General features: G+C 71.3%; 106 protein-coding genes and 1 pseudogene (1 of these 107 only partly in view). 62 read left to right on the plus strand and 45 right to left on the minus strand.

Features of this window, described 5'->3' with window-relative positions; all coding sequences use genetic code 11:
* Together AB0M36_RS23980 and AB0M36_RS23985 are read left to right on the plus strand one after the other, a co-directional pair.
* On the plus strand, positions 1–257 hold a 257-nt coding region (locus AB0M36_RS23980; RefSeq protein ID WP_364161067.1), incomplete at its 5' end, for a transposase.
* A 106-nt stretch (positions 258–363) separates the two neighbouring features.
* A complete protein-coding gene (locus AB0M36_RS23985; RefSeq protein WP_364161069.1) occupies positions 364–630 on the plus strand; it encodes a hypothetical protein in 267 nt (88 codons plus the stop codon).
* On the opposite strand, the gene AB0M36_RS23990 is transcribed toward AB0M36_RS23985, so the two are convergent.
* From AB0M36_RS23990 to AB0M36_RS24000, 3 genes are all read right to left on the minus strand, one after another.
* Entirely contained in the window at positions 615–1175 is a 561-nt protein-coding gene (locus tag AB0M36_RS23990; protein ID WP_364161583.1) for an IS5 family transposase, read from the minus strand. The genes AB0M36_RS23985 and AB0M36_RS23990 overlap by 16 nt on opposite strands.
* Positions 1176–1250: 75 nt before the next feature.
* Complete coding sequence (locus tag AB0M36_RS23995; protein WP_364161071.1) at positions 1251–2168, minus strand: hypothetical protein; 918 nt, start codon at positions 2166–2168, stop codon at positions 1251–1253.
* Positions 2165–2758, minus strand: a complete 594-nt coding sequence (locus AB0M36_RS24000; RefSeq protein WP_364161073.1) for a recombinase family protein — start codon at positions 2756–2758, stop codon at positions 2165–2167. Before AB0M36_RS24000 ends, AB0M36_RS23995 begins: the two co-directional genes overlap by 4 nt.
* A gap of 284 nt (positions 2759–3042) precedes the next feature.
* Between AB0M36_RS24000 and AB0M36_RS24005 the strand changes: the two genes are divergently transcribed.
* A complete protein-coding gene (locus AB0M36_RS24005) occupies positions 3043–3411 on the plus strand; it encodes a hypothetical protein (protein ID WP_364161075.1) in 369 nt (122 codons plus the stop codon).
* Positions 3412–3414: 3 nt separating this feature from the next.
* Here the strand turns inward: AB0M36_RS24005 and AB0M36_RS24010 are convergent, their stop codons facing one another.
* From AB0M36_RS24010 to AB0M36_RS24020, 3 genes are all read right to left on the minus strand, one after another.
* Positions 3415–4863, minus strand: a complete 1449-nt coding sequence (locus AB0M36_RS24010) for an NF041680 family putative transposase (RefSeq protein WP_364161077.1) — start codon at positions 4861–4863, stop codon at positions 3415–3417.
* A 159-nt stretch (positions 4864–5022) separates the two neighbouring features.
* Positions 5023–5541 carry a histidine phosphatase family protein gene (locus AB0M36_RS24015; protein WP_364161079.1) on the minus strand — a complete coding sequence of 173 codons (519 nt, stop codon included), beginning with the start codon at positions 5539–5541 and terminating at the stop codon, positions 5023–5025.
* Positions 5439–6089 (minus strand): hypothetical protein, encoded by a 651-nt coding sequence (locus AB0M36_RS24020; protein WP_364161081.1) that lies wholly within the window; start codon positions 6087–6089, stop codon positions 5439–5441. The genes AB0M36_RS24015 and AB0M36_RS24020 overlap by 103 nt, the downstream gene beginning before the upstream one ends.
* A gap of 145 nt (positions 6090–6234) precedes the next feature.
* Here AB0M36_RS24020 and AB0M36_RS24025 point away from each other — a divergent pair, with 145 nt between their 5' ends.
* Together AB0M36_RS24025 and AB0M36_RS24030 are read left to right on the plus strand one after the other, a co-directional pair.
* Positions 6235–6984 (plus strand): class I SAM-dependent methyltransferase, encoded by a 750-nt coding sequence (locus AB0M36_RS24025; RefSeq protein ID WP_364161083.1) that lies wholly within the window; start codon positions 6235–6237, stop codon positions 6982–6984.
* A gap of 41 nt (positions 6985–7025) precedes the next feature.
* The gene (locus tag AB0M36_RS24030; RefSeq protein WP_364161085.1) at positions 7026–8123 is read left to right on the plus strand and encodes a hypothetical protein; all 1098 of its coding nucleotides are present in this window, start codon (positions 7026–7028) and stop codon (positions 8121–8123) included.
* A 5-nt stretch (positions 8124–8128) separates the two neighbouring features.
* On the opposite strand, the gene AB0M36_RS24035 is transcribed toward AB0M36_RS24030, so the two are convergent.
* Both AB0M36_RS24035 and AB0M36_RS24040 read right to left on the minus strand, forming a co-directional pair.
* On the minus strand, positions 8129–12208 hold the full coding sequence (locus tag AB0M36_RS24035) for a hypothetical protein (RefSeq protein ID WP_364161087.1): 4080 nt from the start codon (positions 12206–12208) through the stop codon (positions 8129–8131).
* The gene (locus AB0M36_RS24040) at positions 12139–13221 is read right to left on the minus strand and encodes a metallophosphoesterase (protein WP_364161089.1); all 1083 of its coding nucleotides are present in this window, start codon (positions 13219–13221) and stop codon (positions 12139–12141) included. Before AB0M36_RS24040 ends, AB0M36_RS24035 begins: the two co-directional genes overlap by 70 nt.
* A gap of 154 nt (positions 13222–13375) precedes the next feature.
* Between AB0M36_RS24040 and AB0M36_RS24045 the strand changes: the two genes are divergently transcribed.
* Both AB0M36_RS24045 and AB0M36_RS24050 read left to right on the plus strand, forming a co-directional pair.
* Positions 13376–14641 carry an MFS transporter gene (locus AB0M36_RS24045; RefSeq protein ID WP_364161091.1) on the plus strand — a complete coding sequence of 422 codons (1266 nt, stop codon included), beginning with the start codon at positions 13376–13378 and terminating at the stop codon, positions 14639–14641.
* Positions 14638–15681 (plus strand): hypothetical protein, encoded by a 1044-nt coding sequence (locus AB0M36_RS24050; protein ID WP_364161093.1) that lies wholly within the window; start codon positions 14638–14640, stop codon positions 15679–15681. Before AB0M36_RS24045 ends, AB0M36_RS24050 begins: the two co-directional genes overlap by 4 nt.
* Here the strand turns inward: AB0M36_RS24050 and AB0M36_RS24055 are convergent.
* Positions 15671–16405, minus strand: coding sequence for a hypothetical protein (locus AB0M36_RS24055; protein ID WP_364161095.1), 735 nt, complete (start codon positions 16403–16405; stop codon positions 15671–15673). The genes AB0M36_RS24050 and AB0M36_RS24055 overlap by 11 nt on opposite strands.
* Before the next feature lie 25 nt (positions 16406–16430).
* On the opposite strand from AB0M36_RS24055, the gene AB0M36_RS24060 reads away from it, so the two are divergent.
* Positions 16431–17282 carry an alpha/beta hydrolase gene (locus tag AB0M36_RS24060; protein WP_364161097.1) on the plus strand — a complete coding sequence of 284 codons (852 nt, stop codon included), beginning with the start codon at positions 16431–16433 and terminating at the stop codon, positions 17280–17282.
* Positions 17283–17303: 21 nt separating this feature from the next.
* Positions 17304–18707 carry a protein adenylyltransferase SelO gene (locus AB0M36_RS24065; protein WP_364161098.1) on the plus strand — a complete coding sequence of 468 codons (1404 nt, stop codon included), beginning with the start codon at positions 17304–17306 and terminating at the stop codon, positions 18705–18707.
* Here AB0M36_RS24065 and AB0M36_RS24070 read toward each other — a convergent pair.
* Both AB0M36_RS24070 and AB0M36_RS24075 read right to left on the minus strand, forming a co-directional pair.
* On the minus strand, positions 18683–19462 hold the full coding sequence (locus AB0M36_RS24070; RefSeq protein WP_364161100.1) for a cytochrome c oxidase assembly protein: 780 nt from the start codon (positions 19460–19462) through the stop codon (positions 18683–18685). The genes AB0M36_RS24065 and AB0M36_RS24070 overlap by 25 nt on opposite strands.
* The gene (locus AB0M36_RS24075) at positions 19459–19986 is read right to left on the minus strand and encodes a DUF2243 domain-containing protein (RefSeq protein WP_364161102.1); all 528 of its coding nucleotides are present in this window, start codon (positions 19984–19986) and stop codon (positions 19459–19461) included. Before AB0M36_RS24075 ends, AB0M36_RS24070 begins: the two co-directional genes overlap by 4 nt.
* Before the next feature lie 133 nt (positions 19987–20119).
* Here AB0M36_RS24075 and AB0M36_RS24080 point away from each other — a divergent pair, with 133 nt between their 5' ends.
* A complete protein-coding gene (locus AB0M36_RS24080) occupies positions 20120–20866 on the plus strand; it encodes a PP2C family serine/threonine-protein phosphatase (RefSeq protein WP_364161104.1) in 747 nt (248 codons plus the stop codon).
* Positions 20867–20876: 10 nt separating this feature from the next.
* Here the strand turns inward: AB0M36_RS24080 and AB0M36_RS24085 are convergent, their stop codons facing one another.
* Positions 20877–22043 carry an aminotransferase class V-fold PLP-dependent enzyme gene (locus tag AB0M36_RS24085; RefSeq protein ID WP_364161106.1) on the minus strand — a complete coding sequence of 389 codons (1167 nt, stop codon included), beginning with the start codon at positions 22041–22043 and terminating at the stop codon, positions 20877–20879.
* A gap of 201 nt (positions 22044–22244) precedes the next feature.
* On the opposite strand from AB0M36_RS24085, the gene AB0M36_RS24090 reads away from it, so the two are divergent.
* The 3 genes from AB0M36_RS24090 to AB0M36_RS24100 all read left to right on the plus strand — a co-directional run bounded on the left by AB0M36_RS24090 (position 22245) and on the right by AB0M36_RS24100 (position 25397).
* Positions 22245–22619 carry a response regulator gene (locus tag AB0M36_RS24090; protein WP_364161108.1) on the plus strand — a complete coding sequence of 125 codons (375 nt, stop codon included), beginning with the start codon at positions 22245–22247 and terminating at the stop codon, positions 22617–22619.
* Positions 22616–24721, plus strand: coding sequence for an ATP-binding protein (locus tag AB0M36_RS24095; RefSeq protein ID WP_364161110.1), 2106 nt, complete (start codon positions 22616–22618; stop codon positions 24719–24721). The genes AB0M36_RS24090 and AB0M36_RS24095 overlap by 4 nt, the downstream gene beginning before the upstream one ends.
* Before the next feature lie 64 nt (positions 24722–24785).
* The gene (locus tag AB0M36_RS24100; protein WP_364161112.1) at positions 24786–25397 is read left to right on the plus strand and encodes a hypothetical protein; all 612 of its coding nucleotides are present in this window, start codon (positions 24786–24788) and stop codon (positions 25395–25397) included.
* Here AB0M36_RS24100 and AB0M36_RS24105 read toward each other — a convergent pair.
* The gene (locus AB0M36_RS24105; protein ID WP_364161114.1) at positions 25394–26515 is read right to left on the minus strand and encodes an AI-2E family transporter; all 1122 of its coding nucleotides are present in this window, start codon (positions 26513–26515) and stop codon (positions 25394–25396) included. The genes AB0M36_RS24100 and AB0M36_RS24105 overlap by 4 nt on opposite strands.
* A gap of 128 nt (positions 26516–26643) precedes the next feature.
* Between AB0M36_RS24105 and AB0M36_RS24110 the strand changes: the two genes are divergently transcribed.
* Genes AB0M36_RS24110 through AB0M36_RS24120 form a run of 3 tightly spaced genes read left to right on the plus strand, consistent with a single transcriptional unit; the run spans position 26644 to position 28820 of the window.
* Entirely contained in the window at positions 26644–26958 is a 315-nt protein-coding gene (locus AB0M36_RS24110) for a helix-turn-helix transcriptional regulator (protein WP_364161116.1), read from the plus strand.
* A 21-nt stretch (positions 26959–26979) separates the two neighbouring features.
* Positions 26980–28554, plus strand: coding sequence for a hypothetical protein (locus AB0M36_RS24115; protein WP_364161118.1), 1575 nt, complete (start codon positions 26980–26982; stop codon positions 28552–28554).
* Positions 28555–28607: 53 nt separating this feature from the next.
* Entirely contained in the window at positions 28608–28820 is a 213-nt protein-coding gene (locus AB0M36_RS24120) for a hypothetical protein (RefSeq protein WP_364161120.1), read from the plus strand.
* A 3-nt stretch (positions 28821–28823) separates the two neighbouring features.
* Here AB0M36_RS24120 and AB0M36_RS24125 read toward each other — a convergent pair whose 3' ends face one another.
* Positions 28824–30971 (minus strand): LamG domain-containing protein, encoded by a 2148-nt coding sequence (locus tag AB0M36_RS24125; RefSeq protein ID WP_364161122.1) that lies wholly within the window; start codon positions 30969–30971, stop codon positions 28824–28826.
* A gap of 133 nt (positions 30972–31104) precedes the next feature.
* Here AB0M36_RS24125 and AB0M36_RS24130 point away from each other — a divergent pair, with 133 nt between their 5' ends.
* Positions 31105–31653 (plus strand): PadR family transcriptional regulator, encoded by a 549-nt coding sequence (locus AB0M36_RS24130; protein ID WP_364161124.1) that lies wholly within the window; start codon positions 31105–31107, stop codon positions 31651–31653.
* 16 nt (positions 31654–31669) lie between these two features.
* Positions 31670–33385: an acyl-CoA dehydrogenase family protein gene (locus AB0M36_RS24135; RefSeq protein ID WP_364161126.1), complete on the plus strand. Its 1716-nt coding sequence runs from the start codon at positions 31670–31672 to the stop codon at positions 33383–33385.
* An 18-nt stretch (positions 33386–33403) separates the two neighbouring features.
* Here AB0M36_RS24135 and AB0M36_RS24140 read toward each other — a convergent pair whose 3' ends face one another.
* Positions 33404–34207, minus strand: coding sequence for an SAM-dependent methyltransferase (locus AB0M36_RS24140; RefSeq protein ID WP_364161128.1), 804 nt, complete (start codon positions 34205–34207; stop codon positions 33404–33406).
* A 129-nt stretch (positions 34208–34336) separates the two neighbouring features.
* On the opposite strand from AB0M36_RS24140, the gene AB0M36_RS24145 reads away from it, so the two are divergent.
* Positions 34337–36691, plus strand: coding sequence for a PAS domain S-box protein (locus AB0M36_RS24145; protein WP_364161130.1), 2355 nt, complete (start codon positions 34337–34339; stop codon positions 36689–36691).
* A 34-nt stretch (positions 36692–36725) separates the two neighbouring features.
* Positions 36726–37058: an STAS domain-containing protein gene (locus AB0M36_RS24150; RefSeq protein ID WP_364161132.1), complete on the plus strand. Its 333-nt coding sequence runs from the start codon at positions 36726–36728 to the stop codon at positions 37056–37058.
* 2 nt (positions 37059–37060) lie between these two features.
* On the opposite strand, the gene AB0M36_RS24155 is transcribed toward AB0M36_RS24150, so the two are convergent.
* On the minus strand, positions 37061–37354 hold the full coding sequence (locus AB0M36_RS24155) for a hypothetical protein (protein WP_364161134.1): 294 nt from the start codon (positions 37352–37354) through the stop codon (positions 37061–37063).
* On the opposite strand from AB0M36_RS24155, the gene AB0M36_RS24160 reads away from it, so the two are divergent.
* A complete protein-coding gene (locus AB0M36_RS24160; RefSeq protein WP_364161136.1) occupies positions 37353–37865 on the plus strand; it encodes a GNAT family N-acetyltransferase in 513 nt (170 codons plus the stop codon). The two genes, AB0M36_RS24155 and AB0M36_RS24160, sit on opposite strands and share 2 nt — an antisense overlap.
* Here the strand turns inward: AB0M36_RS24160 and AB0M36_RS24165 are convergent.
* Together AB0M36_RS24165 and AB0M36_RS24170 are read right to left on the minus strand one after the other, a co-directional pair.
* A complete protein-coding gene (locus AB0M36_RS24165) occupies positions 37804–38469 on the minus strand; it encodes a DUF998 domain-containing protein (RefSeq protein ID WP_364161138.1) in 666 nt (221 codons plus the stop codon). The two genes, AB0M36_RS24160 and AB0M36_RS24165, sit on opposite strands and share 62 nt — an antisense overlap.
* A gap of 7 nt (positions 38470–38476) precedes the next feature.
* Positions 38477–38710: a hypothetical protein gene (locus tag AB0M36_RS24170; RefSeq protein ID WP_364161140.1), complete on the minus strand. Its 234-nt coding sequence runs from the start codon at positions 38708–38710 to the stop codon at positions 38477–38479.
* Positions 38711–38931: 221 nt separating this feature from the next.
* On the opposite strand from AB0M36_RS24170, the gene AB0M36_RS24175 reads away from it, so the two are divergent.
* Positions 38932–39450: a CarD family transcriptional regulator gene (locus tag AB0M36_RS24175; protein WP_364161142.1), complete on the plus strand. Its 519-nt coding sequence runs from the start codon at positions 38932–38934 to the stop codon at positions 39448–39450.
* 10 nt (positions 39451–39460) lie between these two features.
* Here the strand turns inward: AB0M36_RS24175 and AB0M36_RS24180 are convergent, their stop codons facing one another.
* The gene (locus AB0M36_RS24180) at positions 39461–41812 is read right to left on the minus strand and encodes an EAL domain-containing protein (RefSeq protein ID WP_364161144.1); all 2352 of its coding nucleotides are present in this window, start codon (positions 41810–41812) and stop codon (positions 39461–39463) included.
* Positions 41813–41991: 179 nt separating this feature from the next.
* On the opposite strand from AB0M36_RS24180, the gene AB0M36_RS24185 reads away from it, so the two are divergent.
* Positions 41992–43548 carry a GGDEF domain-containing protein gene (locus AB0M36_RS24185; protein WP_364161146.1) on the plus strand — a complete coding sequence of 519 codons (1557 nt, stop codon included), beginning with the start codon at positions 41992–41994 and terminating at the stop codon, positions 43546–43548.
* A gap of 201 nt (positions 43549–43749) precedes the next feature.
* Here the strand turns inward: AB0M36_RS24185 and AB0M36_RS24190 are convergent, their stop codons facing one another.
* Complete coding sequence (locus AB0M36_RS24190; protein ID WP_364161148.1) at positions 43750–44466, minus strand: MBL fold metallo-hydrolase; 717 nt, start codon at positions 44464–44466, stop codon at positions 43750–43752.
* Between the two features lie 104 nt (positions 44467–44570).
* On the opposite strand from AB0M36_RS24190, the gene AB0M36_RS24195 reads away from it, so the two are divergent.
* The gene (locus tag AB0M36_RS24195) at positions 44571–45134 is read left to right on the plus strand and encodes a WHG domain-containing protein (RefSeq protein ID WP_364161150.1); all 564 of its coding nucleotides are present in this window, start codon (positions 44571–44573) and stop codon (positions 45132–45134) included.
* A 42-nt stretch (positions 45135–45176) separates the two neighbouring features.
* Positions 45177–45830, plus strand: a complete 654-nt coding sequence (locus tag AB0M36_RS24200; RefSeq protein WP_364161152.1) for a hypothetical protein — start codon at positions 45177–45179, stop codon at positions 45828–45830.
* Between the two features lie 567 nt (positions 45831–46397).
* On the opposite strand, the gene AB0M36_RS24205 is transcribed toward AB0M36_RS24200, so the two are convergent.
* Positions 46398–46526 carry a hypothetical protein gene (locus AB0M36_RS24205; RefSeq protein WP_364161154.1) on the minus strand — a complete coding sequence of 43 codons (129 nt, stop codon included), beginning with the start codon at positions 46524–46526 and terminating at the stop codon, positions 46398–46400.
* 227 nt (positions 46527–46753) lie between these two features.
* Positions 46754–47899, minus strand: coding sequence for an acyl-CoA dehydrogenase family protein (locus tag AB0M36_RS24210; RefSeq protein ID WP_364161156.1), 1146 nt, complete (start codon positions 47897–47899; stop codon positions 46754–46756).
* A gap of 77 nt (positions 47900–47976) precedes the next feature.
* Here AB0M36_RS24210 and AB0M36_RS24215 point away from each other — a divergent pair, with 77 nt between their 5' ends.
* From AB0M36_RS24215 to AB0M36_RS24265, 11 genes are all read left to right on the plus strand, one after another.
* Positions 47977–49683 carry an acyclic terpene utilization AtuA family protein gene (locus AB0M36_RS24215; protein WP_364161158.1) on the plus strand — a complete coding sequence of 569 codons (1707 nt, stop codon included), beginning with the start codon at positions 47977–47979 and terminating at the stop codon, positions 49681–49683.
* Between the two features lie 59 nt (positions 49684–49742).
* Positions 49743–51278, plus strand: a complete 1536-nt coding sequence (locus AB0M36_RS24220) for an acyl-CoA carboxylase subunit beta (protein ID WP_364161585.1) — start codon at positions 49743–49745, stop codon at positions 51276–51278.
* Positions 51279–51303: 25 nt separating this feature from the next.
* Positions 51304–53265, plus strand: coding sequence for a biotin carboxylase N-terminal domain-containing protein (locus tag AB0M36_RS24225; protein WP_364161160.1), 1962 nt, complete (start codon positions 51304–51306; stop codon positions 53263–53265).
* Positions 53258–53869, plus strand: a complete 612-nt coding sequence (locus tag AB0M36_RS24230; RefSeq protein WP_364161162.1) for a TetR/AcrR family transcriptional regulator — start codon at positions 53258–53260, stop codon at positions 53867–53869. The genes AB0M36_RS24225 and AB0M36_RS24230 overlap by 8 nt, the downstream gene beginning before the upstream one ends.
* A gap of 56 nt (positions 53870–53925) precedes the next feature.
* Positions 53926–55164 (plus strand): cytochrome P450, cyclodipeptide synthase-associated, encoded by a 1239-nt coding sequence (locus AB0M36_RS24235; RefSeq protein ID WP_364161164.1) that lies wholly within the window; start codon positions 53926–53928, stop codon positions 55162–55164.
* On the plus strand, positions 55161–55553 hold the full coding sequence (locus AB0M36_RS24240; protein ID WP_364161166.1) for a nuclear transport factor 2 family protein: 393 nt from the start codon (positions 55161–55163) through the stop codon (positions 55551–55553). The genes AB0M36_RS24235 and AB0M36_RS24240 overlap by 4 nt, the downstream gene beginning before the upstream one ends.
* 113 nt (positions 55554–55666) lie before the next feature.
* A complete protein-coding gene (locus tag AB0M36_RS24245) occupies positions 55667–57553 on the plus strand; it encodes an ATP-binding protein (RefSeq protein WP_364161168.1) in 1887 nt (628 codons plus the stop codon).
* An 80-nt stretch (positions 57554–57633) separates the two neighbouring features.
* Complete coding sequence (locus AB0M36_RS24250; RefSeq protein ID WP_364161170.1) at positions 57634–59082, plus strand: MFS transporter; 1449 nt, start codon at positions 57634–57636, stop codon at positions 59080–59082.
* 147 nt (positions 59083–59229) lie between these two features.
* Entirely contained in the window at positions 59230–60591 is a 1362-nt protein-coding gene (locus tag AB0M36_RS24255) for a carotenoid oxygenase family protein (RefSeq protein ID WP_364161172.1), read from the plus strand.
* 177 nt (positions 60592–60768) lie between these two features.
* Positions 60769–61197 (plus strand): hypothetical protein, encoded by a 429-nt coding sequence (locus tag AB0M36_RS24260; RefSeq protein WP_364161174.1) that lies wholly within the window; start codon positions 60769–60771, stop codon positions 61195–61197.
* Between the two features lie 444 nt (positions 61198–61641).
* On the plus strand, positions 61642–63309 hold the full coding sequence (locus AB0M36_RS24265; protein ID WP_364161176.1) for a hypothetical protein: 1668 nt from the start codon (positions 61642–61644) through the stop codon (positions 63307–63309).
* Positions 63310–63445: 136 nt separating this feature from the next.
* Here AB0M36_RS24265 and AB0M36_RS24270 read toward each other — a convergent pair whose 3' ends face one another.
* The gene (locus tag AB0M36_RS24270) at positions 63446–64543 is read right to left on the minus strand and encodes a right-handed parallel beta-helix repeat-containing protein (protein WP_364161178.1); all 1098 of its coding nucleotides are present in this window, start codon (positions 64541–64543) and stop codon (positions 63446–63448) included.
* Between the two features lie 259 nt (positions 64544–64802).
* Between AB0M36_RS24270 and AB0M36_RS24275 the strand changes: the two genes are divergently transcribed.
* Positions 64803–65801 (plus strand): RNA polymerase subunit sigma-70, encoded by a 999-nt coding sequence (locus tag AB0M36_RS24275; RefSeq protein WP_364161180.1) that lies wholly within the window; start codon positions 64803–64805, stop codon positions 65799–65801.
* A gap of 161 nt (positions 65802–65962) precedes the next feature.
* Here AB0M36_RS24275 and AB0M36_RS24280 read toward each other — a convergent pair whose 3' ends face one another.
* Both AB0M36_RS24280 and AB0M36_RS24285 read right to left on the minus strand, forming a co-directional pair.
* Complete coding sequence (locus AB0M36_RS24280) at positions 65963–67069, minus strand: serine hydrolase domain-containing protein (RefSeq protein WP_364161183.1); 1107 nt, start codon at positions 67067–67069, stop codon at positions 65963–65965.
* A gap of 47 nt (positions 67070–67116) precedes the next feature.
* Positions 67117–69891: a LuxR C-terminal-related transcriptional regulator gene (locus tag AB0M36_RS24285; RefSeq protein WP_364161185.1), complete on the minus strand. Its 2775-nt coding sequence runs from the start codon at positions 69889–69891 to the stop codon at positions 67117–67119.
* A 79-nt stretch (positions 69892–69970) separates the two neighbouring features.
* Here AB0M36_RS24285 and AB0M36_RS24290 point away from each other — a divergent pair, with 79 nt between their 5' ends.
* Genes AB0M36_RS24290 through AB0M36_RS24305 form a run of 4 tightly spaced genes read left to right on the plus strand, consistent with a single transcriptional unit; the run spans position 69971 to position 73828 of the window.
* On the plus strand, positions 69971–70645 hold the full coding sequence (locus AB0M36_RS24290; protein ID WP_364161187.1) for a LysM domain-containing protein: 675 nt from the start codon (positions 69971–69973) through the stop codon (positions 70643–70645).
* A 50-nt stretch (positions 70646–70695) separates the two neighbouring features.
* On the plus strand, positions 70696–70881 hold the full coding sequence (locus tag AB0M36_RS24295) for a hypothetical protein (protein ID WP_364161189.1): 186 nt from the start codon (positions 70696–70698) through the stop codon (positions 70879–70881).
* Entirely contained in the window at positions 70878–72791 is a 1914-nt protein-coding gene (locus AB0M36_RS24300) for a hypothetical protein (RefSeq protein ID WP_364161191.1), read from the plus strand. The genes AB0M36_RS24295 and AB0M36_RS24300 overlap by 4 nt, the downstream gene beginning before the upstream one ends.
* Positions 72788–73828: a hypothetical protein gene (locus AB0M36_RS24305; RefSeq protein ID WP_364161193.1), complete on the plus strand. Its 1041-nt coding sequence runs from the start codon at positions 72788–72790 to the stop codon at positions 73826–73828. Before AB0M36_RS24300 ends, AB0M36_RS24305 begins: the two co-directional genes overlap by 4 nt.
* Positions 73829–73843: 15 nt before the next feature.
* Here AB0M36_RS24305 and AB0M36_RS24310 read toward each other — a convergent pair whose 3' ends face one another.
* From AB0M36_RS24310 to AB0M36_RS24330, 5 genes are all read right to left on the minus strand, one after another.
* Positions 73844–74233 carry a VOC family protein gene (locus AB0M36_RS24310; protein WP_364161195.1) on the minus strand — a complete coding sequence of 130 codons (390 nt, stop codon included), beginning with the start codon at positions 74231–74233 and terminating at the stop codon, positions 73844–73846.
* Positions 74234–74401: 168 nt separating this feature from the next.
* Positions 74402–75460 (minus strand): hypothetical protein, encoded by a 1059-nt coding sequence (locus AB0M36_RS24315; RefSeq protein WP_364161197.1) that lies wholly within the window; start codon positions 75458–75460, stop codon positions 74402–74404.
* Positions 75457–75807: a PadR family transcriptional regulator gene (locus AB0M36_RS24320; RefSeq protein WP_364161199.1), complete on the minus strand. Its 351-nt coding sequence runs from the start codon at positions 75805–75807 to the stop codon at positions 75457–75459. Before AB0M36_RS24320 ends, AB0M36_RS24315 begins: the two co-directional genes overlap by 4 nt.
* A gap of 58 nt (positions 75808–75865) precedes the next feature.
* Positions 75866–76561 (minus strand): hypothetical protein, encoded by a 696-nt coding sequence (locus AB0M36_RS24325; protein WP_364161201.1) that lies wholly within the window; start codon positions 76559–76561, stop codon positions 75866–75868.
* A 128-nt stretch (positions 76562–76689) separates the two neighbouring features.
* Entirely contained in the window at positions 76690–77175 is a 486-nt protein-coding gene (locus AB0M36_RS24330; RefSeq protein WP_364161203.1) for a hypothetical protein, read from the minus strand.
* 198 nt (positions 77176–77373) lie between these two features.
* On the opposite strand from AB0M36_RS24330, the gene AB0M36_RS24335 reads away from it, so the two are divergent.
* A complete protein-coding gene (locus tag AB0M36_RS24335; RefSeq protein ID WP_364161205.1) occupies positions 77374–77946 on the plus strand; it encodes an AAA family ATPase in 573 nt (190 codons plus the stop codon).
* A 222-nt stretch (positions 77947–78168) separates the two neighbouring features.
* Positions 78169–78576, plus strand: coding sequence for an NADAR family protein (locus AB0M36_RS24340; protein ID WP_364161207.1), 408 nt, complete (start codon positions 78169–78171; stop codon positions 78574–78576).
* A gap of 34 nt (positions 78577–78610) precedes the next feature.
* Here the strand turns inward: AB0M36_RS24340 and AB0M36_RS24345 are convergent, their stop codons facing one another.
* From AB0M36_RS24345 to AB0M36_RS24355, 3 genes are all read right to left on the minus strand, one after another.
* A complete protein-coding gene (locus AB0M36_RS24345) occupies positions 78611–79015 on the minus strand; it encodes a DUF6855 family protein (protein ID WP_364161209.1) in 405 nt (134 codons plus the stop codon).
* 230 nt (positions 79016–79245) lie between these two features.
* Positions 79246–80307 (minus strand): LLM class F420-dependent oxidoreductase, encoded by a 1062-nt coding sequence (locus AB0M36_RS24350; RefSeq protein ID WP_364161211.1) that lies wholly within the window; start codon positions 80305–80307, stop codon positions 79246–79248.
* A 7-nt stretch (positions 80308–80314) separates the two neighbouring features.
* Positions 80315–81406 (minus strand): Zn-dependent alcohol dehydrogenase, encoded by a 1092-nt coding sequence (locus tag AB0M36_RS24355; RefSeq protein ID WP_364161213.1) that lies wholly within the window; start codon positions 81404–81406, stop codon positions 80315–80317.
* A gap of 103 nt (positions 81407–81509) precedes the next feature.
* Here AB0M36_RS24355 and AB0M36_RS24360 point away from each other — a divergent pair, with 103 nt between their 5' ends.
* Both AB0M36_RS24360 and AB0M36_RS24365 read left to right on the plus strand, forming a co-directional pair.
* Positions 81510–82118 carry a TetR/AcrR family transcriptional regulator gene (locus AB0M36_RS24360; protein ID WP_364161215.1) on the plus strand — a complete coding sequence of 203 codons (609 nt, stop codon included), beginning with the start codon at positions 81510–81512 and terminating at the stop codon, positions 82116–82118.
* Between the two features lie 82 nt (positions 82119–82200).
* On the plus strand, positions 82201–82962 hold the full coding sequence (locus AB0M36_RS24365) for a glucose 1-dehydrogenase (RefSeq protein WP_364161217.1): 762 nt from the start codon (positions 82201–82203) through the stop codon (positions 82960–82962).
* Positions 82963–82981: 19 nt separating this feature from the next.
* Here the strand turns inward: AB0M36_RS24365 and AB0M36_RS24370 are convergent, their stop codons facing one another.
* The gene (locus AB0M36_RS24370; RefSeq protein ID WP_364161219.1) at positions 82982–84187 is read right to left on the minus strand and encodes an RNA-guided endonuclease TnpB family protein; all 1206 of its coding nucleotides are present in this window, start codon (positions 84185–84187) and stop codon (positions 82982–82984) included.
* Between the two features lie 155 nt (positions 84188–84342).
* On the opposite strand from AB0M36_RS24370, the gene AB0M36_RS24375 reads away from it, so the two are divergent.
* Together AB0M36_RS24375 and AB0M36_RS24380 are read left to right on the plus strand one after the other, a co-directional pair.
* Positions 84343–85266: an SDR family NAD(P)-dependent oxidoreductase gene (locus tag AB0M36_RS24375; protein WP_364161221.1), complete on the plus strand. Its 924-nt coding sequence runs from the start codon at positions 84343–84345 to the stop codon at positions 85264–85266.
* On the plus strand, positions 85263–85733 hold the full coding sequence (locus AB0M36_RS24380; protein WP_364161223.1) for a pyridoxamine 5'-phosphate oxidase family protein: 471 nt from the start codon (positions 85263–85265) through the stop codon (positions 85731–85733). The genes AB0M36_RS24375 and AB0M36_RS24380 overlap by 4 nt, the downstream gene beginning before the upstream one ends.
* On the opposite strand, the gene AB0M36_RS24385 is transcribed toward AB0M36_RS24380, so the two are convergent.
* The 3 genes and pseudogenes from AB0M36_RS24385 to AB0M36_RS24395 form a co-directional block, all read right to left on the minus strand.
* On the minus strand, positions 85726–87234 hold the full coding sequence (locus AB0M36_RS24385; protein WP_364161225.1) for an aldehyde dehydrogenase family protein: 1509 nt from the start codon (positions 87232–87234) through the stop codon (positions 85726–85728). The two genes, AB0M36_RS24380 and AB0M36_RS24385, sit on opposite strands and share 8 nt — an antisense overlap.
* Before the next feature lie 35 nt (positions 87235–87269).
* A complete protein-coding gene (locus AB0M36_RS24390) occupies positions 87270–88166 on the minus strand; it encodes an SDR family oxidoreductase (RefSeq protein ID WP_364161588.1) in 897 nt (298 codons plus the stop codon).
* Positions 88155–88268: pseudogene (locus AB0M36_RS24395) on the minus strand (short-chain dehydrogenase); the annotation flags it as partial. The gene AB0M36_RS24390 and the pseudogene AB0M36_RS24395, both read right to left, overlap by 12 nt.
* A gap of 46 nt (positions 88269–88314) precedes the next feature.
* Here AB0M36_RS24395 and AB0M36_RS24400 point away from each other — a divergent pair.
* From AB0M36_RS24400 to AB0M36_RS24415, 4 genes are read left to right on the plus strand one after another with little or no spacing between them, the layout of a single operon-like run.
* Positions 88315–89052: an enoyl-CoA hydratase family protein gene (locus AB0M36_RS24400; RefSeq protein ID WP_364161227.1), complete on the plus strand. Its 738-nt coding sequence runs from the start codon at positions 88315–88317 to the stop codon at positions 89050–89052.
* A 15-nt stretch (positions 89053–89067) separates the two neighbouring features.
* A complete protein-coding gene (locus AB0M36_RS24405; RefSeq protein WP_364161591.1) occupies positions 89068–89901 on the plus strand; it encodes a CoA-transferase in 834 nt (277 codons plus the stop codon).
* On the plus strand, positions 89898–90626 hold the full coding sequence (locus tag AB0M36_RS24410) for a CoA-transferase (protein ID WP_364161229.1): 729 nt from the start codon (positions 89898–89900) through the stop codon (positions 90624–90626). Before AB0M36_RS24405 ends, AB0M36_RS24410 begins: the two co-directional genes overlap by 4 nt.
* On the plus strand, positions 90623–91672 hold the full coding sequence (locus tag AB0M36_RS24415) for a nitronate monooxygenase (RefSeq protein WP_364161231.1): 1050 nt from the start codon (positions 90623–90625) through the stop codon (positions 91670–91672). Before AB0M36_RS24410 ends, AB0M36_RS24415 begins: the two co-directional genes overlap by 4 nt.
* Here the strand turns inward: AB0M36_RS24415 and AB0M36_RS24420 are convergent.
* A complete protein-coding gene (locus AB0M36_RS24420) occupies positions 91656–92786 on the minus strand; it encodes an acetyl-CoA C-acetyltransferase (RefSeq protein WP_364161233.1) in 1131 nt (376 codons plus the stop codon). The genes AB0M36_RS24415 and AB0M36_RS24420 overlap by 17 nt on opposite strands.
* A gap of 66 nt (positions 92787–92852) precedes the next feature.
* Here AB0M36_RS24420 and AB0M36_RS24425 point away from each other — a divergent pair, with 66 nt between their 5' ends.
* From AB0M36_RS24425 to AB0M36_RS24445, 5 genes are all read left to right on the plus strand, one after another.
* Complete coding sequence (locus tag AB0M36_RS24425; protein ID WP_364161235.1) at positions 92853–94031, plus strand: acyl-CoA dehydrogenase family protein; 1179 nt, start codon at positions 92853–92855, stop codon at positions 94029–94031.
* 10 nt (positions 94032–94041) lie between these two features.
* A complete protein-coding gene (locus AB0M36_RS24430; RefSeq protein ID WP_364161237.1) occupies positions 94042–95082 on the plus strand; it encodes an acyl-CoA dehydrogenase family protein in 1041 nt (346 codons plus the stop codon).
* On the plus strand, positions 95079–95951 hold the full coding sequence (locus AB0M36_RS24435) for a TIGR03619 family F420-dependent LLM class oxidoreductase (protein WP_364161239.1): 873 nt from the start codon (positions 95079–95081) through the stop codon (positions 95949–95951). Before AB0M36_RS24430 ends, AB0M36_RS24435 begins: the two co-directional genes overlap by 4 nt.
* 133 nt (positions 95952–96084) lie before the next feature.
* Positions 96085–96873 (plus strand): hypothetical protein, encoded by a 789-nt coding sequence (locus tag AB0M36_RS24440; protein ID WP_364161241.1) that lies wholly within the window; start codon positions 96085–96087, stop codon positions 96871–96873.
* A gap of 1 nt (position 96874) precedes the next feature.
* Complete coding sequence (locus tag AB0M36_RS24445) at positions 96875–97627, plus strand: hypothetical protein (protein ID WP_364161243.1); 753 nt, start codon at positions 96875–96877, stop codon at positions 97625–97627.
* Positions 97628–97638: 11 nt separating this feature from the next.
* Here AB0M36_RS24445 and AB0M36_RS24450 read toward each other — a convergent pair whose 3' ends face one another.
* The 3 genes from AB0M36_RS24450 to AB0M36_RS24460 are packed head-to-tail and all read right to left on the minus strand — an operon-like array spanning position 97639 to position 100764.
* On the minus strand, positions 97639–98802 hold the full coding sequence (locus AB0M36_RS24450; protein WP_364161245.1) for a sulfotransferase: 1164 nt from the start codon (positions 98800–98802) through the stop codon (positions 97639–97641).
* A 22-nt stretch (positions 98803–98824) separates the two neighbouring features.
* On the minus strand, positions 98825–99601 hold the full coding sequence (locus AB0M36_RS24455; protein WP_364161593.1) for an SDR family oxidoreductase: 777 nt from the start codon (positions 99599–99601) through the stop codon (positions 98825–98827).
* 5 nt (positions 99602–99606) lie between these two features.
* Complete coding sequence (locus AB0M36_RS24460) at positions 99607–100764, minus strand: hypothetical protein (RefSeq protein WP_364161247.1); 1158 nt, start codon at positions 100762–100764, stop codon at positions 99607–99609.
* Between the two features lie 95 nt (positions 100765–100859).
* Between AB0M36_RS24460 and AB0M36_RS24465 the strand changes: the two genes are divergently transcribed.
* Together AB0M36_RS24465 and AB0M36_RS24470 are read left to right on the plus strand one after the other, a co-directional pair.
* Positions 100860–101903 carry an alcohol dehydrogenase catalytic domain-containing protein gene (locus AB0M36_RS24465; protein WP_364161596.1) on the plus strand — a complete coding sequence of 348 codons (1044 nt, stop codon included), beginning with the start codon at positions 100860–100862 and terminating at the stop codon, positions 101901–101903.
* A 137-nt stretch (positions 101904–102040) separates the two neighbouring features.
* Entirely contained in the window at positions 102041–103873 is a 1833-nt protein-coding gene (locus tag AB0M36_RS24470; RefSeq protein WP_364161249.1) for a hypothetical protein, read from the plus strand.
* A 24-nt stretch (positions 103874–103897) separates the two neighbouring features.
* On the opposite strand, the gene AB0M36_RS24475 is transcribed toward AB0M36_RS24470, so the two are convergent.
* Together AB0M36_RS24475 and AB0M36_RS24480 are read right to left on the minus strand one after the other, a co-directional pair.
* On the minus strand, positions 103898–104989 hold the full coding sequence (locus AB0M36_RS24475; RefSeq protein ID WP_364161251.1) for a nitronate monooxygenase family protein: 1092 nt from the start codon (positions 104987–104989) through the stop codon (positions 103898–103900).
* Positions 104979–106598: an acyl-CoA synthetase gene (locus tag AB0M36_RS24480; RefSeq protein WP_364161253.1), complete on the minus strand. Its 1620-nt coding sequence runs from the start codon at positions 106596–106598 to the stop codon at positions 104979–104981. Before AB0M36_RS24480 ends, AB0M36_RS24475 begins: the two co-directional genes overlap by 11 nt.
* 58 nt (positions 106599–106656) lie before the next feature.
* On the opposite strand from AB0M36_RS24480, the gene AB0M36_RS24485 reads away from it, so the two are divergent.
* Entirely contained in the window at positions 106657–107457 is an 801-nt protein-coding gene (locus AB0M36_RS24485; protein WP_364161255.1) for a crotonase/enoyl-CoA hydratase family protein, read from the plus strand.
* On the opposite strand, the gene AB0M36_RS24490 is transcribed toward AB0M36_RS24485, so the two are convergent.
* Positions 107458–109005 (minus strand): acyl-CoA synthetase, encoded by a 1548-nt coding sequence (locus AB0M36_RS24490; RefSeq protein ID WP_364161257.1) that lies wholly within the window; start codon positions 109003–109005, stop codon positions 107458–107460.
* An 88-nt stretch (positions 109006–109093) separates the two neighbouring features.
* On the opposite strand from AB0M36_RS24490, the gene AB0M36_RS24495 reads away from it, so the two are divergent.
* The 3 genes from AB0M36_RS24495 to AB0M36_RS24505 are packed head-to-tail and all read left to right on the plus strand — an operon-like array spanning position 109094 to position 112268.
* Positions 109094–110065 (plus strand): OB-fold domain-containing protein, encoded by a 972-nt coding sequence (locus tag AB0M36_RS24495; RefSeq protein ID WP_364161259.1) that lies wholly within the window; start codon positions 109094–109096, stop codon positions 110063–110065.
* Positions 110062–111120: a thiolase domain-containing protein gene (locus AB0M36_RS24500; protein WP_364161261.1), complete on the plus strand. Its 1059-nt coding sequence runs from the start codon at positions 110062–110064 to the stop codon at positions 111118–111120. Before AB0M36_RS24495 ends, AB0M36_RS24500 begins: the two co-directional genes overlap by 4 nt.
* A complete protein-coding gene (locus tag AB0M36_RS24505; protein WP_364161263.1) occupies positions 111117–112268 on the plus strand; it encodes a thiolase domain-containing protein in 1152 nt (383 codons plus the stop codon). The genes AB0M36_RS24500 and AB0M36_RS24505 overlap by 4 nt, the downstream gene beginning before the upstream one ends.
* A gap of 7 nt (positions 112269–112275) precedes the next feature.
* On the opposite strand, the gene AB0M36_RS24510 is transcribed toward AB0M36_RS24505, so the two are convergent.
* Positions 112276–113421: the 3' portion of a cytochrome P450 gene (locus AB0M36_RS24510; protein ID WP_364161265.1), read on the minus strand. Its footprint extends 87 nt past the window's final position; only the last 1146 of its 1233 coding nucleotides appear in the window; its start codon lies beyond the right edge, outside the window; its stop codon occupies positions 112276–112278.

Genomic DNA, 113421 nt, shown 5'->3' on the forward strand with positions numbered 1-113421 from the left:
CCACCGTGTGGCGGCGCGGAGCTCGACATGGCATCGATGTCGAGATGGTCACCCGCCGCCCGGCGGAGAAGGGCTTCCGCGCGTTGCCGCGCCGGCGGGTGGTCGAGCGAACTTTCGGCTGGCTGATGCAACACCGCCGGCTCGCCCGCGACTACGAGTCCCTCCCACAACGATCACGCGCCATGATCCTCTGGGCCATGGCTAACACAATGTCCCGCCGGCTGACCGGAGAATCCACCCAAACCTGGCGCGACTGAACACTGCCAATCCAGGTCAGGCCCGGCCCTCCGGGATCAGATGCCCTCTAAAAGGCCCTATCACGATCTTGGGAAGCCCTGGCGGGAGTCTCGGTAGCGTGTACTCATGGCCCAGCCACCGGTATTAGATGAGGATCTGGTGAAGCTGCTTCGCGATCGTGATGGCGTGGAGACCGTGGTGATGCTTCAGGACGGTCGTCGCCTGGTCGTGTACGACATCGCGTGGGGCTACGACCTCGGCGACCAGTGGGCTCACGTGACGACGAATATCAGCCCTGGCCGTGAGGGCGCCGCAGTGGACCTGTTCTGGACAAGCGAGGTGGATTCGGTGATCGACCCAGACGCCGGCCGGAAGATCTACACCGCTTCGTAGCTGCCGTTCGTCCAGCGGACCAGGCGTCGCCAGCAGATCAGGACACAGGCGAGGCTGACAAGGCCGTCGTGGATGTCGAGGCGGCGTTCCCAGCGCACGGCGAGGCGGCGGAACTGATGCAGTAGCGCGAAGGTTTGCTCGACGACGTAGCGCAGCTTGCCCAAGCCTTTGATCCCTGGCGTCTTGGGTCTGGGGATGATCGGCTCGGTGCCGCGCTCGCGGCAGGCCCGGCGGAAGTCTGCACTGCTATAGGCCTTATCGGCCAGCAGCGTCACGAATCGGCGTCGCGGCCGGCCCGGGCGCCCGGCGATCGGCCGGTAGCCATCTAGCAGGTCCAGGGCGCGGCTGATGTCGGGCACGTTCGCGCCGGAGGTGAGTACGTAGATCGGGGTGCCGTTGCCGTCGCAGATCAGGTGGTGCTTGGAGCCGGGCTTGCCGCGGTTGACCGGCGACGGGCCTGTCCCGGTACCCCCTTTTTCGCGTCGATGTGGCTGCCGTCCATCGCCGCTCTCGACCAGTCGGGGTGCAGGTAAGGAACTTGCCACCAGATCCAAACGGCGCTGATCTTGGGCGTAACGCTCTGATACAGCGGCGGCCGTTGCCGGCTGGCCATACTCCCTTCACTGGCCCGGCGGAGGCTCGTCAGCGCTTTCGGGAAGGAAGCCGCAGAGACGTGGGCTGCAGTCGGCCTCGTGATCGCGGCTCCAGAGGTAGGTGTCACGTTCGATGGCGCGAGCGCGGTGAACAAGTCGCAGTTGTTCTCTTCGCGGCACGGTCGAGGGCAATACTGCGAAGGTCTCAGGGAGTACGGCGAGCATGCCGCTGACCTGCTCGCCGTCGTACATCCGCAGCAGCATGGTGCACTGCCACCAGCGGATCTGGCCGCCTTCGGCATTCGGTCTGCCGGGCCAGTAGTAGTCCGCCGGATCGGGGACGATGTAGTGGACGGCGTCGGGATCCAGGTGGGCCGGCAGCCATGGTCCGCCTTTGCCGAGGCCGAGTCGCAGGCGTCCGGCTTCTTCGTACAGGGCGCAGACCGCGGCGGTGTTGAGGGCTTTGAGAACGTTTGCCTCCGTAGGCAGCGGCTGGCGCCCGACCGGCGCTCGGACCGGCCAGCGGCCCAGCAGTACACCGACCTGCTGCCGCAGCGTCATCGGCAACGGACCCTTGCGGTTGGCCGGTAGCGGCGGTGGTGGCGTCCAGGTGAGGCCTGCCTGCTCGATGTGGCGCAGCATCCATGCCTGCCCGTCCGGGCCGGCGGTATTCCAGGTCCAGCTCATCGGCCGTTTGTCCATCGCCTGCTCACGGCTGCTGCCGGAGGTTCCCCGGCGCGACGGACGCCAGGTACTGGGCCGGGTGATTCCCGGCAAGTTGTGGCACAGATTGGACAGGAACCTGATGCGATCCAGATTCTCATCAAGGGTGCTGTCTTCCGGCCGGCGCTGGAGGTTCCCGGCCAGGCGTCGGATCTCGGTGAAGGCCCTGGCCGCCAACATCGCGGCGATGTCCCGATCGAGCCGGGTATCGCGGCGGCTCACGCCGCGTCACCAGCGCGGCCGTGACCGGCGCGGTCCAGAACGCGGTAGACCGTCGCCCGGCCGACAGAGAACATCTCCATCAGGTCGGCGATCGAGTACTCGCCGCTAGCGCGCATCCGGACCAGCTCGGTTTGCTGCCTAGCGGTCAGCTTGGGCTTTTTGCCTTTCAGTCTGCCCTTGGAACGTGCCACGGCCATACCCTCACGGGTGCGCATCTTCAGCAGGTCCGCTTCGAACTCGGCGAACACGGCCAGCATGTTGAAGAACATCTTCGACATCGGGTCGGCCGGATCGTAGATGCTTCCCCCTAGCGACAGGCGTACGCCGCGGGTGACCAGGGCGTCACCGATGTCGCGGGCGTCGGGGACCGACCGTGCGAGCCGGTCGAGCTTGGGCACGACGAGCGTGTCGCCGGCGCGTACGGCTGCGAGGGCTTGGTCGAGGCCGGGACGGGCGCGATTGGTACCGGTCAGTCCCTTGTCTAGATAGATGCGCTCGGCGGGGACGCCGAGGGAGGTGAGGATCTCGCGCTGAGCGGTGAGATCTTGCAGGACGGTTGAGCATCGGGCGTAGCCGATCAGTTCTCCCACTGGCCGATCGTACCGTTTAGCCCCCGATCACCGGACAGTCGTCCGGACCACCTATCTGAGACGACAGTGCTGCTGTTCGGCGCGTCGGAACGGATGCGCCGGCGGCGTCCCACTGATCGTTCCCCTATCGGACATCCGCACCGCGGCCTGATCGGACGCCCCGAGCGTGTGCGGAAGATCGGATGGCTCGGCGTTTCGGTACGAGCACGCCGAGCTCACAGTCTCCGTCCCGGAGGATGTTGGTTGGTAGTCTGCGTGATCATCGGGCGGGAGACGAAGGTTCAATGGGCGCGAAGACCGCACTGCTTGCTCTCACCAAGGGTGATTTGCGTTCTGCGCTGCGGGGAGCGGCTGAAGCCGACGCCGCGGAGGTCCTCGCGCTCGTACGTGAAATACACCCCGGCTATGACGTGACACCGATTGCCGACGGTGTGCTCGGTGACGATACCTATCCGCCGGATGACACCAGCTACGCGACTGTGCTGGCCGGGGCCGAGTTGTTCTGCGATCGTCGGCTTGTCTGCGATCGCCCGTCGCAGATGCCTGCCCGTCTGCTTCGTGCTGGAGGTGACCGGCGGATCATCATGCACGGGATGCACTCGGTCTCTGATTGGCTGTGCTTCGCGGTGTGGGAGAACGGCGCTCTAACTTGATCTTTAACCTGTTCGGCGTGGGCGGGGGTTGCCGGCGGTCTTGGGTTTCTTCCGGGCGTTGGGGCTGATGTGCACGTCGTGGCGGGGTGTGGATCGGTTGTTGCGTCGGCCGGGTGGTCTGCCCGGGCCGGGGCGGCAGGGTTTCGGTGCGCTGGCCAGGCTGCTGGTCTTCGCGCGGAGGTGCCGAAACCCGCGACGGACCCGGGCGGGTGAGAGCCGGTCGGGCGGCGCGGTCTTCTCCCACGGGCGGCGTAGGTCGGCGGCCAGACCGCGGGCCAGACGCAGCTGGGTGTAGACGGCGAGGATGAGCCAGGTCCAACGGTCGGCCTGCTCGGGTGTGCGGATCTTCGGGGTAGTCCAGCCGAGGGTCTGCTTGAACAGCCGGAACATGTGTTCGATGTCGAACCGGCGCAGGAACGCCTGCCAGAGTCGGTCGACGTCGCCGGCGGTGGTGTCGTTGCCGGAGTACCACAGCCAGACCGGCTTAGGGACGGCGCCGCTGGGCAGCCGGGCCACGTCGAGGCGGATGACAGTGCCCTCGATGACGGGCAGCTTGTTGGCGCCGTCGATCCAGGCGCTGCGGTGCGTTAGCCGCGGATGCAGCCGGTTCCAGGCTCGAACCGTGGCGGTGCCGTAGAGGCGGGTCTCGGACCCGGTGGCCGCGTCGGGCTCGTCCCAGCTGCCGGGGTCGCCGAAGATGAACTCGCCGCCGTGGCGGGGCGGCCGGCCGTTCGTGCCGGGCAGCCGGGGCGGGGCCGGCCGGCGCAGCACCCGGTCGCAGCGCATCCGCCCCAGCACCTGCACCGGCAGGTCCCGCAGCAGCCAGGCCAGGCGGGGTGTGTCGTAACCGGCGTCAGCGACCACCAGCATCTGCGGGTCGCCAGGGTGCCACTGCCCGGCCGCGATCAGCCGCTGCCCGAGCTGACGCAACTGCCCGGCGGTGACGGTAGCCGCGTCCTCGCCCGGCACCAGCCGCACCGCGTCCAGCGGCGCGGTCCACGAGCTGCGGCCCGGCTCCAACGCCACCACAATCGAATACGGCCAGCCGGGAACCATCACGTGCTGGTCCTTGCCCCGCCCGTAGGTGTGGCACAGAATCCGCGCCGGCGAGGTGTTCGCGTCCGGGCGCAGCCAGCAGGTGATGTCCACTGCCAGGACCATGCGACCATCGGCCGCCCGGGGCAGCGGCACGCTCGCCAGCACGCCGCGCAGCCGCTCGACGTCGACCCGGCCTCGGGCCAGCGCGGCATACAACGAGCCGTGCCCCCGTCGATGCTCATCAACCAGCGCCAACTCCACCAGCGACCGCACCGGCCCGTCGGCGCACAACACCGCATCGGCCAGCTCGAACAACGCATCCGACCGCGCGGTCAGACAGCCGTAGAACGCCCGACGGAACCCGGCCAGGTCCCCGCACGCCTCCCGCAGAGACCCGTCATGCACACTGGTCACCAGAACAGCCCTTGGCTATCGACGTTCTTCCCTAGACAAGAAGATCATCGACCAGGGGCTTTCCCCATGATGGACCAGGGTCCCACCCGACCCGTCAGAGGTTAAAGATCAAGTTAGCTTGCCGCCTGACCTCTGGCTCCTGCCCCGCCGCCGCCTGTGTCAGGTCAGGTGGGACGTGTCGTTGAGTTGAACGATTCCCCGGTTGCGGAAGAAGTCGTCCTCACGCAGGGACGTGATACCGCCGGACGAGAAGCGGAAGCTGACGAAGCCGGCCGCGTCGATGGGCATGCCGATCCACGCCGCGACGATGAACGTCGCCGTGCCCCCGTGCGTCACCACGATTTGGTTCTCCACCTGCGACCGCAGGATGCGCTCCAGTGCCGCGTCGCCTCTGGATGCGTGACCACGTACACATTTCTCATCCCCGGCCTCCTCGACCTTCGAACCTGCCGACATACGTAGTGGTCGACGAGTCCGGCGGCGAGGTGCGGCCGACCAGTGTCTATCCGCAAGACCTGGTGCTGGGTGATCGCAGCGCTGACGACGTGCCGCTCGTTCGCGGTGGACTTGTGCGCTCAACCTGCGGGCAGGTCCAAAGGCGCCGTAATCGCGAAGTTCCGGTCGACGGCCCGCACGAGAGCCCTTCCGCGTTCCTCCAAACCCATCCGTATCGTCCACGCCTCGAGTGCGGCGAGGAACCCGGCCAAGTCTCGCTGCACATCCGTGAGCAGACCGGGCAGTGCCAGCCGAGGCACAACAACGTTCGCATCCGCGGACCGACTTTGCTGACGGTCCGGACCTCCGTGCTGCCACACGCGCAGCTCGTCGCCAACGACCTCGATCTCGGGCCCCGGGTCATGGCCGAGCCACGGCGTTCCACCAGCGATGACCTGCGCCCACTCTCGCCAATCCTCCAAGCCCGCGCAGCAGCCCGGCACCACCGCCATCCCGGTGACCGTGTCGACCGGCCGCAGGCCACCCGGCACGACAAGGACCTCCTGGGCGAGCAGTGTGTCCACGACCTCGTCACGTCCGCCTGGAGCGGCGACATCGAGCGGATGAGCCAAAGCGGCCACGAAGAGTCCGACCTGCTCATCGGTGGAGTCGGTCCCGAGCGCGAGCCACGACCGCGCGGTCATCCGCGCGACCGGCCACGGGGGCGGCGGCTCAGCGTCGAAAGCCGGAACCTCTACGACGGCCTGCAATTTGATCACCAGCACAGTCAAGCCGAGCTACCCGGGAAAAGCCCCCGGTTTACCCGGTCGACTACCTCCACGCCCAACGGGAACTGCTCGCCAAGCTTCACCTCGGGTAGGGCCCGGACGCTTAATGGAGAAGCGTGGGCATGCCTATTCCGCTACCGTCCCGGCGGTGGAGCATTCGGACGGGTACTTCGATGAGCAGGTGGCCGCGCGCTACGACGATCCCTCGTCGGGGATGTTCCGGCCGGAGCTCATCCACGCCACTGTGGATGTTCTGGCACAGCTCGCGGGCACCGGTCCGGCGTTGGAGCTCGGCATCGGCACGGGCCGGGTGGCGTTGCCGCTGACGGGTCGCGGCGTGACCGTGCACGGCATCGACCTGTCTCGCGCCATGGTGGCGCGGATGCGGGACAAGCCGGGCGGCGACAAGATCGAGGTCACGATCGGCGACTTCGCGACGGCCAGCGTGGGGGGCTCCTTCACGGTGGCCTATCTGGTCTTCAACACCATCATGAATCTGGTCAGCCAGGAGGAGCAGGTCGCCTGTTTCCGCAACGTCGCCGCTCACCTGCGGCCCGGCGGCTGTTTCGTCGTCGAGGTCATGGTGCCGGAGTTGCGCCTGCTGCCGCCCGGGCAGACCATCCGCGCCTATCCGGCCACGCCGTCGCGGTGGTCGTACGATGTCTACGATGTCGCCAGTCAGGCGCTGACCTCGAACTATCTGTCCCTCTCCGGTGAGCGGTCCGAGCATCGCAGCATTCCGTTCCGCTATGTGTGGCCCGCTGAGCTCGACCTGATGGCCCGGCTTGCCGGTCTCCAGCTGCGGCATCGGTGGGCCGACTGGCAGCGTGCTCCGTTCACCGGCGACAGCCCTCAGCACGTGTCGATCTGGGAAAAGCCGACACCGAGCGGAAGCTGAGACGCCACTCCGCAGGAGATCAGGACGGCTACTCTGCGTATATGAAGCACGCGTGGACCGTCGCCGGCGAACTCGGGCGGGAGCACGCCAAAGCCGAGGAAAAGCCGGTGGGCGAGGGAAAGCCGGCGGCGGAGAGCGTGCGGAGCGGCCCTGAGTGGGCGGCCCCGGTGCGGGACGAGTCCGACCCGGGGGCTCCGGCGGCGAGCGCGGACCGGCCCGGTTTCCTCTACGGCGCGGCCCTGGGCGTGGCCGTCCTCGCCGGCTTCGGCGTCGGCCGGGTCACCGCTTCCGCCGATCAGCCGGCGCCTACGCCGTCCGTGCCGGCCGGCGCGAGCTACGTCGAGTACATGGCGGGTTCGCCGGCACCGCCGGGGGCGCAGGCCGGCGGCGGTGCCGCGCACGTCCACGCCACCGACGGTTCGACCACCTCTGTGCAGCCCGTCGGCGGGCTCGCGCTCAGCGCCTCCGGGCTCACCCTGGCACCGCGGAGCGCCACGTTCCGGGCGGGGCGGCGGCAGCCGTTCGCTTTCCGCGTCACCGCCGCGGGCGGCGCGCCGGTCACGACGTACACCACGGTGCACGACAAGCTGCTGCACCTGGTCGTGGTCCGGCGGGACCTGACCGGATATCAGCATCTGCATCCGACCATGGCCCCGGACGGCACCTGGGGCGTCGACCTGACGCTGGCCGAGCCCGGCAGCTACCGCGCGATCGCCGACTTCACCGCCATCGTCGGTGGCCAGCAGGTCGCCGCGACTCTGGGCGTCGACCTGACGGTGGCCGGCACGTACCGGCCCATGGCCCTCCCCGCGGCGGCGACCGCCGCGACGACCGACGGTTTCACGGTGCGTTACACCGGCACGCCGCGCACGGACACTTCCCAGCCGCTGCTGATGACCGTGACGGGTCCCGGTGGTCAGCCGGCTCCGCTGGAGCCGTACCTGGGCACGTTCGGTCACCTGGTGGTGATGCGGGAGGGCGACGTGGGCTATGTCCATGTGCACCCGGAGCCGCAGTTGGCCGGCGGGGCGGTGAAGTTCTGGCTCGCCCCGCCGGGACCCGGCCGGTACCGGATGTTCTTCGACTTCCAGGTCGCCGGCCGGGTCCACACCGCCGCGTTCACCGCGGTGGTGGGCTGAGCGGGTCAGTCGAGCACGGGTTTGCTGGGATAACCCAGGGTGGCCCCTTCTCCGAAGGAGGTCAGCGTGCGCAGCCCCCAGCAGGTCACCGCGCCGCTGGTCAGCGCCGCGCAGCTCGTCTTGCCGTTGGTGGCGTACATCGCCGCCAGCATGATCCCGGCGCTGTCGTAGGTGACCTGAGCGTTCGGTTCGGTGGCGCGGAGGAGCCCGTTGCCGACCTGTCCGGCGGATCCCTCGCCGAAGCACCAGCCCTGGGCGTTGGAGCTCTTCACACAGGTGACGTCGCCGAAGGCGGCGATCCGCGAGGCGATCATCGTCGGCAGCACGGTCGGCGCGCTGCGCGCGGTGGTGTCGCCGAGGCCGAGCTGGCCGGCGTTGTTGGCGCCGAAGCACCACAGGGCCCGGGTCGGCAGCAGCGAGACGGCGCAGCTGTGCGCGCGGCCCGCGCCGAGGTTGATCACTCCGGCGAGGTTCGGGATCTTCTGGGCCAGCGTGCCCGGGCCGACGGCGCCGAGCTGGCCGTCACCGTTCTCGCCGAAGCACCACACCGCTCCTGACGTCGGCGTGGTCGTCACGTAGTTCTCCGCGGTGCAGGCGTGCCGGTAGCCGACGGCGATCTGCGACAATCCGGACAGGACGACGCCGTCGGCGCCGCGGACCTGGGCCGGCGCGGGGTGCGGATCCTGGCCGGTCAGGCCGGCACCGATCAGGTCCGACCTGCCGAAGCACCACAGGGTGCCGCCGTTCTTGCGGGCGCACGTCGCCTTGTCGCCGACCGCGATCTCGCTGACCAGGGTGATGGCGACCTTGGAGACGCCGATCGTCGCCGACGCGGGTTGACCCGCCTGGCCGGCGTCGTTGGCGCCCCAGCAGTACATCTCGTTGGCGACGGTGGCCACGCAGGCGGTCTCCGTGCCGACGGCGATCATCCGTGGCACGACGCCGGCGGGCAGGGGCACCTGGACCGGGCCGGGCCGGGCGATCCCCGGCTCGCTGCCGGCGGCGCCGAGGCGGTTGACGCCCCAGCACCACACCGCGGTGTCGCGGATGGCGCAGCTCGCGTCCGTACCCATGGCGATCTTGGTGGTGCCGGCGAGGCCGACGATGGGCGCGCTGGGTTGCGACATCCGGCCGTCGTCGCCGGAGCCGTGCTGTCCGGCGACGTTGTCGCCGAAACACCACAGCGAGCCGTCGCGGGTCAGCGCGCAGGTCGTGGCGCCCCCACCGGCGATGACCGAGGTGGCGGTGTCGAGGTTGAGCACCGCCACGGGCGAGGTGCGGTCGAGGCCCGCACTGTCGCCGAGCTGGCCCTCCTCGCCCACGCCGAAGCAGCGGGCCTGGCCCGACAGCAGGGTCACGCAGGTGTAGTGGTCGCCCGCGCTGACACCGGTGGCGGCGGGAACGTCGACCGGCGCGGGGCCGGCCGATCCCGTGACCTCCCGGCCGAGCTGGCCGTCGTCACCGGCACCGAAGCAGGACACCGCGGTGCCGAGCAGGACACAGGTGTGGTCGGTGCCGGCGGAGACCGCCGACACGCCGGCGAGACCCGCGACCCGCACCGGGCTGTGAGCCTGGGACGGCGTCCCGGACCGCTGGCCGAGGTCGTCGGCGCCCCAGCAGGCGACGGTCGCGTCGGTCAGCACGGCGCAGGCGTGGTGGTCGCCGACGGTGACGTCGACCGCGGAGGCGGGCAGGGTCACGCGGACCGGGGCGGCGCTCGTCGCCGCTCCGCCGAGCTGGCCGTCGGCGCCGTCGCCGAGACACCACACCGAGCCGGCGGTCACGGCGCAGGTGGTGGCACCGCCCGCGGCGACAGCGGTGACGCCGGTCAGACCGGACACCTTGGCCGGCTTACCGAATCGCGCGGGGTCGCCCAGGAGGGCACCCCAGCACCACAGGAAGCCGCCGCCGTCGATGGCGCAGGCGTGGTTCTCGCCGGCGGCCACACGGGTCACTCCGGCCGGGCCCGCCACGATGACGGGACCGTTCGCGCTGGCGACCGCCGACCCGTCGCCGAGCTGACGGGTGTCGTTGGCTCCCCAGCAGCGGGCGCCGCCATCGACATGGACGCCGCACGCGAAGTCTCCGCCGACGGCGACCGACCGCCACGGGGCGCGGGGCACCGCGACCGCCGCCGGGGACAGCGGCGAGGTGGTGCCGTCGGCGTAGACGGCCTGCACCTGGAACTGGTACGCCTGACCGTCGGTCAGTTCCCGGTCGGTGAGTTCGGTGTCCGTGCCCGTGCTCGTGGCGATCTCCACGCCGTCGCGGAGGATCCGCCAGCTGGACGCGGTCCGTCCCGGCGCCGGCTCGAAGTGCAGCACGGCCTCCTCGTGCCGCTCCTCGACGCTGAGCAGCGGCGTCTGCGGGGGCGCGGAAGGGGTGGCGGTGACGGCGGTCGAGAGCGAGGACTCCGTGCCCCGCGAATCGATCGCCGTGACCGTGTACCGATAGGTGACGCCGTTGCTGAGGGACGTGTCGCGCACCGGGGAACCGGCCGCGTCGGTGAGCTTCACGCCGTCGCGGTACACCCGGTAGCCGGCGGGTGCCGGCGTGGGCGTGTTCCAGGTCAGCGTGACCTCGGCGTTGCCCCCGACCGCCTGGACGCCGGTGGGCCGGGACGGCGGGATCGGCCGTGGCGTGGACGACACCGACGAGGAGGGGGCGGACTGCTGGTCGTCGAGGCCGACGGCGATGAGGGCGTAGTTGTACGTGACGCCGTTGACGGCCGAGGTGTCGACGAAGTTGTTCTCCGTCAGCACACCGCCCAGAGCGACGCCGTCGCGCTGCAGCAACCATCGGCCGGTGCCACCGCTCGACCAGTGCAGGGTGACCTTGTCGTCGCCGGCGGCGGCCGCGGGAGGGGCGGGAGCGCTCGGCGCGGCGACGGGCACAGCGACGACCTCGGCGCTGCGCGGGCCGGCGGCACCATTGGCGTTGTACGGCAGCAGGCTGTACCGGTAGCTGGTCCCGTTGGTCAGACTCGCGTCCTCGTACGCCACGGCGGAACCCGACACGTCAGCGATCTTGACGCCGTCGCGCATCAGGTCGTACGCGGCGACGGGGTCCACCGGCGCCGGCCACGACAGGAGCACCCGCCCATCGCGGCCGCGGGCGCTCACCGGCCCGGGAGCGGCCGGCGCCCCCAACGGCGTAGCGGCCTGGATCGCCGAACGGGCGGAATACTGCCCGGACACGACGACCCGCACCTGGTAGCGATAGGTCGCGCCGTTGCTCAGCCGCAAGTCGGTGGTCTTGGTCGTCGGTGCGCTGAGGGTCACGAGGTGGGAGGAGTCGCGGTAGAGCAGATAGCGCTGCGCTCCGGCGACCGGCTGCCAGCTCAGGGACACCCGCGCGTCGGCGGCGACGGCGGTGAAACCCACCGCGCTGGCCTGCTCCGTCGCGGTGGGCGCGACAGTCAGCCGCACCGGCGCGGAGGGCGTGCCGTTGCGGTTCACGGTCTCCAGGTTGAGCAGGTACGAGTCGTCGTTGGTCAGCCCGGTGACGACCAGCACGCCGGCGGTGGCGGCGACGGACGCCTTGGGCACGCCGTTGACCACCGCACGGACCGTGGCGGCCAGCGTCGACGTCGGCCGGTCCCAGGTCACGGTGACCTGGCCGTTCTGGTTACGGAACCGCACGCCGATCAGACGCGGCGGCGCGGCCAGCGGGGTGACCGTGCGCGCCGCGCTGTCCTTCGACCGGCGGCCCTGGGAATCGACGCTGCGCACCACGAACCGGTACGTGACGCCGTTGCGGACGCTGGTGGAGGACCACCGGGAGGTACGGACCTTCTTCGCGACGACGATGCCGTCACGGACGATGTCGACGCCGGCGGCGCCACGCGGCGCCGTCCAGGACAAGGTGACCTTGCCGCTGGCGGCGACCGCCTTGAAGGCGGTGGGCGGCGCGATCCGCGTCGCGGCCACCGCCGCGTTCGTGGCCACACCGATCAGACCGAGCGCGACGAGTGAAGCGACGAACGCGGCGATCAGCCGCCGAGCGGGGCTGGCGATCAGCGGCAGGTGCCGACGCCGGTGTCGGCGAACGTGACGGGGGCCGGGGCGGCCTGAGTGAAGTTCCATTCGTACCTCCCTTCACCAAGGCGCAGGAACAGAAGACCGAACAGGGCGACGGAGCTGCCCGCGTACCGGGACTCGATGGTGCCCGCGAGCTCGGGACGGGTGGTGTCGTTGGCCACGGCGTAGTTGTTGGCGCCACCGGTGCCGACGATGAACGAGCGCATGCCCTGCGACTCCGGGACGGCGACCGGCGGGACCATCTTGTCGTCGTTGACAGGGGTGGCCCGCCCGATGGGCGCGAAGCGCTGATAGTTGTGGTCGTGGGCCAGCAGGGCCACGTCGACGCCACCGTCGACCAGGGCGTTCCAGACCGGGGCCATGGGGGCGTACTCGCCATGGGAACCGGCCGACCACAGCGGGTGGTGCCAGTAGGCCAGCGCGCACTTGTTGGGGTGGGCCGCCAGGTCCGCCTTCAGCCAGCGCATCGTGGCGCTGGCGTCGTCGCAGGGCTTCGCCGGGCTGCAGTGGTTCGAGTTGATGGCGATGAGGTGCCAGCTTCCGACGTCGTAGCTGTAGCTGCCCGGAACCTGGTACGGCGTGGTCTCCTGGGCGATGGACCCGAAGTAGTCGTAGTAGCCCTTGCCGTTCACCGTCTTGTACTCGTGGTTGCCCGGCACCGGCTTCGTGATGGCCTTGTAGGGGCCGAAGAACTGGTCGTAGACGTTGGCGAACTCCTCCGGCGTGCCGTTCTCGTACTGCAGATCGCCCAACGGCAGGAAGGCGGAGAGGCGCTGCCCGGCAAGCAGGTCGGCCACGTTGTTCTCGCGGCAGCCGGCCGGGCTGCCCTCACCGCCCCGGTACACGGCGTTCGTCGGCGCACAGGCGATATCGCCGACGGCGGCGATGAGCTCACCCTCGCCCTTCGCCAGCTGCTGCGGCGCGGCGAGGCGGCCGGGTGGTCCGTCCGCGGAGAGGCCCGCGGCGGCGAACGCTCCGGCGGGTAGCAGCACGACGACCAGGAGCCCGAGCACGAAGCTCGTGCGCCCGCGGCGACGGCGGGGAGTTTGTCCAGACATCACTCGAACAGCTTTCTCGCCCTGGGGAGCGTCGAGGGTGCGGCCCGGGTGCCGTTGGGGTGTCCCGGCGCCCGCCGGGCGGCACCCGGAGCGCAACGCGCGGGCCACCGGTCAGCCCCCGGCCGCCGTCAGGCTTCCCCTCGTGTATGTATCGGTGCGTGATCGTCCCGCCGCGGCGGCGGAGGGGCCCGTCGGCCCGACCGTCCCCGTCCGCCGGGTGGCGACGACGGTGGTGCTGCTCGGCATCGTCAGCATGCTCACGGACGTCTCCTCGGAGATGGTCGCCGCCGTGCTCCCGCTGTATCTGACCGCCGAGCTCGGGCTCGGCTACGTCGCGTACGGCTTCGTCGACGGCGCCTACCAGGGCGTCAGCGCACTGGTGCGCATGCTCGGAGGCTATGCCAGCGACCGCACCGGCGCGGCGAAATGGATCGCCGTCGTCGGATACGGCGTGTCGGCGGTGAGCCGGCTGGCGATGCTGCCCGCGCAGGCATTCCTCGCCATCACCGCGGTCGTGACGGCCGACCGGCTCGGCAAGGGCCTGCGTACCGCGCCGCGCGACGCCATGATCGCCGCCGCGTCCCGGCCGGAGACGCTGGGACGTTCGTTCGGCGTGCACCGGGCGCTGGACACCCTAGGCGCGGCGCTGGGGCCCCTGGTCGCCTTCGGCCTGCTCGCGGCGGTGCCGGGAAGCTACGACTCGGTCTTCGTCGTCTCGTTCGCGGTGGCGGCGGTCGGCGTGGCCGTCCTCGTCCTGTTCGTGCCGGCGCGGCGCGCGCTGCCCGCGGCGCGGCTACGCGCTCGCGGGATCATGAAGGAGCTGACCAGCCGCCGGCTGCGGCGGCCCGTCGTCGCCTGCGCCCTGCTCGGCCTCGTCACCGTCGGCGACGGCTTCCTGTACCTGTCGCTGCAGCAGCGCACGGACCTGGACGCCTCGCTGTTCCCCCTGCTCTACGTCGGCACCAACGCCGTATACCTGCTCCTCGCCGTGCCGATGGGCCGCCTCGCGGACCGCGTCGGGCGGGGGCGCGTCCTCATCGGCGGCCATGTCGCGCTGCTCAGCGTCTACCTTGTCGCCGGCGGGCCCGTGCACACCTGGACCGCGGTCGTCGTCAGCCTCGCGCTGCTGGGCACCTTCTACGCGGCCACCGACGGTGTGCTGCCGGCGATGGTGAGCCCGTTGGTGGCGCCCGAGGCCCGTGCCAGCGGCATCGCCGCCGCGCAGACGGTCGTGGTCGTGGCGCGGTTCGCTTCCTCGGTGGCGTTCGGTGCGCTGTGGGCGGCCGCCGGACCGGGAGTGGGACTGGTGGTGTTCGCCGTTCTCCTCGGCGCCGCGTTGCCGGCCGCCGCCTGGCTCCTGGCCGGCCGCGGGTCCGGCGGCACCCTCGACGAGACCCGGCCGGCGGAGGTCACCGCGTGAACCCCGAGCAGTCACGAGCCCGCCGCGTCCGCACGCTCGTCTTCCTCACGGTCATGGCGCTGGCCATGGGCGGCTCGGTCGCCTACGTGGCCGACGCCTACGGCGATCGCGTCCGCGAGGTCCCGGGCACCGACCAGACGGCCACCGGCGCCGACCTCGCGGCCATTACCGCGCGGCCCCACGTGGTGTTCCGCAACGCCGCCGCCGGACCCGCCGAGGGCCACGTCGCCGTGGTGGCGATCGACGGGGCCGACGGGCCGCGCGCGATCACCCCGGCCGTCTGCGACCGGGTGTACGCCACCCGCCAGAACGCGGTCTGCCTCGCCGCGCAGACGACACTCAACGCGCGCAGCTACCAGGTGCGCGTCCTCAACGCCGACTGGTCGACCGCACAGGACCTGTTCGAGACGCCGGGGCTGTCCAGCAGGACCCGGCTGTCCCGCAGCTCGGCCCAGATCGCCACCACCGCGTTCGTGTACGGCGACTCCTACAACAACCCCGGCGAGTTCTCCACGCGCACGACGATCACCCCCGCCACCGGCGGCGGGCCGGGGCTCAACCTCGAGAGCTTCACGCTGCTCGTCGACGGCCGCGTCATCAAGAGCGCGGACCGCAACTTCTGGGGCGTCACCTTCGCCGACGACGACAACTTCTACGCCACCGCCGCGACGGCCGGAAAGACCTGGCTCGTCCGGGGCAGCGTGTCGGCGCGTACCCTCACCGCCCTGCGCGATGACGTGGAGTGCCCGTCGCTGTCACCCGACAAGACGCGGATCGCCTTCAAGAAGCACGGCGACCTGCCGGACGGCCAGTGGCGGCTCGCCGTCTACGACCTGCGCACCGGCCAGGAGACCGTGCTGGCCGAGACCCGCAGCGTCGACGACCAGGCCGAATGGCTGGACGACGCGCACGTGCTCTACGGGCTGCGTACCGGTTCCGTGCAGCACAGCACGACCGACGTCTGGGTGACGGACGCCGCGGGCGGAGGCACCCCCCGGGTGTTCATTCCCAACGCCTGGTCGCCCGCGGTCATCCGGTAGCGAGCGCCCGGGCCACCAGGTGGACGCCGGCGATGAGGGCAGCCCGGGGAGCGTCCTGCCATTGGGGCGTGAGGGGCGCGAGGCTCGTCGAGAGTGGATAGCGGTCGGCCAGGTCCGGAATCCGCTGCCTCGTCGCCCGCGCCACCTCCAGCCACTCCCCCGCCCCGTCCCCACTCATCCGCCGGTAGGCCGCATCGGTCCCGGCTGTGGCCCGAACGGTCGCGTACAGCATGGTCACCGCCGGCGGCCGAGCCCGCGGCGCTACCGCCCAGTCTTCGAGAATGCGCAGCAGGCGTTCCATCCAGTCCTGCTCGTGGGGGCCCTGGGTGGCCTGTGACCACGGGCGCTCGGTCAGCCACGGGTGCGCCAGATACACCCCGTGCAGCGCCAGGGCCCACGCCGACAGCGCCTCCGCCAGGGTGGTGCCGGGGTCTTCCCAGGCGGGCATCGCCGAGGCCTGGTCCTGCATCAGGGACAGCAAATTCTCTTTCGTGCCCACGTACGGGTAAAGCGCCATGGCGCTCTTGCCGAACGCCGCGGCGACGGCGCGGGTCGACACCGCGGCGAGGCCCTCGGCGTCCGCGATCGCGATGCCGGTGTCGAGGATGTCGTCCAGGTCGAGCTGTTGCCGGGGACCCCGGCGGGGCGTGGGCAGCGTGGTGCCGCGATGCCGCCAGAGCCGGCGGACGTGGGCATCGGCGTCACGGTTCGGGTTCGTCATCATACCGCTTACAGCGTATAGTGTTTTCATGACTATCGCACGACTCCACGACGGCTCAGCTCTCGACGTGACGGTCCTCGGCGATGGCCCGGCGGTTCTGCTGCCCCTCGGCACGGCTCGTGCAGAGGACGAGGCCGCCGAGCAGATGCGCGCCTGGGGCGCCGACCCGCACCTCGGCCACACCCTCGCCACCAGCCTCGCCGACGCCGGCTTCCAGGTCGTCGCCGCCGACTACGAGGACCATCTCACCCACCGCCCCAAGCCGCGGACGCTCACCGCCGCGGCCGCCGCGAGCGACCTGCTCGCCATCGCCGACGCCGCCGGCGTGCGGCGGTTCGCCTACTACGGTTACTCCTGGCTCGCCCTGACCGGGTTGCAGCTCGCGATCCGCACCGACCGACTCTCGGCCCTGGTCATGGGCGGTTTCCCGCCGCTGGGCGGCCCCTACGCGACCATGCTCGCCGTCACCCGCGTCGCCCACCGCATGGCCCTCGAGCACCGCGACCGGGGGCCCGCCCCCGCGACCGAGCCCCGGCCCGGCGACTGGGATTCCGTCGAATTCACCCGCACCCCCGACCAGACCCAGCAGTACGTCACCCTCTACGAATCCCTCCAGGACTTCGACGAGGCGGCCGCGCTGGAGAGCCTGCGCCTTCCGCGGCTCGCCTTCGCCGGCGCCGACGACACCATCGCCTACGGCCCCCGCTGGGACGACGCCCGCGTCGCCATCGCCGAACCGCTGCGCCGGCACCGCGACGAGCTCGAGGCCCAGGGCTGGACGGTGGAACTCGTGCCGGACGCCGACCACATGAGCGCGACGCGGGCCAGCACCGTCCTGCCGATGCTGACCCCCTGGCTGCGCAAGCACCTGCAGCGGTAGTACCGGCGTACCCTCGACGGGGTGGGCATCGCATCGACACCGACCGTGACTCTCGGCAACCGCTTCGCCCGGGAGCTTCCGGAGCTGGCCGTCACCTGGCAGGCCGAGGAAGCTCCCGGCCCGCGGCTGCTCGTCCTCAACGAGCCGCTGGCCGCCGAGTTGGGCCTCGACCCCGCCTGGCTGCGCGGCGACGGCCTGGGCCTGCTCGCGGGCACCGCCGTCCCCGAGGACGCCACCCCGGTGGCGCAGGGTTACGCCGGTCACCAGTTCGGCGGGTTCGTCCAGAGGCTCGGCGACGGCCGCGCGCTCCTGCTCGGCGAGCTCACCCGCCCCGACGGGGTCCTGCGCGACCTGCACCTCAAGGGCTCCGGGCGGACGCCGTTCGCGCGCGGCGGCGACGGCCGGGCCGTCGTCGGCCCCATGCTGCGCGAGTACGTCGTCAGCGAGGCCATGCACGCCCTCGGCATCCCCACCACCCGCTCGCTCGCCGTGGTCGGCACCGGCCGCACGGTCCGCCGCGAGACCCCGCTGCCCGGAGCCGTGCTCGCCCGCGTCGCCGCCAGCCACCTGCGGGTCGGCAGCTTCCAGTACGCCCGGGCGACCGGAGACGCGGACCTGCTACGCCGCCTCGCCGATCACGCGATCGCACGGCACCACAGCGTCGCCTCCTATCCCGCCCTGTTCGAAGCGGTGGTCGCGGCGCAGGCGGCGCTGATCGCCCGGTGGATGCTCGTAGGTTTCGTGCACGGGGTCATGAACACCGACAACATGACGATCTCCGGCGAGACCATCGACTATGGACCGTGCGCCTTCCTGGACGCCTACGACCCGGGCGCCGTTTACAGCTCGATCGACCACGCCGGCCGGTACGCCTACGGCAACCAGCCGGCCATCGCCGAATGGAACCTCGCCCGCCTCGCCGAAGCCATGCTGCCGATCCTGCACGACGACGAGGAGCAGGCGGTCGCGGTCGCGGTGGAGGCGCTGGGTGGCTTCCGCCGCCGCTACCACGCCGAATGGTCGGCCGGCATGGGCGCCAAGCTCGGCCTCTCCCCGGAGGCCGCCGCTCCGCTCGTCGACGAACTGCTCGCGCTGCTGCGGGAGAAGGGCATCGACTACACCTCCTTCTTCCGTACGCTGCCCCGAACCGTCATCCACGACGACGAGGGCCTGAACGACTGGATCGCCCGCTGGCGCGCCCTGGGCCCGGACACCGCCGCGATGGACCGGGTCAACCCCGCCTACATCCCCCGCAACCATCTCGTCGAGGAGGCCCTCGCCGCCGCGGTCGACGACGACCTGGAGCCGGTCACCCGGCTGCTGGACGCCGTGACCCACCCGTACGACGAGCGGCCCGAGCTGGCGCGCTACGCCGCGCCCGCCCCACCGGACTTCGGCGCCTATCGCACGTTCTGCGGCACCTGAACCCTGAGAACAGCGGCGTATCGGCGTGGGCGCCATCCGGTGACGAGGGCGACGGCGAGGAGCAGTTCGGCGATGTCGCCGCCGTAGTACATGAGCTCGGCCGCGCCCCGCCGTTCGGCCGCCGGCACGGGCAGGGCGACGATGGCACCGGCGTACATGAGCTGGGACAGCACCGCGTGGAACGCGATGGCGACGCCGAGCACCACCAGCCGGGCGGGGACGCCGGGGCGGTTCGGCGCCGGGTCGGTGCCGGCGACGACCCAGGCGAACAGGTAGCCGGACAGCAGGAAGTGCAGGTGGACGAGCGTGTGCAGGGCGGGTTCACGGGTCGTCGCCGCGTACAGGGGCGTGAAGTAGAGGGCGACCAGCCCGCCCAGGTTGAGCAGCAGCGCCGTGACCGGGTTGGCGACGGCGTGCAGGGTCCGGTTGCGGAGCAGCCGGCCGACCGTGCGGCCGGCGCCGAGCGGGAGGGTCCGCAGCAGCAGCGTCACCGGTGCGCCCAGCGCGAGAGCGAGCGGCGCGAACATGCCGATGAGCAGGTGTTGCAGCATGTGGCCGCGGAAGTCCCCGGCGGGCCAGGGTAAGGCTTCCGGGGTCGTCCCGGCGGCGAGAAGCGCGCAGCCGGTGAGGAAGAAGCCGACACGCCACCAGGGCCAGGGCCGACGGCCGAGCGTCGCCGCGGCCTCGTAGCCGACCGCGGCGACGGCGACGGCCAGGAACACGAGACCGCCGCCGGGGGCATGGGTGTGGTTCATCGGCGGCCGGTGGGCTCGTCGTGGAAGGCGGCGCCGCGTTGCGTCAGCCAGCCGGCCGCGACGAGGGCGGCGCCGAGGGCCAGGAAGCCGAGGTCCCACCAGAGTCGGCCCGGCCCGGGGTGGACGTGGTGGATGCCGAGGATGTGGTGGTCCACGACGCCTTCGACGAGGTTGAACATGCCCCAGCCGACGAGGATCCAGCCCCACAGGGCCCGCGAGCCCCACACCCCGCCGCGGCCGCTGGTGACCCGGGAGTACAACAGGCCGAGCCCGACGAGCACCGCCAGCCAGGTGACGAGGTGGAACAGTCCATCCCAGACGGTGTTCATCTCCAAGCCCGGCACGGTGTCGGCCGGGTAGTAGCGGATGCCCACGTTGTCCGTGTCGGTGCTGGTCAGCATGTGATGCCACTGCAGGAGCTGATGCAACAGGATGCCGTCGAGGAAACCGCCCAGGCCGACACCCAGCACGATTCCCGGCACGGCGATCTCGCCGCCGCTCCGCCGTGGCGTGGCGATAGTCATCGAAGTGTCCTTCCGTCGAGGGTTGCGCACCGTCGCGCGCCGGCATACCCGCTGGCGTCCGCGGTATACGCGCATGCGCGCCGCGCGATGCCGCCAGCCTGGTCGCTAGGCTGACGGGTCGGAGGCGATGAGGGTGGATATCAGCACCGCGGACTGGACTGTCGCGGGACGACGGTTGACCGCGGCCGGGGGCAGCGTCGTCGGCAACCGGTACAGCGAGAACTACGACGTGTGGCACCTGGACCCGACGCGGCCGCTCGCTGTCGTCGCCGACGGGATGGGCGACGGTCCGGGCAGCGCGGCCGCCGGGCGCACCGCGGTGGACGTGTTCGTCCGGCGGAGCGCGGCCGTCTCCGGACCGGAAGGGCTCCGTGCCGCGGTGGCCGACGTGCAGCGCGCCGTCCGTGCGGCGGGCCACGGCCTGCCGGATCTGACCGGGTGCACGCTGACCGCGTTCGTCGGCGACTCCAGTGGAGACGATGGCGCGGCGTGGCTGGTGCAGTTGGGCGACTCGCGGGCGTACCGGCTTCGCGACGGCCTGCTCGAGCTGCTCACCGTGGACCACACCCTCGCCTGGCTCGGCGTGCTGCACGGCTGGTACGCGGCGGACTCCGCACAGGCCCGCGCCGCCCGCTACCGGCTCACCCGCTATGCCGGGCATCCCGCCGAGCCCGAGCCGGACCTGCTCCACGTCGCCCTGCGGGCCGGCGACCTCTTCCTGATCTGCACGGACGGCGTGTCCGACCAGGTCGGCTACCGGCGCCTGGCCGAGGTGCTCCAGGCCACGACCGACCCGGCCACGGCGGTGCGAACGCTGCTGGACGATACGTTGACGACCGGCGACGACAACGCGACCGCGACGATAGTCGCCGTCGGCTGAGCCACGACGGTCACCACGAGCGGTCCAGGCCGGCCAGGACCGCCAGCAGCCGGTCCACCTCCTCGGGGGTGTTGTAGACGTGCGGGCTCACCCGTACGGATGCCGTCTTCTCGCCCTGGTCTCCCTGGCAGTGACCGTCCGCACGCACCAGGAGCCCCTCGCTGGCCAGGATGAACCCCAGATCGTGGGAGTCGATGGCGCGGTGGCGGAACGCGACGATGCCCAGGCTCTGGCGTCGGCCGAGCAGCTCGTAGCTCGGCAGCGTCCTGAGGCCTTCGGTGAGCCGCGCGCCGAGCGCAGTGGTCCAGTGGGCGACGCGACCCAGACCGGCGCCGTCCAGCCAGTCGAACGCCGCCGCCAGACTGATGACGCCGGTGGTGTTCGGCGAGCCGGTCCAGCCGGCGGGCACGTACGCCGGACCCCGCGCGTTGCGTGCCCAGATCGCGCCGATGCCCGGCAGCGCCATCGCCTTGTGCCCGGAGAACACGACGAAGTCCACGTCGAGCTCGGTCATGGACAGCGGCAGATGCCCGACGCCCTGGGCGGCGTCGAGGCAGATCGGGATGTCCGATCCGGCCACCGCGCGCAGGCGGTGGACGACCATCTCGGTGCCGTAGACGTGGTGCACGTGGGTGGCCGCGATGAGCCGGGTCCGGTTGCTGACGAGTTCGGCGAGCCGGGCGGTGTCGTAGTCGTGGGCCTCGTCGTACGGCATCGGCGTGACCCGGACGTGGGCGCCCTGGCGGCGCAGCAGCTCCGCCGCCTCCAGCCAGGCGCCGCCGTTGGCCGCGTGGTCGGCGAACGGCACGATGATCTCGTCGCCGTCCCGCAGCTGCGGCGCCAGCCAGTCGCGGGCGACGGCGCGCAGCCCGTCGGTCGTTCCGCCGACGAAATGCACCCCGGAGGCCTGCGGCCGTGGGTCGTCCACGAAGCGGCGCAACCGGTCGCGAGCCAGCTCGACGCGCGCGGTGGTGCGGTTCGCCCACGGGTACGTGCCGCGGGCGGCGTCGGCGTTGCCGGTGGTCAGATAGCTCACGACGGCGTCCAGGACCGCCTGCGGCTTCTGCGAGGTGGCGGCGCTGTCGAGGTAGGCGACCTCGGGGTTCGCGACGATCAGCGGGAACTGCGAGCGCAGCTCCCGCTGCCACCGCCGGAGCTGATCGGGAAAGGTGTTCAAAAACCATTCTCCATCGCATTTTTCTGACATAGCACTATGGCGTCCGTCAATGCATCTGTCCATTATTCGGCAACGGCGGCGTGCAATTGCAGAGCTGAGGAGGGTGGCGGAACGCCGCCCGGGTCCGCCGCGCCCGGCCGAGGCGGGCTCAGCGTCGCCGCCCCCGCTGCCGATAGGACACGGGGAAGGGGGTCGCTGACGATGGCGCGGCTGCTGGTGGTCGACAACGAACCGGACATCTGCGCCCTGATCGCCCGGCACCTCGTTCGCGCCGGCCACGAGGTGCTCTGCGCCCACGAGGCGACGACCGCCCTCGCCGAGGTCGCGTTGCACGGCGCTCCCGACGCCGCCGTGCTGGACGTCGACATGCCCGGCGTCGACGGCTTCGAACTGCTGGAACGGTTGCGGGCGGCGCACCCGCGGCTGCCGGCGTTGTTCCTGACCGTGCTCTGGGGCGCCGACGTGCGGACCAAGACCGCGGACTACGACGCGCGGTACGTCGCCAAGCCGTTCACTCCCGCCTCGCTGTGCGGCGCCGTCGAGGAGATGCTCGCCAACCCGGGGACGCCGCGGTGACGCCCACGACGTCCCTGCTCAGGACGCTCGGCTTCGCGGCGCTGTATCTCGCCGCCACCTGGCTGGGCCGACAGACGATCATGGACGGCACCAACCTCAGCCTGGTGTGGCCGGCCGCCGGCGTCTCGGCACTGTGGTTCCTCGCCCAGTACGCCTCCCGCTGGCGGCTGTGCGACGTGCTGGCCCTGTCCGTGGTGACGTTCACGGTGAACACGGCGACCGGGGCACCGCCGACGCTGGCCGCCTTCTACGTCGTCGCCAACCTGGTCCAGGCGGGGCTGTTCGTCTTCCTGTTCCGCCGCTGGCTGCCGCACCTGTGGGGCGGCGGCGGAGATCAGCCGATGGCCCGACTGGCCGAACTGTGGCGCTTGATCGGGTCGGCGTTCCTGGCCTCGGCCGCCGGCGCGCTGATCGGTCCGACCGCCGGCTGGATCGTCAACGGCGCCTACTCGTGGCCCGCGACGGCGGTGTGGCAGACCCGCAACACCGTCAGCATCCTGCTGATCGGCGCGGTGGGCCTGCGCCTGGGCCACCTGGTGCACCGGCTCCGCGTCGGAGCGGGGGCCGACCCGCGCACCAGGGTGCGTGCCCGCCTCGCGACCCTCACCTGGCAGCGCGCGCTCGAATACACCGCCGTCGTGGTGGCGTCCGTGCTCATGTACTACGTCGCCTTCGGCGCCGATCACGGGCTCCCGCTGGCCTTCCCGCTGCTGGCGATGACCGTCTGGGCGGGGGTGCGCCTGCGTACCGGATTCGTGGTCCTGCATGATCTGTTCTTCGGCTCGGTGGCCGTGCTGTTCACCCTGCACGGCGACGGCCCCTTCGCCACCGTCGACGACAACGCCGGCCGCGCCCTGATCGCGCAGGCGTTCGTCGGCATGGTCGCCATCGTCGGACTCTCCCTGGCCCTCGGCCGCGACGAACGGGCCCGCCTACTCGCCGATTTGCGCGCCTCCGAACGGGCCGCGGCCGACCAGGCGGCCACGCTCAGCACCATCGTCGACAGCATGGCCGAGGGCCTCGCGGTTCTCGACGAGGACGGCCGGCTGATCCTGCGCAACGCCGCCAGCGCCCGGCTTCTGGGCGGCGCGGTGAGCACCGACGACCGGATGGCGGACAGCAGCTTCTACGGCCTGTTCCATCCCGACGGCACGCCGCTGAGCAACGAGGAACTGCCCTTCCGAGTGTCGCTGCGGACCGGGGAACCGCACAGCATGGACATCGTCGTGCGCAACTCCCACCTGCCCGAGGGGTGCGTCATCCACGTGACCGCCACCCGGCTGCCGCACCTCATCGACGGGCGGCCCTGCGCGCTGAGCATCTTCAGCGACGTCACCGCCGACCGCCGGCACCGCGACGAACTGGCCTCCTTCGCCGGTGTTGTGGCACACGACCTGCTCAACCCCCTGGCCACCGTCGAGGGCTGGTCCGACGCGGTGCTCGTCGCCCTCGAGGACGCGCCCGAGCACCCCGCCGTCGCCGACGCGGTCGACGGGTTGCAGCGGGTACGGCGCGCGGGTGGCCGCATGCGGAACCTCATCAACGATCTGCTGGCGTACACGACCGCCCGCGACGCCGCCCTCGCACCGACCGACGTCTCCCTGCCCGCGCTGGTGTCCGAGATCGCCACCGCCCGCGCCGACCAGGCGCAGAGCGCCGGCGGCCCGGTGCCGCGCTTCCACGTCGACGACCTGCCCGACGTGCACGCCGACCCCGTGCTGATCCGCCAGGTTCTCGACAACCTGATCAGCAACGCCGTCAAGTACGTCGCGCCGGGCGTCACCGCCGAACTCACCATCACCGCGGCCGACGCCGGGGACGACTACGTCGAGGTGCGGGTCCGCGACAACGGCATCGGCATCCCCGGCGGGCAGCACAGCCGGGTGTTCGACAACTTCCACCGCGCCCACCGCACCGCGGGTTACGCCGGAACGGGCCTCGGCCTGGGCATCTGCCGCCGGATCGTGGAGCGCCACGGCGGCACCATCGCCGCCGAGCCCGGCCCCGACGGGCGCGGGACGTGCATCCGGTTCACGGTGCCGGCGGCGGTGGCCGTGTCCGCGCACCGGCACGCCACCTCACCCGGATCCGGCCTGCGGTGATCACCGCGGGCGCCGCACGGCCGAAGCGCCCGGGTGGACCGGTCTGATCACCTAGGCTGACCGGGTGACCTGGCTGGATGTGATCGGGTGGACCGGTTCCGCGCTGCTCGTGTGGTCTCTGCTGCAGAGCAGGCTGCTGCGCCTGCGGGCGCTGAACCTGGTCGGCTGCCTGGTGCTCATCGGCTTCAACCTGGCCCTCGAGGTCTGGCCGATGGTCGGGCTCAACGCCGTGCTCGCCGTCATCAACGTGTGGTACCTGGCCCGGATGATGATGAGCCGGCACGACGAGCGGGCCTACCGGGTGGCCGAGGTCCGGTCCGGCGACGAGGTCCTGACGCACGTGCTGCAGCAGCACCACGACGACATCCGCAGCTTCAACCCGGGCTTTCGGGTGGAGGGCGGAGAGGACCGGTGCGCGTTCCTCGTGCTCAACGGCGACGAGATCGTCGGGGTGGTGCTGTTCCGCGTCGCCGGCGACCGGGCGCAGGTGGAGCTGGACTACGTCACCCAGCGGTACCGCGATTTCACGCCCGGGGAGTTCGTGTACCGGCGCAGTGACCTGTTCACGAAGCGGGGGTGCCGCACCGTCGTCAGCCCGCCGGGCATGCTCGCGCCCTACTACGACCGGCTGGGCTTCCGCCGCGACGGCGAGTCCTACGTCCTGGACCTCGGTTAGGCCGGCTCCGGGGCCGATTCCGGTTCCGGTTCTTCGGGCGCGCGTGCGGTCTCGACCGGGTCGCTGAGCTGCTCGCGCAGGTAGTTCCACAGCACCGCGACCAGCGCCGCGACCGGCACGGCCAGCAGGCTGCCGACGATGCCCGCCAGACTGCCGCCGAGGGTCACCGCCAGCAGGACCACCGCCGCGTGCAGGCCCAGACCGCGGCTCTGCACGATGGGCTGGAACACGTTGCCCTCGAGCTGCTGCACCACGACGATGATCGCCAACACGATCAGCGCGTCCGTCCAGCCGTTGGTGACCAGCGCGATGAGTACCGCGATGAAGCCCGCGAACAGCGCGCCGACGATCGGCACGAACGCCGAGACGAACGTCAGCACCGCCAGCGGCAGCACGAGCGGAACCCCCACGATCCACAGTCCGAGGCCGATGAAGACGGCGTCCAGCAGGCCGACGAACGCCTGCGAGCGGACGAACGCGCCGAGGGTGTCCCACGCGCGGGCGGCCACGATGGGAACGTCGGTGGCGAGCCGGCCCGGCAACTGCCGCTCGAGCCACGGCAGGAACCGCGCTCCGTCCTTGAGGAAGAAGAACATCAAGAACAGCGCGAGCACGGTGGTGACCAGGCCGTTGACCACGGTGCCGACCCCGGTCACGGTGGCCGAGACGATGCTGCCGACGCTGCCCTGGATGCGGGCCACCGCGGCGTCGAAGGCGGAGGTCACCTGGTCGTCGCCGATCCGCAGCGGCGGCCCGGCCGCCCACGACCGCAGCTGCTGGATGCCGTCGACCACCTTGTCGGCCAGCTCACCGGACTGCGCCGCCACCGGCACCACGATGAGCACCACGATGCCGGCCGCGACCAGCAGGAACACCACGGTGACCAGGGATGCGGCCAGCGCGGCGGGCCAACCGTACATGCGCAGGTACCGGACCGGCGGCCAGGTCAGCGTCGTGATCAGCAGCGCGACCACGAGCGGCCAGATGACCGACCACATCCAGCCCAGCAGCCACAGGGCCACGGCCGTCATGAGCAGAACGAGCAGCATCTGCAGCGAGACGCGCGCCGATGTTCGCAGGGCGGCGCGGGTCTTCGCGGAACTCAGCGCTTGAGGCATGTGATCATGCTAGGCCCGTACCGTCGGAGATTCATGGCGACCGTGCCGACTCCCCTCCCGGGTGATTATCGAGTTCGGTAGTCGGATGAGCTTGCCCGTGCGCGGCGCCCGCACCTACCGTCGTCTCCGTGGCCACGAGGGTACCCAGAGTCACCGCATCGCTGATCGCGGTGATCGACGCGCTCATCGACGCGCCGAGGGACGACCCTCCGTGGGGCCTGCGCCTGTGCGAGCAGACCGGATACGGACCGGGAACGGTCTATCCCCTCCTCGACCGCCTGCACGAACTCGGCTGGGTGGAGGCCTACTGGGAGGACGCCAATCCCCACGGTGGCAAGCCCCGCCGGTTCTACGCCGTCACCGGTCTGGGTGTCCGGGAGTACCAGGCGGCCAGGAAGGCCCGAACGGAACGGACGTTGCGCTGGCGCCCGGCCACGCCCTGAACGAGGAGTGAGGTCGCGCGCGTGCTGACGCACCGATGGCGGTTCCTGGGCTGGTACGCCGCGGGGCTGCTCGCCTGGGTGGTCCTCCCCTCCGCCGCGGGGGTCGTGTGGACCACCTTCCTGTGGATCGCGGCGGGCTGTGCCGCGGTCGGCGCGGGCGCGTTCCTCGGTGGCCGGTCGCTGTGGAGGACAGCGGGACCGGTCTCGGGTGCGCTGATGCTCATGCTGTCCGCCACGGCAACGGGCTACCTGGCCTACGCGGACCGGGACCAGGTCGTCGTCTCGTCCGCGTCGGTCGACACCGTGTGCAGGGTCTGGGTGGACGTGTGGTCTCCGACCAAGCCGGTCGCGGTCCCACACCGCTTCGGCTGTCCGCATCGCTACGACGCCGAGGAGTACGGCCGGAACGAGGCCGCGATGCGTGCCCTGTCCACGCGATGCGCCCGGGCCGGCGTGGCCACCGGCGAGGGTCGGGTCGGGCCGGGATGCTTCGACCACTACGGGCACTCCTTCGTCGGGGTGGAAGTGCCGGTGGTGGCGGGACAGCGGGTGGTGACCCTGAATCCGCGGGCCATGACGGTCTGGGCGGCGCTCGTCGGAACGGTCGCGGCGCTCGCCGGCAGTGCGGGAGCGGGCGCGGTGTCCGCACTGCGCCGGCGCCGCCGCGGCGCGGCGCGGACGGCATGGACCCGGGATTCACTGCCGCCGATCTCCGCGCGATCGCGCTTCGCGGTGGACGGTGCGGGCGTCGCGCTCGTGCCGGCCGCGACGAGCCGGTGGCGGCGCTGGGCGCGGCTGGGCGGCCACGGATGGATCGCGGCGGTCGGGCTCGGCTGGATGCTGACCTTCGTGGAGAGCGCGCAACCGCGCAACGCCGTCGCCGGTTCCCTCTGGCTGGCCGGGCTTCTGGTCGGGCTCGGCGCCTCCGGCACCATGGTCGCGATCCGGGCAACGGGTAGCCGCTACGGTCGGCGCCGAGCCACGGTGCTGGCGATGACCCTGTTCGGCGAACTGCTCATCGCCGAGCGCCTGTGGGAGCAGCCCCCTCCCCTGGTGGCCAGTCTCCTCATCGGCGTCCTGGCGGGCGCCCTCACCGAATCCGTCTGGCTCCTCATGCGTGCCACGGCCCCGTTCGCCGGCACCGTGTGGGGGCTCACCACCGACGTGTCGCGGGCGTCGAGCGCGGCCGGCCGGTGGGCGACCGGCATCAGCTGCCTGGCCGTGGCGATCGTCGGCAGCGGCACCGCGCACCGCGCGGGCTTCCGGGATGTCTGGCTCGCGGATCTGGACGAGGTCACCCGCGGCGGCGCGAAGCTGACGATGGCCGCCGGTCACCTCGCCGGCGCCGTCAGGATCAGGTCCTCGGCGTGGCGGGACGCGGCGCGCGACGTCGTCGCCTCCCTGGTCCGCGGCAACCGGGCCGTGGGGGTCGCCGCGGTGCTGTCCTCGACCGGCATGGCGATCCAGCAGATCACCACCACCGGCGCCCTCGGCGCCAGGGTGGTCGGGGCCAGCCTCGCGGCGGGCGTGCTGGTCGCCTCGCTGACCAGGTTGGCGCAGCTGCGGCTCCGCCGCGGCGCCAAGGCCCGGCCATGAGGCCATCGATTATCGATTACGACAACCGCTCATCCCGTGAAAGAGGTCCGACCGTGAACGACGACAAGACGCCGCAGGTCCCCCGGTGGGCGATCCTGACCATCGTGACGCTGGCGGCCTCGCTGGCCGCCGTGCTGGCGGGAATCCTGACCCGGTGGGACGGCGCCAGCCTCGCCGGCGCGGTGCGCAACGGCGGAGCGGCGTTCGTCGCGGCGGCGGGGGTGCTGCTCGCGATGGCCGCCTTCCTCGGCGGCAGCCGGTCGTGAGGGTCAGCGGCCGGCGCCGTGGTGCCACGCGATCTGCTGGTCGCTGAGCTGGCTCGGGTAGACCGCCACCTCGTCCAGGGTGCCGACGAAGTAGTCGTTGGCGGGACGGTTCGGCCGGCCGGAGAGCAGCGCGCCGCCCCACCGCCAGTACCCGCTGAACGCCGGCCCTGAGGTGACCGAGGTGTCCGTGGCCACCCGGACGCCGTCCACCCAGAGTCGCAGGCCCGCGGGTCCGACGCTGGCGGCGGCGTGGTGCCACTCGGTGTCGTCGTACGCGGCGGCGCTGCGGATGGTGGCGGTGCCGACGCCGAAGCTGAGGCGCCCGCCGGAGTCGAGGTAGAGCACCCGGTCCGAGGTGGTCGAGGAGGTCTGGCTGGAGCTGAAGCCGATGAACTGTCCCCCGCCACCGAGGCCGGCGCGGAACCACGCCTCCACCGTGCAGGAGCCCGCGTCGGCGAACGCCGTGTTGTTGTAGGCGGCGATCCAGCCGCCGAAGGCCACGGCGGAGCCGGACGGACCCTGGAGGCCGCCCGTCATGCCCGCGCCGTACTGGATGTCCTTGTCCTTGTAGATCCGGGTGACCTGGACCGCGGCAAGCGGACGCTGGTAGAGGCGTACCTCGTCGACGGCGCCCTTCCAGAGGCCCTGCACGGTGCCGTTGTTGAGCTGACGGCCGATGCTGAGCCGCGCGTTGGCGTCCCAGGAGGCCGACAGTGCCCGGTCGTCCTCCTTCACGCCGTTGACGTAGAGCTGACCCGTGCTCCCGCTGCGGACAAAGGCCACGTGGGTCCACTGACCCGTCTGCACCGTGGACGTGCCCTGCAGGCCTCCGCCGACGGCGGTCGGCGAGTCGTCGGAGGCGAACCGCACCCGCCAGGTGCGCGTGGTGGCGTTGGCCTGGATGGCGAAGGCGGTCTGGAGGTTGCCCTCCGCGGCGACCGCGTGCCGGTCGATCGAGGCGTCCGTGAGATAGAGCCAGGCGGCGACGGAGTAGTCCTTGTTGGTGTCGATCGACATCCCGGAGGTCAGCGCGTAGTCGTTGGTGCCGTCCAGATGGAGCGCGTTGCCGTAGTGGCCGGGAGCGAAGGTGGCGTCGCCGCCCAGGGCCGCCGAGCGGCCGAGCACGTCGGCCGCGGCGGTCTCACCGGGCGCCTCGTTCATGCCCCAGTGCCCGGGGGCGGCGTCCTGGTACAGGCTCCTGATCTCGAAGTCGGTCAACACCCGGCCGTAGGTGCGGACCTCGTCGACGGCACCCTTCCAGTAGTTGGACAAGCCACTGGGAGTCTTGACCCGCCCCACGCTGAGCGGTCCGGTGGCGTTCACGGTGGGCGAGAACGTGCCGGCCTTCTCCCACTCGCCGTTGACCCACAGGTTGACCCTGCCGTTGGTGGCGTCGCGGGCCATGGTCAGGTGGACCCAGGTGTTCAGAGCGACCGGCGTGTTGGAGTTGATCCGGATCCCCGTGCCGGCGTCGGTGTCGTCGACGTACCGCACGGACCAGCAGGAGCAGGCTCCGGCGCCGGTGACGAAGGAGTGGATGCCGAAGACGCTCTGCTTGGTGCCCTCCTGGCCCAGCGCGTACCGATTCTGCGACGCGTCGGTCAGGTAGACCCAGGTCATCACCGTGAAGCTGTTCGCGGTGGCGACTCCCGGCCGGGCGGACTGGACGGAGGCGCCCACGCCGTCGAGGCCGACCGCGGCGGCGCCCATCCGGCCGGGCTTGTGCCACGTCGCGCCGGTCAGGCTGCCCTGGTTCACGGCGCCGGAGGCGTCGGCCGTGACGGTGCCGGAGCCCTCCTCGAACGGCCACACCAGGCTCGGGCCGTTGGTCGCGCCCGAGTAGGTGCCGGGGCGACCGGCGCCCGACCCGTCCGCCGCCACGGTGTTGAGGCCGGAGGCGACCGCCTCCTCCTGCCGGTGATACAGCGCCGGAGCGTCGCCGATGACCGTCTGCGGGTAGCCCGGGAAGCTGGCGGCCGCCGCGAAGGAGCTGCCGCCGGCGACGGTGGTGGCGGTGAACGCGGCGCCAGACGTGCCGAACAGCATCGGCGGAAGGAGCAGCAGGGAGGTCAGGAGCGCGATCCGGCGGCGGTGCAGCGCCCGGCCACCGCGACGGAGCAGGCTCAGCGCCCGCACGCATGTCTCGACCACGTCCGCTTCCCCCTCCCTCCTCGTGCCGGAAACCGACTGTTCGAGGATTCCGCGTGCACCTCAGCCGTGGCTCAAGCCGGGATCTGGAGACGCGCAGCTTGCTATGCAACGAGTTGCATAGGATGATGCCCTCGTGGCGTTGGAGCACGCGATCCTGGTCTCCCTGCTGGAGCAGCCCGGGTCCGGATACGAACTGGCCCGGCGCTTCGAGCGGTCCATCGGCCGCTTCTGGACCGCGACCCACCAGCAGATCTACCGGGTGCTGCGGCGCATGGAGACCGACGGCTGGATCATCGCTGAGGAGGTCGTGGGCGGCCGCCCGGACAAGCGCTCCTACTCCGTGGTCGAGGCCGGCCGGGACGTGCTGGCCACCTGGTTGCGCGACCCGGTGCAGCCGGAGGCCGTCCGGCACGAGCTCGCCGTGAAGATCCGCGGCGCCGCGTTCACCGACGCCGCCGGGCGCACCGCGCTCGTCGCCGAGGTCGAGCGCTACCGCGCCACCCACGAGGCGACCCTCGCCCGCTACCTGACCGGCGAACGCCGCGACTTCCCCGACCCCGGAGCACAGGACGACCAGCACCGCTTGCAACACGTCGTTCTCCGGGGCGGCATCGCGTACGAGCGGATGGTCCTCGCGTGGCTCGACGACGTTCTCGACACACTGCGCGGCCTCGGCCGCTGACCTAGAAGGGACCGCCATGGCCGACCCATTGCTGCTCAACCCGCACTCCTACGACCCGGCGCACCTCGACGCCGAGTCGCGGCGGCTGCTGCGGGCCACCGTCGACTTCTTCGAGAGCCGGGGCAAGAAGGCGCTGATCGACACGTACATCGATCGCGAGTGGTATGCCGACTTCCTCGAATTCGCGGCCAAGGAAGGTCTCTTCGCCACCTTCCTCACCCCGGCCGCCGACGGCGACGGCGACAAGCGCTGGGACACCGCCCGCAACGCGGCCCTCAGCGAGATCCTCGGGTTCTACGGCCTCGGCTACTGGTACGTCTGGCAGGTCACCGTCCTCGGCCTCGGCCCGGTCTGGCAGAGCGCCAACGCCGAGGCCCGCGCCCACGCGGCCCGGCTGCTCGACGACGGGCACGTCATGGCGTTCGGCCTGTCGGAGCGCACCCACGGCGCCGACATCTACGCGACCGACATGATCCTGACGCCGGACGGCGAGGGCGGCTTCCGCGCCACCGGCCCCAAGTACTACATCGGCAACGGCAACGTCGCCGGCCTCGTGTCGGTCTTCGGGCGTCGCGCCGACATCGAGGGCCCCGAGGGCTACGTGTTCTTCGCCGCCGACAGCCGGCACGAGAACTACCACCTCGTCAAGAACGTCGTGAACGCGCAGATGTACGTCAGCGAGTTCCGCCTCGAGGACTACCCGGTGCGCCAGCGGGACGTGCTGCACACCGGGCCGGCCGCGTTCGACGCCGCGCTCAACACCGTCAACGTCGGCAAGTTCAACCTCTGCACCGCCGCCATCGGCATCTGCGAGCACGCCATGTACGAGGCGGTCACCCACGCCCACCGCCGGATGCTCTACGGAAAGCCGGTCACCGACTTCCTGCACGTACGCCGCGAGCTGATGGACGCGTACGCGCGGCTCGTCGCGATGAAGCTGTTCAGCGACCGCGCGGTCGACTACTTCCGGTCCGCCGGCCCCGACGACCGCCGTTACCTGCTCTTCAACCCGATGACCAAGATGAAGGTCACCACCGAGGGCGAGAAGGTCATCGACCTGCTCTGGGACGTCATCGCGGCCAAGGGCTTCGAGGCCGACACCTACTTCGAGAAGGCCGCCAAGGACATCCGGGGCCTGCCCAAGCTCGAGGGCACCGTGCACGTCAACCTCGCGCTGATCCTCAAGTTCATGCCCAACTACCTGTTCCGCCCGGCCGAGTTCGCGCCGGTGCCGACCCGGCACGACGCGGCCGACGACGAGTTCCTCTTCCGGCAGGGGCCGGCCCGGGGCCTGGGCAAGATCCAGTTCCACGACTGGCGGGCCGCCTACGACAAGTACGCCGAGCTGCCGAACGTCGCCGTCTTCCGCGAGCAGGCCGACGGGTTCTGCGCCCTGCTGGCCACCCACGCCCCCGACGAGGCACAGCAGCGGGACCTGGACTTCCTGCTCTCGCTGGGACAGCTCTTCGCCCTGATCGTGTACGGCCAGCTCATCTGCGAGCAGGCCGAGGCGACCGGCCTCGAGGCCGAGGTCCTCGACGAGATCTTCGCGATCCTCGTGCGCGACTTCTCGGCGTACGCGACGGAGCTGCACGGCAAGGCGGCCACCACCGAGGAGCAGGCCGCCTGGGCCCTGGCCCACGTCCGCCGCCCGGTCATCGACCAGATGCGCGCCGCCGCGGTGTGGGAGCGGGTCGTGGCGCTCTGCGGGGCGTACGAGATGCGGCCGTAAGACCTGCGCTGGCGGCGGTCACGGCTTGACCGCGACCGCCGCCAGCATCATGGAGTCGGCCGGTTCGCCCTCCCACTCGTCGCTGGGTTCCGGGCGCCACTCGGGTCCGTACACGAGACCGGGTTCGACCGGCTCCCAGCCCTCCAGCAGCTCGCGGAGCCGTTGCGGCTGGCGCAGCACCATCGGCGTACCGGTGCGGTTGTAGAGGTCCGACACGCGTTCGACCTCCTCGGGTCGCGGGCCGCCGGTCGCGTGGGTCACCGCCAGCAGACTGTCGGGCGCCACCGCCGCGTGGTAGTGCCGCATCGCCGCCGTCAGCTCGGCGCTGTCCGGCACGAAGTGCAGCACGGCGATCATCAGGACGCAGACCGGCGCGGCGATGTCGATCACCTCGCGCAGCAGCGGGTCGGCGAGGATCTGCTCGGGCCGTTGCAGGTCGCCGTGGATCATGACTGTGTCCGGGTCGTCGCCGATGATCGCCCGCGCGTGCAGCACCGCGCTGGGATCCAGGTCCACGTAGGCGACCCGTCCGCCCGGCACCAGGTCGCGGACCACCTCGTGCACGTTGCCCTCGGTCGGGATCCCGGAGCCCAGATCGAGGAACTGCCGAATGCCCCGCGACACCGCGAACCGCACGGCGCGGTGCAGGAACGCCCGGTTCGCCCGCATGACCTTCGGCAACAAGGGCACGAGCTCGACGGCCCGCTCCGCGACGGCCCGGTCCGAGGCGAAGTGGTGGCTGCCGCCGAGCAGCGCGTCGTAGACGCGCGCCATGCTGGGCCGGTTCGGGTCGATGTCGATCGGGTACGCGTCGTTGACCATGATTCCCTTCCCGGCGGGTTTCTTCGCTGAACGGGGGGCACCGGGGGTGTCCCTGACTTTACGTTGAGGAGGGCGGGTCCCGCAGACGACAACCGGACGGTGACGCGCGGGGACGCTGGGGAACGAGGGATGGTGCGGACGCACGGGTCGCTGACCGACCAGCTGGTGGACGAGGCACCCGACGCGGTGATCGTCAGCCGGGAGGACGGGACGATCACGCTGGCGAACCAGCGGGCCCACGAGATGTTCGGCTATCCCACCGGAAGCCTGCTCGGCGAGTCCATCGACGCGCTCGTGCCCGACGAGGTGCGCCCGGGGCACCCCGCCCAGCGCGAGGGCTATCTCGCCAGCGAGCATCCGCCGCTGCGGCGGCTGCCCCTGCGCGGCCGGCGCCGCGACGGCCAGGTGTTCCCGGTCGAGGTGTCGCTGGCCGCGGTCACGGCGCCGAACGGCGACATGCTGGTGACGTCCGTGCTCCGCGACGACACGGCGCACCGCGAGGCCGAGCAGGCACGGACGCTGCTCGCCTCGATCGTGCAGTCGTCACACGACGCTATCGTCACCACCGATCTCGACGGCGTGGTGCTGAGCTGGAACCCGGGGGCGGAGCTGCTCTACGGCCACCTCGCCGACAAGATGATCGGTCACCCGATCGACCGGATCATCCCGGAGGACCGGCGGCGCGACGAGGCGGAGATCCTCGCCCTCGTACGCATCGGCGGCCGGATGGATCGATACCGCACCTCGCGCCTGCACGCCGACGGCACCGCGATCACCGTGTCCGTGCTGGTCTCTCCGCTGCGCGACGGCACCGGCACGATCGTCGGCATGACAAGCACCGCCCGCGACATCAGCGAGCGCGAACACGCGGAGGCCCGGGTGCAGGCCGTGCTCGACGCGGCCCCCGACGCGCTGCTCGGCGTCGACGACGCGGGCAACGTGGTGCTGGTCAACGCCGAGGCGGAACGGCTGTTCGGCCATCCGCGCTACGACCTGACCACGATGGCCGTGCACCGGCTGCTGCCCGACGGGCTGCCACCGGCCGCCGCGATGCTGCGCACCGGCGGTGACTCGACGCCGCTGGACACCGAAGTGTTCGGCGACGTGGCCGGCCAGCCGGCGCCGCGGTGGGCCACGCGTACGGCGCGGCGCAGCGACGGCGACCGGCTCCCGGTCGAGATCTCGTGCAGCGCGCTGGACACCGGCGACGGGGTCATCGTGGTCGCCGCCGTCCGCGACATCACCGACCGGCTCGCCGCCGAGGCAGAGCAGCTCGCGCTGCGCGAGGAGGCCGAACAGCGCCGGACCGAGGCACGGATGCAACGGGCCGAACGTCTCGAAAGCCTCGGTCAGCTCGCCGGCGGTGTCGCCCACGACTTCAACAACCTGCTCGCCGTGATCCTCAACTACGCGTCCTTCATCGTCGAGGACGCTCCCGACACTCCCCTGGCCAGCGACGCCGAGCAGATCGCCCGCGCCGCCCGACGCGGCAGCGACCTCACCCACCAGCTTCTCGCCTTCGCCCGCCGGGAGGTCATCCGGCCGCGGCCGCTCGACGTCAGCACGGTCGTCACCGAGGTGACGCAGATGCTGCGGCGCTCGCTCGGCGAACACATCGCGCTGAAGGCGACGACGGCGCCGCTGCCGCCGGTCATGGCCGACCCCGGCCAGCTCGAACAGGTCCTGGTGAACCTGGCCGTCAACGCCCGCGACGCCATGCCCGCGGGCGGTCACCTCACGATCGACACCGCCGAGGTCGACCTCGACCAGGACCACCCGGCGGTGCACTCGGGCCTCGAACCCGGGCCCTTCGTGCGGATCCGGGTCTCCGACACCGGCACCGGCATGCCCCGCGACGTCATCGCCAAGGCCTTCGACCCGTTCTTCACCACCAAACCCAGCGGCGAGGGCACCGGCCTCGGGCTGGCCACCGTCTACGGCATCATCACCCAGGCCGGCGGCACCGTGCAGATCTACTCCGAGCCGGGCTTCGGCACCACCATCACCATCCTGCTGCCGGTCACCGACGCGGCCGTGCCGCAGAACCGGCCCGCGCAGGCGCCACCCGAGCTGAGCGGGCACGGCGCCACCGTCCTGGTCGTGGAGGACGAGGACGCGCTGCGCGACGTCACCGAGCGCATCCTGCGCCGCGGCGGCTACACCGTGCTGACCGCCGCCAACGGGCACGAGGCGCTGCGGATCTGCACCGACCACGACGGTCCGATCGACGTCCTGCTCACCGACGTGATCATGCCGGGCATGCTCGGCAAGGACATCGCCGAGGCGGTCTCGGCGGCCCGGCCCGGCACCCGGGTGGTCTTCATGTCCGGGTACGCCCAGCCGGTGCTCACCACGCACGGCACCCTGGCCGCGGACGTCCACCTGCTGGAGAAGCCGTTCACCGGGGCCGAACTCATGCAGGCACTGCACGAACAGTTGCGGAACTCACCTGATCCGGGTTTGGCGAAGGGCCCGGCCGGGTAGCCGCCGGGAACGGAACCCGGGGAGGAATACGAGCATGCCCTTCGACTGCACCATCGAGCGTGACGGCGACACCATCGTCGTCGCACCCGAGGGCGACGTGGACGTCGACAATGCCGCGGTGCTGCGCCAGGTGTTGCATCAGGTCGTCGACCGCCGCGACTGCGCCCGCCTCGACGTCGACATGAGCGCGGTGACCTTCCTCGACTCGTCCGGCCTGGGCATGTTGGTCGCCGCGCACCGGGCGGCGAACGCCCGGGGAATCACCCTCACGGTGCGCAAGCCCGGGCCGATGGTCCGCATGGTGCTCGAGGTGACAAACCTCCACCAGGTGCTGACCGACGAGGAACCGGACGCCGCCCCGGCGTGAGGTCACCGCCCCCGGTTGCGGGGATGGTCGCGCGCCGTCCGCTCGTTGCCGCGCCGGTAGTTGCCGGTCAGCCGGGCCATCAGTTCCTGCGGATCGCCGTGGTCCACGTCGACCAGGAACCGGGCCGCGGCCGCGCCGCGCAACACCACGGCGACGCGGGCAAGGTGCAGCACCTCCACCTCCCCGTTCTTGCGGAGACGGAACGTGAATCCTTCGGGTACGCCGGCCATCGCCGTATCGTGCCGGCGCACGCCGGCGCCCGCGACCCCTTTTCCGCTCAGTAGGTTGTCGGTCATGACGGACGTACGGCTGGAGCCGATGACCGAGGAGCAGTACAAGCCGTGGCGAGCCGAGGCCGAGGAGCACTACGCGCGGAGCGTCGCCGCGTCGGGCCAGTCGGCGCGGGACGCGGCCCGCACCGCCGCCGACACCTACGCCCAGCTGCTCCCCGACGAGTTCGCCACCCCTGACCACCATTTCTGGTACGCCTACGACGACGACCGCCGGGTCGGTTTCCTCTGGGTCAAAGTCACCCACGACACCGCGTTCGTCTACAACGTCGCCGTCGAACCCGACGTGCGCCGTCAGGGCTACGGCCGCGCGATCATGCTGGCCGCCGAACGCTGGTGCCACGACAACTCGCTGAGCAGAATCGGTCTGCACGTCTTCGCCCACAACACCGGCGCACGGGCCCTCTACGAGCAGTTGGGTTTCCTCGAGACCGGCCGCAACATGGCCAAAGGCCTCATTCCCCCGACTCGGATCGAACCGCCCGCGCGGCCCACCAGGCCAGCAGCAGCACCGTGACGACCTCGGCCACACCCAGCAGACGCTCCACCCCACCCAGCGGAATGGCCCGCCACCAGCGGACCCCGGTCCACGGCTCGGACACCAACGCCCAGAGGATCGGCGCGAAACACAGCAACGACAGCACGCCGCCGAGCGCCACCGACCGGGCGGGGGCGGCGCGCACCTCGTTGCTCCCGCGCAGCCAGGGCATCGCGGCGAGCAGAGCGCCCGTCGGCAGGCTCAGAAACGCGACCAGGCCCGCCAAGCGGTGGATGTCGCCGCCCAACGACGGCCCCACCGCCCAGTTGTGTTTCTCGAACCAGACCACGCCGACCAGCCCGGCGACCCAGGCCATCAGTGCCACTACGGCACCCGGTCGCACCAGTCCGGCGTGCCGTAGGGCGACGACGACCGCCAGGGATCCCGCCGCCAGCGACAGGGTCGCGGCATCGAAGATCCACCCGTTCGGCAGCAACGCGTACTGACTGATGGTGCGACGCGCCCAGTCCAGGTCGGCCGAGGGCGGCATCAGATGCAGCCAGGCGTACAGGATGAGAGACGCCAGCACGCACAGCACCCCGAGCCCGCAAAGCGCGAGGACGGCGCGAGATCGGTTCTTCATCGTCGGGTCACCACCAATGCCACTGTGCGTCGTGCCGGTGCTGCCGGACGGTGGGGATGGTGTCGACGGTGCCGTCGCCACGGTGTTCCTTGGCGGCGGCGCGGCATGCGATCCTCGCTGCCTGACGCTGCCTGCTGGTCCACGTGTCGACGATGAACCGGCGCGACGGACCCCTGCCGCCGACGAGAAGTCGCAGGCCGGTCCGCCCGTGGTACGGACCGTCCTTGTCCGTACGGGACATGGTTGCTCCCCTCCCGGGGCCGCGGGCGCGGCCACCTAACGGGGGTGGAACGCGGCGCTCATCGCAGCACGAGGGTTCATGGCCGCAGTGTATGTACGGGGTATGTACGGGCGACGATCGGGTGAGGTTCGAAGCCGGTCCCCGAGCGCCCGGAGGCCTCGGAACGGGAGGCCACACTGCCTAGGTTGAGATCTCCGCACAACCGGGTGGAGGGAAGATCGATGGGTTACAAGGTCGGCGACTTGGTGGCCTGCGCCGGGCAGGGGGCGGGCGCGGTGCGCGAGATCGTCACCAGGCGGGTCGGCGGGGTCGAGCGGGAGTTCGTGGTCCTGCCCCTGTCCTACGTGACGGTCACGATGCCCGCCGACAGCTCGTCGTTGGCAGACCTTCGCGGCGTCGTGGGGCCGGATGGCGTCGAGGGTGTCCTCCGGGTCCTGGCGGCGCCCGACCCTGGGGAGCCCTCGGCCTCGTGGGGCGAGCAGGATCTCATGATCAGGCTAGGGGTGGCGCCGGACGACTATGACGGTCCGGTGTCCCACGAGTCGGCGAAGGTGGCCGAGGTGGTTCGGACGCTCACCCATCGCCAGCGCCGTGCGGGCTTGGCGTTCGAGGAACGCGGCCTGCTGTTTCTGGCGCGCAACAACCTGGCGTCGCACATCGCGGCCTACCTAGGTCTGACGGTGGAGCGGGCGGAGAGGCTGATCGACGACGCCCTGGCCGGGACACCCACCGAGAAGTGACCCGCTCCGGTCAGGGCTGGACCGGGACGCCGAGCGCCTCGGCGAGCACCTCGGCCGTGCGGTCGGCGGATACCGGGCGGCCGTAGTGGAAACCCTGGCCCTTGTCGCAGCCGAGGGTGCGCAGCACCGCCGTCTGCTCGAGGGTCTCGACGCCCTCGGCCACCGCGGTCAGCCGCAGCGTGTGCGCCAGGTCCACGATCGTACGGACCAACGCCACCTGCTGCGCCGCGTCGCCGGTGGCGGCGTCCGGCATGAACGAGCGGTCGATCTTCAGGATGTCGATGGGCAGGTCCCGCAGGTACGCCAGCGACGAGTAGCCGGTGCCGAAGTCGTCCACGGCCACCTGCACGCCCGCGCGGCGCAGGTCGCCCAGGTGGGCGATGCACTGCTCCGCCTGGGCGCCGGCCGCCACCAGCACTCCCTCGGTGATCTCCAGGATCAGCGCGGACGCGGGCAGGCCGGCGTCGCTGAGCGCGCGGCGTACCCGGGCGGCGAAGTCGGGTTCGGCGAGCTGTCGGGGTGAGACGTTGACGGTCAGCTTGGTGCCGTACTCGTGGTACCAGGCTGCGGCGTCTCGGCAGGCCTGGCGCAGCACCTGTTCGCCGAGCGGCACGATGAGCCCGCTGTCCTCGGCGGCGGGGATGAAGTCGTCCGGGCCGATCGGGGTCTGGCCCGGCGGCACCCAGCGGACCAGGGCCTCCACCGCGGTGAACTGGCCCGTGCTCAGTGACACGATCGGCTGGTAGTGCACCACGATGGCCTCGGTGCCGATGGCGGTGCGCAGGCGGTCCACCACGGCGATCCGCTGGTTCTGGCGCTCGCGGAGCATGACGTCGTACGTGATAACCCGGTCTTTGCCGGCGGCCTTCGCGGCGTAGAGGGCGAGGTCGGCGTCGCTGAGCACCTCGGCGCTGTTCTCGGCACCCTCGAGAAGGCGGAGGCCGATGCTCGCGGTGACGTGCAGGCGGTGGCCCGTGACCTCGACCGGCAGCCGCAGCGTCGTCAGGACCGTCTGAGCGTGCGCCGCGGCGGCCAACGGGTCGCCGTCGTGCAGCAGCACCGCGAACTCGTCGCCGCCGAGGCGCGCCAGCGTGCCCGCCTGGGCTATCTCCGACCGCAGCCGGCCCGCCACCTCGTAGAGCAGGGCGTCACCGATGTGATGCCCGAAGCTGTCGTTGACGTGCTGGAAGCCGTCCAGGTCGACGATGAACAGGCAGCCCGGCCGCCCGTCGGCCACCGCGGTCTGGATCAGGCGGTCGAGGTGCAGGCGGTTCGGCAGGCCGGTCAGGGCGTCGTGCAACGCCAGGTGGGTCATCTGGTCCTGCATCGACGCCTGGTCGGTCAGCGCGGTCTGCAGGTCCGCGGCCCGCCGGTTGACCAGAGTGCTGGTGTGTGAGAGCCGGATGACCAGCAGGACCGCGGTGGCGGCGGTGGCGATCAGCGGCAGGACGACGTCGGCGGCGGCGAACTCGCCCCGCCCGTGGTCCATCCAGATCGCGTACGCGGTGACCGCCGGCCCGATCAGCACCACCACGGCGTAGAGGGCGGTCATCCGCAGCGGCGAACGCCAGTAGCGCCCGATCGCGGCCGCCCCGTTGCCGGAGGCCATCGAGGGGTGCAACGCGGCCGCGCCGCACAGCAGGTTGAAGAACATCCAGCAGGCGACGCTGGTGCTCGTGCCGGACCACGACCCGCCCGAGGCGTACGAGACGAAGTAGCCGACGTCGGCGACCATCAGCGTGCCGGTGGCGCACAGGATCAGGCAGTGGGCGCGGGTCAGCGCGCCGGCGGTCACGGCCAGGCGGACGGCCATCGTCAGCAGGACCAGGTCGAGCATCGGGTACGCCAGCGCGCCGTAGCTCAGCGTCCAGCGGGTCCAACCCTCGAGGAGCGGGTCCACCAGGAACACCCAGGCGAGCACCGCGGCGGTGCACCCGACGATTCCGGCCTCGGCCATCCCGACCAGCGCGGAGCCTCGGCCCCGGGCCGCCAACGCGGCGAGTGCCGCGGCGAGCAGCAGGTACATCCCGTAGTAGATCGCGTCGACGACGGTCACCCCGGACGGCGGCATGTCCAGGAAGAAACCGATGCCCCAGGACAGATCGCTGACGCCTCCGCAGGCCAGGCCCGCCGCCAGCAGCCACCACGGCAGCCGGCGCGCCGGGCGGTGTGCCCGGATGCCGATGACCACGGCGGCGACGGCGGCGGTGGCGAGCAGCACGTAGACGGCCTGCTGGCCGACCGGCGGCAGCCAGACGCCGGAGAGCAGGATCGGAATGCCGCCGAGCAGGAACCACCACCACGCCCGGGCGCCGGCCAGAGCAGCCGGGAACGGATCCCGGACTCGCTGCTGAGCTGTCATTCGGCCGCCTTCTCGCCAGGGCAGGGTGCTGGAAGCACCATCCTGGGTGCCGTCGGGTGCCGTCCGGGAGCAGAAGGGGTCGGCGTCCGGAGCAGCTCCTCGCCGATTAGGAACGCTTACGTACCCTCCCCTGGCGGCCGAAAGATGGCTGACAGCGGCCGACAGGGGGAGGAAGGGTCATGGCGTCCGATCGATTGCCCGCGGTGGTCACCCCGTACGGTCCGTACGCGGAAATGGCCTTGCACGTCTACGACCTGGAGATGCGCGGCCACCACACGGAGGCGCTGCTCGCCGCCGACCGGGCCGAGGCGATCCTGCGCATCCTCGGCGACGAACGCTCCCGCCGCGCCGCCCGGCTCGGCCGCATGTACGCACTCAGCTTCCTGGGCCGCACCGACGAGGCCCTGCGCATCGGCGAGGAACTGGTCGCCGAGCAGGGTCCGGTCACCGGTCCCCGCAGCACCGACGCCAAGATCGTCGCGGACACCGCCCGGATGCTGATCCAGGCCGGGCGCATGGACGACGGCCTGCACCACCTGGCCAACGCCATGGTGATGCTGGACGTCGCACCCCGCAAGAGCGTGCGGTACTTCTCGGCGATGGGCTCGCTGTGCGAGGCGGCCAAGGTCGCGGACCTCTTCGAGCTCGCCGAGACCGCCATGCTGCGCGGCATGGAGGCGTTCGACTCGCTGGACGACCTGTTCCAGTCCTCGTCCGACGTGCAGTACGCCGAACTGCTCCTGGAGTGGGCGATGCGCCTGGAGCAGGTGCACCGCGCGGAGGAGGCCGCGGTCCTGGTCGACAAGAGCGTGGCGCTGCTGAGCAGCTGGAACGCTCGCGCCGACTCGCCGCTGGGCGCGGCGCTGCTGGCCGTCGGCCACGCCAAGGTGGGCCGCTGCGCCGAGGCCCTGGCCACCGTCGACGAGCTTCTGCTGCCGATGCGGCGCGACGGGCAGGACCACGAGGCCCGGCTGCTGCACCTCGCCCACGGACTTGCCCTGCGCTCGGCGGGCCGGCTGCGCGAGGCCCGCCGCGAGTTCCTGGCCGCCGACGAGCTGTCCGTACGCCCGGCGCAGCGGCTGATCTTCCAGTACGAGCTGGCGGTGACCGCCGCGATGGACTGTCCCGGGGAAGCCACCAGCACGGTCCTCGCGGCGCTGAACGAGCACATCCGGATGCTGTGGCAGCTGCGCCTGGACCGGCGCACCATGCTCCAGCAGGCGTACCGTCGCGTCGAACTCGAGGCGGCCCGCAGCACCGCGGACCGCGCGGCGGCGTCGGACGCCCTCACCGGGCTCGGCAACCGGCGCCAGTTCGACCGCCGCATGGCCGCGACGGACGGCCCCGGCAGCACCCTGCTGCTGATCGACGTGGACCGGTTCAAGGACATCAACGACTCGTTCTCCCACGGCGTGGGCGACCGGGTCCTGACCGAGATCGCCGCGGTGCTCCGAGCCCACTGCCGCAGCGACGAGGACGCCGTCCGCTTCGGCGGCGACGAGTTCGCCCTGTTCCTGGCCACGGGGGAACACGAGGGCCGCAAGGTCGCGGAACGCATCCGTCAGGTCATCGAGGCCCGCGACTGGACCGCGATCGCACCGGGGCTGCACGTGACGCTGAGCATGGGCCTGGCGACCTGGCGGCCCGGAGAGTCGGGACGCGACCTCTACGACCGCGCGGACGGCAACCTCTACACGGCCAAACGCGCCGGCCGCAACTGTCTCGCGTTTGCCTGACCGCCCCCCAGCCGAGCCCTCCGGCGGTGCGGTCGCTGAGTTCCGTTCGGATGTACGTCGCGATGCTGAGGCAGGCGTAGCTGTGGGAGACGTGGCGTCCCGCGAGCATGTAGGTCACCAGCCCATCGCTGCCGAGCCCGTCAGTCTTGATGGTGCACGGCGACGCGGGAATCCGCATCGGTCGACCCTGATCGGGTGACGTCAGGCTCTGGCGGCGGTCCTGATCGCACGCACCGCCTCGGCGACGCCGCCGGACCACGGCGTGCCGTGGCCGGGAAGCAGCCAGGTCGCCTGAAGGCCGTCGAGACGGTCGAGCGACGCCAAGGCTTGCCGCGCGTCGTCGGTGAAGGGCGCGGGCTGCGGGCCACACTGTCCGGTCAGCACGTGGCGCGTGGTCAACGCGTCGCCGACGAAGAACGCGTCGGCCGTCGGCACGTGAATGGCGACGCTGCCGGGCGAATGGCCGGGAAGTCCGATGACGCGCGGCGCGCCGGGCAGGTCGAGCACCTGGCCGTCGGCCATGCCGACCACCTCGGTGAGATAGGTGGTGCGCATCCCGCCCTTGCGGATCGCATACCAGAGGAAGCCGGCCGTCGCGCCGAGCCTCATGCTCCCCCACGAAGCCTTCGGCTTGCCCTCGCCGCGTGCGCGGGCGGCATCCGCCTCGTGGACGAACACCGCCACACCGTGATCGCGCCTGAGCCGCTCGGCGAAGCCGAGATGGTCACTGTCGCCGTGGGTGAGAACCACGCCCCGGATGTCGTCCACCGCCCGGCCCATGCTCGCGAGCTCCGCGTTCAGCTCGCGCCAGTGCCCGGGAAGCCCGGCGTCGATGACGGTCACTCCGTCGGCGGCATCGACGAGATAGGCGGCCACGATGTCGTTGCCGATGCGGTGCAGGTGCGGGCCGAGTCTCATCGCGGCGTCCGCTGTGCTGTCGCTACCATCATGATGGCTAGGCTACGTAGCCATCATGGCTAATGTCAATAGCCATCGTGCCCGCCCGCTCAGGAGGAAGTGACATGCCGACGCCCGATCGGACCTCGCTCGACGAGATCGTCCAGGCCGGACGCGACATCCTGGAATCGGCGGGCCTCGCCCGCCTGACCATGCAGGCCGTCGCCGACCAGGTGGGCGTGCGCCCGCCGTCGCTCTACAAACGAGTACGCAACCGCGATGACCTCGTCGGCCTCATCACCGAAGCCACGATCCGCGACCTCGGCGACCAGCTCGCGACGGTCGGCACCAGCGCCGATCCGCGCCGGGACCTGGCCGAGGTGGCCCGGACCCTCCGCGCATTCGCACACGCCCGCCCGGCCGGCTACCAGCTGATCTTCGCGCCCGGCCCCGGCGTCGCCCGGCCCAGCGCCGAGTCCCTGACCCAGGCGGTCGCCCCGGTGCTGCGGCTGGCCGCGACCCTCGCCGGAGAAGAGCACCAGCTGGAAGCCGCCCGCACGATCACGGCCTGGGCCAACGGGTTCATCAGCATGGAGCTGGCCGGCGCCTTCAACCTCGGCGGGGACATCGACCAGGCCTACGAGTTCGGCATCGCGCGCATCACTGAAGCACTCGGTGGTCCCTCGTAGCCGATCCGGCCGCTCTCGCGTCGCTGTACTACCGTCTGGCTCGTGTCGACCCTCCGGCTGTCCAAGGACGCCCCGTTCGGCCGAGGAGCCAGGGTCGCATACGGCGCCGTTCTCGCCGCATTGCTCCCCGCCGGTATACGGATTGGCTACCAAGGAGCCTTCGAGGTCATCCCGTGGCTGTGGACGGTCTCGTTCGAGGACGGGACCAGCGTGATAGGTGCGGTCCAAGCGTGGTTCTGGGCGGTCTTCTACACCGTGGCCGCGCCGGTGCTGCCCGTCGTGCTGATACTGCACGCCATCCGGGCGGGCGCGACCCTCGACGGCACGGTGCTCACCGTGCGGGGTCCGTTCCGGACCCGGTCCGTCGACCTGTCCGTGGCGCGGGTACATGGCGAGGCACCGCCGGATGACAGCGGATACAACAGTTCCGGGATCCTTCTCGTCGCCTCGGCGCCCGGCCGCAAGCCGGTCCGGCTGGACCTGGGCGGCTACCACGGACTGTTGCCGCGGCCCCAGCTGAGCGCGCTGGCCGACGCCATCGCGGCAGGCGGCACCTGCGACGAGGAGCGGCGGCTGGTGGTGGAACGGCTCCGGATGTTCGTCCGCCAGCCGTACGCCCGCCCCCGCTTCCTCTGGGCCGACCCGCCCCCGCGACTGCCGCGCACCAGCTCGCCGGAGGACGCCACCAGAGCCTGAACACGCGGTAGGTTGCCTCGATCGTTCGGGGGCGGGAGGAACCATGGGAGCGAAAACGGCACTGCTGGCGTTCGCCAAGGGCGATCCGCGGCAGGCGTTGCGGCGGGCGACACGGTCGGACCGGGCTCAGGTCGAGGCATCGGTACGCCGCCTGCACCCTGGCTACGACGTGGAACCGATCGATGACGGCACTCTCGCGGACTGGGTCCATCCGCCCGACGACACGACGTACGCGACAGTCCTGCCCGGGGTGGAGCTGTTCTGCGATCTCCGGCTCGTCCTCGACCGCCCGTCCGAGCTACCCGCTCATCTTCTGCGGGCCGGAGCCGGCAGGCGCATCGTGATGCACGGGATGCACTCCGTCTCCGACTGGCTGTGCTTCGCGGTGTGGGAGGACGGCACGCTCGTGCGGTCGCTGAGCCTGTCTCCGGACGGCGGCATCCAGGAGAATCTCGGCGGCCCGCGAGGCCGCCATACGGCGGGCGCTGCGGGCCATGGGACCGCCCCGCAGGTTCCGCATGGGGCCGGACGGAACCATGCAGGAGATCACGGGCTACTAGACGTTTCTCAGGCGATGGCTTCCCTCACGAGATCGCGTAGGTGCTCGGCGTCGAGCCCGTCCGGGCAGAAGAGGATGCGGTACATGATGGGGGCGATGAGCCGGTCCATGACCGTCTCCTCCCCTCGGGCCGTCACTCGTCCAGCTCGTCGCGCCGTGTCTCCCGCGGGCCGCGAACGGCATGATCTTCTTCGCCGTCACGGTCCCGGCGGTCCTGCATCGTCGGTGCCAACGACACGAACGCAACGTTCCGGTTCCACCAGATCCGACAGGGAGAGTCCTGGAACCTGCCGGACCTGGATTCCTACCGGCAAGACAAAATGATCGTTCTTGACATCGAGCCGCGGGAAGGTGGCCGCGATAACTAGGCGGGCAGGCCGTCGAGGCGGGCGAGGACCTGGAGCATCACCTCGTCCGCTCCCGCGCCGATCGAAACCAGCCGCGCGTCGCGGAGCATGCGGGCCGTCCAGGTTTCCTCGAGATAGCCCATGCCGCCGTGGAACTGCAGGCACCAGTCGGCCACCTCACGCTGCAAGCGGCCCGCCTTGAGCTTGGCCACGGTCGCCAGGCGGGTGATGTCCTCGCCCGCCATCCGGGTCTCGCAGGTGATCAGGTTGTGGCTGCGCAGCAGGTCCACCTCGGCCTGCAGCTCGGTGAGGCGGAAGGCCACGTACTGCCGGTCGGCGAGCGGCCGGCCGAAGACCGTGCGGTCGTGGGCGAACTGGCGGGTGCGGTCGAGGGCGTACTGGCAGGCGCCGACGGCGGTGTAGGCGGCGAACATCCGCTCGGTGACGAACTGCTGCATCTGCTGCTGGAAGCCGCGGCCGACCCGGCCGATGGTGTTGGTGACCGGGACGCGCACCTCGTCCAGCACCAGTTCGGCGGTGTCGGAGCAGCGGTGGCCGAGTTTGTCGAAGGTGCGGGCGACGCTGAAGCCGGGGAGGTCGGTGGGCACGACGATCTGCGACATGCCCTGGTAGCCGCCCTCGTCGGAGGTGCGGGCGAGCAGGCAGAGCCAGTCGGCCTGGGCGCCGTTGGTGATGTAGAACTTGCGGCCGGTGATGACCCAGTCGTCGCCGTCGCGGACGGCGCGGGTGCGCAGGCGGGCCACGTCGGAGCCGGTGTCCGGCTCGGTGACGGCGATCGCGGCGACCGCGGTGCCGGCGACGGTGGGCGTGAGGTATTGGCGTTTGAGCTCGTCGGACCCGTAGTCGTGCAACGATGGGGTCGCCATCATGGCCTGGACGCCGAGGGCCATGCCGACGCCCCCGGCGTGGATCCGGCCGTATTCCTCCGCGGCGACCATCTGGAAGCTGTGGTCGGCACCCTCGCCGCCGTATTCCGGCTCGTATTCCAGGCCGAGCAGGCCGAGCTTGGCGGCCTTGGGGAACAGGTCGTGCAGCGGCGCCCGGCCGGCCGTCTCCCACTCGTCGACATACGGATTGATCTCGGTGTCGACGAAGCGGCGGACGCTGGCGGCGAAGGCGCGGTGGTCCTCGTTCAGGCGCATGCCCAGACGCTAGCGAAGCCGACCCGACGAAAACAAGCACGCTTGCTTGTTTTTCTCGGCTGTGCCAATCTCACGGCATGACAGCCGCCGAGACGCTGCGCGTCGGTAACTGCTCCGGGTTCTACGGGGACCGGCTCGCGGCGATGCGCGAGATGCTCGAGGGCGGTGAGCTCGATGTGCTCACCGGGGACTACCTCGCCGAGCTCACCATGCTCATCCTGGGCCGGGACCGGATGGCCGACCCGGCCACCGGCTACGCCCGCACCTTCCTCGTCCAGCTGAAGGACTGCCTGAAGCTGGCGCTCGACCGCGGCGTGCGCATCGTCGCCAACGCCGGCGGGGTCAACCCGCCGGGCCTCGTGGCGGCGATCCGCGAACTGGATCTGGACGCCCGGGTCGCCCTCGTGCGCGGCGACGACCTCACCGCCCGGGCCGGCGACCTCGGCCTCGGCCAGCCGCTCGGCGCGCACGCCTATCTCGGCGCCTTCGGGATCGCCCGGGCTCTCACCGCCGGCGCCGACGTCGTCGTCACCGGGCGGGTCACCGACGCCGCGCTGACCGTCGGGCCGGCGATCGCACACTTCGGCTGGGAGCGCACCGACCTCGACGCGCTCGCCGGCGCCACGGTGGCCGGCCACGTCATCGAGTGCGGCACCCAGGCCACCGGGGGCAACTACGCGTTCTTCACCGAGATCGCGGATCTGGGCCACCCGGGATTCCCGATCGCGGAGATCCGCCGGGACGGCTCCAGCGTCATCACCAAGCACGCCGGCACCGGCGGCGCGGTCACCGTCGGCACGGTCACGGCCCAGCTCGTGTACGAGGTGGACGACGCGCGCTACGCCGGCCCCGACGTCACCACCCGCCTCGACACGGTGTCGCTACGGCAGGACGGCCCCGACCGGGTCGAGATCACCGGCGTACGGGGTGAGCCCCCACCGCCGGATCTCAAGGTCTGCCGCACCTCGATCGGCGGCTACCGCAACGAGATGACCGTGGTGCTGACCGGCCTCGACGTCGAGGCCAAGGCCGCGCTGTTCCGCGGCCAGTTCGAGGCCGCCGCCCGCGGCACCGCCCCGGCCGAGTTGACCTGGAACCTGGCGCGGCTCGACACCACGGACGCGCCGACCCAGCAGCAGGCGTCGGCGCTGCTGACCGTCGTCGCCCGCGACCCGAGCGAGAAGGTGGCGGGACGGGCGTTCACCAGTGCGGCTGTCGAGCTGGCGCTGGGCTCGTACCCGGGCTTCTTCAGCACGACGCCGCCGGGGCGCGCCCACCCGTACGGTGTCTTCACCGCGGGGTTCGTCCCCCAGGCCGAGGCGCGGCACGAGGTCGTGCTGGACGACGGCAGCGTGGTGGCGATCGATCCGCCGGCGCTGACTCAGGCGCTGCGGCCGCATCCCGGCCCGGCCGTCGAGCCGGCGTCGGGCGGCATCCCGACCCGACGGCTGCCGCTGGGCACGCTGGCCGGGGCGCGCTCGGGCGACAAGGGCGGCGACGCCAACGTGGGTCTCTGGGTGCGCGACGACGCGGCGTACCCGTGGCTGGTGTCTCTGATCACCGAGGAGACGGTCCGCGAGCTGCTGCCGGAGGCCGCCGACCTGCCGGTGCGCATCACCCGACTGCCGGCCATCCGGGCCGTGAACGTCGTCGTCGAGGGGTTACTCGGCCTGGGCGTGGCATATCACGCGCGGTTCGACCCGCAGGCCAAGGGCCTCGGCGAATGGCTGCGGTCGCGGCACGTGGAGATTCCCGAGTCGCTGCTCGCCGAGGGGGCACGGTGACGGTTCTGCGATCCACTCTGGACACCGGCACCGAGGAGTCCCAGGCCGCCCGGAAGGCCATGCTCGCCTCGCTCGACGAGCTCGCGGCCGAGACCGCCAAGGCGGTGGCCGGCGGCGGCGAGAAGGCGGTCGCCCGGCACCACTCCCGGGGAAAGCTCACCGCCCGGGAGCGGATCGAGCTGCTGCTCGACGAGGACTCGCCCTTCCTGGAGCTGGCCGCCCTGGCGGGTTACGGCTCGCCGTTCACCGTGGGCGGCAGCGTCGTCGCCGGGATCGGCGTCGTCAGCGGCGTGGAGTGCCTGCTGATCGCCAACGACCCCACGGTCAAGGGCGGCGCGAGCAATCCGTGGTCGCTGCGCAAGACGCTGCGGATGCACGAGATCGCGGAGCAGAACCGGCTGCCGGTCATCGCGTTGGTCGAGTCGGGCGGCGCGGACCTGCCCACCCAGAAGGAAGTCTTCATCCCGGGCGGCGCGGTCTTCCGCAACCTCACCCGCCTTTCCGCCAAAGGCATTCCGACCATCTCGCTGGTCTTCGGCAACTCCACGGCCGGCGGCGCCTACCTGCCCGGCATGAGCGACCACGTGGTGATGATCGAGAAGCGGTCCAAGGTGTTCCTCGCCGGCCCGCCGCTGGTCAAGGCCGCCACCGGCGAGGAGTCCGACGACGAGTCGCTCGGCGGCGCCGACATGCACGCCCGCGTGTCCGGCCTCGCCGACCACTACGCCCTCGACGAGCAGGACGCCATCCGGATCGGGCGACGGATCGTGGCCCGCCTGAACTGGCGCAAGGCCGCCGGCCCGGCGACGGCCACGCCGAGGCCGCCTCGCTACGCGGCCGGCGACCTGCTGTCGATCGTGCCGCCCGACCCGAAGTCGCCGTTCGACCCCCGCGAGGTCATCGCCCGGATCGTCGACGACAGCGACTTCGACGAGGTCAAACCCCGGTACGGCGACTCGCTGGTGACCGGCTGGGCGCAACTGCACGGCTTCCCGATCGGCATCCTGGCCAACGCCCGCGGCGTGCTGTTCAGCGCCGAGGCCCAGAAGGCGGCCCAGTTCATCCAGCTCGCCAACCAGTCGCGCACTCCCCTGCTGTTCCTGCACAACACGACCGGCTACATGGTCGGCCGGGAGTACGAGCAGGGCGGCATCATCAAACACGGCGCCATGATGATCAACGCGGTGTCGAACTCGACCGTCCCGCACATCTCGCTGCTCATCGGCAACTCCTACGGTGCCGGCCACTACGGCATGTGCGGCCGCGCCTACGACCCCCGGTTCGTCTTCGCCTGGCCGAGCGCGCGTTCCGCGGTGATGGGCGCCCAGCAGCTCGCCGACGTCACCTACATGGTGTCGCGGGCGTCCGCGCTGGCGCAGGGCAAGCCGTTCGACGAAGAGGGCGCGCAGGTGGTCCGCCACATGATCGAGCAGCAGATCTCCGCGGAGGCGATGCCGGCGGTGCTGTCCGGGCTCATCTACGACGACGGCATCATCGACCCCCGCGACACCCGCGACGTCCTCGGCGTCGCCCTCTCCGCGATCCACACCGCGCCGGTCGAGGGCACCGGCTCCTTCGGCGTCTTCCGGATGTGAGGCAACGATGACGGATGAGGCCACTATGACGATCACCAGCGTGCTGGTCGCCAACCGCGGCGAGATCGCCCGCCGGGTCTTCGCCACCTGCCGCCGGCGCGGCCTGGCCACCGTCGCCGTCTTCTCCGACGCCGACGCCGGCAGCCCGCACGTGCGCGAGGCCGACAGCGCGGTGCGCCTGCCCGGCGCCACGCCGGCCGAGACGTACCTGCGCGGCGACCTCGTCATCGAGGCGGCCCGGCGTGCCGGCGCCGACGCCATCCACCCCGGATACGGGTTCCTCTCCGAGAACGCCGACTTCGCCCGGGCGGTCATCGAGGCCGGGCTGATCTGGATCGGCCCCGACCCGGACACGATCGAGGTGATGGGTTCGAAGGTCGCGTCCAAGGCCCGGATGGCCGAGGCCGGCGTACCCGTGCTCGACCTGCTCGAACCGGACGCCATCACCGAGAAGGACCTGCCGGTCCTGGTCAAGGCGTCGGCCGGCGGCGGCGGCCGGGGCATGCGGATCGTGCGGACCCTCGCCGAGCTGAGCGACGCCGTGGCGTCCGCCGCCCGGGAGGCCGGCGCCGCGTTCGGTGACCCCACCGTCTTCTGCGAGCGCTACCTCGACGCCGGACACCACGTCGAGGTGCAGGTCATGGCCGACGCCCACGGCACGGTCTGGGCCCTGGGCGAACGCGAGTGCTCGCTGCAACGCCGCCACCAGAAGGTCATCGAGGAGGCGCCCTCGCCGCTCGTCGACCGCGTCGGCGGCGATCTGCGCAAGCGCCTGCTCGCCGCGGGGCGCGACGCCGCGGCCGCGGTCGGTTACCGCGGTGCCGGGACCGTCGAGTTCCTCGCGGACGCGGGCGGCGACTTCTGGTTCCTCGAGATGAACACCCGCCTGCAGGTCGAGCATCCGGTCACCGAATGCGTCACCGGCACCGACCTGGTCGGCCTTCAGCTCGACATCGCCGCCGGGGTCGCGCTCAGCGGTCCGGAGCCGGCGATGAGCGGCCACGCCATCGAGGCCCGACTGTACGCCGAAAGCCCCGCCGACGACTGGCGGCCGCAGACGGGCACCGTGGTCACCTTCGACGTTCCCGAGGTGACGGCGCGGTTCGGCCGTACCGGGCCGGACGGCATCCGCCTCGACTCGGGCGTCGAGAACGGCAGCGTCGTCGGCACCCACTACGACGCCATGCTCGCGAAGGTCATCGCGTACGCGCCCACCCGTGACGCCGCGGCCCGGCAGCTCGCCGCCGCTCTGCGCCGTACCCGCATCCACGGAGTGACCACCAACCGCGACCTGCTGGTCGCCAGCCTGCTCCACCCGCGGTTTTTGGACGGCACCGCCGACACCAGCTTCTACGCGGCTCATCCGCCGGCGTCGCTCACCGCGACGGCGGGGCTCGACCCGGCCCTCGGCGCGGTGGTCGCGGCCCTGGCCGACGCCGCCGCCGGGCGGGGCCCGTTGCTGCGCGGCGTCACCAGTGGATTCCGCAACATCCCGGTCGGCTACCGCAGCCGCGTCTACGCCGTCGGCGACCGGGAGTTCGAGGTGTCCTACCGCTTCGGCCGCGACGGCCTCGAGGTCGCCGGCATGGACGGACTCGCCCTGGTCGAGGCCGACGCCGGCGCGGTCGTGCTGGACGTCGACGGCGTGGTTCGCGGCTGGACGGTGGGCCGCTTCGACGACCGCGTCGTGGTCGACGGACCGCGGGGCGCGGTGGAGCTTCGCCGGGTGCCCCGTTTCACCGATCCGTCCGCACAGCTTCCGGCGGGAGCGCTGACGGCGCCCATGCCCGGCACGGTGGTGCGCGTGGACGTCAAGGTCGGCGACACCGTCGCGGCCGACCAGCCGTTGCTGTGGCTGGAGGCGATGAAGATGGAACACGTGGTGCGGGCGCCCGCGGACGGCACGGTGACGGAGCTGCCGGTCGCCCTCGGTCAGCAGGTCGGGCAGGGCACCACCCTCGCGGTGGTGGCGGGCCGGGATGACTGATCCCAAACAGGACCGCTCGCGGGCGACCCGGCAACGCCTGCTGGAGACCACGATCCGGTGCCTGGCCGGGCACGGCTGGGAGGTCTCGACCGTCGGCTTCATCGCCGCCGAGGCCGGGATCAGCCGCGGCGCGGTGCAACACCATTTCCGTACCCGCGAAGCCCTCATCCTCGCCGCGCTGGAGCACATGTTCGAGGAGCGGGCGGCCCTGCTCGACGCACTGCCCGACCCGGACGACTCCGGCCCGGAGCGGGTCCACATCGTCGTGACGGGCCTGGTCGACGCCATCGGCGGTGAATTGTTCCGAGCGGCGCTCCAGGTCTGGACCGTGGCGGCCGCCGACCCCGAACTGCGCTCCGCGGTGGTCCCGCTCGAACGCCGCTTCGCCCGCGGCGTGCACCGGCGGGCCGTACGCCTGCTGCGGGTGAACGACTCCGACCCGGCCATGCGCGGCCTCATCCAGGCGACCCTGGACCTGGCCCGGGGACTCGCCCTGGCCGACGTGCTGACCGACGACTCGCACCGCCGCGCCCGCGTGGTCCGGGCCTGGTCAACCCAGCTCGCCGCGGCGTTGGCCGCCGCTCATGTCACTTTGGGTGACTGAAGCCCCCCACCGTTCGCTCTTCTCTTCCGCCCGGCTCCCCTGAGAAGATCTCCGCCATGCCCTTGATCAACTCAGGCTTCAGCGTGCTCTCCGAGGACTTCGCCGCCGACCCCTACCGGTACTTCGCGGCGCTCCGGGAACAGAGTCCGGTGCACTACGAACCCTCGGTCGACAGCTACTTCGTCTCCCGCTACCACGACGTGAAGCGGGTGCTGACCGACCACGAGGCGTTCAGCACCGAGATGTTGCAGGCGCGTGCCGAGCCGGTGATGCGCGGCCGGGTGCTCGCCCAGATGACCGGAGCCGAGCACACCGCCAAACGAAAGGTCATCGTCAGAGGCTTCACCGGCCAGGTCCTGCAGGATCAGGTACGCGCCATCCACGCCAACGCCACCGAGCTCATCGCGCCGTTCCTCACGCGGGGCCGGGTGGACCTCATCAACGACTTCGGCAAGCCTCTCGCCCTCTACGTGGCGCTTGACGCCCTGGGTCTGGACAAGAAGGACTGGCAGCAGGTCGCCGTTTGGTACAGCGGGGTTGCCGAGTTCATCACCACCATCGCCCTCACCCCCGAGCGCCGCCGGCACTGCCTGGACTGCGCCGACCAGCTCGAGGCCTACCTCGTCCCGATCATCGAGGAGCGGCGCCGCCGACCGGGAGACGACCTCATCTCGGCACTGTGCACCGCCGAGTACGACGGCGTCGCTATGAGCGACCGTGACGTCACCGCCCTGGTCCTCAACGTCTTGATCGCCGCCGCCGAGCCCGCCGACAAGACCCTCGCCCTGCTCTTCAAGCACCTGATCGACCATCCCGAGCAACTGGCTCAGGTCCGCCAGGACCCGTCGCTGCTGGCGGCCGCGATCGCCGAGACGCTGCGCTACACCCCGCCGGTCCAGCTCATCCCCCGCCAGGCGGAGCGGGACGCCGTGCTCGCCGGCACCACCGTCCCCGCGGGAACCATCATCTTCTGCATGATCGGCGCGGCCAACCGCGACCCCGAGGCCTTCGCCGCGCCGGACACCTTCGACATCCACCGCTCGGATCTGGCCACCGCCCGCTCGTTCACCGCCGCCGCCCAGCACCTGTCCTTCGGCACCGGGCTGCACCAGTGCGTCGGAGCGGCCTTCGCCCGCGCCGAGATCGAGACCGTCGCCGCGATGCTTCTGTCCCTGTTCGACCAGGTCCGTTACGGCGACGGTTTCCATTACCAGGAAGTAGGTTTGTACACTCGCGGCCCCGCCTCGCTGCTCCTGGATTTCACCCCGACCGCTGGAGTTGAAAACGGCAAATGACGCCGACCGACATCACCCGCGCCCTCAACGACCTCCTGTTCGACCCGGTGCCCGACCTCGCCGAGGCCATCGACCGGCACTTCTCCCCCGATTACCGCCAGCGCACCAACGGCGTGTGGAGCGACCGCGCCGGCTTCGCCCGGCACATCGCCCACCTGCGCACCCTGGTGCGCAGCGGGCACCTCGAGGTCCACGACGAGTTCCGCGACGGGCCGCGCTACGCCGACCGTCACACGGTCACGATCACCCAGCACAATGGACGCACCTCCCAGACCGAGGTGTACCTCTTCGGCGAGGTCGCCGACGATGGGCGCTTCCGCCGCATCGAGGAGACCACTCTCCTGGTCAGCGGCCACTCCGACGACCGGAACCTGGGATCCGTCAGCTGATGCTGTCGCTGGGCGAGAGACTGAGCAGCGCACGGGCGCGTGCGTTCATCGGCAGGGAGGAGGAGCTCGGTCGCTTCGCGGAGGCACTGAGCGCAGATCCTCAGGCACCGTTCGTGTTCTACGTGTTCGGGCCGGGCGGCATCGGCAAGTCGGCGCTGCTGCGGCGGCTGGCGGACCAGGCCAGCTCCGCGGGTCGCGTGTTCGTCGAGCTGGACGGCCGCTTCATCGGCCGGGACCCGGCCGACTTCGAGCGCGCCGCGGCCGCTTTCCTCGATGTTCCCGACTCGGTGCTGTTCGTGGACTCGTTCGAGCACTGCCAGTGGTTGGAGAGCTGGCTGTGGCAGCGGTTCCTCCCCCGCGCCGCCGCCGGTGCGCTGGTCGTCCTGGCCGGCCGCGTTCCGCCACAGGCCCAGTGGGTCGCCGACCACGCCTGGGCCGGGCTCCTGCACGTCAGCGAACTCGAGCCGTTCTCCGACGAGCAGGCCCGCGGCCTGCTGGCCGCGGCGCGGATCCGCCCCGAGCTGCGCGACCGGGTGCTCGGCTTCGCCGGTGGCAATCCGCTGGCCCTCGCCCTGGCGACCGCCGCGGCCGCGCAAGGCTGGAGCCGGGACGACATCTGGACGCCCTCGGCCGACATCCTGCGCAACCTGCTGGCCGGACTGATCGGTGAGGTGCCCACCGCGGCCCACCGCCGCGCCCTCGAGGTGGCAGCACAGGCGCACTCGACCTCCGAGGAACTGCTCACCGCGGTCCTGCCGGACGAGGACGCCCACCTGCTCTTCTCCTGGCTGCGGGATCTGCCCTTCATGGAGTCCACGCACCGGGGGCTGCACCCGCACGACGCCGCGCGCGAGACACTGGCCGCTGACCTGCGCTGGCGCGCACCCCACGCCTTCGTGTCCATCCGGGAGCGGTTGGTGGAGGAATACCTGCGCATCCTGCGCGAGGCGCCGGAGGAGCGGGTCTGGACCGTCACCGACGAGCTCTTCTATCTCTTCCGGGAGATGCGGAGTCTCACCCGGCTGCGGACCTGGTCCCGCGAGGACGAGGTCCACGACCGCCCTCTCCATGACGATGACATCGATGTCATCGTGCGGATGGCCGAGGAGACCGAGGGGCCCGAATCCGCGGAGATCGTCCGCTACTGGGTGCGGCGCCAACCGAGCGCCTTCAGCGTCTACCGGCTCGTGAGCACGGGCCGGACCGTGGCTTTCACCGCCCGGCTCGCCCTGTCGGCCCCGCCCGACGCCGAGGACCTCGACACCGATCCCGTCGTCGCGGCGGCCTGGGCGCACACCGAAGCCACCGCGCCGGTGAAGCCCGGCGAGCACATCGGCGTCAGCCGCTTCACGATCTACCCCGAGCGATACCAGGTGCCCTCGCGGGTCATCGACCTGAGCAGTTCCCGGGCACAGGCGGAGGCCGCCCGAGCCCCGGGTCGCGCATACGGCTTCGCCGTCTGGCGCGACGCCGAGACGTGGTCCGAACGGGTCAGCGGCACCCTCTCGGACACCGGTGCGCGGCCTCGGGTCGGCGCACACACGTACGGAGTGTTCAGCGTCGACTGGCGCCAGGTCTCCGTGGAGTCCTGGCTTCGCCGTTTCATCTCGGCCACCGACGTGCCGGTGGAGTCCGGGCCGTCCGCCGTGTCGCGCACGGCGTTCGACCAGGCCGTCCGCGAAGCCCTCGTGTACTGGCGTGACGCCGGCGCCTTCGCCGCCTGCGCCCTGATGCGCGTACGCCTGGCGGCCGACCTCGCCGATCCCGTCAGGGAACTGCGCGCCCTGCTGCAGCAGGCCATCGACAATCTCGCCTCCGACCCCCGTGGAGTGCGGGCCCGCGACGCCCTCACGGCCGGCTACCTTTCCGGTGCGCCGACCCAGGAGGCCGCCGCCCGCCGCCTCGGCCTTCCCTACGGCACGTACCGTCGCCACCTCCGTCAGGGCCTTGACCTGCTCTGCGACGCGCTGTGGCAGTGGGAGCTCCACGGCATCCCGTAGCCCGGGTGGACAGGGGCGGACAGGACTGGACAGTCGCCGCCCCTGGAGAGTGGTCACCTTCCGGCGTGAGGCTGTGCGTCATGAACTTCGGACGTACGCGTTCCTCCTCGCCGGGCGCTGTGCTCACGGCGCTCGCTGCGGCACAGTTCACCGTCATGCTGGCGACCTCGATCGTGAATGTGGCGCTGCCGCAGATCCGCGCCGGGGTCGGCCTGTCGGATGGTGACATCACCTGGGTGGTCAACGCCTACGGTCTGGCGTTCGGAGCACTGCTGCTGGCCGGCGGACGGGCGGCCGATCTGCTGGGCCGCCGCCGGGTGCTGCTCGCCGGCCTCGCGCTGTTCGCGGGATCCTCGCTGGCGGCGGGACTGGCCACCACCCCGGGCGTGCTGATCGCCGCCCGTGCCGTCCAGGGCCTCGGCGCTGCCACCATCGCTCCGGCCGCGCTCGCCCTGACCATGGGCTTGTTCCCCTCCGGTGCCGGCCGGGGCCGGGCCTTGGGGGTATGGGGCGCGGTCTCCGGCGCGGGAGGAGCGGGCGGCGTCCTGCTCGGCGGTGTGCTCACCCAGGCGTGGGGCTGGCCCTGGATCTTCCACTCCGTCGCCCTCCTGGCGGTGCTGGTTCTTCTCGCCGTGGTGGCGCTCGTGCCGCAGACCGCCGGCCAGAAGGACGGCGGGTTCGATCTGTGGGGCACCGCCACCGTCACCCTCGCCCTGACCTGCCTGGTCTGGGGACTGACCACCGCACGCGGCGCCGGCTGGACCGACACCCGGGTGGTGGGCGCTCTCATCGGAGCGGCCGCGCTGCTCGCGGCTTTCGCCGCGATCGAGCGTCGCCGGCCGGACGCCCTGATCCCACCACGGCTGTTCACCACCGGCCGGGTCGCCGCCGGCAACCTGCTGATGGCACTGCTGGGATCCGTATGGATCGCCCTGTTCTTCTTCCTGCCGCTCTACCAGCAGCAGGTCCTCGGGATGAGCCCTCTGGCCACCGGCGCGGGCCAGCTCCCCCTCGCCGTGGCCAACATGCTCGGCGCCGCCCTGGCACCCGCGGTCGCCCGGCGTATCGGCGGCACCGCGACCGTCGTACTGGCCCTGCTCACCGAGGCCGCCGGCCTGCTCTGGCTATCGGGCATGCGCACCGACGGCAGCTACCTCGTCGATGTCCTGGGCCCGAGCATCCTGGTCGGACTCGGCCTCAGCGTCGCCTTCGTCCAGCTCACCGCGCTCGCCGTGGAGGGGGTGCCGACGCAGGACGCCGGGCTGGCGGGCGGACTGGTGAACACCACCCGCCAGGTCGGCGGCGCCATCGGCCTGGCCGCCCTGGCCACCCTGGCCGGTTCCGTCACCAGCCACTCCTCCGGCCAGCCCCCGCTCGCCGCCCTCACGGCCGGCTACCAGACCGCCTTCGCGGTCTCCGCCGCGATCCTGACCCTCACCGCGCTCCTGGCGGTCCCGCTCACCCGCGGCACCCGCCCGACCCGCGACACGGGGGCGCGCCATCCGGTCGCGACCGCCGTTTCCCGCTGATCCACCCACACCCCCAACCGGCGGCGCCGCGCCGCCCGATCGCGACCACCGCTTCCCGCTGATCCGCCACACCCCCAACCGGCGGTGCCGCGCCGCCCGATCGCGACCACCGTTTCCCGCTGATCCGCCACACCCCTAGGAGAGAAGATGACCAGCAAGCCCTACCTGACCGGTCACTACACCCCGGTCGTCGACGAGATCACCGGCGTCGACCTCGCCGTCGAGGGCACCCTGCCCCCCGAGCTCACCGGCCGTTTCATCCGCAACAGCCACAACCCCAAACCCGGCGTCACCCCCACCCACTGGTTCAAGGGCAGCGGCATGGTCCACGGCATCCGCCTGCGTGACGGGCGCGCCGAGTGGTACCGCAACCGCTGGGTCCACACCCCCGCCCTCGACGGCGCCCCCTACCTCACCGACCACGGCCCGGACCTGACCGCGAGCACCGCCGGCACCCACGTCATCGAGCACGCCGGCCGGCTGCTCGCGCTCTGTGAGGCGAACTACCCCTTCGAGCTCACCCCGGAGCTGGAGACGGTCGGCGCCTACGACTTCGGCGGCAAGCTGCGCACCGCCATGACCGCGCACCCCAAGGAAGACCCGGCAACCGGGGAGCTCCACTTCTTCGGCTCCTCGCCATTCCCGCCGTTCCTCGTCTATCACGTCGCCGACGCCAAGGGCGAGATCATCCACAGCACCGAGATCCCAGGAGCGACCGCTTCCCTCAAGCACGACTTCGCGATCACCCGCCGCCATGTGGTGTTCATCGAGGGCAACGTCACGTTCGACCCCGCCGAGCACTCCGGGATCCCCTACAGCTGGAGCGACAAGCAGCCGTCGCGCATCGGCGTCATGCCCCGCGGCCACGACGACACCCACGCCATCCGCTGGTTCACCATCGAACCCGGCAACATGCTGCACGTCGCCAACGCCTACGAGGACGGCCAAGGCCGCATCGTGCTCGAAGGCCCCACCGTCGACCGCGAAGGCTTCCAACTCTCCTGGAACTGGTGGATCGGCGCACCCGCACGCGGCACCGAACCCAACACCCGCTCCTACACCCGCCGCTGGGTCATCGACCTCACCGACGGCACCGTCGACGAACAAATCATCGACGACCTCGCCGTCGAATTCCCCACCCTCAACGAGGACTACCTGGGAGCCGAGCACCGCTACCAGTACGCGGTGTCCTTCCCGGACCACCAGGGATTCGGCGGCTACGGCATCGTCAAATACGACCGCACCACCGGCGCCCGCCGCATCCACCAGGTCGGCGACGCCCGCCTACCCAGCGAAGCCGTCTTCGTCCCCGCCGCCGGCGCCACCAACGAAGACGACGGCTACCTCCTCACCGTCATCTCCGACCTCAAGCAGGACGTCTCGCAGCTGCTGGTCCTGGACGCCGCCGGCCTGGACCGGGTCGCCACCGTCCACCTCCCCCGCCGCGTACCCGCCGGCATCCACGGCTCCTGGATCCCCGACAGCGCCCTGGGCCACCGCGAAGCCTGATCCGCGATTCCCCGGGAACGCCGACCGGTCGGCGTTCCCGGGAAACGGGTCTGAATAGGCGGATAACGACAACCCACGTCGTTTCGCCCGCCTCCGTTCATGGTGCGGTTCTGGGAGGCTTGCACCGGATGTCCCCCGGCGAGGAGAACCAGTTCGGAGGTATGGGGAGGCACCACCATGAACAAGAACCGCCTGATACTGACCTCGTCAATGGCCGTCGTGACCGTTGCCGTCGGCGCCCTGTCCGGCAGCGCGGCTCCGGCGTCCGCGCGGTTCGCCGCCACGCTGATCTCGCACCACTCCTTCGGAACGATCGTCCGGGGCAGCACCGTGTGCGTCGGCCCCCTGTCACCGACGACCGACCCCAACGGCAACACGCCGGGAGTCCAGATCTCCGGCTTCACCAACGGCTCGTCGAACCTCACCTGGCAGGTCTTCTCGGTGTCGTCACAGAGCGCTCCGACGCTCGTCTTCCAGACCAACGCCCGTTTCGTCGACGAGACAATCCGACCGACGAGCAACATGCTGTTCCACGCGTGCGCCGCGAAGAGCGCCGGCGCCACACAGGACTACAACCTGACGCTCAACTCGTTCCCGGTCGAGTGACCCTGGGCGACGCGAGAACCGTGGTGGAGCCCGGAGCATTTTGCGGGCTCCACCACACACTCGCCGACACATCGTCAAGCCGGTAGGAGCGGGCGAGTTCCAGGCCACGGGCCGCCCCGCACCCCTCGCCCCGCATCCCTCGCCCCGCATCCCTCGCCCCGCACACCGCGCCCCTCGCCCCGCATCCCTCGCCCCGCGCCCTGCACCCCTGCCCCGCATGCCGCACGCCGCCCCTCGCCCCGCGACCCCTCGCCCCGCACGCCGCCCCGCATCCCTCGCCCCTCGCCCCGCACCCCTGCCCCGCATGCCGCATGCCGCATGCCGCCCCGCACTCCTCGCCCCTCGTCCCTCGCCCCTCGTCCCTCACCCCGTCGGCCGTCGGCCGTCGGCCATCGGCCGGAAAATCGCACGTCAGATTGGTTGTGGCTGGGGCACGATGGCGGCGTGATCAGATTTCGACGGCATAGCCGTCAGCCCGTCGCCGCGCCGGAGGAGCCCCCGGCGCTCCCCGCGATCCGCGAAGCCGTCGAGGCGGCCTCGCATGGTGGGTGGGAGCAGGCGGCACACCTCGCGGAGCTGCTCGCGCAGCTCGCCACTACCGGCGACGTCGCACGTGGCCGCGCCGCTTTGAAGGAGTTGACGAGCCGGCCGCGAGCCATGGTGAGGTTGGACGATCACGCTCGGCCCGCCTGGTGGTACGAGGTGCGTCAGACTCCGCTGGCCGAGCAGTGCGCCGCCCGCGCGGCGGCCGGCGCAGTCAACGCACCGGTCGCGGTTGCCCTGGCAAGCACTCACGGTGACGGGCACGTCCGTGAGCGTGCGGTCGTGGCGATGCTGGCCGCTCCCACGGTGGAGTTGATGCCCTTCCTGGTGCTCCGCACCAGCGACTGGGTCCGTCCCGTGCGTGACCGAGCCCGGGCCGGCCTGGCGCTGTTACTCGCCGACGACCCGGACACCTACCTGCCCGCCATGCTCGGCGTGACAACGGCGATCGACCAGCGGTGGCGCGGCACGTTCGCGGCGGCGCAGGCGACGGCCGCCCTCTCGACCGCGTCGCCCGCGCTGCGCCGGACCCTTGCCGCACTCTCGACCGCGTCGCCCGCGCAGCGCCGGACCCTTGCCGCACTCTCGACCGCGTCGCCCGCGCAGCGCCGGACCCTTGCCGCACTGCCGCACCCGGCGTCCCGGCGCTTCGTGTGCGACCTGGGGCTGAGCTGGAATTGGTGGTCCCCGGAGGAGTTGATCGACCTGGCCGAGTCGGGTCCAGACGTGCGGATCCGAGCCCGGGCCGCCGAGGCGGCCTGCCGCGACGCCGTCTGGCGACGCCGCCAAACCGTGCTGCACCGGCTGGCCGGCAGCCGGCGCCCGGAGGTGCGGATCGTGGCGCTGACCGGACTCGTCCGTACCGGCAGCGACGCGGACGTGGTGACGCACCTCGACGACCCGGCCTCGTTGGCGCGGGCCCTGGCCCGCGACGCCGCCCGCCGCACCGGCGTCGACGCCCTCGCGAAGTATCGCGATGCCGTGCTCACCGCACCGACCGCGCCGGTGATCGCCGGCTTCGCCGAGACCGCCTCGAGCAACGACGCGCCGCTCCTGCACCCCCTGCTGAGCCACCCCCAGGCCAAGGTCCGTGCCGCCACGGTACGGGCGCTGCGTCACCTCGACGCCGTCGACGCCGCCCGCATAGTGCCGCTGCTGCGCGATCCGTCGGCGGTGGTGGTCCGTGAGGCGGTCGCGGCCCTGCGACCGATCGCGAATACCGTCCCCGCCGACCTGCCCTGGGAGCTGCTCGCCGACCCCCGTGCCGCGCTACGCCGAGCTGGCTACCGCCTGCTCACCCCAGGACCCGCCCGAACCTGTCTTCGCGCCGGACTCATCGCCGCCGCCGACCCGGACCCGCGGCTGGCCCTGCGCGGCCGGACCGACGTCGCCCGCCTCGCCCTTGACGCCACCGAAGCGGCCCGGCCTTACAAGCTGCTTCCCCACCTCGATCTCACCGCCGAGGAGCACGCTGACTTCACCGCTCTGTTCCGGCGGGCCGAGCCGGCCCTCGCGCCTGACACCGTCGCCGGGCTCACTAACTGGCTCACCGCTACCACCGCGGCATGAGCCGGCTCACGGGCCTGACACCGAGGCCGGGCTCACTAACTGGCTCACCGCTACCACTGCGGCATAAGCCCGCCGCAGCGATCGCACGGCCCGCCGGAACGAGCCGGCGGGCCGAGCACTTCCCCATCCTCGCCGGTCAGGCGGAACCGTCGAGGTTGGTCACCTTCCCAGCGAACTTGTTGGTGCTGCTGCCGGTGGTGCCGGGCCGCGTGACGCCCCAGACCACCACCGAGCTTCCGGCCTCGGCGAGGATGAAATTCGTCGTCTCGGCGCCGGGCTGAGCCTGGACGGCGCCGCCGATCGTCTGGTTGACGGTCGTGCCGGTGATGTGGATGCCGACCTTGCTGCCACCGAAGGTGTACGCCCCGAACAGGCTGCAGCTCTTGCTGGCCCCGATGAGAAAGCCCTCGACCGTGTACACCTCGGCGGCACAGCTGGTGAGCGTGACGGACCCGCAGGTGTAGAGGGCGTAGCCCCGCTGCCCGCCGTCGTTGGCGCACGCGTTCAGCGTGGAGTAGCTCACGTTGTCGAGCTCGTAGCCGTTCTTGGCGTTGTTGAGGGCGTAACAGGCCTCGAAGGCGAGGGAGGTGGCGGCCGCCACCTTGTTCTCCAGCCTCGTCTTCGTGACGTAGAACCCGTTGCCGCCGTTCTTGACCGTCTGGACCCGGGTGATCCTCGACGCGATCGCCGCGGAGAGGTAGACGCCGCAGTCGCCCCAGTCCCGGACGACGCAGTCCTCGATGGTGATGTTCGAGATGCCGGTGAAGCTTTCGACGTCCGTCGTCGTGCTGGGCACCAGGTAGATGCCGGAACTGCCGGCGACCTTCTGATCGGCCATGAGGGTGAGGCCGGAGATGGTCACGTAGTTGACCGACGCGGTGCTCACGGACATGATGCCGTGACCGGCGCCCTTCTGAACGATCTTGGTGGCCTGAGCACCCGATCCGAACAGTCGCTGGTTGGAATACATGACGATCGGCTTGTCGATGTAGAACGTGCCGGTGCCCAGGAGCGCCTGGCGGCCCACGCCCTGCAGCGCCTCTTGGATGGCCGCACGGTCGGTGGCGCCGGTCTCGTCACCGCTCGGCGTGATCACGACAAGCCCGGTCGTCCCGGCCAGAGCGGCGGCAGGCTGGCCGAAGATCATCCCGCCCGCGGCCACTCCGGCTCCCGCCAACGATCCGGCGATCAGTCCCCGGCGGCTGCGCCCCACCCCGTCGTTCTTCGTTGCCATGCGGTGACTCCCATCACTTTCTGCGCGGCGGCCTGAGCCGCCAGCTCCCCGTTACCCCGCTCGGGCATCACAGCCGTCGCGGGCAAGACATGATCACAGAAAGATCATTTGGCGCGCTACCCCGCTCACGCCGGGCACACACCCCCGCGTCCTCGTTGGCCGCTGGGCTGAGAGTCCCGTCCCGGGTCCTGGTGATGAGTTGTCGCGGCCGTACCCGTCATATCTACGACCGGGCACGACGAGGCGGAAGGATGACGTGATGAGTGCGGACACGCGGTTGGAGGAGCTGGGCGTGAGCGGTTTGGGCGAGGTCGACGAGCCGGCGTTCTCGGGGCTGGCGGAGCGGCACCGGCGGGAGCTGCACGTGCACTGCTACCGGATGCTCGGATCGTTCGAGGACGCCGAGGACACCGTGCAGGAGACGTTCCTGCGCGCCTGGCGGCGCCGGGAGACCTTCGAGGGGCGGTCGACGTTCCGGGCCTGGCTGTACCGGATCGCCACCAACGCCTGCCTGGACCTGCTCGCCAAGTGCCGCCCGGAGCCCGCGACCGGCGGTGAGGTGCTGTGGCTGCAGCCGTACCCGGACCGGTTGCTCGACGAGCTGCCCGCGGGCGCCGCGGACGATCCGGAGACCGTCGCCGTCGCGCGGGAGACGATCGAGCTGGCGTACCTGGTCGCGGTCCAGCACCTCGCGCCGCGCCCGCGGGCCGTGCTGATCCTGCGGGACGTGCTCGGCTGGCCGGCGAAGGACGTCGCGGAGCTCCTCGGTGACTCCGTCAACTCCGTGAACAGCGCGCTGCAGCGGGCCCGCGCCGGCATGCGGGAACACCTGCCCGCCAAGCGACAGGACTGGAGCGGCGGTAAGGAGGACTCCGGGACACGCGACCTGGTACGCCGCTTCACCGACGCCAGCGTGGCGACGGACATCCCGACGCTCGCCTCGATGCTGCGCGATGACGTCCGGTTCTCGATGCCACCCACGCCGGGCTTCCACGTCGGACGTGACACGGTCGTGAACAACTGGATCGAGGACGGCTTCGAGGGCATGAAGGGCCTGCGCGGCGTTCCCACCTCCGCGAACCGCCAGCCCGCCGTGGCCTTCTACCTCTGGCAGGAGCGGGAGGGCGCGTACCTGCCGCTGACGATCGACGTCCTGCGCGTCACCGACGGGGCGATCAGCGAGATCGTCACCTTCCACGCCGACCAGTTCCCTCGGCTCGGACTGCCGGATCGCCTACCCGCGGACGGCACGGAGTAGTCCCGGTGTGGACACTCGCGCTGCGCGGTGGCGCCAGGCGTTCGGCGTCGTCACCCACGGGCGGGTACAGCTGGAGCTACGCGACGGCGAGGGTGCACATCGTCACACTCAGGGGCCAACAACGCGCGGCGCAAGGGCGTACGCACCAGCGTGGCCCCGAATCAAGTCGACGACGCTTCCCAGAATGCCGTGGCGAGGCTGAAGGCGCGGAAGTCTCCGGTCGTCGTGCCGGACATCTTGTTCATGGCGTAGGCGATGGTGGTGCGCGCGTCCATGTCGATGATGGCCAGCGAGCCTCCGTAGCCGCCCCAGTACAGCGTGTTCGGATTCGGCAACAGCCCTGAGTCCAACGCGAATCCCAGACCGAACCTCATCGGTACGCCCAGAACCAGATCAGTGCCCTCCACCTGCTGTTCCAGCGCCCGTCGACACCCAGCCTCGGACAGGAAACGCCGTCCCTTGACCGTACCGGCGTTGGCCAGAATCGCGTGGATCTCGGCCACGGCGCGCGCGTTGCCGATGCCGCCGACCGCGGGGATCTCCGCGCCGCGCCATGCCCGGGTCCGGGTGACCTGGACGTCCAGCTCCGGGTTGGTGGCGACGTTCACCTGCAGCTCGCTGCTGCCCTCGCCGCCCATCGGAGCCGGGCCTGCGGGTGCGATCAGGTCGGCGACGCGTGCGTCCTCGGACGCGGGCAGGCCTATGTGGAAGTCCGCGCCCAGCGGCGCGGCGATCTCGTCGCGAAACACCGTCCCCAGCGACCGCCCGGTGATCCGTCGGATCACCTCACCGACGAGGTAGCCCTGGGTCATGGCGTGATAGCCCGACCTCGTCCCGGGTGTCCAGTACGGCTCTTGGGCGGCCAACAACGCGGTCGCCTTCTCCCAGTCGTAGAGGTCTTCCCTGGTAATCGGCTCTCGCCAGCCGCACAGCCCCGCCGAGTGACTCATCAGCTGCGCGACCGTGACATCCTGCTTGCCGCCGGCGGCGAACTCTGGCCAGTAGCGCGCCACCGGCGCCGCGAAGTCGAGTTCACCGCGGTCCGCGACCAGCAGCGCCGTCAGTGCGGTCATGGTCTTGGTGGTGGAGTAGACCCCGACGATCGTGTCCTCGCGCCAGGGTCTCGTCCGGCCCTCGTCGGCGAATCCGCCCCAGAGGTCGACGACCGTCTCGCCGTCCACGGTCACGCAGAACGACGCGCCCACGTCCTCGCCGGTCGCCAGATTCTCCTCGAACACGGCCCGTACTTGCGGAAATCGTTCTGGCATTGGCCGATCGTGGCGGACGCCCATCGCCCCGTCGATCCATTTTCGAGTCAGGACAGTCGGCGGACCAGCTCCACCCGCGAGGTGATGCCGAGTTTCGCGTAGATGTGGCCGAGGTGGTACTCGATGGTCTTGACCGACAGGAACAGGGCGGCGGCGACCTCCCGGTTGCTGTGTCCTTCCGCTACCGCCAGGGCGATCTGGTTCTCCTGGGCGGTCAGCTCGGCGGTGTGCCCGGCGCGCCGGCTGGTGCCCACGCCGGTGGCGCGCAGCTCGTGGCGGGTCCGGTCCTGCCACGGGCCGGCGTGCAGCGTCTCGAAGGCGTCCAGCGCCGCCTGGAGGTGGTCCCTGGCGGGCCGGCGGCGGCGGGTGCGACGCAGGTGCACCCCGTACGCCAGGTGCATCCTGGCCTGGGCGAACGGATCCGTCAGTTTCTCGTGCAGCCGCAACGCCTCGAGATGGTATTCGTCGGCGTCGGCCGGGGCGGCCAGGATGGCGGTGCAGCGCATCGCGACGGCCCGTCCCCAGTTCGACGGGGCGTCCCTGAGCCAGTCGTGCAGTTCGGCGGCGGCCGACTCGGCGCCGGGCCGGTCACCGGCGGCCAGGAGCGCGTCGACCAGGTCGGGGTGGTGCTGCAGGACGGTGGGCTCCCGGACGCCGATCGTCGTGAGATGGCGGGCGGTCCGCTGCAGGCGCCCGGCAGCGTCCCGGGCTGTTCCGTCGCTGAGGTCGGCCATGCCGGCAGCCAGATCAGCGTACGGCGCAACGAGTTCCGCCCCGAGGTCGTGCAGCAGGTGCCGGATCTCCCCGACGGCGTTGGCGCATTCGCGGCGGTTTCCGCGAGCGGCGTCGATGCGCGCCATCGTGCTGATCGCGTACGCGGTGGGCAGCCGGATGTGCAGCTCTCGGCCGATCGCGGTGGCCTGGGAGGCCGTCACGTACGCCTCGTTCCAGCGGCCGGTACGCAGCTGGAGTTCGCTGGCGACGCCGAGCAGCAGCGGCATCCGTTCCAGGGCGCCGGCCGCCCGGACCCGGTCGGTGGCGTAGGCGAGCAACGCCCGGGCGCTGTCGTGGTCCTCCAGCCACATCAGCGACATCGCCGCGAACGAGAACACCTCGGTGCCGACGTCGATCGGGTCGGCGGTGGCCAGGAACTCCCGGCAGGAAGCCAGGGCCTCCCGCGCCTGCTCGGACCGCCCGGCCAGCATCCGAGCCTGAGCCTGCAGGACGGCGGCGGCGCCGGCGACCGGGCCGCCAAGCGCGGCCGTGGCCGCGCGTGCCCGGTCGGCGGTGCGCTGCGCCAGGATCACCTCGCCGCCCATGCAGGCGGCACCCGTGGCCGCGATGAGCAACGTGGCGGCCTGTGCGGGTGCCTGCGTGGCCAGCTGGGTTGCCGCCGCGACGAACTGGTCATGAAGTTGGCGCGGCGGCTGCCGGACGAGCGCCAGCTGCCCGCGCAGCTGGTCGATTTCCATGAGTACGGCGGGGTCGTCGGTGGCGGCCGCGGCCCGGTCGAGGAGTTCGTCGGCGGGGTCGCCCTCGCCCGCGAGAACTCTGGCCGCCGCCGCCGCGGTGAGCAGCCGGGCAGCGTCCGCCACCCGCGGTGCCACGGCGGCGGCACGTTCGTACGCGCTCGCCGCCGCCGACAGACTCCCCCGCTGCTGGCTCTCCCGCGCGATGTCCGCGAGGGCGGCGGAGGCCGCGGCGTCCCGCGTCGAGGCGGCCGCGGCCAGGTGCCAGGCGCGTTGGCCACGATGGACGAAGTCGGTCTCCGGGGCCAGTGCCTGGGCGAGCGCGCGATGCGCGGCGCACCGCGCCGCCGGTGCCGTGTCGTGGTACGCCACCGAACGCAGCAGCGGGTGACGGAACCGCAGCCGGCCTTCCCTCCGGACGAGGACGGCGGCCCCCTCGGCCAGCGCTACGGCATCCTCTCCACAGCCCAGGTGCCGCAGCGCCGATACCACGACGGCGAGCTCGTCGGTGAAGCTGGCCGCGGCGACGGTGACCGCCAGCCGGGCCTCGTCGGCCAGCGCGTTGAGGGTGTTCCGGTAGCTCGCGGCGAGCCGTTCACCGACCGGCAGCGGCGTCAGGTCCGCGAGGTCGCCCACGCTGTTCGCGTACCGGCAGATCTCCGTCACTGCCAACGGGTTCCCGGCGGTCTGGTGCCACAGCCGGTCGGTGACGTGGTCGGGGACCTCCGCGCCCAGCAGGTGCCGGGCCAGCACCGCCACCTGCCCGCGATCCAGTCCCTGCACCGTGAGCGTGTCCAGGCCGGCATCGTGGAAGATGCTTCGCGCGCCGGTACGGACGGCGAAGACCATCGCGATCCGTTCGGCTCGCAGTCGGCGGGCCGCGAACAGCAGGGCGGCGGCGCTGACCCCGTCGATCCAGTGGGCGTCGTCGACGAGTACGAGCAGCGGCTCCAGTTCGGCGGCCTCGGCGAGCAACGTGAGGGTGGCGGCGCCGATCGTGAGGCGGTCGACGACCTCCGGCGCGGCTATCCCCAGTACGCCGCGGGCCGCGTCCCGGTATCGATCCGGCAGCCGGTCGAGCAGGTGCCGGAGGGGGTACACGATCTCGCTGAGCCCGGAGTGCGCCAGTTCCGCTTCGGCCTGCACCCCCGTGCACCGCAGGACCCGCAGGCGTCCCGCGGAGCGGCTTGCCAGGTCGTCGAGCAGCGTCGTCTTACCGACCCCGGGCTCTCCCAGGAGCAGCAGTGCCGCGCTCGGGCCGGTGACCGCCCGGTCCACCAACTGCTCCACCACGGTGATCTCGTCTCCGCGAACCACCAGCTCGTCGCCCATCGGGCTCATCTCCACGCGCACTAGGGATCTCCCTGATCCAACGACGCCGACGCCGTCACAGACTGTTATTCATCCACTACAACGAGGAAGGAACAGTGCCGTGGCTACCCTGATCGAGAAGAAGCTGTGGCGCGGGCTGGATCAGCTCGAACCCGCGTCCCGGCTGGGCGGCATCTATGCCGACAAGCCCGGGTATCACAACACCCGCGACCGGTTGAAGGCCCGGCGGCTCTGGCGGGACTATTCGATCCGACTCCCCCGCGACCGCCGGGGGCCGGGCGACGAGGCCGCCGCCATCGACTGGACCTTCCCCGACGCCCAGGACGGCCGGTACGCCACCATCGCGAAATACAGCAAGCGGCTGCTCGACGCCGGTCGCCTGCGGGACCCCCGCACCTACGCGATGCGCGAGTTCTACGGCAACACCGACTGGGATCACAGCGTCGAGGGCTGGGACTTCGTCCGGTCCCGGGCGGCCAGCTCCGACCGGTCGCACCTGTGGCACATCCACATCAGCGTGCGCCGGGCCTTCGTCAACGATGAACGGGCGATCGAGGCGGTGCTGTCCATCCTGCGCGCGGAGTCGCTGACGACGTGGCAACAGCGGTGGGGCGGACGGCCACGGCCCCGGCCGACGACCCACCGGGTCGCCGCGGGCGAGACGTTGGGCGCCATCGCGCGCCGGTACAAGACCACGGTCAACACGTTGTGCCGGTTGAACGCCATCACCGATCCGGACCACATCCGCCAGGGCCAGGTGCTGAAGCTCGCCTGAGGCGACGACGCGGCCGAACGGCCCATACCACGTACGGGAGATGACACACCATGCCCCGATCGAAGCGCGACGCCCGCGACGCGACGGCATCCGCCGCCGGCAACCCGCAGCTGAGCGGCAACGTGCCGCAGCAGACCTACAGCGGCCAGAACATCATCGAGCTCCGCCTGCCGACGTCGTGGTTCATCGCCACCGCCGCCGGTGCCGGTGCCGAGAAGAAGGAAGAGCAGTCATGAGGGATCCGAACTGGGACACCGCCGATCCGCCCAGCGAACCGCACCAACCGCTGGTGGTCGAACTACGGATCACCGAGCCGGCCGCCGCCCACCGGTTCGAGGGGCCGTGGAACGGAGTGACCGTGACGCTGGCCGGCACCGCCCAGGTGGTCGCGGGCACCGGCTCGATCGAGCGTGTCGACGTACGCTTCGGCGACGCTGACCCGGTAACCGCGACCGGCACGACGTCATGGTCCGCGTCGACGCTGTGGACCACCGCCGGCGCCGTGCGGGTCACCGTCCAGGCGATCGTCGCCGGCAGGGTCTACCGGGAGCGGACGCTGGACATCACGACCGCGTTGCGGCAGCGACCGGCCGGACCGGACAAGCCGCCACCGGACACCGACCCGCCGTCGGTGGCGGTGCTGACGCCGATCCGCGACTCGACTCTGGTGGCCGCCGACGGCCGTGTGCCGGTCTCGATCACCGGCACCTCCGCCGACGCCGGACAGGGTGTGGCGGCGGTCGAGGTCACCGTGGATGGCACGCCGGTGAAGGTCCGGCAGGTGGACGGGTCGTGGAACCGGTGGGCCGCCGATGCCACGCTCGCCGGTCTCGGCCGGCATGTCATCGTGGCGCGCGCCGTGGACGCCGCCCAGCTCAGCCAGGAGGACACCGTCCACGTCGACACCGTCGCCGCTGCGGTGCGCCCGCCGGTGATGGAGCGGCTGTTCCTGGTGGAGAAGTGCCGGCTTTCCATCCTCGCCGGTGCGCACGGGCGCGGCCGGCCGTGCAAGGTGCTGCCCCTCGGGCCGGGCGACAAGGTCAAGGTGGTGGTCAAGAGCTTCCGGCGCAGCAGCGAGTCCAGCGTGGCGTCGTCGAGCATCCTCGACTCGCACACCGAGGAGAGTCAGGCCGACTTCGAGAACACGCTGACCGCGGAGCAGTCGAACAAGCACGCGGTGCAGGAGAACTCCAGCTGGAACATCGAGGCGAAGATCGGCGCCCAGTGGGGGTTCGCCAGCGCCAGCGTCAGCGGCGGAGCCACCGCGGCGACCAACGCCTCGCGCGAGGAACTGGCCAAGAACATCACCACCGCCGTGCAGAAACACGCGGCGAAGGCGTCGGCCAAACGTGAGCAGGAGGTCAAGACCACTCGCGAGATGAAGCGGGAAGAGAGCGAGGAGTTCAGCAGTGAGAGCCAGATCGAGAACATCAACGTCAGCCGTACGATGAACGTGGTCTTCTACGAGACCCTGCAGGAGTGCCACACCGTGTTGTCCCTCGTCGACGTGCGGGTCGGTTACCTGCGCGGCGACACGGTCAAGGCAGACGACGGGGAGACCGTCGCCTTCACCTACCGCGAGGCGACGTTGTCGCAGCTCGACGGCCTGCTGCGGACGGTCCTGAAGGAGGAGCACCGGGAGGAGGTGCGCCGGACCATCGTGGAGATCCTCGCCAACGTCTTCGACTACCAGGACGAGCCGCACCGGATGGTGGAGGAGCGCACCCTCGTGGACGCGTCCGGTGCCCCGCTACCGAACGGCAGCTACCTGCGGGTGCCCAGAAACAAGATTTCCACGTACGTCGACCCGGCCACCGGCAGCCAGTTCGTGGTTCCCGGCGTCATTCTCGCCGCGGCCAAGACGGTCACCCGTTTCGACGGTCTGATGTGCGAGGCGCTGCTCGGCACCGGTGAGGCCCTCGACAGCTACTCCGCCGGATTGCAGGAAGAGGCCTTGGAGGCGCGCCGGCTGGACAACGAACGTCAGCGCGTGGCGCTGGCCAGGGACCAGCTCGCGGTCGACGTGGTGACCCGCACCGACGCCGCGGCGGCGGCGGTGTTCACGGACGTCTACCCGGCGCCGGAGACCGAGAGCCTGGCGTTGGTCACCAGCTCGGCCGCCGCCGACCCGAAGGACGTCCGATGACTCGGCGGGACGCGTCGCAGGCAGCACCGGCCCTGCTGACCGACCGGGCGCTGGACGGCACCGACGCCGCGCTGCTCGGCCCGGCGGCGGGCCGGCGGCCGCTACCCGGCCGGCCGCCCGAGCCGTCCGCCTACTTCGACGCGAACGCCGGCCGGTGGGTGCCGTTCCCCGTCAACAGCTACGAGGCGGGCGCCCGGGCCAGCGAGCAGGAGATGGGATTCCATCGGTTCCCCGCCTCGGCCGGGTGGGTCTTCCTCACCGGACCGAGCGGCAGTTCCCCGCAGGGGCACCGGTGGAACGAACGCGGCTTCGACGGGGTCGCCGTCCCCCTCGACGGGCCGTTCGAGCTGCGCATCCCCGAGGAGAAGTCGTCGCCCGGTGTCGTGAAGGAGGCCACCGCGATCGACAAGAACTGGCAGATCAACATCGAGCGCCTGCGGGACCGCCTGAGCCAGCCCTGGTTCGACCGCGCGCCGCGCATCGCCGAGGCGCGCGCGGCCGTGGACGCGGCGGCCCGCAACGCCCGCAACGGACTGCCGCCGCCGGCGAACGTGGTGCGGGAGGTTCTGCATTTCGGGGATCCCGCCCCCGTCAGCCGCGCACTGCGCGAGCGGGGCATCGTCGGCCGGGCGCCGAGGGCGTTGACCGCACCGCCCACCGTCGGTGGCGCCGCCCTGGGCGTGGCGGCGTTCCTCGTGCCGGCCGTCAGCGAGCAGTTGGCGCAGTGGAGGTGGGCCGAGACGGGCCGGGAAGCGGTCGCCCGAGTCGCCGCGGAGCAGGCCGACTACCGCCGGGAGCATCCCGACCAGGGTGTTCTGGTAGCGCTGAGGTGTGCGCAGCTGAAAGTAGCCGTACCGGTGCCGCTGCCGCCGCGGGTACGGTCGGTGGAGATCGAAAAGCGGTTCCGGACCGAACGCGAGGCAATCGTCGGGTACGAAAGCCAGGCGCGCGTCCTGCGAGCCGACCCGAACGCCACGGACTTCTGGTACTTCGTGGAGTACCACTGGATCCCGCCGCTGGCACAGGAAAGCGGGTAGCGCCCGCCTCGGGCGTCAGGCGGGGATCACCTCGTGCAGGCAGAGGATGTTGCCGTCGGGGTCCTCGAACCAGGCGGCCTTCTCGGAGCCCAGCACACAGACGTGGTCCACGGTCTTGAGCCCGGGCAGATCGTAGTCGGCGAACACCGCGCCCCGGCTTTCCAGGTCCTTGATCGACGCCACGATGTCGGAGACCTCGAAGCTCATCGCCGTGTGCTCGGCCTGGGCGCCGGCCGGCTTCTCCATCAGGGCCAGCGTCGCACCGGAGCCGATGTCGAACAGCAGGTTGCCGTCCGCCGCCTTGCCGCGGAAGGGAAGTCCGAGGACGTCGCTGTAGAAGGTCTGGGCCACGTCGGGCCGGGTGACGGGCAGGATCACGGTGACAGCGACGGCGGCAAGAGACATGGCGGTCAGCTTTCTGCACAGGTGGTCCACCGACCCTGTCACGCCTCGCGTACGGTGCGCAATCACTTGCGTCAACAATCCGCCAGACGCGGGCGAATCACCCGCCTCGGTGACCACGGCGCTCGACGGCCGGACCGGCGCCGGTCCGGCCGTCGAGCGAGCCGGCAGTCAGCCGACCAGAGTTGCCCGATCCGCGTGCGCGGTCGCCCGTCCACGGCTGAGCGCTACCGCCGCGAGCGCGCACAGCAGCGAGGCGCAGGCCGCTACCGCGATCATGTGGTGGGGGCCGAAGCTGAAGTACCAGACCGGCTTGAGCGGTGCGTGCAGGACGTACACGCGGCCGTTCGGCTCGTCGAGGTGGCTCAGCAGCAGCCGGGTGTTCGCGGCGAAGGCGACCACCGGCAGCGCGGCGGCGGCCAGACCCGCCCCGGTCAGGAGGGTGATCACCGCACGGCGCGGGGACGACAGATTCCGCATACGGTACGAGACACCGGCGGCCAGCAGCCATCCGAGGAGGGTGCCGACGATCGCCCCAGCCACGGTCAACGGCAGGTAGGCGCTGCTCCGCGCGGCGAAGATCAACGTCTTGACGACGACGCCGTCCGCACTGCGGCATTCGTCGACCTGCAGAACGAGGCCGTTGGTGCGCTCGGCGACGTACTCGCCGGTGCAGCCGATATCTGTGGCCACGGCCGGCTTGCTGGAGCGTATCTCCCATCCCTGCTTGGTGACCCGCGCCAGGGCCTGCTCCATGGTCCAGCCGGGCGTGGTGATCGCGCCGGTGGCGCCTCCGACGATCTCGGCCGTCGAGGACGACAGCACCGGGCCGGCGGTCAGCTTGTTCGGCGCTCCTTCGAGCTCTCCGGCGATGACGTCCGAGAGCCGGTCCACCTCAGCTGTCGACGGCAAGGCGGTGAAGGTGCGCTCACCCAGCCACGACCCGGCCGCCGCCCCGAACGCGCCGAACGCCAGCGTCGCGAGCACCGCGGCCAGCAGAGCCGCCGGTCGTCCGCTCGGCAACCGGAACCGTTGGCGCAGGCCGCCGAGAAGCAGGTCCTTCATCTCGGCGCGGTGCGGGCGTTGACGACCCGGCTCGGTCGTCTCCATCAGAGTGGTGAGGATCTCGGCGCCGTGCTGCCGCCGGTAGTGGCCGGGGTAGGCCAGCAGCAGCCGGCGGTACCAGCTCTCGAGGGACGTGTTCGACGTGGACCAGGAAGCCGGGGTCATGCGGCCGCCTCCACCATGGCGCTGAACGACATGCCCGGAGCCAGCCGGCGCCGCAGTTGCGTCTCGGCCGCCGCGGCGTTCCGCCGCAGCCGAGCGCTCTGCTCGGTGAGTGCCGCGGCGCCGCCGTCGGTGAGCCGGTAGTAGCGCCGCAACCGCCCCTCGACTTCCTCGGTGCGTTCAATCTCGATGAGGCCCTGCTCGGCAAGGCGGTCAAGGGCGCCGTAGAGCGTTCCGGCGCGCAGTCGAACGTCACCGTCCGACAGGTCGGCCACGGCCCGGATGAGCCCGTAACCGTGCAACGGCTCCGCGGCCAGCGCGGTGAGGATCAGAAAAGTCGGCTCTTGCATGATCGACAACCTACGCCCGCCGATACATATCGTCAACCGTACTATGGTGCGGTCGGCCTCACAGGGCGTAGTGCTGCCAAGGGAACCGGCGCGGGAGGTCGGGGTCGTCCCGCAGGAAACCCTCGAAGGCTCGGACGACTTCCTCGCTGTTCGTGACTTCCGCCCGGTAGTGCTCGTCGGGCGTACCGTCCTGGCGCTCGAGCGCATACCAGCCGGGCCGTGTGCCCGCCCGTTCTCCGTATCCGACCTGGACGTACCAATCGTCGGACCGGATGAGCACGGCGAAGAAGTCGTCCCCGGACAGCCGCGTCACCACTCTGCGGACGAGATCGGGATCCGGATCGCGATACGACGAACCTCCTGCTGATGTGAGCTCGAACCGCCAAGGCCTGCCACATGGCGTTCGCAGCTGCTCCAGCTGCGGGTCGTAACAGTGCAGTTGGTGCTCATCGGCCAGGTTGGCCGCCCACGCCGAGACATCGGCGGATCGGCTCCACACCATCGGGAAGTACACCAGCGGCCCGCGCGCCGATTCCATCAGCGATCCGGTCGACCAAGGACTGTCGCCGCCGGCATCCGTGTCGATGTCCGGGAACCGCTCCAGCAGAGCCGTCACGTATGCGGCTACGCGCGCGGTGGGCGTGACAGGTTCGTCCGATTCGAGGTATCGGTGGCGCAGACGCTCAAACTCGGTCGCAGCGGCGAGGTCGCTCTCCGGCCGCTCGCCTTCCCAGACGGCTAGGTCGTATGACATGGCGGGATTCTCACCTACGCTGGCAAATTCGTTCGCGCGGGAGGCCGTCGAAATCGATGACGAAGAGTACGGAAGCCTCTCCACCGACTGGAAGCCTGAGGCCGTAGCCCGCGCCAGGGCCGAGAAGGTTACGGCCGGGCGTCGACGCTGCGGTGCTTCGCTCTCCGATTTACACCAAGCCCTAACGTGGCGATCATTCCCGCATATCCCCAGAAGATCACGTTCGCGATCGCGGACACCGGCTCCGAGACCGAGGTGCCGCGCCAAGCCTCGTCGAACGCTTGCGCCCAGGTGTCGCCGTGGCCGGTCGTCCACGGCAGCGGCAGTCCCAGGCTGATGATCCACACCGTCTCGCAACAGGTCTGCGACACGGGGGTGAAAGCGCTGACGAGCAGCCCGATCACAGCGACCGCCGTGCCAGCGATCCAGTGCTTACGGCTCGGGGGCAGCCGTTGCCTCACCCGCGCCAGCACGATCACCCCACCGATGATCACTACTCCAGCGCAAAGCAGCACGTTCCACCGCGCCGCGTACTCGAAAGCGCTCCTGGTGCCCAAATACAAGCCGAGGAAGACGCTGCCGCAGCCGATCACCACCCGCACCGCGATGAGCAAGATCCGTCGCCATACCGGGAGCCCGTTGCTGTGGGCAGCCGACTGGTCGTGCTGCGTGGCCTCACTCATCCACCGATTGTCACCTGATCTGCGGCTTCGCTCCGGCAGTACCAGGGCAAGTCCTCATGGCGCACTTCGGCCTCGGCGAACACCTCGCGGAGCCATCGCACCGACATCCGGGCCACTACCCTGATCGTCATGCCCCTGCTGGGTCCCGGTGATCTCCTCCCCCGCAGACCCCGGCGGGTGCTGGTTGCCGGCACCTCCGGCTCCGGGAAGACGACCCTCGCCTCGCGGATCGCCGCCTCGCTGCGGGTCCCGCATGTGGAGCTCGACAGCCTCTACCATGGGCCGTCCTGGACGAAACGCCCCTCCTTTGAGGAAGACGTACGGCTGTTCAGCGCAGCGCCCTCCTGGGTGACCGAGTGGCAGTACCGGGCGGTCCGCGCACACCTCGCCGACCTCGCCGACCTGCTGGTGTGGCTGGACCTGCCGAGGAAGACCGTCATGCGCCAGTTGATCCGGCGTACCCTCGTCCGCCGTCTGCGACGCCAACAGCTCTGGAACGGCAATGTCGAACCGCCGCTGCGCACCGTGCTCACCGACCCGGAGCACATCGTGCGATGGGCGTGGAACACCCATTCCCGGACAGCGGTGCGTATCGAACAGCTCGTGGCTAGGCGTCCGGAACTCTCCATCGTCCGCCTGTCCGGCCACGCAGCCGCGGAGCGCTGGCTGCGGGGACCGCTCCAGCAGACCGAGCGCGGCTGACGAAGACCCGACGATCGCGCCGGGGCCCACTCCTGCGGCCAACTCGACGCGTCCGCGGCGGCGGATTTGTCGTACCCGAGCCGTAGTGTGCCGGCATGACGACGGATCGCCTCTACTTCTTCTCCGGCTCGGCCGACATGCCCCCTGGGCGAGGGGTTCACGAGCGGGTCGCTGACACGGCCCGCTTATGCCGCTCTGGCCGGTGAGCGGCACTGGCGACGGATGCTGTCGAACTTCTGGCCCGCGGAAATCACGCTGGGCGCGCGCACCTATCGCACGGTCGAGCACGCGTTCCAGGCGGCGAAGATCGCGCTGGTGGATCCGGAAGTGGCCGAGCGGTTCTCGTTGGAGAGCGGCACAGAGCTGGCCCGCGGCGATGGCTTGGCGGCGCGCAGACACCGCAAGCTCGTGGTGCTGGACGACGCCCAGTTGCGCCGGTGGGACGAGCGCAAGAGTGCGGTGATGCGCGACGCGATGTACGCCAAGTTCAGCCGGCACGACCCCCTACGCGCGGTGCTGTTGGCGACCGGGACGGCGGAGCTGTGGCACGGCACCGGTCGCGGCCAGCCGCCCACCCGTATTCACGACCTGGAGTCGATCCGCGAGGCGCTACACGGCGATCCGACCTAGGTGACTAGTCGGGCTGCCGCAACGGTGGTGTCGGTCAGATCGCGCGCATCCGGTTGTTGCGGGCGTCGTGTGTGACCTCGGCCAGTCCCAGCTTCTCGAGCAGTGGCGGCAGGTAGTGGCCGAAGCGGCCGCGGTAGCCCTTGCGCAGGCCGTACCATCCGCCGACCGGGTTGTCCGCGGCGCGGGCCCAGGCCTCGACCGTGCCGTCGGCGGCGGGTTTCTGTTCGTCGGCACCGCCGAGCGGCATCCAGTCGCCGTGTGCCACGAGCATGGCGTGCAGGTCCTCGACGGCGCGCAGGTGGTATCTCAGCTGGGTGGCGCCGACCTGGCAGACCAGCGCGGGCGGGTCGGCCCGCTCGTCGCGCCACATCAGATACTCACCCTTGCCGGGCGGGGTCCTCAGCTGCCAAGGATCCTCGGCCGAGCCGCCATCAGTCATCGTCCGCCCCCTCGCGTCCCGCCCATCATGCCGTTGCGGCCGGCGCCGATCCGCGATTCCGCCGCCTGCCCCACGATCGGTGGACGGCGCGAGCGACGACCTGGAAGCCAGCCCTCATCCCAGGCCGGTGACGCCCGATGATGTCGTCGACGTTGGTGCGGCGAACACGCCGGCGGTCGCCGCGACCGGTCCCGGGGAGCCCTTCCATGAGCCCGGGTACGCAGTGGCGATCAGCTCGGGGCGTTCGGCTCGTCGAGGAGGCGCCGGAGTTCGGCGACGTCCTTGACCCGCTCGGCCCGGGTCGGCGCGAGCGGGGACACCAGCAGGGTGGTGACCCCGGCCGCGGCGAACTCGGCCACCCGGTTGCGGAGCTCGCCGGCCGGGGCGACCAACGCGGTGTCCCGGATCAGGTCGTCGGGCACGGCGGCGGCCGCTTCGGCCCGGCGGCCGCTGAGGAAAAGCTCCTGGATACGCTCGGCCTCTCCCGGATAGCCGTAGCGGCGGACGAGGTCGTTCGAGAAGTTCCGGCCGCGGGCTCCCATCCCGCCGATGTAGAGCGCGAGCTGCGCGCGGTGGCGTTCGAGCAGGGCCGGCGTGGGTTCGGCCACGGCGAACGGGACGGGGACCATCACGTCGAGCGGGCCCAACTCGGGGGAACGCCGTGCTAGGCCCTCGGCGAGTGGCTCGCCGAAGACCTTGGCAGCGGCGCGTGGGGCGAGGAAGAGTGCCTGCCAGCCCTCGGCGATCTCGGCGGCCAGGGCGACGTTGCGCGGACCCATCGCGGCCAGCAGAATCGGGATGCGGTCCCGCACCGGCCGGTTGATCAGCTTGAGCGGCTTACCGAGGCCGGTCCCCTGCTCCGTTGGCAACGGAATCCGGTATTTCTCTCCCTCGAAGACCAGCGTTTCCCGACGCCAGACGCGTCGGCAGATCTCCACCACCTCCCGGGTACGGGCGAGCGGCGCGTCGTAGGCGACCCCGTGGAAGCCCTCGACGACCTGCGGGCCGGAGGCGCCCAGGCCGAGCGAGAAACGGCCGCCGGAGACGTAGTCGATGCCGGCCGCGGTCATGGCGGTGAGCGTCGGGGTGCGGGTGTAGAGCTGCATGACCCCGGAGGCGAGGGTCATCCGCCTGGTCCGGGCCGCGAGGTAGCCGAGCTGGCTGACCGCGTCGAAACTGTACGCCTCCGGCACGACGACGATCTCCGCGCCGGCGGCCTCGTACTCGACGACCTCCTCGACGGCGGCGGCGAAGCCCTCGCCGCTGTAGCCGAGCTGGATTCCCAGGCGCATGCCGGGCTCAGAGGTCCGTGTCGTGGACGATCACCTGTCGGATCACGTCGCCACGGCCGAGCGAGTCGAGAGCGTCGTCGAGCTGGTCGAGCTGCAGCCGGTGGCTCACCATTCCCTCGATGTCGAGCCGGCCGGCGCGCCAGAGGGCGAGGAGGCGGTCGAAGTCGCGCGGCGGGTCGGCGGAGCCGTACAGCGACGGGATGATGCGCTTGCCTTCGAACAGCAGCTCGAACGGGGTGAACTCGACCTGGTGCTCGGCGCTTCCGGCGCCGACGACGACCACGGTGCCGCCCCGGCGTGCCGCGCTCCACGCGGTTCGCAAGGTCTGCGGCACGGCCACGACGTCGAACGCGTAATCGAAGCCCTCGCCTCCGGTGAGCTCGACGGACAGGTCACTGAGCTGGTCCGGGGTGACCGCGTGGGTCGCGCCGAACCGCCGTGCCACGTCGTGCTTGGCCGGCACGGTGTCGGCCGCGACGATCAGGGCCGCGCCGGCGAGCCGGGCGCCCTGGATGGCCGCGATGCCCACGCCACCGCAGCCGATGATCACCACCGTGTCTCCCGGGCGGACGGCGGCCGTGTTGACGACCGCGCCCACCCCGGTCATCACCCCGCAGCCGACCAGGGCTGCCACCTCGTACGGAACATCCGAAGCGATCTTCACGGCGCCCGAGCGGGGCACGACGATCTCACTCGCGAACGCGCCGCAGCCGGCCATCGCGAAGGCCGGGGTGTCGCCGACCATGAAGCGCGGCGCGGCGTATCCGGCCATCACGTGGGTCATGCACAGGTGTGGCTCGCCGCGGCGGCAGTAGGAACAGGTGCCGCAGGCCGGTAGCCAGTTCACGGTCACCCGGTCACCGGGCGCCAGGTCCTCGATCCCCACGCCGACCTCGACCACGTCGCCGGCCGCCTCGTGCCCGAGCACCGCCGGCACCGGCTGGGGCAGGCGCCCGTCGCGGGCCGACAGGTCGGAGTGGCAGACGCCCGCCGCCCGTACCCGGATCCGCACTTCGCCGGGGCCGGGCCCGAGCACGGTCACGTCGTCGCGGATGTCGAACTTCTCGTCGCCGATCCCGTGGAGAACAGCCGCCCGCATCACGCCTCCTGGAGAAAAGTAGAACGCGTTCTACGCTAACGGGCGACACCCGACCGAGCAAGCGATTGGGCAACCGCGACCCATGGTCGCCATAATGACCCAGGTGACGACCTCCAAGAAGGCCGCGCTGCCCTCGGAGCGCCGCGCGCATCTGATCCAGCTCGCCGGCGACCTCTTCGCCGAAAAGGGCTTCCGGGCCACCACGGTCCGCGAGATCGCCGACGCGGCCGGCATCCTCTCCGGCAGCCTCTACCACCACTTCGACTCCAAGGAGTCGATCGGCGACGAGATCCTGAGCGCGTTCCTCGACGACGTGCTCGTCGGCTACCGCGCCGCGGTGAGCGAGACCGACGACCCGCGTGCCGCGATCGAGTCGATCGTCCGCTCCAGCGCCGCGACGCTGAATCGGCACCGGGCCGCCCTCGCCATGCTGGAGAACGACTGGAGCTATTTCAGCGGCCAGCCGCGGTTCGCATACCTGCGCAAGGCGATGAAGGAGATCGAGAAGACCTGGGTGCGGCAGCTCGAGCGGGGCAAGGAGACCGGGCAGTTCCGCGCCGACCTGGACGCCCGCCTGACCTATCGGCTGCTGCGCGACATCCTCTGGATTCCCACCTTCTGGCGGCAGGGACAGGGATCGGGCTGGAACAGCGACCAGATCGCCGACGGCCTCCTACGCCTGCTCTTCGACGGAATCACCACGCACCCCTAAGCATCGAAAGTGATCACCACCGATCGCGTCCCTCCCTGTTACGCTACCAAGCAAGCGTTTGGTTGTGACCTGAGGAGGTCCGGTGGGGCGCCTGGACGGCAAGGTGGCACTCATCACCGGCGGCGCGCGGGGCATGGGCAAGTCCCATGCCCGGCACTTCGCCGCCGAGGGCGCGCGGGTGGTGATCGGCGATGTGCTCGACGAGCGGGGGCGGGCCGTCGCCGACGGGCTCGGCGCGCAGACGTGCAGGTTCGTGCACCACGACGTGACCAGCGAGGCCGACTGGGCCACCGCGGTGAACACCACAGTGGAAGCGTTCGGCCGGCTCGACGTCCTGGTCAACAACGCCGGCATCTTCCGGCACGCGCCGATCGGCGAGATGCCGCCGGACGAGCTCCGGCGGGTGATCGAGGTCAACCTGGTGGGTTGCTGGCTGGGCGTCCATCACGTCGTGGCGCCGATGACCGCGGCCGGCGGCGGGTCGATCGTCAACGTCTCGTCGATCGAGGGCCTGGTCGGTGCGGCCGGCCTGTCGGCATACAGCGCCAGCAAGTTCGGCGTACGCGGAATCACCAAGTCGGCGGCGCAGGAGCTCGGGCCGCTCGGCATCCGGGTCAACTCGGTGCATCCCGGCGGGGTGATGACCGCGATGGCGGTGGCCGCGGGCGAAAGCATGACCGGGGTCGAGCCGGGAGACTTTCTCAAGTCCCTGCCGATCGCCCGCTTCGCCGAGTCGATCGAGATTTCCCGTCTGGTCGCGTTCCTCGCGTCGGACGAGTCCTCCTACAGCACGGGTGCCGAGTTCGTCGCGGACGGCGGCCTCCTCAGCGGACCGGGGTACTGACTTGACAGTTCTCCCCGCCCTAAAGGACGGGGATTCCCTGGGTCGCCCCAGGGGGTTCCTGCTTCGCCGACGACCGCCCCGTCCGGACGTCCGTCCGTTGGGGTCTTATACCGCCTCCACAGGCAATCACGGAGAGCCCCTCCGCGAGGATGTTGCGGGCCGCGTTGACGTCGCGGTCGTGGATGGTGCCGCACCGGCAGGTCCATGTCCGTACGGTCAGCGGCATCCGCTCAGCGAGGGCACCACAGGTCGAGCACAGCTTGGACGACGGGAACCAGCGGTCCACAACCACGAGGTTGCGGCCGCGCCAGCCGGCCTTGTACTCGAGCATGGTGCGGAACTGCCGCCAGGCCGCGTCGCTGATGGCGCGGGCCAGGCTGTGGTTCTTGACCATGTTGCGTACGGTCAGATCCTCGATCACGATCGTTTGGTTCTCACGAACGAGCCGAGTGGTCAGTTTGTGCAGGTGATCCCTGCGACGGTCGGTGATCCGGGCGTGCACGCGGGCAACCTTGAGCCGAGCCTTGGCCCGGTTCGCGGAGCCCTTCTCCTTCTTCGCCATGTTCCGCTGGGCGTGGGCGAGCGCGGCCCGGTCGCGGCGCTCGTGCTTCGGGTTGGTGACCTTCTCCCCGGTGGACAGCGCGAGCAGGCTGCCCAGGTCGGCATCGATGCCGACCACACCCGTGGCCGGGGCCGACCCGATCCGATCGTCGCAGAGCAGCGAGACGAACCAGCGGCCCGCCGCGTCCTGGGACACGGTCACCATGGACGGTGCCGCACCGTCGGGCAGCGGCCTCGACCACACGATGTCGAGCGGCGCATCCATCTTGGCGAGGGTGAGCCGTCCGTCGCGCCAGCGGAACGCGCTGGTGGTGTGCTCCGCCGAGCGGCGCGAACGCTTCTTGCTCTTGAAGATCGGGTACTCGGCCCGCTTGGCGAAGAAGTTGGTGTACGCGACTTGCAGGTGCCGCAGCGCCTGCTGCAGCGGTACGGAGGAGACCTCGTTGAGGAACGCCAACTCCTCGGTCTTCTTCCACGCCGTGAGCATCGCGCTGGTGGCGTGGTAGTTGACCCGTTCCTGGCGCAGCGTCCATGCCTCGGTTCGGGCAGCGAGGGCCATGTTGTAGACCAGCCGGACGCAGCCGAACGTGCGGGCAAGCTCGGCGGCTTGCTCCGGGGTCGGGTAGAAGCGGTATTTGAACGCCCGCTTCACGGCCCTGGACATGGCTCACAAGGTAGCAATCTTGTTAGTGAACGTTACGGCGCCGCGTGGGCAGACACCCCTCCGCCTTGGCGGCGGATCGGCTTTCCCTGCCCTGCTCCGCAGGGGTTCCGTTTCCTCGCCAACCTGAAGGCCGGAGTATCCACGGAAGGGATCCAATGACCGACGAACTCTCGCTGTCCGGCCGCGTCGCCGTCGTCACCGGCGCGGGCAACGGTCTCGGCGCGACCGAGGCCGCCGCGCTCGCCGCGGCGGGCGCCCGGCTGGTGCTCAACGACCTGCCCGGCGCGGCCCTCGACGGGGTGGCCGAGAAGATCCGGGCGGCCGGCGGCGAGGCGGTGGTCTGCCCCGGCGACGTCGCCGAGTGGTCGACCGGCCAGGCCCTGGTGCGCCAGGCCGTCGAGTCGTTCGGCGGGCTGGACATCCTGGTCAACAACGCCGGCGTGCTCCGCGACCGCATGGTCTTCTCGATGTCCGAGCAGGAGTGGGACGCGGTGATTCGGGTGCACCTGCGCGGGCACTTCGTCACCACCCGGTTCGCCACGGCCTACTGGCGGGAGCGCAGCAAGGCGACCGGCGGCCCGGTGTACGCCCGGATCGTCAACACGTCGTCCGAGGCGTTCCTGCTCGGCTCGGCCGGCCAGCCCAACTACGCGGCCGCCAAGGGTGGCATCGTGGCGCTGACCGTGGCCACCGCGCGCGGCTGTGGCCGGTACGGCGTACGCGCCAATGCCATCTGCCCGCGCGCCCGCACCGCAATGACCGGCGACCTGATGGGCCCGGCGCCGCAGGGTCCGGACCCGATGGCCCCGGAGCGGGTCGCGCCGCTGGTGACGGTCCTGGCCGGACCGGCCGGCGCGCGCATCACCGGCGAGGTCTTCGTGGTGCACAGCGATGTGGTGGCGGTGCTCGGGCCGCCCACGGTCCGGGCGACGTTCCACGCCGCGGACGGGCAGTGGTCGGCGGCCGAACTGGACGCCGCGCTGGCACCGATGTTCGCCGACTATCCGCCGGAGCCGGGTTTCGTCTGCGAGGAGACGCTGCCGCTGGCGCCGGGCACCTTCGGCGAGACCGACTCGTGAACCAGCGCGCCGCGGTGCGGATGCCGGCCGAGCAGGTGGCGGCCCTGCTGGCCGCCGGGCGCAAGCTTCAGCTGGCCACGATCAATCCGGACGGTACGCCGCATCTGGTCACCATGTTCTACGGGATGCGCGACGCCCAGATCGCCTTCTGGACCTACCGCGACTCGCAGAAGGCCCGCAACCTGACGCGCGATCCCCGCCTGACCTGCCTGGTCGAGGACGGCGACGACTACTTCGAGCTGCGCGGCGTGCAGGTGACCGGCGTGGTGCGGCAAATCGACGACCTGGCCGGGGTGACGGAGATCGGCCGGCTGGTCGCGGCCCGGATGCCCGGCGGGCCGAGCGGCCCACCGGGCGAAACAGCGATTCTCGAGGGGTACGTGGCGCGCGCGGCCACCAAGCGCGTGGCCTATCTGGTCGAGCCCCGCCGGACGGTCAGCTGGGACCACCGGCGGCTGCTCACATGAGTTCGTCGGTGGTGGGCAGCAGCACGGTCTTCACCTCGGTGTAGGCCTCGATGCTGCCCCGGCCGCCCTCGCGTCCCAGCCCGGACTGACCGAAGCCGCCGAAGGCCACGTGCGGCTCCAGCTGGTAGCCGTTGATTCCCACCGTGCCGGCCCGGACCGCGCGGGCCAACCGCATGGCCCGCTTGACGTCCTTGGTCCAGACGGAGGCGGCCAGCCCGTACGAGGTGTCGTTGGCCAGCCGGATCGCCTCGTCCTCCTCGGTGAACGGCACCACGGCCAGCACCGGCCCGAAGATCTCCTCCTGCGCGATGACGGCGTCGTTGGTGACGTCGGCGAAGACGGTCGGGTTCACGAAGTTGCCGGCCGCGAGCTCGCCGTTGGGCCGGTCACCTCCGCAGACCAGCCGCGCGCCATCCTGCTGGCCGCGCTCGATGTAACCGAGGACGCGCTGCAGCTGACGCTCGTTGATCATCGGCGCGGCGGTGGTCTCCGGGTCGAACGGATCACCGTAGTTGGTCAGGCCGGCCATGCCCTCGGCGACGGCGAGGAACTCGTCGTAGACGTCGCGGTGGACCAGCGCCCGGCTGTGCGCCACACACGCCTGACCGGACAGGCCCAGCGTCACCGTGCCCATCGTGAGGGCCGCGGCCGAGTACACCTCGGTGTCGGGGAAGACGATCGACGGGCTCTTGCCGCCGAGTTCGAGGCTGACCCGCTTCGTCCCGTCCGCCGCGGCGGCCAGCACCCGGCGGCCGATGGTCCGGCTGCCGGTGAAGGTGATCTTGTCGATCAGCGGGTGGTTGATCAGCGCGTCGCCGGTCGGCTCGCCGGGGCCGGTCACCACGTTGAGCACACCGGTCGGCAGGCCGGCCTCCTCGATCAGCCGGACCAGCCGCAGCACCGCGAACGTCGCGTACTCCGACGGCTTGAGCACCACCGTGCAGCCGACGGCCAGGGCCGGCGCGAGCTTCTGCGCGGCCAGCAGCAGCGGCGCGTTCCACGGAATCACGGCGGCGACCACCCCGACCGGCTCCCGCATGGTCATCACCAGGTGCTCGCCACCCTGGTACGCCGGAAGCGTCTCGCCACCCAGCTTGTCGATCCATCCGGCGTGATGGTCGAAGACGTCGGCCACACACTCGGTCGACATCGCGTACGCCTGACCGAAGGTGAGCGGCATGCTGTTGTCCAGCGCCAGGAGGGTGTCCAGCTCGTGGCTGTGCGTGCGGATCAGATCGGCGGTCCGGCGCAGGACCCGGATCCGTTCCTTGGCCCGGGAGCGGGACCAGGGTCCCTCGTCGAACGCGCGGCGGGCGCTGCGCACGGCGGCGTCGACGTCGGCGGTCGCGGCCACCGCGAACTCGCCGACGTGCTCCCCCGTGGCCGGGTGCAGGTGGGTCCACGTGCGACCGTCGGCCGCCGGGCGCCACGTCCCGTCGATGAGCAGCTCGCCGGCGGTCAGGCCGACCTCGTCCCGTCTCGACTTGATCGAGAGAACCATGAGACACCTCCGGCAGACAGGGATTGAAACACGTTCTACTTCTGCGGAGGGTACGCCGCGACCCGCTGGTCGGCTAGATAGGCGGGCCATTCGCCGCCACCGTGCACGGCCAGGGTCGCCCCGCTCACATAGCCGGCCAGCGGCGAGGCGAGTAGCAGGCAGGCGTCGGCGACCTCGGCCGGCAGCGCGGGCCGGCCCAGCGGCACGGTGCGCGCCACCGCTTGCGGATCCACCCGCGGTCCCGCCGAGTCGGTGGCCACCGGCCCGACCACCAGGCTGTTCACCCGCACCTTCGGCGCCCATTCCACGGCCAGGCTGGTGGCCAGATGGTGCAGCCCCGCCTTGGCCGCGCCGTACGCGGCGGCGCCGGGCGACGGGCGTGCCCCACTGACGCTGCCCACCATGAGAATGAGCCCACCGGCCGGCTGCTCCCGCATGACCGCGTATGCCGCCTGGGAAACGTGCAGCGGCGCGATCAGGTTGAGCTCGACGATCTTCGCGTGCAGGCGGGGCGAGGCGGAGTCGGCCGGGGCGGGCGGCGCTCCCCCGGCGTTGTTCACCAGCACGTCGAGCCTGCCGAACCGCTCGACGGCCGCGGCGACGAGGGCGGCGGCCTGCTCGGGGTCGCGCACATCGGCCCGCACGAACTCAGCCACCGCCCCACCCGCCCGCGGCAAGCCATCCGCCGCCCCGGATGCCCCCGACAAGCCACCCGCGACCCCGGACACCCCCGACAAGCCACCCGCCGCCCCGGACGCCCCCGACAAGCCACCCGCGGCGCCATCGGGCCGCGGCGAACGGCCCGCAGTCTCATCCGCCCGCGGCGAACCGTTCGCAGCCCCATCCGCCCGCGGCGAACCGCCCGCCAGCGCGCCGCCAGCGTCGGGCGCCCGCGGAAGCTCGGCCGGGTCGTGGCGGCCGCAGACCAGCACCCGGGCGCCGGCGGTCAGGAAGGCGGCGGCGATCGCGGCGCCGATGCCCCGCGTCCCACCGGTGACGATCACGCCGCGGCCGGCGAGGTTCAGGGGGTCCATCCGTCGAGCGTAGACCACCAAGCAAGCGCTAGGTTAGGCTGCCGAGGTGGGCGTACACCTGAGATCCGGCGCCGTTACCGAGGTGACCATCGATTTTCCGCCGGTGAACGCGTTGCCGTCGGCCGGCTGGCTGCAGCTCGCCGAGGCCCTTACCGCGGCCGGCGCCGACGCGGACACTCGCGTGGTGGTGCTGGCGGCCGAGGGGCGGGGCTTCTGCGCCGGGGTGGACATCAAGGAAATGCAGCGGACACCGGGGCATGAGGCCCTGCTGGCCGCCAACCGTGGCTGCGCCGCGGCGTTCGCCGCGGTCTACGAGTGCCCGGTGCCGGTGATCGCCGCGGTGCACGGCTTCTGCCTCGGCGGCGGGATCGGGCTGGCCGGCAACGCCGATCTGATCGTCGCGGCCGAGGACGCCGTCTTCGGTCTGCCCGAGGTGGACCGGGGCGCGCTCGGGGCGGCCACCCATCTCTCTCGCCTGGTGCCGGCCCCGCTGATGCGGACGATGGTCTACACCTGCCGGACGGTGTCCGCCCACGACCTGCACCGCTTCGGCACGGTGCTCTCGGTGGTGCCCACGACCGAGCTGCGCAAGGCGGCTCGCGAGGTGGCCGAGGAGATCGCCGCCAAGGATCCGGTGGTGATCCGGCGGGCCAAGGAGTCCCTCAACGGCATCGATCCGATCGACGTCAAGCGGTCCTACCGCTTCGAGCAGGGTTTCACCTTCGAGCTGAACCTGAGCGGCGCCGGCGACCACGCCCGGCAGCGCTTCGTCGAGGGGCGGTGAGGCGTGGGCACGGTGATGTCGGTCGCGGAGGTGGTCGGCGAGCTGTGCTCCGGGATGACGATCGGGATCGGCGGCTGGGGGTCGCGGCGCAAGCCGATGGCCCTGGTCCGCGCGATCACCCGGGCGGGCCTGACCGACCTGACCGTGGTCAGCTTCGGCGGGCCGGACGTCGGGCTGCTGATCGCGGAGGGCTGCGTGCGCCGGGTCGTCACCGGCTTCGTCTCGCTGGACAGCATCCCGCTGGAGCCGCACTTCCGGCGGGCGCGGCAGGAGGGCACGGTGGCGCTTACCGAGCTCGACGAGGGAATGCTCTACTGGGGACTGCTGGCCGCCGCGAACCGGCTGCCGTTCCTGCCGACGCGGGCCGGGCTGGGCTCCGACGTGATGCGCTTCGGTCCCGAGCTGCGGACCGTCCGCTCACCGTACCCGGATTGTGAGGAATTGATCGCCGTGCCGGCGCTGCCGCTGGATGCCGCGCTGATCCACCTGAACCGGGCCGACGACCACGGCAACGGCCGGTATCTCGGGCCGGATCCCTACTTCGACGATCTGTTCTGCCTGGCCGCGCGGCGCCGCTACCTGTCCTGCGAGCGCCTGGTGGGCACGACCGAGCTGGTGGACGGCGGGCCGCCGCAGGGTCTGCTGGTCAACCGGATGATGGTGGACGGCGTGGTGCCCACCCCGAACGGCGCGCACTTCACCAGCTGCGTGCCCGACTACGGCCGGGACGAGGCGTTCCAGCGGGAGTACGCGGCCGCCGCGGCCAGCCGGCCGGATTGGGACAGGTTCCGGAAGACCTATCTGGACGGCGACGAGGCCGACTATCAGAAGGCGGTGCGGGCCCGATGAGTGAGCCGACGCGCGCGGAGGTCTGCGTGGTCGCGTGCGCGGAGGCCTGGCGTGGCGACGGCGCGATCCTCGCCGGTCCGATGGCGCTCATCCCCCGGCTCGGCGCGCGGCTGGCGCAGCTCACCTTCTCCCCCGAGCTTGTCCTGAGCGACGGTGAGGCGACCCTCGTGCGCGGCGACACCGTGGAGGGCTGGCTGCCCTACCGGGCGGTGTTCCAGGTGGTGGCGTCGGGCAGGCGGCACGCGATGATGGGTGCGAGCCAGCTCGACCGCTACGGCAATCAGAACATCTCCTGCATCGGCGACTGGGCCCGCCCGTCCGCCCAGCTTCTCGGCGTGCGAGGGGCGCCCGGCAACACGATCAACCACGTCGTGAGCTACTGGGTGCCGCGGCACTCGCCACGGACCTTCGTGTCGAGCGTCGACATGGTGAGCGGCGTCGGCTACGACCGGGCGGCCACGCTCGGCGCGCCGGGCAACCGGTTCCACGAGATCCGTACGGTGGTCACCGATCTCGCGGTTCTGGACTTCGCCACTCCGGACAGGTCGATGCGGTTGCGCTCGGTGCATCCCGGCGTGACCACGGACGAGGTCGTCCGGGCCACCGGCTTTCCGCTGGCCGTCGCGGCCGAGGTGTCGCAGACCCGGTCGCCCACCCCGGACGAGCTCACGCTGATCCGGGACCGTCTGGACCCGCGGGGGTTGCGGGAGAAGGAGCTCCCATGAGGACGCGCCTGACCGACCTGCTCGGCTGCCGGCACCCGATCGTGCAGACCGGCATGGGGTTCGTGTCCGGGGCCCCGCTGGTCGCCGCCACCTCGGGCGCCGGCGGGTTCGGCATCATCGCCTCGGCCGCGATGAGCCTCGACGAGCTGCGGGCGACCATCCGCGAGGTGCGGCGGCGCACCGACGCGCCGTTCGGGGTGAACGTCCGCGCCGACCTCCCCGACGCCGTGGAGCGGATCGACCTGCTGGTCCGCGAGCGGGTGCGGCTGGCGTCCTTCGCCCTCGCGCCCCAACGCGACCTCCTCCGCCGGTGCGCCGACGGGGGCGTGCTGACGATGCCCTCGGTCGGCGCCCTCCGGCACGCCGAGAAGGTGACCGGCTGGGGGGTCGACGCGGTGCTGGTGCAGGGCGGCGAGGGCGGCGGGCACACCGGGCCGGTGCCCACCACCCTGCTGCTTCCCCAGGTGGTCGACGCCGTCGAGGTGCCCGTGGTCGCGGCCGGCGGCTTCTTCGACGGTCGGGGGCTGGTGGCCGCGCTGGCGTACGGCGCGGCCGGCATCGCCATGGGCACCCGGTTCCTGCTCACCTCGGACAGCCCGGTCGGCGCGGCGGTCAAGCGCCACTATCTGGAGGCCTCGGTCACCGACACGGTGGTCACCACCCGGGTCGACGGGGTGCCGCACCGGGTGCTGCGCACGCCGTTCGTCGAGGCTCTCGAACACTCCGGGCGGGTCGCCGGCCTCGTCCGGTCGATCCGCCACGCCGGCGCGTTCCGCCGACAGACCGGGCTGTCCTGGCCCGCGATGCTGCGGACGGCGCGGGCCTCTCGACGCGGCCGCGAGCTGACCTGGGCGCAGACCGTCATGTCGGCGAACACCCCGGCGCTGCTGCGGACGTCGATGGCGCGGGGCCGGCCCGAGTCCGGGGTGATGCCGGCCGGTCAGGTGACCGGGCTCATCCACGACCTGCCGTCCTGTGCCGAACTCATCGACCGGATCATGAAGGAGGCGGACGACCGGCTTGCGGCGCTCAGCACCGCTCGATGATGGTGACGTTGGCTTGGCCGCCGCCCTCGCACATGGTCAGCAGCCCGTAGCGCCCGTCGGTGCGCTCCAGCTCGTGCAGCAGGGAGGTGAGCAGCCGGGCACCGGTGCCGCCGAGCGGATGGCCCAGCGCGATCGCGCCGCCGTTGACGTTGACCCGCTCGGGGTCGGCGCCCGTCTCCGCCAGCCAGGCCAGCACCACCGCGGCGAACGCCTCGTTGACCTCGAACAGGTCGATGTCGGCGACCGTCAGACCGGCGCGGCGCAGCGCGTGGTTCGTGGCCTCGAACGGTGCGGTGAGCATCAGGATGGGGTCGCCACCCCGGGCGGACAGGTGACGGATCCGGGCGCGGGGGCGCAGCCCGTGCCTGTGCACCGCGGCGGTGGAGGCGACGAGCAGGGCGGCGGCGCCGTCGGCGAGCTGGCTGGAGGTGGCCGCCGTGGTGACGCCGTCGGGACGCAGCGGCTCGAGCGCGGCCATCCGCGCGGCCGAGGTGTCCCGGCGCGGGCCTTCGTCGGTGTCGCACGCCCCCAGCGGCGCGATCTCAGCGTGGAACCGCTCCTCGTCGATCGCGCGGATCGCCCGCCGATGGCTGCCCAGCGCGTATTCCTCGAGGTCGGCGCGGCTCAGGCCCCACTTGGCGGCGATCTCGTCGGCGCTGCGGAACTGAGAGATCTCCTGGTCGCCGTAGCGGGCGGCCCAGCCGGCCGAGCCGGCGAAGGGCCCGTGCGGGGCCATGGCGCTGCCGATCGGCACCTGGCTCATGCTCTGCAGGCCACCGGCGACCACCAGGTCGGCCGTGCCGCTCAGCACCGCCTGCGCGGCGAAGTGCACCGCCTGCTGGGCGGAGCCGCACTGCCGGTCGACCGTCACTCCGGGCACGTGCTCGGGCAGGCCCGCAGCGAGCCAGCTGGTGCGGGCGATGTCGCCGGACTGGGGGCCGAGCGTGTCCACACAACCGAAGATCACGTCGTCGACGGCGCCCGGGTCGACCCCGGTGCGTCCCACCAGCGCGGCGATCACGTGACCGCCCAGATCCGCGGGGTGCACCGCCGCCAGCGCGCCGCCTCGGCGACCGACGGGGGTGCGGACAGCACCGACCAGAAACGCCTCCATGGTTGACGCCCTCCGCCGCATCGTCTCTACTAGAACTTGTTCTACTCTAGGGGATCGGGGCCAGGCATGCACGTGGGATACACGGCGGCGCACGTGCAGCTGCGCCGGCAGCTTCGGGCGTATTTCGCCGACCTGATGACGCCGTCGCTGCGCACGGCGCTGACCGACGAGAACGGCGAGTACGGCAACGGCGACGCGTACCGGACAGTGGTCCGGCAGCTGGGTCACGACGGCTGGCTCGCGCTCGGCTGGCCCGTGGAGCACGGCGGCGGCGGACGGTCGCGGATGGAGCAGCTCGTCTTCGCCGACGAGGCCGCCATGGCCGGGGTCCCGGTGCCGTTCCTGACCATCTACACGGTCGGTCCGACGATCATGCGCCACGGCACGCCCGAACAGCGCGCCGAGCTGCTGCCGCGGATCGCCGCCGGCGAGGTCCACTTCTCGATCGGCTATTCGGAGCCGGACGCCGGCACCGACCTCGCGGCGCTGCGCACCAGGGCGGTCCGGGACGGCGACGACTACGTCATCACCGGCCAGAAGATGTGGACCAGCCTCATCCAGTACGCCGACTACGTCTGGCTCGCCTGCCGGACCGATCCGGACGCGCCCCGGCACAAAGGCCTGTCCATCCTCATCGTTCCCACGAACGCGCCCGGCTTCTCCTGGACCCCGGTGCGCACGGTCGCCGGGCCGACCACCAGCGCGACCTACTACGAGGACGTACGCGTCCCGGCGTCCGCGCTGGTGGGCGAGGAGCACCGGGGCTGGAAGCTGATCACCAACCAGCTCAACCACGAGCGGGTGGTGCTCACCTCGGCCGCACCGCTGCGCCGGGCGCTGCGCGAGGTCGCCGACTGGGCCGGCCGGACCCGGCTGCCCGACGGCCGGCGCGTGCTCGACCAGGAGTGGGTCCGGTTGCACCTGGCCCGGGTGCACGCCCGCACCGAGGTGCTGAAGCTGTTCAACTGGCGGATCGCGTCCGGCAGCGACGACACACCCGCCGCGGCCGGGGCCTCGGCCAGCAAGGTGTACGGCACCGAGCTGGCCGTCGAGGCGTACCGCCTGCTCATGGACGTGCTCGGGCCGGCCGCCACGGTCCGGGCCGGCTCACCCGGCGCCCTGCTGCAGGGCCGGATCGAGCGCATGCACCGCTCCTCGCTGATCCTCACCTTCGGCGGCGGCACGAACGAGGTGCAGCGGGACATCATCGCGGCCGGCCCGCTCGGCCTGCCCGTACGCCGATAGGGGTGCTGTTGTGGATTTCTCCTCCAGCGACGAGGCACGGGACCTGGCCGTCCTGACCCGCGACCTGGCGGCCTCCGGTCGTCCGCTGTGGCCGGCGCTGGCCGAGGCCGGCGTGCTCGCCGCCGCGCTGCCCAAGCGGGCGGGCGGCGAGGGATACGGACTGCTCGAGCAATGCGCCGTCCTGGTCGAGCTGGGCCGGGCGGCGGCCGCCGTGCCCTATCTGCCGTCCATCGTGGTGGCGGCCGGCACGCTGGCCCGGTTCGGCACCGACGAACAGGTGGCCGAGTGGGCGCTGCCGGCGAGCCGCGGCGAGGTCGTGCTCACCGCCGCGCCCGGCCCGGTGCGGGCGGAGCGGGCTCCCGGCTCGGGATGGCGCCTGGACGGCACCGTTCCGGCCGTTCCGGTGGCCACCGAGGCCCGGCTCCTGCTGGTGCCGGCGGGGCAGGCGGGGGTTTTCCTGGTCCGGTCGGACGATCCCGGCGTGAACGTGGAGGAACAACAGGTGGCCGGCAGCCCCGGGTCGGGTCTGCTGCGGCTCAGCGGCACGGTCGTGCCCGGCGACCGCCGGATCGCGGACGAGGCGGCGGGGGCCTGGCTGACCGCGTACGCGACGGTCGGCATCTGCGCCGCGCAGCTCGGCGTGGTGGAGCGGGCGCTGGAGCTGACGGCGGAGTACGCCCGTACCCGGGTGCAGTTCGAACGGCCGATCGGGTCGTTCCAGGCCGTGGCGCAGCGACTGGCCGACGCCTACATCGACGTCGAGGCGCTGCGGGTCATGCTCTGGCAGGCCGCCTGGCGGCTGTCCGAGCATTCGCCCGCGAGCGCCGAGGTGGCCGCGGCCGGATTCTGGGCCGCGGAGGCGGGGCACCGGGTACTGCACACGGCGGTGCACGTCCACGGCGGAGTCGGCATCGACGTGGAGTATCCGCTGCACCGGTATTTCCTCGCCGCCAAGTACCACGAGTTCCTGCTCGGCGGCGCCACGGCGCAGCTGCTGGTCCTCGGCGACACCTTACGGTCGTCGGTAGAACGCGTTACAGTTTTCGAATGAAGTTCTCCCTCGGAATCGCGCTGAATCCGCTGGACCAACTCACCGAACTCGCCACCACCGCCGAGGAGTGCGGCTTCTCGTCGATCGCGCTGCCCGACTCGATCTTCTACGGCGAGCACGTGAACGCCGCCTACCCGTACACCTCGGATGGTCGGCGGTTCTGGACCGCCGACACGCCCTGGGCCGACCCGATGGTCACCGCCGCGGCGCTGGGCGCGGTCACCGAGCGGATCCGCTTCTACACCCAGGTCCTCAAGCTCGGCCCGCGCAATCCGGTGCTGCTGGCCCGCCAGGTGGGCTCGGTGGCGAACCTGATCGGCAACCGCTTCGGGCTCGGCGTCGGACTCGGCTGGAACCCGGAGGAGTCGCTGTGGTGCGGCGCTCCCTTCGAGGAGCGCGCGGGCCGGGCCGACGAGGCGATCGAAGTGCTGCGGCTCATCCTCGGCGGCGGCATGGTGGAGTACCACGGCAAGCACTTCGACTTCGGCCGCCTGCAGATCAGCCCCGCGCCGACCGAGCCGGTCCCGATCTATGTGGGCGGCCACGCCGAGCCGGCGCTGCGCCGCGCGGCCCGCGCCGGCGACGGCTGGACCTCCGCGATGATCCGCCTCGACGACCTACGGGCGATCATCGAGCGCCTGTCGCGCCTGCGCGCCGAGTTCGGCCGCGAGAACGAGCCCTTCGAGATCCAGGCGGTGTGCGTCGACGCCCCGGGGCTCGACGGCTTCCGCCGGCAGGCCGACGCGGGGGTCACCGACGCGATCGTGATGCCCTGGCTCGCGGAGGGCATCAGCCTCGACGCCTCGGCGACCGCCAAGAAGGACAGCCTGCGCCGGTTCGCGGACGAGGTCATCGGCCGGATGAGCTAGAACCCTCGACTGGCCGCGCCGACCCGTCCCCGCGGTGTGCCCGGTTGTCTGCCCTTTCGCGCCGGCTGACGCGGGCGGTATTCACCCAAGGTGGTGCCGCAGGACGCGAATGCCGAGTGGTAGGGGTCGGGGCGTGGCGGTACAAAGAGAGAGCGTCGAGCAACTCATGGGCTGGCTGTCACAGTCCGAGCGGCCCGATGCCGCGCCGCTGGTCGAAAGACTGGCGGCGCTGGTGTTCCAGGGCGATACGGGCTGGCCGCAGCGGACCGAGTGGGTCGATGCCTACAGCGAGTCTCTGTCCGGCTGGTTCGCCGGCGACAGTGCGCGCGAGTTCGAGTTCGCCGACCTCACCCGCCCGGACGCGGACCCCGGAAAGCTCATCGACTGGTTTCTGCCCGTCGTCCAGGAGTGGGAGCAGCGGGCCGCCGACGCCGAGACCGACCGGTACGACGAGCCCGCCTACGACGACGCCTACGGGCTCCACTACCGCCTCGACCGCACCCAGCAGGTCTACGAGTGGTACGACGAGTCCACCGCCACCTGGCGTGACCAGACCTGGGCCGACCTGTACGCGGCCCAGCGGCACGAGTCCACGGCGGACTCGCCGACACCAGCCGACGCCGCACCGCCCGAATGGGACGAGAACTGGGCGATGTTCTACCGCGTCGGCCCCGGCGGCGTCTACGAATTCGCCGACGCCACCACACCGGGCGACGAGACGACCGGCTGCACCGACGTGTGGTTCAGCCATGAACAGGTGCTCCAGCGAATGGCGCGGGAACGGGCGACCAACTCGCAACGGGAGCTGATCCGCAAGAGCATCCCGAACATCGCGACGCTCGTTCCCGGATTCGACGATCTCAGCGACACCGCGATCGCCGAGATAGTCGAGACCTTCCTCCAGACGACCGGGGGCAAATGACATGTCACAACCGAACAACGCGGCGGCACAGCTGCTGGAGGCATTGCGAGAATCCGACCGGGCCGAGGAGCTCCACGAGAACCTTCTCGCGCATTCGACCGCCAGCTCCGCCAGCTCCGCCAGCTCCTCCAGCTCCTCTGCGGCGACGTTCAGCGACGCCGAGCTCATTGCACTGTGGGACGAGCTCACTGAGGCGAATGACGAGCCCGGGATCAAGAAGTTCTTAGCCGAGCATCCAGACTTCTTCGAGAGACTCGCGGCGAATGACGGCGCGGACGCGCTGCCGCCGCGGAGCGTGTACAGCGCAGCCGCGGTGACGGAGACGGACGACGACGACGACGTCTTTGAAACCGACGACGCGGTGAACGCGGCCAACGCCGGAGCCAGTAACATCCGCGGAAATCCGGCGGCCGGTTCGGATCCCGCCACTTTTGTGGAGTTGTACGGAGAAGGGAACGGCCGGACACATTGGGAGGTCTGGGTCACGATCGGCGCCGAGTTCGCCAAATTCGACCTCACGTCGACCGGATACCGGATCATCTATCAGGCGAACCTCGACCGTCGCGACGGAATGCGGCATCGTTACCGCGCTCTGGTAGGAATCACGGCCGGCCAGGTAGCAGCCCTGTACGACACTGTCCGCGCACGAAGGGGGCCGTACCAGGAGGGCAGCAACGACTGCCACGGGTTCGCCGCTGACTTCTTCGACGCTGTCACTGAGTTGCAGCCGATCCCGACAGCGCAGGGACAATGACCTAGTTGGATCTAGCTGACGCCATGGACGGCGAGGTATTCACCGAATGCCTCGTCGACCTCGGCGGCGGTCAGCCCGAAATCCGCGAGCTCGTAGGTGTGCGCGGGGCGGCGGGCCCCGGAGCCGCTCCGCGCGTGCAGCACCTCCATGGCAAACCGTGCCTGCGCGGTCAGCCGGAGGCCCAGCCTGTCGTAGATCGCCGCCACGGTCGCGAGCGGATCCGAGACGAAGTCGTCGTAGTCGACGTCGACGAAGTGCTCCGGGCTGTGTCGCGCCCGGTCGGCCAGGAACCGCCGCGCGCCCCGCGACCACAGCTCGAGCTGGTCGCGCCCGACCGTATCGCCGGAGAACCGCTCGGACCAGCCTCGCGCGGCCCGGGCGTTCAGGCTGCACACCGACGCGATCGCGGTGCGCGGCGCCCGATGGGTCTGGATCACCACGGCGTCGGGATAGGCGGTGAGCAACGCGTCCAGGGCGAACAGATGGCTGGGATTCTTCAGCACCCAGCGACGGTCGCGGTCGGGCAGGCCGATGAGCTGGAGGTTGCGCCGGTGCCGCCGGTAGGCCGCCGTCCAGTCCTGCCCCGACAGCCACTGGGAATACGAGGGGATGTGTGCCAGGCATTCGTAGGAGACCGACATCATCGACTGGCACAGCAGCCGCCAGCATTCCTCGACCTGGTCGGCGGCGGTGTAGTGCATTCCCATGAACTCCGGATCGGCCTCGTGGTGCCGCCCGTAACTCCCCTGGAGCGCGGCGTACACCGGGTGGGATTCCCAGAGGTGGCGGGGTGGCCGGGGCTGAGGCGCTTCGGCGAGCCAGAGCTCGAGGCCCTGGTGCGCCGGATCCGCGGCGAGCAGCCGGTGCAGGGCCGTGGTGCCGGTCCGGGGCAGGCCGGTCACGAAGATCGGTCGGGAGACGGCGACCGACGCGTGGTCGGGATGCCGCCGCCAGGCCGCCTCGCTGAGCAACCGGGACACCAGCCCGGAGCGCACCATCGCCCGGGTCGCCTTGCTGCCGACCGGGGTGAGGGCACTCTCCGACGCGTACGAGTCGAGCAGCACCCGCAGGCCCTCGACGTAGTCGTCGTCGCCGAAGTCGTCCAGGCCGGTGAGCCGGGTGGCCGAGGCGTGCAGGTCGTCAACCGTACCCACGTCGGTGCGCGTGGTTGCCATGCGGTGCCCCTTCGCGGCGCGCTCAGTGGTGGAATTCCCCGCAGTTCACGTCGAGGCATTGGCCGGTGATGCCGCGGGCGAGGTCGGAGGCGAGGAAGAGGACGGCGTCGGCGACCTCCTCCGGCTCCGGCAGCCGGCGCAGGTCGGTGGTGACCGCGATCTCGTCGTAGATCTGCTGGGCCGGCACCGCACGCTCGGCGGCCTGGTATTCGAACCAGGTTCGCAGGCTGTCGGCCCAGATCCAGCCGGGCGCCACCGAGTTGACCCGCACCCCGAGCGGGCCGAGCTCGCCGGCCAGGTTCTGCGCGACGGCGAGCAGCCCGGCCTTGGAGAGCTTGTACGGGCCGAACGGGCGCCGGGAGTGCCGCAGCACCGCGGAGTTGATCATCACCACCGATCCGCCGGAATCCACCAGCGCGGGGGTCAGCAGCCGGGTCAGTCGCAGCGCCGCGAGCACGTTGATCTCGAAGCTGTCGCGCAGGTCGCCCAGGTCGACCTTGCCGAGGCTGCGCATCGGCGGCATCACGAAGGCGTTGTTCACCAGCGTGTCCACCCTGCCGAACTCGGCGAGCGCGGCCTCGACCAGCCGCTCGGCGGCCGCGTCGTCGGTGATGTCGGTGGGCACCGCCAGCGCCCGGCGGCCCGCCGCGGTCACCTTGCCGGCCACCTCGGCCAGATAGGACTCCGTGCGGGCGGCGAGCACCACGTCGGCGCCGGCCTGCGCGGCGCGGACCGCGAGGGCGCAGCCCAGCCCCGGACCCACCCCGGAAACCAGCACGACCTTGTCCGCCATCAACACCTGGCTCACCCCAGCATCCGGGACGCGACCGCGGCCTGCCGGGCGGCGATCCGCTCGGAGTAGGCGGCCGGATCGATCGGCTCGTGGTACGGCAGCAGCTTGGGCAGGTCGTCCACGGCGACGATCTCCACCTTCGGCCCGTCCTCGGCGGTCAGCGGGCGGGACAGCCGCTGCCAGCGCAGCTGCACGTAGCCCCGGCGATGGCCGGTGCACTCCAACCAGTTCGCCACGCCCGGGTCACGTTCGCTGATCACGTACCGGATCATGCCGTCGGGATCGATGTGGGCCTGGGGCACGGTCAGGCTCGTCTGGTGGTTGATGTAGTCGAGCGACACGTACCACATGCTGCCGAGTTGGATGCCCTGGTAGGGCGCGTCGGACACGGGCACGGTGACCACCATCGCCCGGTCGTCGTCGAGCTCGTAGTGCCCGACCGAGGAATACTGCGTAGCCAGGCCGCCGGGCGTCGGGCGGGGTGGGGTGAGGGTGTTCACCGGCAGCCCGAGGTAGAACCGCTCGGCGAAGGCGAGAAAGGTGCGCAGCCGGCTGAGCAGGATCTTGCCCGCCACCCCGTAGCGCTTGGCGAGGGCGTCGTGGGTGGGTGGTGGCGGGGCCACGCCGATCCGGTCGGCGCGCTGGATGCGCAGCATGCCGGGCTGCTCGCCGGCCCAGTCGTTGAACACCTCGCGCACCACGAGCATGGCCGAGCGCTTGGCGAGCGGGAACGCGTTGCGGCCCGACACGTCGGGCCCGAACCGGAGTCGGAACGAGCCGTCGCCCTCGAGGCCGATCGCGCGGTCGTCGAACGCGGCGAGGCTGCCCGGGACCTCGAGCGGCGAGTAGTCGCCGTCGAGGATCTGGAAGCTCAGGTCGGTCGTGCTGCCGCGGCGACCGGTGACCACGTATTCCGCGTCGTCGCGCAGCCAGGCGTGGAAATACAGGGTGTCGGGGTTGTCCAGGCCCAGCTTCGTGTAGGGGCCGGTGGACCTGACGAAATAGGGAAAGTCGCGCTCGTAGGCCCACGCCATCTGCAGCGACGCCCGGATGCTGCCGGCGAGGTAGTCGTATCCCTCGACCAGGTCCTGGTCGGCCCCGAGGTGCGGGGCCGAATCGATGATCTTTTCCGCCTCGAGGATCGCTTCCGCGAACGGCTGGGTAAGCACGGCTCATGCTAGAACGCGTTCTATTCTGTGGTCAACGTGCCTCGATTTCATCCCTTGACCGTACGAAGAACGTGTTTCACTCTTGGCGCGTGGACATGATGCGGGCGTACCGGATGACCGGCTGGGGTAGCGCTCCGCGAGCGGTCACGGCGCCGGTGCCGTCACCGGGCGCCGGGCAGGTGCTGGTGCGGGTCGCCGGCTGCGGGCTGTGCCGGTCCGATCTCACGATGCGGCGGATGCCGCAGGTGGTCGGCGAGAAGTTGGGCTGGGCGATGCCGTACACGCTGGGCCACGAGACGGCCGGGTGGGTGGCCGCGCTCGGCGCGGGCGTGGACGGCCTCGCCGAGGGCGACGCGGTCGCGTTGGCCGCGTCCGCTTCCTGCGGCACCTGCTGGCACTGCGTGCGCGGACTGGACAACGGGTGCCCGCACGGCGTCGCCGGTCGCGGGTACGGGCGCGACGGCGGTCTCGCCGACTTCGTCCTGGTGACCGGTCGGCGCGGCCTGCTGCCGCTGGGCGGGCTCGACCCGAGACACGCCGGCCCACTCACCGACGCGGGCGCCACGGCCTATCACGCGGTGCGGCGGGCGCTGCCGCGCGTCACGGCGGGCGGCACCGTGGTGGTGCTGGGCGTGGGCGGGCTGGGCACGTTCGCGGTGCAGTTCCTGCGGGTGTTGACCGCGGCCCGGGTCGTCGCCGTCGATCCGGACCCGGAGCGGCGCGCGCTGGCGGAGGCGGTCGGGGCGGTGACGTTGGACGGTGTGGACGCTTCCACGGCCGAGCGACTGCGGCACCTCATCGGGGACGCCGGAGCGGACGCGGTGCTCGACTTCGTCGGCAGCGACGAGACGATCGCCGTGGGCGTCGCCGCGGTCCGCTCCGGCGGCGCGTACGGGCTGGTGGGGTCGGCGGGCGGCCGGCTCACGGCGCCCTGGTTCGGCACGCTGCCGCGCGACGGCGAGGTCTTCACCTTCCAGGGCTCCACCATCGCGGACGCGAGTGAGGTGATTGCCCTGGCCGGCGCCGGGGTGATCCGCAACCGGGTCGAGGAGTTCGGGTTCGACGCGATCGACGAGGCGTACGCCCGGCTCGCGGCCGGCACGCTGGCGGGCCGGGCCGTGGTCGTTTTTGATCGGTGACCGTTCGTCCCTGTCTGGAGTGGAGCCCTTACCGAACGCGAACAGTATCCGCGTAAAGTCCTGACGCGAACCGGGTTTCCTGCCATTGGCGAGCTCCCGGTTCGTCGTTTTTTGCCCACCCCGCAGGAGAACTCCACATGCGCAACAGAAGCACCCTCCGGCGCGCGCTCGCCGTGCCGGTGGCCGCCGTGGCCCTCGCCGGCATCGTGCTGGCACCGACCGCGTCGACCCATGCTGCCCCGGTCGACGACGCGGTCGACAGCGACTGGCTCGGATTCGGCTACAACCAGGACCCGCTCTACCGTGGCGGCGACGGCGACAACGCCACCGAGTGGCCCAAGACCGAGTTCGACAAGCTGACCCAGCGGACGGACTACATCAGCCCCGGCCTGGTGCGGATCATGTTCAACCGCCCGTGGTTCAACCCGTCCGGCGACGTCGGTGACTACGACTGGGAAACCCCCCAGATGAAGAACGCCTACCGGATCATCGCGCACTACAAGCAGCAGGGCACCAAGGTGGTGACCGGCATGTGGGGCGTGAACAGCCCGGAGTTCTACAAGACGCAGGAGGCCGCCACGCTCCAGGCCGACCTGATGAGCAAGCTGCGCAAGGACAAGGGCCTCACCAACGTCGTCCGCTACAACGGCATCAACGAGCCCAACAACGACAAGGGCCTCAAGTACTCGGACTGGGTCACCGCCACCGCGAACCTGCGGGTCGCGTTCAACCGCGCCGGCCTGGGGCTCGACCTGATCGGCGGGCCGGACACCGCGCAGGCGTCGATCGCCGCCCACGAGGGCGACCTGGGCCTCATGTCGGTGCCGGTGGAGAACGCCGGCACCGCGCGGCACCTCGTCTGGAAGAAGGCGGACCTGACGGGCTTCTCCGCCCGCTTCTACCGCACGCCCGACGCGCGCGGCGTCCACTGGACGTTCCAGGCCTCGAAGAACGGCACCAGCTGGACCAACGTCGACCTGCAGGAGACCGCGCCGGTCAAGACCCACGCCACCACCCCATGGCACCGCGTCGATGTCACCCCGCGCGCGTTCCCGGACGGCACCAGGTTCCTGCGGCTGACGATGCCGCCGGTCCCGGGCATCGAGCGGGCCGTGTCGACGGTCAGCCTGTTCACGGCGACCGGTGCCACCATCGACCCGATGAACGACCTCTCGAAGACCGACTCGCACTCCCCCGGCTGGACGTTCCCGGGCGGCGGCGGCGAGGTCCAGGACTGGTGGTTGCAGTCCGCGCTGGATCGCGAGGTGGCCCAGTACGAAGCCCACTTCTACGTGCACGAGGTGGACATCCTCGGCACGCCGCCGGAATATCCCGAGGCGACGCTGACCGAAACGGTGAAGCAGCTCAAGAAGGCCAGCAACGGCGGATCCGTGATCCTCGGTGAGACCGGCATGAAGGCACCCGGCGACGACCCGAACAAGGACTACAACTTCGCCAAGGAACCCGCCCAGGCCGTACGCATGGCGGACCTCGCGGTGCAGGAGGCGCGGGCCGGCGTGGACGGCGCCATGGCGTGGTGCCTCGACGGGTACGCCGCGAAGACCTCGTGCGGAATGTGGGAGCACTACGACCCCATCGACCCCAAGACGCTGCGGCCGTGGTTCTACACCTGGAGCCTGCTCAGCCGGTACCTGCCGGCCGGCACCCAGATGTACGCGCCCCCGCAGCCGACCGGCGTGCGGGTGCTCAAGGCTAAGCTCCCGGGCGACAAGGGCTGGACGTTCGTCCTGGTCAACCGCACCAACTCCACGACCCGGGTGTCGATCACCGCGCCGACCGGCAAGATCGATCTGGACAAGTACGTCTACAGCCTGGGCAACACGCCGGTCGTCGACCCGACCACCGGCTTCCCCAAGCCTGCCGAGCACCTCTCCAACGTGACCTTCGACAGCGGCAAGGAACTGAGCGTCGCGCCGAACGGAGTCGCGATCTTCACCACCGCGCCCTGACCCCCGGTCCGGCCGGTCGCCCGGCTAACCGAGTTTCCGCAGGCGGTCCAGCGTCTCGTCCGCCTCGGAGATCAGGTCGGCCAGCACCTCGGCGACCGGCCGGACCCGGTTCATCCGGCCCACGATCTGCCCCACCGGCATCGGCACGACGCTCGGATCCCCGGCCTCCATGAGCCGGGAGTGCGCGTCGGCCACCAGCATGTTCTGCAACGGCATCGGCAGCGGCTCCGGCGCCTGCGGCTCGCTCCAGGCCTCGGTCCAGCGATTGCGCAGCAGCCGGGCCGGCTTGCCGGAGTAGGCCCGGCTGCGGACCGTGTCCGAGGAGCCCGCCCGCAGCAGTGCCTCGCGCAGCGCGGGTGGGCTGCGGTATTCCTCGGTGCCGAGCCAGACCGAGCCGGTCCACACCCCCCGCGCGCCGAGGGCCAGCGCGGCGGCGATCTGCTGGCCGCTGCCGATCCCGCCCGCGGCCAGAACCGGCACACCCTCCCCCACCGCGTCGACCACCTCCGGCACCAGCACCATGCTGGCGATCTCGCCGGTGTGCCCGCCGGCCTCGTAGCCCTGTGCCACGACGATGTCGACGCCGCCGGCCACGTGACGGCGGGCATGATCGGCCCGTCCGGCCAGCGCGGCCACCAGCAGTCCCCGCTCGTGCGCCCGGTCGATCACGTCGTCCGGCGGCGGGCCGAGCGCGTTGGCGATCAGGCGTACCGGGTGGGCCAGCGCCACCTCGACGTGCGAGCGCGCCACCGAGTGCAGCCACCCGAGCACGCCGGAACGGGTCGACGCGCCGGAGAGCGGGGGCACGCCGAGGCGCAGCAGGGTCCGTTCGACGAAGTCGCGGTGTCCCGGCGGGATCAGGGTCGCGAGGTCCGCCGGGGCGCCCTCGGTGGGAACGTGACCGGGCATCACCACGTCCACGCCGTACGGGCGGCCCGCCAGTTGGGCGTCCAGCCAGGACAGCGTGGCGTCCAGGTCGGCGGCGTCGTTGAAGCGTACGCAGCCCAGCACCCCGAGCCCGCCGGCCCGGCTGACGGCCGCCACCACGTGTTCCGAGGGGCTGAAGGCGACGATCGGGTACTCGACGCCGAGCAGGTCGCACAGGTCAGTCCGCATGGCTCACGGCCTCGCCCCGGTGGCTCTCGGCGTAGCGGTGCGCCCAGCGGTAGTCCGCCTTGCCGCTCAGCGTGCGGGTGATCTCGTCCACCCACCACACGTCGCGGGGCACCTTGTAGCCGGCGATCCGCTTGCGCAGGTGCTCGTCCAGCTCCGCCGCGTCGGGCCGCTGGCCGGGCCGGGGCTGCACCAGCGCCGCCACCCGCTGCCCGAGCCGCTCGTCGCTCACGCCGATGACGAGCGCGTCGAACACGTCGGGGTGGGACTTGAGGGCACCCTCGACCTCCTCCGGGAAGACCTTCTCGCCGCCGGTGTTGACGCAGGTGTTGCCGCGTCCGAGCAGCGTGATGGTGCCGTCCGGCTCGAGCCTCGCCAGGTCCCCCGGCACGGCGTAGCGCACGCCGTCCACCTCGGTGAGCAGCGCGGCTGTCTTCTCCGGGTCCTTGTGGTAGCCCAGCGGGAGGTATCCGCCGCGGGCCAGGCGGCCGATGACGCCGGGCTCGGCGGGCCGGCCGTGCTCGTCGATCACGATGGTGTCGGGACCGGGCGTGAAGCGCGGACCGTCCACCGCGCCGCCCTCGATCTCGGCGACCACGCCCATGCCAGCGAAGCCGGTCTCCGACGAGCCGATGGCGTCGGTGATCAGCACGTCCGGCAGCGTCTCGAGGAACTGCCGCTTGACCACCGGGGAGAACAGGGCGGCGCTCGAGGAGATCGCGAACAGCGACGATCCGTCGTAGCCGCCGGCCAGGTACGCCTCGATCATGGGGCGGGCCATCGCGTCGCCGATGAGGACCACCACGTTCACCCGGTGCCGTTCGATGGCCCGCCACGCGGCGTCGGCGTCGAAGTGCGGGAGCATCACCACGGTGTCGCCGCCGAAGAGGGCCGCGAGCGCCGCCCACTGGGCGTTGCCGTGGATGAGCGGCGCCAGGCACAGGCGCACCATTCCGCCGGTCTCGACGCCGCGTTGGGACTGGGCCCACTCGTCCTCGACCGGGATGCCCGACAGGAAGTCGACGCCGCCGCCGAGCACCCGCCAGACGTCCTCGTGACGCCAGATCACGCCCTTGGGGTAGCCGGTGGTCCCGCCGGTGTAGAGCAGGTAGAGGTCCTCGCCGGAGCGCTCCGGGAAGTCGCGGGCGGGGTCGCCGGCGACCAGCGCGTCGGAGTAGTGCACTCCGTCGTACGCGGAGAGGTCGGCGTCCGTGCCGTCCGGGAGTGCCACGACCGTGTGCGGGCCCGGCGCCGCGGACAGCACCGCCGCGACCCGGGGAGCGTACTTGCGGTCGTGGATCAGCGCGGTCAGCCCGGCGTCTTCGAACAGGAATTGCAACTCGTTCTCGACATACCGGTAGTTGATGTTCACGACCGCGGCGCGCAGTTTGTAGACCGCGAGCATGGCCGCGACGGCGTCGATGGAGTTGCCGGCGTACAGGCCGACGTGATCGCCCGGCCGCACGCCGCGATCACTCAGGAAATGCGCCAGCCGGTTGGCGCTCGCTTCCAGCTCGGCATAGGTCGTCGCGCGCTCGTCGCAGGCCACGGCGACCCGCTCTCCGAAGGCGTCGACCGCGTGTTCGAACAGATCCGCAATATTGGCCGCCATCTCTAGAAACTAGAACGTGTTACTGTGCGGGGCAAGGTCCTGCCGAGAGGAGTCCCGCGTGGAGCCGGTGACCGAGGAAGCGCACGCCCTCGTCGAGCAGCGTGGGCCCGTCCTGATCGTGACGATGAACCGGCCGCGCGCCCGCAACGCCCTCTCCGCGGAGATGCTCGCCATCATGCGCAGCGCGTGGGACAGGGTGGACGCGGACCCGGAGATCCGGGTCTGCGTGCTCACCGGCGCCGGCGGCGCCTTCTGCGCGGGTGCCGATCTGAAGGCCATGACCCGCGAGCACCCCGGCGACGGCTTCCGCGCCGGCGGCACCGACCTCTGGAGGATCGACGCGCTGCTCAAGGGCCGCCGGCTGACCAAGCCGCTGGTGGCCGCCGTCGAGGGACCGGCTGTCGCCGGAGGCACCGAGATCCTCACCGCAACCGACGTGCGGGTCGCCGGGGCGAGCGCCCGGTTCGGCGTCTCCGAGGCCTGCTGGGGGCTGTTTCCGTTGGGCGGTTCGGCGGTGCGGTTGCCGCGGCAGCTTCCGTACACGGTCGCGGCCGAGCTGCTGCTCACCGGCCGCCACATCAGCGCGGAAGAGGCCCGGCGCATCGGCCTGATCGGGCACGTCGTGCCGGACGGGCAGGCGCTCGAGAAGGCGCTAGAACTGGCCGAGCGGATCGCCGCCAACGGCCCGGTCGCGGTCCAGGCCATCCTGCGCACCATGCGGGAGACCGAAGCGATGACCGAGAACGACGCGTTCACCGTGGAGTCCCGCATCGGCACCTCGGTCTTCATGAGCGCGGACGCCAAGGAAGGCCCCCGCGCGTTCGCCGAGAAGCGCACCCCCCGCTTCCACGGCCACTGATCAGATCGCCCGGTCCCGCCCGGCCCAGTACGGGTCCCGCAGCAGCCGCTTGTAGAGCTTGCCGTTCGGGTCGCGCGGGAGCTGGTCGACGTAGTCGACGCTGCGCGGCAGCTTGAACCCGGCCAACCGGCCGGACAGGTACGCCAGCAGCTCCGCGGTCAGCTCCGCCCCGGTCCGCACGCCCGGCTCCGGCTGCACCACCGCCTTGATCTCCTCGCCCCACTCCTCGTGCGGCACACCGAAGACCGCGACGTCGGCGACCGCCGGATGACCGGACAGCTCGCCCTCGATCTCGGCGGGATACACGTTCACCCCGCCGGAGATGATCACATCGCTCTTGCGGTCGCACAGATACAGGTAGCCCTCGTCGTCCAGATATCCGATGTCGCCGACCGTGAACATGGCACCGCGCCAGGACTCCCGGGTCTTCTCGGCGTCGCCGAGGTACTCGAAGCGGGCGTCGCCCATCTGCATGAAGACCTGCCCGGGCTGACCGACCGGCACGTCGTTGCCGTCGGCGTCCAGCACCCGGATCAGCGAGCCCGGCCAGGCGCGGCCCACCGACCCGGGCCGCTCGCGCCACTCCTCGGCGGTGATCAGGGCTCCGCCGCCCTCCGAGGCCGCGTAGTACTCCACCACCACGGGTCCCCACCAGTCGAGCATCTGCCGCTTGACATGCTGCGGGCAGGGCGCGGCGCCGTGGATCATCACCCGCATCGAGGACAGGTCGTACGCCGTGCGGACCTTCTCTCCAAGTGCGAGCAGCCGGGAGAACTGGGTCGGCACCATGTGGCTGTGGGTGACCCGGTGGCGCTCGATGAGGCGCAGCGCCTCCTCGGAATCCCAGCGGTCCATCACCACCACGGTGTGCCCGAGCTGGATCGAGATGACGGCGAAGTTCATCACGGCGGTGTGGTACAGCGGCGAGCCGCACAGATGCACGTGATCGCCGAACGGCTCCAGGCCGAACAGGCCGAAGAACCACGTCGAGGTCGCCGGCACGTCGTCCGGGTCGCCGCCGGTGAGCGGCCGGCGTACACCCTTGGACCGGCCGGAGGTGCCCGAGGTGTAGACCATCAGCGCGCCGGCCGTCCGCCCCTGCGGACGGCCGGTCTCGACGACGCCGAGCGCGGCGAGCGGATGGAAGCCGGGAACCCGTCCCACCGCGAGCCGCCCGCCGGGCGGCACCGCGGCCTCCCGTGCCGCCGCAGCCGCGGTCTCGGAGAAGCGCTCGTGGGCGATGAAGACCCGCGCGCCGCTGTCCCGCAGGATGTAAGCGATCTCCGCGGCGGTCAGGTGCCAGTTCAGCGGCACGAGATAGAGGCCGGTCTGGAAGGCGGCGAAGAAGGCGGCGAGCATGTCGGCGCCGTTGGGCAGCAGGACCGCCACCGTATCACCGGGCTCCAGGCCCAGGTCGCGCAGCCCCCGCCCGATCCGGTCGGCCTCGCCGGCGAGCTCGCCGTAGGTCACCGTCCGCCCGTCGGTGTCCACGATCGCGGCACGCCGCGACGACTGGTCCGCGATGGCCCACAGCCCGATGTCCGTCATGCCGCGATTCTATAACGCGTTTCAGTCTATGGAACGCTGTCGCACGGCGTTCTTGCCGGACAGTACTGCAACGTGTTTCACTGCGATGGTGGATACCGCGCAGGCGCCGCCGCTGTCCGCCCCGCTGGACATCTCCTTCGACTACACCCGCTCGCTCGGTCCGGTCCTCGGCCGGTTCATGACCGGCCTGCGCGACCACCGCGTCTACGGCGGCCGGACCTCGGACGGGCGGGTCCACGTCCCCCCGCTGGAGTACGACCCGCTCACCCACGCGCCGGTGACCGACCTGGTGGAGGTGCGCCCCACCGGCACCGTGGTCACTTGGACCTGGATGAGCCGGCCGCTGGAGGGCCAGCCGCTGACCCACCCGTTCGGCTGGGCGCTCATCCGGCTCGACGGGGCGGACACGGCCCTGCTGCACGCCGTGGACGCCGGCTCACCCGACCGGATGCATACCGGGATGCGGGTGCGCGTCCGCTGGGCCGCCGACCCGGTCGGCCACATCCGCGACATCGCGTGCTTCGAACCCGGCGAGGCACTGCCCGACGCCTCCCCCGGCGAACCCGCCGACGCGACGGAGACCCCCGTGACCATGATGACCACCCCGATCCGCCTGCACTACCGGCACACCACCTCGGTGGAAGAGGACCGCTACCTGCGGGCGCTGGCGCAAGGACGGCTGCTCGGCCAGCGCTGCCCGGTCTGCCGCAAGGTCTACGTGCCGCCGCGGGTCTGCCCCGCCGACGGCGTGCCCCCGGAGGAAGAGGTGGCGGTGGCGGATCGCGGCACGATCACCACGTTCTGCGTGGTCAACGTCCCGTTCGCGGGACAGCGGCTGGAGCCGCCGTACGTGGTCGCGCAGGTCCTGCTGGACGGCGCTGACATCCCGCTGTCGCACCTGATCGTCGGCTGCCCGGCCGACCAGGTCCGCATGGGCATGCGGGTGGCCGCGGTCTGGCGGGAACCCGAGCGGTGGTCCACCACGCCGGAGAACATCGCGCACTTCGCGCCGACCGGCGAGCCCGAGGCGCCCTACGAGTCCTACGCGGATCAGCTGTGACTCGCCGCGTCGCCGTCATCGGGTTCGCCCAGTCCCCGTGCCTGCCCGAGGCCGGAACGACCAGCGGGGTCGAGACGCTCGTGCCGGTCCTGCGGGAGGCGCTGGCCGGTGCCAAGATGAACCGGCGGGACGTGGACTTCTGGTGCTCGGGCTCCTCGGACTACCTGGCCGGGCGGGCGTTCTCGTTCGTCAACGCGGTCGACGCCATCGGGGCGTTCCCGCCGATCTGCGAGTCGCACGTGGAGATGGACGCGGCCTGGGCGTTCTACGAGGCCTACGTCAAGATCCTCGCCGGCGAGGCGGAGACCGCGCTGGTCTACGGCTTCGGCAAGTCCTCGGCCGGCCGGTTGCGCCGGGTGCTGGCGCTGCAGCTCGACCCGTACGCGACGGCGCCGCTGTGGCCCGACTCGGTGAGCATCGCCGCGCTGCAGGCCCGCCTCGCCCTCGACGCCGGACTCATCAGCGAACGGGACATGGCCGAGGTGGCGGCACGCAGCCGGGCGGACGCGGCCACCAACCCGTACGCCCAGGTGGCCGGGCAGACCACCGCCGAACGACTCCTCGCCGAGCCCTATCTCGCCGACCCGCTGCGGGCGCACGACTGCGCACCCGTCTCCGACGGCGCCTCGGCGCTGGTGCTGGCCGCCGACGACCGTGCCCGCCGCCAGCACGACCGACCGGCCTGGATCACCGGCGCCGCGCACCGCGTCGACCCCCAGGGGCTGGGCGAGCGGGACCTGACCACCGTGCCGTCGGCGACCGCCGCGGCCGCCGCCGTGGACCTGCCCGACGACCTCGACGTGGCCGAACTGCACGCACCCTTCACCCATCAGGAGCTGTTGTTGCGTACGGCGCTCGGGCTGGGCGACAAGGTGCGGATCAACCCGTCCGGCGGGGCGCTCTGCGGCAATCCGATGTTCTCGGCCGGCCTGTCCCGCATCGGGGCGGCCGCCGCGCAGGTGATGTCCGGACGGGCACGACGGGCGGCCGCGCACGCCACGAGCGGCCCCGCCCTGCAACAGAATCTGGTGTGCGTGCTGGAGGCGCAGCGATGAGACGAGCGGCCGTACTGGGCACCGGGCAGACCCACCACCGCACCCGGCGCACCGACGTGTCGATGGCCGGGCTGTGCCGGGAGGCCATCGACCGGGCGATGGCGGACGCGGACACCGACTGGTCGCAGATCGACGCGGTCGTGCTGGGCAAGGCGCCCGACCTGTTCGAGGGCGTGATGATGCCCGAGCTGTTCCTGGCCGACGCGATCGGTGCCGCCGGGCGCCCGCTCCTGCGGGTGCACACGGCCGGCTCGGTGGGCGGCGCCACCGCGAACGTGGCCACCAGCCTGATCCGCGCCGGCGTGCACCGGCGGGTGCTCGCGGTCGCCTTCGAGAAGCAGTCGGAGTCGAACGCCATGTGGGCGCTGTCCATCCAGCCGCCGTTCAGCGCGCCGATCGGCGCCGGGGCCGGGGGCTACTTCGCCCCGCACATCCGCAGCTACATCCGGCGGTGCTCGGCGCCGGAGCACATCGGCGCGCTCGTGGCGGTCAAGGATCGCCGCAACGGGGCGCTCAACCCGTACGCGCACCTGCGGCAACCCGACATCACGCTGGAGTCGGTGCGCGCCTCGGCGATGCTGTGGGACCCGATCCGCTACGACGAGACCTGCCCCTCCTCCGACGGCGCCTGCGCCGTCGTCCTCGGCGACGAGGCGGCCGCCGAGGCGAGCGACCGTCAGGTCGCGTGGATCCGGGCGACCGCTATGCGCACCGAGCCGACCTTCTTCGCCGGCAAGGACCACGTGAACCCCCGGGCGGGCGCCGAGGCGGCCCGGGCGCTCTGGGACGCGGCCGGGATCGCCGACCCGTTGGACGAGGTGGACGTCGCCGAGCTGTACGTGCCGTTCTCCTGGTTCGAGCCGATGTGGCTGGAGAACCTGGGCTTCGCCGAGGCCGGGCACGGCTGGAAGCTCACCGAGGCCGGCGAGACGCGGATCGGCGGACGGCTGCCGGTGAACCCGTCCGGCGGCGTGCTGTGCTCCAACCCGATCGGCGCCTCGGGCCTGCTGCGCTTCGCCGAGGCGGCCATGCAGGTGATGGGCCGGGCCGGCGATCACCAGGTCGCCGGGGCACGCGTCGCGCTGGGGCACGCGTACGGTGGCGGTTCGCAGTTCTTCTCGATGTGGGTGGTCTCGACCGAGCCGTGAGACTTTTCTAGCGGTAGCGGACCGGCAGGTGCTTGATGCTATGCAGCCAGCCGGAACGCAGCCGCTCGGGCGGCCCCGCCAGGCTGATGTCGGGCATGTGGTCGGCGATGGCGTTGAAGATGAGCTCGATCTCGAGCCTGGCCAGGTTGGCGCCCAGGCAGAAGTGGGCGCCGCTGCCGCCGAAGCCGAGGTGCGGGTTGGGGCTGCGGGTGATGTCGAACCGCTCCGGGTGGTCGAAGACCGCCTCGTCGAAGTTCGCGGAGCCGTAGAAGAGCGCCAACCGCTGGCCCGCCTTGATCTGTTGCCCGCCCAGCTCCGTGTCGCGCGTCGCGGTGCGCTGGAAGGTGTTCACCGGAGTGCCCCAGCGGACGATCTCGTCCACCGCCGTCCGCGGCCGCTCGGCCTTGAACAGCTCCCACTGATCGGGGTGGTCGAGCATGGCCATGATGCCGTGCGAGATCGCGTTGCGGGTGGTCTCGTTGCCGGCCACCGCCAGCAGCAGCACGAAGAAGCCGAACTCGTCGGTGGACAGGTGCTCGCCGTCGATCTCCGCCTTCACCAGCGTGGTCACGATGTCGTCGCGCGGGCAGGCCTGCCGGTCCTCGGCCATCTTCATGGCGTAGGCGAGCAACTCCGCCGCCGGCTCCATGGGGTCGGCGCCGCCGCTGTATTCCGGGTCGTCGTAGCCGATCATCGCGTTCGACCAGTCGAAGACGTGCCGGCGGTCCTCCTGCGGCACGCCGAGCAGCTCGGCGATGGCCTGAAGGGGCAGCTCGCAGGCCACCTCGCTGACGAAGTCGCCGGTGTCGGAGCCGACCGCCTCGCGGACGATCCGCTCGGCGCGGGCGGACAGCGCCGTCCGCAGGCTGTTGATCGCCCGCGGGGTGAAGCCGCGCGCGACGACGGCGCGCTGCTTCGTGTGCTGCGGTGGGTCCATGTTAAGCAGCACACACCGTTGCAGGTCGATGCGCTCGCGGGGCAGATCCGCCTGGTACCGGACGATGGCCGTGTTCTCCCAGCTCGAGTACGTGTCGCTGTCGCGCGACACGGCCATTACGTCGGCGTGCCGGGTGACCGCCCAGTAGCCCTCGTCGTCGAAGCCGGCGCTGCCGCGCTTCTGTGGGACCCACCAGACCGGCGCGGTGCGCCGCAG

The organism is Actinoplanes sp. NPDC051346 (genome assembly GCF_040682215.1).
In the GTDB taxonomy this organism is placed as follows: Bacteria; Actinomycetota; Actinomycetes; order Mycobacteriales; family Micromonosporaceae; genus Actinoplanes.

Coding starts and splice junctions, on each gene's coding strand:
- AB0M36_RS24320 (WP_364161199.1), bottom strand. CDS start 75,807: ATGCAAGAGCCGACTTTTCTGATCCTCACCGCGCTGGCCGCGGAGCCG.
- AB0M36_RS24175 (WP_364161142.1), top strand. CDS start 38,932: ATGGGTTACAAGGTCGGCGACTTGGTGGCCTGCGCCGGGCAGGGGGCG.
- AB0M36_RS24260 (WP_364161174.1), top strand. CDS start 60,769: ATGAACAAGAACCGCCTGATACTGACCTCGTCAATGGCCGTCGTGACC.
- AB0M36_RS24480 (WP_364161253.1), bottom strand. CDS start 106,598: ATGGCGGCCAATATTGCGGATCTGTTCGAACACGCGGTCGACGCCTTC.
- AB0M36_RS24270 (WP_364161178.1), bottom strand. CDS start 64,543: ATGGCAACGAAGAACGACGGGGTGGGGCGCAGCCGCCGGGGACTGATC.
- AB0M36_RS24230 (WP_364161162.1), top strand. CDS start 53,258: ATGACTGATCCCAAACAGGACCGCTCGCGGGCGACCCGGCAACGCCTG.
- AB0M36_RS24185 (WP_364161146.1), top strand. CDS start 41,992: ATGGCGTCCGATCGATTGCCCGCGGTGGTCACCCCGTACGGTCCGTAC.
- AB0M36_RS24445 (WP_364161243.1), top strand. CDS start 96,875: ATGTCACAACCGAACAACGCGGCGGCACAGCTGCTGGAGGCATTGCGA.
- AB0M36_RS24030 (WP_364161085.1), top strand. CDS start 7,026: ATGAAGCACGCGTGGACCGTCGCCGGCGAACTCGGGCGGGAGCACGCC.
- AB0M36_RS24250 (WP_364161170.1), top strand. CDS start 57,634: ATGAACTTCGGACGTACGCGTTCCTCCTCGCCGGGCGCTGTGCTCACG.
- AB0M36_RS24450 (WP_364161245.1), bottom strand. CDS start 98,802: ATGGCAACCACGCGCACCGACGTGGGTACGGTTGACGACCTGCACGCC.
- AB0M36_RS24375 (WP_364161221.1), top strand. CDS start 84,343: ATGACCGACGAACTCTCGCTGTCCGGCCGCGTCGCCGTCGTCACCGGC.
- AB0M36_RS24255 (WP_364161172.1), top strand. CDS start 59,230: ATGACCAGCAAGCCCTACCTGACCGGTCACTACACCCCGGTCGTCGAC.
- AB0M36_RS24195 (WP_364161150.1), top strand. CDS start 44,571: ATGCCGACGCCCGATCGGACCTCGCTCGACGAGATCGTCCAGGCCGGA.
- AB0M36_RS24060 (WP_364161097.1), top strand. CDS start 16,431: ATGACTATCGCACGACTCCACGACGGCTCAGCTCTCGACGTGACGGTC.
- AB0M36_RS24370 (WP_364161219.1), bottom strand. CDS start 84,187: ATGTCCAGGGCCGTGAAGCGGGCGTTCAAATACCGCTTCTACCCGACC.
- AB0M36_RS24345 (WP_364161209.1), bottom strand. CDS start 79,015: ATGACTGATGGCGGCTCGGCCGAGGATCCTTGGCAGCTGAGGACCCCG.
- AB0M36_RS24405 (WP_364161591.1), top strand. CDS start 89,068: ATGTCGGTCGCGGAGGTGGTCGGCGAGCTGTGCTCCGGGATGACGATC.
- AB0M36_RS24135 (WP_364161126.1), top strand. CDS start 31,670: ATGGCCGACCCATTGCTGCTCAACCCGCACTCCTACGACCCGGCGCAC.
- AB0M36_RS24435 (WP_364161239.1), top strand. CDS start 95,079: ATGAAGTTCTCCCTCGGAATCGCGCTGAATCCGCTGGACCAACTCACC.
- AB0M36_RS24385 (WP_364161225.1), bottom strand. CDS start 87,234: ATGGTTCTCTCGATCAAGTCGAGACGGGACGAGGTCGGCCTGACCGCC.
- AB0M36_RS24315 (WP_364161197.1), bottom strand. CDS start 75,460: ATGACCCCGGCTTCCTGGTCCACGTCGAACACGTCCCTCGAGAGCTGG.
- AB0M36_RS24300 (WP_364161191.1), top strand. CDS start 70,878: ATGAGGGATCCGAACTGGGACACCGCCGATCCGCCCAGCGAACCGCAC.
- AB0M36_RS24155 (WP_364161134.1), bottom strand. CDS start 37,354: ATGACCGACAACCTACTGAGCGGAAAAGGGGTCGCGGGCGCCGGCGTG.
- AB0M36_RS24165 (WP_364161138.1), bottom strand. CDS start 38,469: ATGAAGAACCGATCTCGCGCCGTCCTCGCGCTTTGCGGGCTCGGGGTG.
- AB0M36_RS24425 (WP_364161235.1), top strand. CDS start 92,853: ATGCACGTGGGATACACGGCGGCGCACGTGCAGCTGCGCCGGCAGCTT.
- AB0M36_RS24055 (WP_364161095.1), bottom strand. CDS start 16,405: ATGATGACGAACCCGAACCGTGACGCCGATGCCCACGTCCGCCGGCTC.
- AB0M36_RS24190 (WP_364161148.1), bottom strand. CDS start 44,466: ATGAGACTCGGCCCGCACCTGCACCGCATCGGCAACGACATCGTGGCC.
- AB0M36_RS24140 (WP_364161128.1), bottom strand. CDS start 34,207: ATGGTCAACGACGCGTACCCGATCGACATCGACCCGAACCGGCCCAGC.
- AB0M36_RS24340 (WP_364161207.1), top strand. CDS start 78,169: ATGCTGTCGAACTTCTGGCCCGCGGAAATCACGCTGGGCGCGCGCACC.
- AB0M36_RS24325 (WP_364161201.1), bottom strand. CDS start 76,561: ATGTCATACGACCTAGCCGTCTGGGAAGGCGAGCGGCCGGAGAGCGAC.
- AB0M36_RS24305 (WP_364161193.1), top strand. CDS start 72,788: ATGACTCGGCGGGACGCGTCGCAGGCAGCACCGGCCCTGCTGACCGAC.
- AB0M36_RS24070 (WP_364161100.1), bottom strand. CDS start 19,462: ATGAACCACACCCATGCCCCCGGCGGCGGTCTCGTGTTCCTGGCCGTC.
- AB0M36_RS24215 (WP_364161158.1), top strand. CDS start 47,977: ATGACAGCCGCCGAGACGCTGCGCGTCGGTAACTGCTCCGGGTTCTAC.
- AB0M36_RS24470 (WP_364161249.1), top strand. CDS start 102,041: ATGCGCAACAGAAGCACCCTCCGGCGCGCGCTCGCCGTGCCGGTGGCC.
- AB0M36_RS24240 (WP_364161166.1), top strand. CDS start 55,161: ATGACGCCGACCGACATCACCCGCGCCCTCAACGACCTCCTGTTCGAC.
- AB0M36_RS24160 (WP_364161136.1), top strand. CDS start 37,353: ATGACGGACGTACGGCTGGAGCCGATGACCGAGGAGCAGTACAAGCCG.
- AB0M36_RS24475 (WP_364161251.1), bottom strand. CDS start 104,989: ATGCGGACTGACCTGTGCGACCTGCTCGGCGTCGAGTACCCGATCGTC.
- AB0M36_RS24005 (WP_364161075.1), top strand. CDS start 3,043: ATGGGCGCGAAGACCGCACTGCTTGCTCTCACCAAGGGTGATTTGCGT.
- AB0M36_RS24410 (WP_364161229.1), top strand. CDS start 89,898: ATGAGTGAGCCGACGCGCGCGGAGGTCTGCGTGGTCGCGTGCGCGGAG.
- AB0M36_RS23985 (WP_364161069.1), top strand. CDS start 364: ATGGCCCAGCCACCGGTATTAGATGAGGATCTGGTGAAGCTGCTTCGC.
- AB0M36_RS24040 (WP_364161089.1), bottom strand. CDS start 13,221: ATGTCTGGACAAACTCCCCGCCGTCGCCGCGGGCGCACGAGCTTCGTG.
- AB0M36_RS24350 (WP_364161211.1), bottom strand. CDS start 80,307: ATGCGCCTGGGAATCCAGCTCGGCTACAGCGGCGAGGGCTTCGCCGCC.
- AB0M36_RS24505 (WP_364161263.1), top strand. CDS start 111,117: ATGAGACGAGCGGCCGTACTGGGCACCGGGCAGACCCACCACCGCACC.
- AB0M36_RS24180 (WP_364161144.1), bottom strand. CDS start 41,812: ATGACAGCTCAGCAGCGAGTCCGGGATCCGTTCCCGGCTGCTCTGGCC.
- AB0M36_RS24310 (WP_364161195.1), bottom strand. CDS start 74,233: ATGTCTCTTGCCGCCGTCGCTGTCACCGTGATCCTGCCCGTCACCCGG.
- AB0M36_RS24035 (WP_364161087.1), bottom strand. CDS start 12,208: ATGGAACTTCACTCAGGCCGCCCCGGCCCCCGTCACGTTCGCCGACAC.
- AB0M36_RS24105 (WP_364161114.1), bottom strand. CDS start 26,515: ATGCCTCAAGCGCTGAGTTCCGCGAAGACCCGCGCCGCCCTGCGAACA.
- AB0M36_RS24075 (WP_364161102.1), bottom strand. CDS start 19,986: ATGACTATCGCCACGCCACGGCGGAGCGGCGGCGAGATCGCCGTGCCG.
- AB0M36_RS24420 (WP_364161233.1), bottom strand. CDS start 92,786: ATGGAGGCGTTTCTGGTCGGTGCTGTCCGCACCCCCGTCGGTCGCCGA.
- AB0M36_RS24145 (WP_364161130.1), top strand. CDS start 34,337: ATGGTGCGGACGCACGGGTCGCTGACCGACCAGCTGGTGGACGAGGCA.
- AB0M36_RS24225 (WP_364161160.1), top strand. CDS start 51,304: ATGACGATCACCAGCGTGCTGGTCGCCAACCGCGGCGAGATCGCCCGC.
- AB0M36_RS24465 (WP_364161596.1), top strand. CDS start 100,860: ATGATGCGGGCGTACCGGATGACCGGCTGGGGTAGCGCTCCGCGAGCG.
- AB0M36_RS24280 (WP_364161183.1), bottom strand. CDS start 67,069: ATGCCAGAACGATTTCCGCAAGTACGGGCCGTGTTCGAGGAGAATCTG.
- AB0M36_RS24355 (WP_364161213.1), bottom strand. CDS start 81,406: ATGCGGGCGGCTGTTCTCCACGGGATCGGCGACGAGAAGTTCGACATC.
- AB0M36_RS24275 (WP_364161180.1), top strand. CDS start 64,803: ATGAGTGCGGACACGCGGTTGGAGGAGCTGGGCGTGAGCGGTTTGGGC.
- AB0M36_RS24335 (WP_364161205.1), top strand. CDS start 77,374: ATGCCCCTGCTGGGTCCCGGTGATCTCCTCCCCCGCAGACCCCGGCGG.
- AB0M36_RS24210 (WP_364161156.1), bottom strand. CDS start 47,899: ATGCGCCTGAACGAGGACCACCGCGCCTTCGCCGCCAGCGTCCGCCGC.
- AB0M36_RS24295 (WP_364161189.1), top strand. CDS start 70,696: ATGCCCCGATCGAAGCGCGACGCCCGCGACGCGACGGCATCCGCCGCC.
- AB0M36_RS24415 (WP_364161231.1), top strand. CDS start 90,623: ATGAGGACGCGCCTGACCGACCTGCTCGGCTGCCGGCACCCGATCGTG.
- AB0M36_RS24490 (WP_364161257.1), bottom strand. CDS start 109,005: ATGACGGACATCGGGCTGTGGGCCATCGCGGACCAGTCGTCGCGGCGT.
- AB0M36_RS24090 (WP_364161108.1), top strand. CDS start 22,245: ATGGCGCGGCTGCTGGTGGTCGACAACGAACCGGACATCTGCGCCCTG.
- AB0M36_RS24150 (WP_364161132.1), top strand. CDS start 36,726: ATGCCCTTCGACTGCACCATCGAGCGTGACGGCGACACCATCGTCGTC.
- AB0M36_RS24170 (WP_364161140.1), bottom strand. CDS start 38,710: ATGTCCCGTACGGACAAGGACGGTCCGTACCACGGGCGGACCGGCCTG.
- AB0M36_RS24220 (WP_364161585.1), top strand. CDS start 49,743: ATGCTCGCCTCGCTCGACGAGCTCGCGGCCGAGACCGCCAAGGCGGTG.
- AB0M36_RS24235 (WP_364161164.1), top strand. CDS start 53,926: ATGCCCTTGATCAACTCAGGCTTCAGCGTGCTCTCCGAGGACTTCGCC.